Origin of the sequence: Pseudomonas sp. R37(2017), assembly GCF_002113375.1 — a bacterium.
In the GTDB taxonomy this organism is placed as follows: Bacteria; Pseudomonadota; Gammaproteobacteria; order Pseudomonadales; family Pseudomonadaceae; genus Aquipseudomonas.
This window is the reverse complement of the sequence record NZ_NEHO01000019.1, coordinates 1-98,279: the sequence shown is the minus strand read 5'-3', so window position 1 is coordinate 98,279 and position 98,279 is coordinate 1. Positions and strand designations below refer to the sequence as shown.

Annotated in this window: 97 protein-coding genes, 4 tRNA genes, 1 rRNA gene and 3 pseudogenes; 76 read left to right on the top strand and 29 right to left on the bottom strand. The window is 59.4% G+C overall.

The window, feature by feature from the left end; translation table 11 throughout:
• Positions 1–17: 17 nt before the first annotated feature.
• From rrf to bfr, 50 genes are all read left to right on the top strand, one after another.
• Positions 18–133 (top strand): 5S ribosomal RNA (gene rrf / locus CAG47_RS23960).
• A gap of 137 nt (positions 134–270) precedes the next feature.
• Positions 271–1,230, top strand: a complete 960-nt coding sequence (birA, locus tag CAG47_RS23955) for a bifunctional biotin--[acetyl-CoA-carboxylase] ligase/biotin operon repressor BirA (protein WP_085728022.1) — start codon at positions 271–273, stop codon at positions 1,228–1,230.
• Positions 1,220–1,969 carry a pantothenate kinase gene (locus CAG47_RS23950; RefSeq protein WP_085728018.1) on the top strand — a complete coding sequence of 250 codons (750 nt, stop codon included), beginning with the start codon at positions 1,220–1,222 and terminating at the stop codon, positions 1,967–1,969. The genes birA and CAG47_RS23950 overlap by 11 nt, the downstream gene beginning before the upstream one ends.
• A 7-nt stretch (positions 1,970–1,976) precedes the next feature.
• Positions 1,977–2,417 (top strand): hypothetical protein, encoded by a 441-nt coding sequence (locus CAG47_RS23945; RefSeq protein ID WP_085728016.1) that lies wholly within the window; start codon positions 1,977–1,979, stop codon positions 2,415–2,417.
• Between the two features lie 142 nt (positions 2,418–2,559).
• Positions 2,560–2,644: transfer RNA gene (locus CAG47_RS23940), tRNA-Tyr, on the top strand.
• A gap of 24 nt (positions 2,645–2,668) precedes the next feature.
• Positions 2,669–2,742 (top strand) — tRNA-Gly (locus CAG47_RS23935).
• A gap of 26 nt (positions 2,743–2,768) precedes the next feature.
• Positions 2,769–2,844 (top strand) — tRNA-Thr (locus CAG47_RS23930).
• A gap of 175 nt (positions 2,845–3,019) precedes the next feature.
• Positions 3,020–3,095, top strand: a tRNA-Trp gene (locus CAG47_RS23925).
• A 45-nt stretch (positions 3,096–3,140) separates the two neighbouring features.
• Positions 3,141–3,509 carry a preprotein translocase subunit SecE gene (gene secE / locus CAG47_RS23920; RefSeq protein ID WP_007984402.1) on the top strand — a complete coding sequence of 123 codons (369 nt, stop codon included), beginning with the start codon at positions 3,141–3,143 and terminating at the stop codon, positions 3,507–3,509.
• Positions 3,510–3,518: 9 nt separating this feature from the next.
• Positions 3,519–4,052, top strand: coding sequence for a transcription termination/antitermination protein NusG (nusG, locus tag CAG47_RS23915; protein ID WP_007984405.1), 534 nt, complete (start codon positions 3,519–3,521; stop codon positions 4,050–4,052).
• 117 nt (positions 4,053–4,169) lie between these two features.
• Positions 4,170–4,601 carry a 50S ribosomal protein L11 gene (rplK, locus tag CAG47_RS23910; RefSeq protein WP_007933726.1) on the top strand — a complete coding sequence of 144 codons (432 nt, stop codon included), beginning with the start codon at positions 4,170–4,172 and terminating at the stop codon, positions 4,599–4,601.
• Complete coding sequence (gene rplA, locus CAG47_RS23905) at positions 4,601–5,296, top strand: 50S ribosomal protein L1 (RefSeq protein WP_085728014.1); 696 nt, start codon at positions 4,601–4,603, stop codon at positions 5,294–5,296. The genes rplK and rplA overlap by 1 nt, the downstream gene beginning before the upstream one ends.
• Before the next feature lie 198 nt (positions 5,297–5,494).
• Positions 5,495–5,995, top strand: a complete 501-nt coding sequence (gene rplJ, locus CAG47_RS23900) for a 50S ribosomal protein L10 (RefSeq protein ID WP_085728012.1) — start codon at positions 5,495–5,497, stop codon at positions 5,993–5,995.
• Between the two features lie 78 nt (positions 5,996–6,073).
• The gene (rplL, locus tag CAG47_RS23895) at positions 6,074–6,439 is read left to right on the top strand and encodes a 50S ribosomal protein L7/L12 (protein ID WP_085728010.1); all 366 of its coding nucleotides are present in this window, start codon (positions 6,074–6,076) and stop codon (positions 6,437–6,439) included.
• Positions 6,440–6,658: 219 nt separating this feature from the next.
• Positions 6,659–10,732 carry a DNA-directed RNA polymerase subunit beta gene (rpoB, locus tag CAG47_RS23890; protein WP_085728008.1) on the top strand — a complete coding sequence of 1,358 codons (4,074 nt, stop codon included), beginning with the start codon at positions 6,659–6,661 and terminating at the stop codon, positions 10,730–10,732.
• A gap of 64 nt (positions 10,733–10,796) precedes the next feature.
• On the top strand, positions 10,797–14,996 hold the full coding sequence (gene rpoC, locus CAG47_RS23885; RefSeq protein ID WP_085728006.1) for a DNA-directed RNA polymerase subunit beta': 4,200 nt from the start codon (positions 10,797–10,799) through the stop codon (positions 14,994–14,996).
• Positions 14,997–15,212: 216 nt separating this feature from the next.
• Entirely contained in the window at positions 15,213–15,584 is a 372-nt protein-coding gene (gene rpsL / locus CAG47_RS23880) for a 30S ribosomal protein S12 (RefSeq protein ID WP_003186084.1), read from the top strand.
• Positions 15,585–15,692: 108 nt separating this feature from the next.
• Positions 15,693–16,166, top strand: coding sequence for a 30S ribosomal protein S7 (gene rpsG, locus CAG47_RS23875; protein ID WP_007957592.1), 474 nt, complete (start codon positions 15,693–15,695; stop codon positions 16,164–16,166).
• 30 nt (positions 16,167–16,196) lie between these two features.
• On the top strand, positions 16,197–18,302 hold the full coding sequence (gene fusA, locus CAG47_RS23870; RefSeq protein WP_085728004.1) for an elongation factor G: 2,106 nt from the start codon (positions 16,197–16,199) through the stop codon (positions 18,300–18,302).
• 30 nt (positions 18,303–18,332) lie between these two features.
• On the top strand, positions 18,333–19,526 hold the full coding sequence (gene tuf / locus CAG47_RS23865; RefSeq protein ID WP_010220303.1) for an elongation factor Tu: 1,194 nt from the start codon (positions 18,333–18,335) through the stop codon (positions 19,524–19,526).
• Positions 19,527–19,682: 156 nt separating this feature from the next.
• The gene (gene rpsJ, locus CAG47_RS23860) at positions 19,683–19,994 is read left to right on the top strand and encodes a 30S ribosomal protein S10 (RefSeq protein WP_003186070.1); all 312 of its coding nucleotides are present in this window, start codon (positions 19,683–19,685) and stop codon (positions 19,992–19,994) included.
• A gap of 80 nt (positions 19,995–20,074) precedes the next feature.
• Positions 20,075–20,710, top strand: coding sequence for a 50S ribosomal protein L3 (rplC, locus tag CAG47_RS23855; RefSeq protein ID WP_085728002.1), 636 nt, complete (start codon positions 20,075–20,077; stop codon positions 20,708–20,710).
• Positions 20,711–20,722: 12 nt separating this feature from the next.
• On the top strand, positions 20,723–21,325 hold the full coding sequence (gene rplD, locus CAG47_RS23850; RefSeq protein WP_003228735.1) for a 50S ribosomal protein L4: 603 nt from the start codon (positions 20,723–20,725) through the stop codon (positions 21,323–21,325).
• Positions 21,322–21,621 (top strand): 50S ribosomal protein L23, encoded by a 300-nt coding sequence (gene rplW / locus CAG47_RS23845; RefSeq protein WP_002555488.1) that lies wholly within the window; start codon positions 21,322–21,324, stop codon positions 21,619–21,621. The genes rplD and rplW overlap by 4 nt, the downstream gene beginning before the upstream one ends.
• Before the next feature lie 14 nt (positions 21,622–21,635).
• On the top strand, positions 21,636–22,460 hold the full coding sequence (rplB, locus tag CAG47_RS23840) for a 50S ribosomal protein L2 (RefSeq protein WP_085728000.1): 825 nt from the start codon (positions 21,636–21,638) through the stop codon (positions 22,458–22,460).
• Between the two features lie 16 nt (positions 22,461–22,476).
• On the top strand, positions 22,477–22,752 hold the full coding sequence (gene rpsS / locus CAG47_RS23835; RefSeq protein WP_085585806.1) for a 30S ribosomal protein S19: 276 nt from the start codon (positions 22,477–22,479) through the stop codon (positions 22,750–22,752).
• A gap of 11 nt (positions 22,753–22,763) precedes the next feature.
• Positions 22,764–23,096, top strand: coding sequence for a 50S ribosomal protein L22 (gene rplV, locus CAG47_RS23830; protein WP_003103908.1), 333 nt, complete (start codon positions 22,764–22,766; stop codon positions 23,094–23,096).
• Between the two features lie 13 nt (positions 23,097–23,109).
• A complete protein-coding gene (rpsC, locus tag CAG47_RS23825) occupies positions 23,110–23,796 on the top strand; it encodes a 30S ribosomal protein S3 (protein WP_007970424.1) in 687 nt (228 codons plus the stop codon).
• Between the two features lie 12 nt (positions 23,797–23,808).
• Positions 23,809–24,222 (top strand): 50S ribosomal protein L16, encoded by a 414-nt coding sequence (gene rplP, locus CAG47_RS23820; protein ID WP_003228729.1) that lies wholly within the window; start codon positions 23,809–23,811, stop codon positions 24,220–24,222.
• On the top strand, positions 24,222–24,413 hold the full coding sequence (gene rpmC, locus CAG47_RS23815) for a 50S ribosomal protein L29 (protein ID WP_002555481.1): 192 nt from the start codon (positions 24,222–24,224) through the stop codon (positions 24,411–24,413). Before rplP ends, rpmC begins: the two co-directional genes overlap by 1 nt.
• Positions 24,414–24,415: 2 nt before the next feature.
• On the top strand, positions 24,416–24,682 hold the full coding sequence (gene rpsQ, locus CAG47_RS23810) for a 30S ribosomal protein S17 (RefSeq protein WP_003176419.1): 267 nt from the start codon (positions 24,416–24,418) through the stop codon (positions 24,680–24,682).
• Positions 24,683–24,705: 23 nt separating this feature from the next.
• Entirely contained in the window at positions 24,706–25,074 is a 369-nt protein-coding gene (gene rplN / locus CAG47_RS23805; protein WP_002555479.1) for a 50S ribosomal protein L14, read from the top strand.
• A gap of 11 nt (positions 25,075–25,085) precedes the next feature.
• Positions 25,086–25,400, top strand: a complete 315-nt coding sequence (rplX, locus tag CAG47_RS23800; protein ID WP_003186046.1) for a 50S ribosomal protein L24 — start codon at positions 25,086–25,088, stop codon at positions 25,398–25,400.
• A gap of 20 nt (positions 25,401–25,420) precedes the next feature.
• Positions 25,421–25,960: a 50S ribosomal protein L5 gene (rplE, locus tag CAG47_RS23795; RefSeq protein ID WP_003210069.1), complete on the top strand. Its 540-nt coding sequence runs from the start codon at positions 25,421–25,423 to the stop codon at positions 25,958–25,960.
• Positions 25,961–25,973: 13 nt separating this feature from the next.
• Positions 25,974–26,279 (top strand): 30S ribosomal protein S14, encoded by a 306-nt coding sequence (gene rpsN, locus CAG47_RS23790; protein ID WP_003176414.1) that lies wholly within the window; start codon positions 25,974–25,976, stop codon positions 26,277–26,279.
• 208 nt (positions 26,280–26,487) lie between these two features.
• The gene (gene rpsH / locus CAG47_RS23785) at positions 26,488–26,880 is read left to right on the top strand and encodes a 30S ribosomal protein S8 (RefSeq protein WP_003186040.1); all 393 of its coding nucleotides are present in this window, start codon (positions 26,488–26,490) and stop codon (positions 26,878–26,880) included.
• Positions 26,881–26,892: 12 nt separating this feature from the next.
• Positions 26,893–27,426 (top strand): 50S ribosomal protein L6, encoded by a 534-nt coding sequence (gene rplF / locus CAG47_RS23780; RefSeq protein ID WP_025129400.1) that lies wholly within the window; start codon positions 26,893–26,895, stop codon positions 27,424–27,426.
• A 10-nt stretch (positions 27,427–27,436) separates the two neighbouring features.
• Positions 27,437–27,787 carry a 50S ribosomal protein L18 gene (gene rplR / locus CAG47_RS23775; RefSeq protein WP_003186037.1) on the top strand — a complete coding sequence of 117 codons (351 nt, stop codon included), beginning with the start codon at positions 27,437–27,439 and terminating at the stop codon, positions 27,785–27,787.
• Between the two features lie 3 nt (positions 27,788–27,790).
• Positions 27,791–28,291, top strand: a complete 501-nt coding sequence (rpsE, locus tag CAG47_RS23770) for a 30S ribosomal protein S5 (RefSeq protein ID WP_085727998.1) — start codon at positions 27,791–27,793, stop codon at positions 28,289–28,291.
• Positions 28,292–28,293: 2 nt separating this feature from the next.
• The gene (rpmD, locus tag CAG47_RS23765; protein ID WP_003176408.1) at positions 28,294–28,470 is read left to right on the top strand and encodes a 50S ribosomal protein L30; all 177 of its coding nucleotides are present in this window, start codon (positions 28,294–28,296) and stop codon (positions 28,468–28,470) included.
• A 3-nt stretch (positions 28,471–28,473) separates the two neighbouring features.
• Positions 28,474–28,911 (top strand): 50S ribosomal protein L15, encoded by a 438-nt coding sequence (gene rplO / locus CAG47_RS23760; RefSeq protein ID WP_011336169.1) that lies wholly within the window; start codon positions 28,474–28,476, stop codon positions 28,909–28,911.
• Positions 28,912–30,243, top strand: a complete 1,332-nt coding sequence (secY, locus tag CAG47_RS23755) for a preprotein translocase subunit SecY (protein ID WP_143515918.1) — start codon at positions 28,912–28,914, stop codon at positions 30,241–30,243.
• 24 nt (positions 30,244–30,267) lie between these two features.
• Positions 30,268–30,384, top strand: coding sequence for a 50S ribosomal protein L36 (gene rpmJ / locus CAG47_RS28370; protein WP_002555468.1), 117 nt, complete (start codon positions 30,268–30,270; stop codon positions 30,382–30,384).
• A 130-nt stretch (positions 30,385–30,514) separates the two neighbouring features.
• Positions 30,515–30,871 carry a 30S ribosomal protein S13 gene (gene rpsM, locus CAG47_RS23750; protein WP_042729624.1) on the top strand — a complete coding sequence of 119 codons (357 nt, stop codon included), beginning with the start codon at positions 30,515–30,517 and terminating at the stop codon, positions 30,869–30,871.
• A gap of 30 nt (positions 30,872–30,901) precedes the next feature.
• Positions 30,902–31,291 carry a 30S ribosomal protein S11 gene (gene rpsK / locus CAG47_RS23745; RefSeq protein ID WP_002555466.1) on the top strand — a complete coding sequence of 130 codons (390 nt, stop codon included), beginning with the start codon at positions 30,902–30,904 and terminating at the stop codon, positions 31,289–31,291.
• Positions 31,292–31,309: 18 nt separating this feature from the next.
• On the top strand, positions 31,310–31,930 hold the full coding sequence (gene rpsD / locus CAG47_RS23740) for a 30S ribosomal protein S4 (RefSeq protein ID WP_085688066.1): 621 nt from the start codon (positions 31,310–31,312) through the stop codon (positions 31,928–31,930).
• A 22-nt stretch (positions 31,931–31,952) separates the two neighbouring features.
• On the top strand, positions 31,953–32,954 hold the full coding sequence (rpoA, locus tag CAG47_RS23735; protein ID WP_007970428.1) for a DNA-directed RNA polymerase subunit alpha: 1,002 nt from the start codon (positions 31,953–31,955) through the stop codon (positions 32,952–32,954).
• 42 nt (positions 32,955–32,996) lie between these two features.
• Complete coding sequence (gene rplQ / locus CAG47_RS23730) at positions 32,997–33,383, top strand: 50S ribosomal protein L17 (protein ID WP_007970429.1); 387 nt, start codon at positions 32,997–32,999, stop codon at positions 33,381–33,383.
• A gap of 236 nt (positions 33,384–33,619) precedes the next feature.
• A complete protein-coding gene (locus CAG47_RS23725; RefSeq protein WP_085727996.1) occupies positions 33,620–35,074 on the top strand; it encodes a catalase in 1,455 nt (484 codons plus the stop codon).
• A gap of 148 nt (positions 35,075–35,222) precedes the next feature.
• Positions 35,223–35,687: a bacterioferritin gene (gene bfr / locus CAG47_RS23720; RefSeq protein ID WP_085727994.1), complete on the top strand. Its 465-nt coding sequence runs from the start codon at positions 35,223–35,225 to the stop codon at positions 35,685–35,687.
• Positions 35,688–35,751: 64 nt separating this feature from the next.
• Here the strand turns inward: bfr and uvrA are convergent, their stop codons facing one another.
• Positions 35,752–38,586: an excinuclease ABC subunit UvrA gene (gene uvrA, locus CAG47_RS23715; protein WP_085727992.1), complete on the bottom strand. Its 2,835-nt coding sequence runs from the start codon at positions 38,584–38,586 to the stop codon at positions 35,752–35,754.
• A 191-nt stretch (positions 38,587–38,777) separates the two neighbouring features.
• Here uvrA and CAG47_RS23710 point away from each other — a divergent pair, with 191 nt between their 5' ends.
• On the top strand, positions 38,778–40,175 hold the full coding sequence (locus tag CAG47_RS23710) for an MFS transporter (RefSeq protein WP_085727990.1): 1,398 nt from the start codon (positions 38,778–38,780) through the stop codon (positions 40,173–40,175).
• Between the two features lie 9 nt (positions 40,176–40,184).
• The gene (locus CAG47_RS23705) at positions 40,185–40,691 is read left to right on the top strand and encodes a single-stranded DNA-binding protein (RefSeq protein WP_085727988.1); all 507 of its coding nucleotides are present in this window, start codon (positions 40,185–40,187) and stop codon (positions 40,689–40,691) included.
• 97 nt (positions 40,692–40,788) lie between these two features.
• Here CAG47_RS23705 and CAG47_RS23700 read toward each other — a convergent pair whose 3' ends face one another.
• Entirely contained in the window at positions 40,789–41,337 is a 549-nt protein-coding gene (locus tag CAG47_RS23700) for a cysteine hydrolase family protein (protein WP_085727986.1), read from the bottom strand.
• Positions 41,338–41,438: 101 nt separating this feature from the next.
• On the opposite strand from CAG47_RS23700, the gene CAG47_RS23695 reads away from it, so the two are divergent.
• The 3 genes from CAG47_RS23695 (at position 41,439) to CAG47_RS23685 (ending at position 44,596) form a co-directional block, all read left to right on the top strand.
• Positions 41,439–42,431 (top strand): GlxA family transcriptional regulator, encoded by a 993-nt coding sequence (locus CAG47_RS23695; protein WP_085727984.1) that lies wholly within the window; start codon positions 41,439–41,441, stop codon positions 42,429–42,431.
• Positions 42,432–42,729: 298 nt separating this feature from the next.
• Positions 42,730–43,839 carry a DUF3182 family protein gene (locus CAG47_RS23690; RefSeq protein ID WP_085727982.1) on the top strand — a complete coding sequence of 370 codons (1,110 nt, stop codon included), beginning with the start codon at positions 42,730–42,732 and terminating at the stop codon, positions 43,837–43,839.
• The gene (locus CAG47_RS23685; RefSeq protein ID WP_085727980.1) at positions 43,829–44,596 is read left to right on the top strand and encodes a S9 family peptidase; all 768 of its coding nucleotides are present in this window, start codon (positions 43,829–43,831) and stop codon (positions 44,594–44,596) included. Before CAG47_RS23690 ends, CAG47_RS23685 begins: the two co-directional genes overlap by 11 nt.
• A 29-nt stretch (positions 44,597–44,625) precedes the next feature.
• Here CAG47_RS23685 and CAG47_RS23680 read toward each other — a convergent pair whose 3' ends face one another.
• The 4 genes from CAG47_RS23680 to CAG47_RS23665 form a co-directional block, all read right to left on the bottom strand.
• The gene (locus tag CAG47_RS23680; RefSeq protein ID WP_085727978.1) at positions 44,626–45,612 is read right to left on the bottom strand and encodes a lysylphosphatidylglycerol synthase domain-containing protein; all 987 of its coding nucleotides are present in this window, start codon (positions 45,610–45,612) and stop codon (positions 44,626–44,628) included.
• Entirely contained in the window at positions 45,599–46,891 is a 1,293-nt protein-coding gene (gene clsB, locus CAG47_RS23675; RefSeq protein ID WP_085727976.1) for a cardiolipin synthase ClsB, read from the bottom strand. The genes CAG47_RS23680 and clsB overlap by 14 nt, the downstream gene beginning before the upstream one ends.
• Positions 46,888–47,652, bottom strand: coding sequence for an endonuclease/exonuclease/phosphatase family protein (locus CAG47_RS23670; RefSeq protein ID WP_085728024.1), 765 nt, complete (start codon positions 47,650–47,652; stop codon positions 46,888–46,890). Before CAG47_RS23670 ends, clsB begins: the two co-directional genes overlap by 4 nt.
• A gap of 251 nt (positions 47,653–47,903) precedes the next feature.
• A complete protein-coding gene (locus tag CAG47_RS23665) occupies positions 47,904–49,115 on the bottom strand; it encodes an MFS transporter (protein ID WP_085727973.1) in 1,212 nt (403 codons plus the stop codon).
• 354 nt (positions 49,116–49,469) lie between these two features.
• Between CAG47_RS23665 and CAG47_RS23655 the strand changes: the two genes are divergently transcribed.
• Positions 49,470–51,593, top strand: a complete 2,124-nt coding sequence (locus CAG47_RS23655) for a mechanosensitive ion channel family protein (RefSeq protein ID WP_085727969.1) — start codon at positions 49,470–49,472, stop codon at positions 51,591–51,593.
• Between the two features lie 611 nt (positions 51,594–52,204).
• Here the strand turns inward: CAG47_RS23655 and CAG47_RS29470 are convergent.
• Positions 52,205–52,306 (bottom strand): annotated as a pseudogene (locus CAG47_RS29470) (hypothetical protein); the annotation flags it as partial.
• Between the two features lie 664 nt (positions 52,307–52,970).
• Positions 52,971–56,063: pseudogene (locus CAG47_RS23650) on the bottom strand (DNA glycosylase AlkZ-like family protein); the annotation flags it as partial.
• A 308-nt stretch (positions 56,064–56,371) separates the two neighbouring features.
• On the opposite strand from CAG47_RS23650, the gene CAG47_RS23645 reads away from it, so the two are divergent.
• Together CAG47_RS23645 and CAG47_RS23640 are read left to right on the top strand one after the other, a co-directional pair.
• Positions 56,372–57,256: a sugar nucleotide-binding protein gene (locus tag CAG47_RS23645; RefSeq protein WP_046041630.1), complete on the top strand. Its 885-nt coding sequence runs from the start codon at positions 56,372–56,374 to the stop codon at positions 57,254–57,256.
• Complete coding sequence (locus CAG47_RS23640) at positions 57,249–58,178, top strand: NAD-dependent epimerase/dehydratase family protein (RefSeq protein ID WP_085727965.1); 930 nt, start codon at positions 57,249–57,251, stop codon at positions 58,176–58,178. The genes CAG47_RS23645 and CAG47_RS23640 overlap by 8 nt, the downstream gene beginning before the upstream one ends.
• 201 nt (positions 58,179–58,379) lie before the next feature.
• Here CAG47_RS23640 and CAG47_RS23635 read toward each other — a convergent pair whose 3' ends face one another.
• From CAG47_RS23635 to CAG47_RS23615, 5 genes are all read right to left on the bottom strand, one after another.
• On the bottom strand, positions 58,380–59,078 hold the full coding sequence (locus CAG47_RS23635; protein ID WP_085727963.1) for an OmpW family protein: 699 nt from the start codon (positions 59,076–59,078) through the stop codon (positions 58,380–58,382).
• A gap of 220 nt (positions 59,079–59,298) precedes the next feature.
• Complete coding sequence (locus tag CAG47_RS23630) at positions 59,299–59,817, bottom strand: DUF3299 domain-containing protein (RefSeq protein WP_085727961.1); 519 nt, start codon at positions 59,815–59,817, stop codon at positions 59,299–59,301.
• An 11-nt stretch (positions 59,818–59,828) separates the two neighbouring features.
• Positions 59,829–61,094: an ABC transporter permease gene (locus tag CAG47_RS23625; RefSeq protein ID WP_085727959.1), complete on the bottom strand. Its 1,266-nt coding sequence runs from the start codon at positions 61,092–61,094 to the stop codon at positions 59,829–59,831.
• Between the two features lies 1 nt (position 61,095).
• Complete coding sequence (locus tag CAG47_RS23620) at positions 61,096–61,806, bottom strand: ABC transporter ATP-binding protein (RefSeq protein WP_085727957.1); 711 nt, start codon at positions 61,804–61,806, stop codon at positions 61,096–61,098.
• A gap of 153 nt (positions 61,807–61,959) precedes the next feature.
• Entirely contained in the window at positions 61,960–62,538 is a 579-nt protein-coding gene (locus CAG47_RS23615; RefSeq protein ID WP_085727955.1) for a DUF2796 domain-containing protein, read from the bottom strand.
• Positions 62,539–62,672: 134 nt separating this feature from the next.
• Between CAG47_RS23615 and CAG47_RS23610 the strand changes: the two genes are divergently transcribed.
• On the top strand, positions 62,673–63,023 hold the full coding sequence (locus tag CAG47_RS23610; RefSeq protein ID WP_085727953.1) for a hypothetical protein: 351 nt from the start codon (positions 62,673–62,675) through the stop codon (positions 63,021–63,023).
• Here the strand turns inward: CAG47_RS23610 and trxA are convergent, their stop codons facing one another.
• Genes trxA through CAG47_RS23595 form a run of 3 tightly spaced genes read right to left on the bottom strand, consistent with a single transcriptional unit; the run spans position 63,024 to position 65,053 of the window.
• On the bottom strand, positions 63,024–63,896 hold the full coding sequence (trxA, locus tag CAG47_RS23605; protein WP_085727951.1) for a thioredoxin: 873 nt from the start codon (positions 63,894–63,896) through the stop codon (positions 63,024–63,026). It abuts the gene before it with no gap.
• 39 nt (positions 63,897–63,935) lie between these two features.
• A complete protein-coding gene (locus CAG47_RS23600; protein WP_085727949.1) occupies positions 63,936–64,592 on the bottom strand; it encodes a methyltransferase in 657 nt (218 codons plus the stop codon).
• Positions 64,589–65,053: a YbaY family lipoprotein gene (locus CAG47_RS23595; RefSeq protein WP_085727947.1), complete on the bottom strand. Its 465-nt coding sequence runs from the start codon at positions 65,051–65,053 to the stop codon at positions 64,589–64,591. The genes CAG47_RS23600 and CAG47_RS23595 overlap by 4 nt, the downstream gene beginning before the upstream one ends.
• 127 nt (positions 65,054–65,180) lie before the next feature.
• Between CAG47_RS23595 and nrdR the strand changes: the two genes are divergently transcribed.
• The 11 genes and pseudogenes from nrdR to CAG47_RS23540 form a co-directional block, all read left to right on the top strand.
• Positions 65,181–65,645, top strand: coding sequence for a transcriptional regulator NrdR (gene nrdR, locus CAG47_RS23590; protein ID WP_177409069.1), 465 nt, complete (start codon positions 65,181–65,183; stop codon positions 65,643–65,645).
• Positions 65,642–66,775, top strand: coding sequence for a bifunctional diaminohydroxyphosphoribosylaminopyrimidine deaminase/5-amino-6-(5-phosphoribosylamino)uracil reductase RibD (gene ribD, locus CAG47_RS23585; RefSeq protein WP_085727945.1), 1,134 nt, complete (start codon positions 65,642–65,644; stop codon positions 66,773–66,775). Before nrdR ends, ribD begins: the two co-directional genes overlap by 4 nt.
• Positions 66,776–66,822: 47 nt before the next feature.
• Complete coding sequence (locus CAG47_RS23580; protein ID WP_085727942.1) at positions 66,823–67,488, top strand: riboflavin synthase; 666 nt, start codon at positions 66,823–66,825, stop codon at positions 67,486–67,488.
• Between the two features lie 16 nt (positions 67,489–67,504).
• On the top strand, positions 67,505–68,596 hold the full coding sequence (gene ribBA / locus CAG47_RS23575; protein WP_085727939.1) for a bifunctional 3,4-dihydroxy-2-butanone-4-phosphate synthase/GTP cyclohydrolase II: 1,092 nt from the start codon (positions 67,505–67,507) through the stop codon (positions 68,594–68,596).
• A 91-nt stretch (positions 68,597–68,687) separates the two neighbouring features.
• The gene (gene ribE / locus CAG47_RS23570) at positions 68,688–69,164 is read left to right on the top strand and encodes a 6,7-dimethyl-8-ribityllumazine synthase (RefSeq protein WP_003228649.1); all 477 of its coding nucleotides are present in this window, start codon (positions 68,688–68,690) and stop codon (positions 69,162–69,164) included.
• Positions 69,161–69,661, top strand: a complete 501-nt coding sequence (gene nusB / locus CAG47_RS23565; protein WP_007933632.1) for a transcription antitermination factor NusB — start codon at positions 69,161–69,163, stop codon at positions 69,659–69,661. The genes ribE and nusB overlap by 4 nt, the downstream gene beginning before the upstream one ends.
• A 27-nt stretch (positions 69,662–69,688) precedes the next feature.
• Positions 69,689–70,654 (top strand): thiamine-phosphate kinase, encoded by a 966-nt coding sequence (gene thiL / locus CAG47_RS23560; RefSeq protein WP_085727937.1) that lies wholly within the window; start codon positions 69,689–69,691, stop codon positions 70,652–70,654.
• Positions 70,651–71,154, top strand: a complete 504-nt coding sequence (locus CAG47_RS23555; RefSeq protein ID WP_085727935.1) for a phosphatidylglycerophosphatase A — start codon at positions 70,651–70,653, stop codon at positions 71,152–71,154. Before thiL ends, CAG47_RS23555 begins: the two co-directional genes overlap by 4 nt.
• Positions 71,155–71,355: 201 nt before the next feature.
• A complete protein-coding gene (gene ribA, locus CAG47_RS23550) occupies positions 71,356–71,973 on the top strand; it encodes a GTP cyclohydrolase II (protein ID WP_056728926.1) in 618 nt (205 codons plus the stop codon).
• Entirely contained in the window at positions 71,970–72,389 is a 420-nt protein-coding gene (locus tag CAG47_RS23545) for an MFS transporter (RefSeq protein ID WP_085727933.1), read from the top strand. The genes ribA and CAG47_RS23545 overlap by 4 nt, the downstream gene beginning before the upstream one ends.
• Positions 72,389–73,180 (top strand): annotated as a pseudogene (locus tag CAG47_RS23540) (cobalamin-binding protein); the annotation flags it as partial. The gene CAG47_RS23545 and the pseudogene CAG47_RS23540, both read left to right, overlap by 1 nt.
• A 25-nt stretch (positions 73,181–73,205) precedes the next feature.
• Here the strand turns inward: CAG47_RS23540 and CAG47_RS23535 are convergent.
• The 5 genes from CAG47_RS23535 to CAG47_RS23515 form a co-directional block, all read right to left on the bottom strand.
• Positions 73,206–75,065, bottom strand: coding sequence for a TonB-dependent receptor domain-containing protein (locus CAG47_RS23535; protein WP_085727931.1), 1,860 nt, complete (start codon positions 75,063–75,065; stop codon positions 73,206–73,208).
• 140 nt (positions 75,066–75,205) lie between these two features.
• Positions 75,206–77,104 carry a 1-deoxy-D-xylulose-5-phosphate synthase gene (gene dxs, locus CAG47_RS23530; protein WP_085727929.1) on the bottom strand — a complete coding sequence of 633 codons (1,899 nt, stop codon included), beginning with the start codon at positions 77,102–77,104 and terminating at the stop codon, positions 75,206–75,208.
• A gap of 91 nt (positions 77,105–77,195) precedes the next feature.
• Complete coding sequence (ispA, locus tag CAG47_RS23525) at positions 77,196–78,083, bottom strand: (2E,6E)-farnesyl diphosphate synthase (RefSeq protein WP_085727927.1); 888 nt, start codon at positions 78,081–78,083, stop codon at positions 77,196–77,198.
• Complete coding sequence (locus CAG47_RS23520) at positions 78,080–78,322, bottom strand: exodeoxyribonuclease VII small subunit (protein WP_007970180.1); 243 nt, start codon at positions 78,320–78,322, stop codon at positions 78,080–78,082. The genes ispA and CAG47_RS23520 overlap by 4 nt, the downstream gene beginning before the upstream one ends.
• Before the next feature lie 89 nt (positions 78,323–78,411).
• Positions 78,412–79,557, bottom strand: a complete 1,146-nt coding sequence (locus CAG47_RS23515; RefSeq protein ID WP_085727924.1) for a Fic family protein — start codon at positions 79,555–79,557, stop codon at positions 78,412–78,414.
• Between the two features lie 278 nt (positions 79,558–79,835).
• On the opposite strand from CAG47_RS23515, the gene CAG47_RS23510 reads away from it, so the two are divergent.
• Genes CAG47_RS23510 through CAG47_RS23485 form a run of 6 tightly spaced genes read left to right on the top strand, consistent with a single transcriptional unit; the run spans position 79,836 to position 90,004 of the window.
• A complete protein-coding gene (locus tag CAG47_RS23510) occupies positions 79,836–80,627 on the top strand; it encodes a YfaP family protein (protein ID WP_085727922.1) in 792 nt (263 codons plus the stop codon).
• Positions 80,628–80,666: 39 nt separating this feature from the next.
• A complete protein-coding gene (locus tag CAG47_RS23505) occupies positions 80,667–82,379 on the top strand; it encodes a DUF2138 domain-containing protein (RefSeq protein WP_085727920.1) in 1,713 nt (570 codons plus the stop codon).
• Entirely contained in the window at positions 82,376–83,014 is a 639-nt protein-coding gene (locus CAG47_RS23500) for a DUF1175 domain-containing protein (RefSeq protein WP_104451308.1), read from the top strand. The genes CAG47_RS23505 and CAG47_RS23500 overlap by 4 nt, the downstream gene beginning before the upstream one ends.
• The gene (locus tag CAG47_RS23495; RefSeq protein WP_085727916.1) at positions 83,011–87,570 is read left to right on the top strand and encodes an alpha-2-macroglobulin; all 4,560 of its coding nucleotides are present in this window, start codon (positions 83,011–83,013) and stop codon (positions 87,568–87,570) included. The genes CAG47_RS23500 and CAG47_RS23495 overlap by 4 nt, the downstream gene beginning before the upstream one ends.
• 16 nt (positions 87,571–87,586) lie before the next feature.
• Positions 87,587–89,188 carry a DUF2300 domain-containing protein gene (locus tag CAG47_RS23490; protein WP_177409068.1) on the top strand — a complete coding sequence of 534 codons (1,602 nt, stop codon included), beginning with the start codon at positions 87,587–87,589 and terminating at the stop codon, positions 89,186–89,188.
• Between the two features lie 3 nt (positions 89,189–89,191).
• Positions 89,192–90,004, top strand: coding sequence for a YfaP family protein (locus tag CAG47_RS23485; protein ID WP_085727912.1), 813 nt, complete (start codon positions 89,192–89,194; stop codon positions 90,002–90,004).
• A gap of 370 nt (positions 90,005–90,374) precedes the next feature.
• Here CAG47_RS23485 and CAG47_RS23475 read toward each other — a convergent pair whose 3' ends face one another.
• From CAG47_RS23475 to eat, 8 genes are all read right to left on the bottom strand, one after another.
• Positions 90,375–91,121, bottom strand: a complete 747-nt coding sequence (locus CAG47_RS23475) for a S24 family peptidase (RefSeq protein WP_085727908.1) — start codon at positions 91,119–91,121, stop codon at positions 90,375–90,377.
• A gap of 229 nt (positions 91,122–91,350) precedes the next feature.
• Complete coding sequence (ppa, locus tag CAG47_RS23470) at positions 91,351–91,878, bottom strand: inorganic diphosphatase (RefSeq protein ID WP_007933577.1); 528 nt, start codon at positions 91,876–91,878, stop codon at positions 91,351–91,353.
• A 90-nt stretch (positions 91,879–91,968) separates the two neighbouring features.
• Positions 91,969–92,781: a zinc-dependent peptidase gene (locus CAG47_RS23465; RefSeq protein ID WP_085727906.1), complete on the bottom strand. Its 813-nt coding sequence runs from the start codon at positions 92,779–92,781 to the stop codon at positions 91,969–91,971.
• A 4-nt stretch (positions 92,782–92,785) separates the two neighbouring features.
• Complete coding sequence (locus CAG47_RS23460) at positions 92,786–93,442, bottom strand: DedA family protein (protein ID WP_085727903.1); 657 nt, start codon at positions 93,440–93,442, stop codon at positions 92,786–92,788.
• 234 nt (positions 93,443–93,676) lie between these two features.
• Complete coding sequence (locus tag CAG47_RS23455) at positions 93,677–94,138, bottom strand: N-acetyltransferase (RefSeq protein WP_085727901.1); 462 nt, start codon at positions 94,136–94,138, stop codon at positions 93,677–93,679.
• A gap of 114 nt (positions 94,139–94,252) precedes the next feature.
• Complete coding sequence (eutC, locus tag CAG47_RS23450) at positions 94,253–95,089, bottom strand: ethanolamine ammonia-lyase subunit EutC (protein ID WP_371917240.1); 837 nt, start codon at positions 95,087–95,089, stop codon at positions 94,253–94,255.
• On the bottom strand, positions 95,086–96,480 hold the full coding sequence (locus CAG47_RS23445) for an ethanolamine ammonia-lyase subunit EutB (RefSeq protein ID WP_085727896.1): 1,395 nt from the start codon (positions 96,478–96,480) through the stop codon (positions 95,086–95,088). Before CAG47_RS23445 ends, eutC begins: the two co-directional genes overlap by 4 nt.
• A 191-nt stretch (positions 96,481–96,671) precedes the next feature.
• On the bottom strand, positions 96,672–98,045 hold the full coding sequence (gene eat, locus CAG47_RS23440; protein WP_085727894.1) for an ethanolamine permease: 1,374 nt from the start codon (positions 98,043–98,045) through the stop codon (positions 96,672–96,674).
• Positions 98,046–98,279: the final 234 nt, after the last annotated feature.

Sequence of the window (98,279 nt, the reverse complement as noted above, 5' to 3'; positions counted from 1 at the left end):
ACTCAGTACCCGAATTTCTTGACGACCATAGAGCGTTGGAACCACCTGATCCCATCCCGAACTCAGAAGTGAAACGATGCATCGCCGATGGTAGTGTGGGGTTTCCCCATGTGAGAGTAGGTCATCGTCAAGATTAAATTCCAAAACCCCTATCTGCGCAGGCAGGTAGGGGTTTTGTTTTTGGCCGCAGAAAAGCCTTGGCTACTGGATTTCTATGCAATCGCTCGGCGCGTGGCTATCATGCGGGCCTCATTGTGAGGCGAGACCTGCATGCTGACGTTGTTAAAGCTTCTTAAAGATGGCCGATTCCATTCGGGTCAGGCGCTAGGTGCTGCCCTGGGCGTCAGTCGCAGTGCCGTGTGGAAGCAGCTGCAGCATTTAGAGGCTGAGCTGGGGTTGTCTATTCATAAGGTTCGTGGGCGCGGCTATCAATTGTCCGCGCCATTGGCGCTACTCGATCCATCCGAGATAAGCGGCAAAGCTGTTTCTTGCGACTGGCCCGTCCAGGTCTACGACTCAATCGACTCCACGAACGCAGAGGCGCTGCGTGCTATAGAGCGGGGTCAAGCGGCGCCATTTATAGTGCTTTCTGAGCGGCAGACGGCCGGGCGGGGGCGTCGGGGTCGCAAGTGGGTCAGTCCGTTTGCGGAAAACGTCTATTACAGCCTGGTGCTGCGTATTGATGGCGGGATGCGTCAGTTGGAGGGCTTGAGCCTCGTCGTCGGGCTCGCTGTTCTGCAGACGTTGCGTGAGCTCGGAATTGCGTCTGCTGGATTGAAGTGGCCTAACGATGTTCTTGTGGGTCAGAAAAAGATTGCGGGAATACTGCTCGAGCTGGTGGGCGATCCAGCTGACGTGTGTCACGTGGTCCTCGGGGTGGGAGTCAATGTGAACATGCAGTCAGCTGATGAGGTAGACCAGCAATGGACGTCCATGCGGCTCGAGTCAGGCAAATTGTTTGATCGCAACCAATTGGTCGCTATGTTGGGCGAGATGCTGCAGCGATACCTGGCTCGCCATCAGGCGGGTGGTTTTTTGGCCATTCAGTCAGAGTGGGAACAAAATCACCTGTGGCAGGGGCGAAGCGTGTCGTTGATTGCCGGTGTCAATCAAATTGATGGCGAAGTGCTTGGCATCGATGGCCAGGGAGCCTTGCGCCTGAAGGTGGATGGTGTGGAGAAAGTCTTCAGTGGTGGTGAGTTGAGCCTGAGGTTGCGTGATGATTCTTGAGCTCGATTGTGGGAACAGTTTCATCAAATGGCGCGTGCTTGCCATTGATGCCGGGCAGGTGCTTGGTGAGGGGGTCGTCGATTCCAGTCTCGCATTGCTTGAGGGGTTGGGGGCTCTCAAAGGGCTTGCCCTCACGTTTTGTCGGCTGGTGAGTGTCAGGACTGCGGAGGAGACCGGTGTTCTGACGTCTTTGCTAAAGGACACTTTTGATGTGCCGGTAGTTTGCGCAGCGCCTGCGCGCGAAATGTCGGGTGTGCACAACGGGTACGAGGAGTTTGAGCGGCTCGGCCTGGATCGCTGGCTTGCGATGCTCGGCGGCTTTCAACTGGCTTCGGGGGCGTGCCTGGTGCTCGACTTCGGTACGGCCGTGACTGCAGACTTCATCGCTGCGGATGGAGAGCACCTGGGAGGGTTCATCTGTCCTGGGATGCCGCTGATGCGTAATCAGTTGCGTACTCATACTCGTAAGATTCGTTATGGGGATCTGGCGGCTGAGCAGGCATTGGAAAGTCTCGTGCCGGGTCGCACGACTGTTGAAGCTGTAGAGCGTGGTTGTTTGTTGATGTTGCGCGGCTTCGTTCAGACTCAGCTTGAGTTGGCGCGCAGCTACTGGGGTGAAGACTTTGTTGTATTCCTCACTGGGGGGGATGCAAGTCTGGTATCTGAGGTTGTTCCTCGGGCCAGGGTGGTTCCGGACTTGGTGTTTGTCGGATTGGCCATGGCCTGTCCCTTGTCCTGAGGTTTCTATGCGTTGGTTGTTTCTGCTGCTGCTTGTCCTTAATGGCTTCTATTACATCTGGCATCAACAGGAAGCTCCTCTGCGCGCGAAGGATGTTACGCCTTTGAGCCTGTATCGCGGGTCTCAGCAAGATATCCGCCTGTTGAGCGAAGCAAGTGACGCCTCCAGGGATAAGGGCAAAGCTGTCTCGACAGACAATGGCTGCCTTTATCTGGGGGGGTATGTGCGTCAGGAGGCCGCTCAGGCGGTTGAGCGGCGTTTGAGTGGCATGGAGGTCAAATACCAGGCCCTGCCAAAAGCTGGGTCAGACGCTGCCGGATATTGGGTGCGTATTGCGCCGGAAAGCCGGCGTTGGCTGGACGATCTGCAGCTGCAAAACCTTTCTAAAGAATTCAATGAGTTAAAACATAAAATAATGCCGTGCGAGGGGGTTGCACCCATCGAATAGTTTGCATAGAATGGCGCCCGCTCCACAGCGAACACCTAAAACGGTAAACGATGTGAGGCGAGGTCAAAGCAGCTAACCTCAAGATTTAATTGAGAAAATGCTTGACAGAAGGCTGGCATGATGTAGAATGCCGGCTCGCTTAGGAGGGGTTCCCGAGCGGCCAAAGGGATCAGACTGTAAATCTGACGTCTACGACTTCGAAGGTTCGAATCCTTCCCCCTCCACCATTTTTAGCGAGAGCTGTAAGCCTCGCGGGTATAGTTTAGTGGTAGAACCTCAGCCTTCCAAGCTGATGATGCGGGTTCGATTCCCGCTACCCGCTCCAAGTTTACAGGTTTTGCATAGTGTTACGCTCTTGTAGCTCAGTTGGTAGAGCACACCCTTGGTAAGGGTGAGGTCAGCGGTTCAAATCCGCTCAAGAGCTCCATATGACAAGGCAGATATGAGAATATCTGCCTTTGTTTTAGGTGGTAGTGGTTGCGCCTGAATGTGTTTCTGAGGGTTGCCGGTGTCGCAAGTATCGGTGTTGCAGCCAGGGTTGCCTAGTAAGTTGTTGTAAAGTCTTTTTCGGGTCGGCATAATGGTCGGCCTGATTTTGTTTTAGGTCAGTAGCTCAATTGGCAGAGCGACGGTCTCCAAAACCGTAGGTTGGGGGTTCGATTCCCTCCTGACCTGCCAGATTCATCTGGTGTGTCTGGCTTTCTTTTCACAGGATCTTCATAGATGACTCCTAAAGCTGAAGCTCAAGGCTCTCGTTTCGACCTCCTGAAGTGGCTTGTAGTAGTCGCTCTGGTGGTTGTTGGCGTTGTTGGCAATCAGTACTTTTCTGCTTCGCCGATCCTGTACCGTGTACTCGCATTGCTTGCTATTGCTGCTGTAGCTGCCTTTGTAGGCCTGCAGACGGTCAAGGGCAAGTCTTTCTTTGTACTGGTTAAGGAAGCGCGCACCGAGATTCGTAAAGTCGTATGGCCAACTCGCCAGGAAACCACGCAGACCACCCTGATTGTGGTGGCTGTTGTTCTGGTTATGGCGTTGCTGTTGTGGGGGCTTGATTCCCTGCTCGGCTGGCTTGTTTCCTTGATCGTCGGCTAAGGGTGTCCCGTGGCTAAGCGTTGGTATGTTGTGCATGCTTACTCCGGTTATGAGAAGCATGTAATGCGCTCGCTGATCGAGCGCGTGAAGCTGGCTGGTATGGAAGATGGCTTCGGCGAAATTCTGGTTCCCACTGAAGAAGTGGTTGAGATGCGCAATGGCCAGAAGCGCAAAAGCGAGCGTAAATTCTTCCCTGGCTACGTGCTGGTGCAGATGGATATGAACGAGGGTACTTGGCACTTGGTCAAGGATACTCCTCGGGTGATGGGCTTCATTGGTGGTACTGCCGATAAGCCTGCACCAATCACTGATAAAGAAGCGGAAGCGATTTTGCGTCGTGTTGCCGATGGTAGCGACAAGCCGAAGCCGAAGACGTTGTTCGAGCCAGGTGAGTCGGTACGAGTCAATGACGGCCCGTTTGCGGACTTTACTGGTGTTGTCGAAGAAGTTAACTACGAAAAGAGCCGGATCCAGGTCGCGGTGCTCATTTTCGGTCGCTCTACTCCGGTAGAGCTCGAGTTCAGCCAGGTCGAAAAGGTCTAGTTGAACAAAAATCCCAACCCCGCAGCCGTAGGCTGTGGGGTTTTGTCGTCACTGGGATAAACGCGCAAGTAACCGGGGAGCCTTTCGAGGCGTTCGAACCCGTAATTGGAGTGCCTCATGGCCAAGAAGATTACCGCTTACATCAAGCTGCAAGTGAAAGCCGCTCAGGCTAACCCAAGCCCACCTGTTGGTCCTGCCCTGGGTCAGCACGGCGTGAACATCATGGAATTCTGCAAGGCTTTCAACGCCCGTACTCAGGGTCTTGAGCCAGGCCTGCCGACTCCAGTGATCATCACTGTCTACAGCGACCGTAGCTTCACTTTCGAAACCAAATCCACCCCTGCTTCGGTTCTGCTGAAGAAGGCGGCCGGTCTGACCAGCGGTTCCGCTCGTCCGAACACCGTTAAGGTTGGCACTGTGACTCGTGCTCAGCTGGAAGAAATCGCGAAAACCAAAAACGCGGATTTGACTGCAGCTGATATGGAAGCAGCCGTGCGTACTATCGCCGGTTCTGCTCGTAGCATGGGCCTTAACGTGGAGGGTGTGTAATGGCTAAGCTGACCAAGCGTCAAAAGGCTATCGCCGGCAAAATCGAAGCAGGCAAGGCCTACAACATTGTAGACGCCGCTGCTCTGCTGGCCGAGCTGTCGACTGTCAAGTTCAGCGAGTCGTTCGACGTAGCTGTTAACCTGGGCGTTGACCCGCGTAAATCCGACCAGGTCGTGCGTAGCGCTACTGTGCTGCCACACGGCACTGGCAAGACCGTTCGCGTTGCTGTGTTCACCCAGGGTCCAGCTGCTGAAGCCGCTCTGGCTGCCGGCGCTGATCGCGTAGGCATGGACGACCTGGCTGCCGAAATGAAAGGCGGCGACCTGAACTATGACGTAGTGATCGCATCCCCGGATGCCATGCGCGTTGTAGGTCAGTTGGGTCAGATCCTCGGTCCACGTGGCCTGATGCCTAACCCAAAGGTCGGCACCGTAACTCCAGACGTGGCTTCCGCGGTTAAAAACGCCAAGGCAGGTCAGGTTCGTTATCGCACCGACAAAAACGGCATCATCCACACTTCCGTTGGCAAGATCGGTTTCGACGCCGTCAAGCTGAAGGAAAACGTTGAAGCCCTGATCGCTGATCTGAAGCGTATCAAGCCAGCTTCCTCGAAAGGTATCTACGTCAAGCGCGTTACCCTGAGCACCACTATGGGCCCAGGTCTGGTCATCGACCAAAGCTCGCTCGACGCGTAAGACACAGATTGGCGCAAGCGATTGCGCCAATTGAAAAATTGGGGTCCCTGCCTGGCGGGGGCTATCCAAGACCGTAGGCGACGCAAGTCTTAAACCACAAGCCTACGCAGATGGTGCTCCCGGTTCTTTACCGAATCAGACACCAAAACGACATCCGGTTTCGACCAGATGAAACGGTAACAAGCAGGAGTTAAACCCGTGGCAATTAAACTCGAAGACAAGAAGGCCATCGTCGCTGAAGTCAACGAGGCTGCCAAAGTCGCTCTGTCCGCTGTCGTGGCTGATGCCCGTGGCGTAACAGTAGGCGCAATGACCGGACTCCGCAAAGAGGCTCGTGAAGCTGGCGTTTACGTACGTGTTGTACGTAACACCCTGCTCAAGCGCGCTGTTGCTGACACTGAATTCAGTGTCCTCAACGACGTGTTCACCGGCCCTACCCTGATTGCATTCTCCAAAGAACATCCAGGCGCTGCTGCCCGGATCTTCAAGGAATTCGCAAAGGGTCAGAGCAAGTTCGAGATCAAGGCAGCTGCGTTTGATGGCAAGTTCCTTGCCGCTAACCAGATCGACGTGTTGGCGACTCTGCCGACCCGTGACGAGGCTATTGCGAAGCTGATGAGCGTGATCCAAGGCGCTACCAGCAAGCTGGCTCGTACCCTGGCAGCCGTTCGCGACCAGAAAGAATCTGCTGCAGCCTAAGGCTCGGTCGGACCTTTCAAAATCATATGTTTAATTTGATGGCTGCGTAAGCTGTCACCCCAATACAGGATTCAAGTCATGTCTCTGACTAACGAACAAATCATCGAAGCAATCGGCCAGAAAACCGTTCTGGAAGTTGTTGAGCTGATCAAAGCAATGGAAGAAACCTTCGGCGTGACCGCCGCTGTTGCTGCTGCTGGTCCAGCTGCTGCCGCTGCCGTTGTTGAAGAACAAACCGAGTTCAACGTTGTCCTGGCTGCCGCTGGCGACAAGAAAGTGAACGTGATCAAGGCCGTTCGTGAACTGACCGGTCTGGGCCTGAAAGAAGCCAAAGAGAAAGTTGACGGCGCTCCTCAGACTCTGCTGGAAGGCGTTTCGAAAGAAGCTGCTGAAGACGCCAAGAAGAAGCTGGAAGAAGCTGGCGCTCAAGTCGAAGTTAAGTAATTTCGACTTTGCGTCTCCAGCCCGAGCGTTAAGCGACAGGCTGATGGCTGGTGGCTCTTGCCACCGGCCTTTTTCCGTTATTGGAGGCCGACTGGGTCGGTGCCGATAACGTGCTGTAACCACCCGATGCGGTGGCGCAAACCATGGGGTTTGCACGATTTTCTGGCTGCTCCCGTCGGGAGGGGCCAAACAAGCAGGTGACCAAGCTGGGGAACGCTGATGGCTTACTCATATACTGAGAAAAAACGTATCCGCAAGGACTTTAGCAAGTTGCCGGACGTCATGGATGTGCCGTACCTCCTGGCCATCCAGCTGGATTCGTATCGTGAATTCTTGCAAGCGGGAGCGACTAAAGATCAGTTCCGCGACGTGGGCCTGCATGCGGCCTTCAAATCCGTTTTCCCGATCATCAGCTACTCCGGCAATGCTGCGCTGGAGTACGTCGGATATCGTCTGGGCGAACCGGCATTTGATGTCAAAGAATGCGTATTGCGCGGTGTAACTTACGCCGTACCTTTGCGGGTAAAAGTGCGCCTGATCATTTTCGACAAAGAATCGTCGAACAAAGCGATCAAGGACATCAAAGAGCAAGAAGTCTACATGGGTGAAATTCCCCTGATGACTGAAAACGGTACCTTCGTTATCAATGGTACCGAGCGTGTGATCGTTTCCCAGCTGCACCGTTCCCCGGGCGTGTTCTTCGACCACGACCGTGGCAAGACGCACAGCTCCGGTAAACTGCTGTACTCCGCTCGCATCATTCCTTACCGCGGTTCGTGGCTGGACTTCGAGTTCGACCCGAAAGACTGCGTATTCGTGCGTATCGACCGTCGTCGCAAGCTGCCTGCCTCGGTACTGCTGCGCGCGTTGGGCTACACCACTGAAGAAGTGCTGGACGCGTTCTATACCACCAACGTATTCCACGTGAAGGGCGAGTCCCTGAGCCTGGAGCTGGTGCCTCAGCGCCTGCGTGGTGAAATCGCTGTCCTCGATATCCAGGATGGCAACGGTAAGGTTATTGTCGAGCAGGGTCGTCGTATCACCGCTCGTCACATCAACCAGCTGGAAAAAGCCGGGATCAAAGAGCTGGATGTGCCTCTGGACTACGTCCTGGGTCGCACAACCGCCAAGGTCATCGTGCATCCGGCAACCGGCGAAATCCTGGCAGAGTGCAATACCGAGCTGAGCACCGAGATCCTGGCGAAAATCGCCAAGGCCGGCGTTGTTCGCATCGAGACGCTGTACACCAACGATATCGACTGCGGTCCGTTCGTCTCCGACACCTTGAAGATCGACTCCACCAGCAACCAACTGGAAGCGCTGGTCGAGATCTATCGCATGATGCGTCCTGGCGAGCCGCCAACCAAAGACGCTGCCGAGACCCTGTTCAACAACCTGTTCTTCAGCCCTGAGCGCTATGACCTGTCTGCGGTCGGCCGGATGAAGTTCAACCGTCGTATCGGTCGTACCGAGATCGAAGGTTCGGGCGTGCTGTGCAAGGAAGACATCGTCGCGGTTCTGAAGACTCTGGTCGACATCCGTAACGGTAAAGGCATCGTCGATGACATCGACCACCTGGGTAACCGTCGTGTTCGCTGTGTAGGCGAAATGGCCGAAAACCAGTTCCGCGTTGGCCTGGTGCGTGTTGAACGTGCGGTTAAAGAGCGTCTGTCGATGGCTGAAAGCGAAGGCCTGATGCCGCAAGACCTGATCAACGCCAAGCCAGTGGCTGCGGCGGTGAAAGAGTTCTTCGGTTCCAGCCAGCTGTCCCAGTTCATGGACCAGAACAACCCGCTGTCCGAGATCACCCACAAGCGTCGTGTTTCCGCACTCGGCCCTGGCGGTTTGACTCGTGAGCGTGCCGGCTTTGAAGTTCGTGACGTACACCCGACCCACTACGGTCGTGTTTGCCCGATCGAAACGCCGGAAGGTCCGAACATCGGTCTGATCAACTCCCTGGCTGCCTATGCGCGCACCAACCAGTACGGCTTCCTGGAAAGCCCGTACCGCGTGGTGAAAGACGCTCTGGTCACTGACGAGATCGTGTTCCTGTCCGCCATCGAAGAAGCTGATCACGTGATCGCTCAGGCTTCGGCCACGATGAACGACAAGAAAGTCCTGATCGACGAACTGGTAGCTGTTCGTCACCTGAACGAATTCACCGTCAAGGCGCCGGAAGACGTCACCTTGATGGACGTATCGCCGAAGCAGGTAGTTTCGGTTGCGGCGTCGCTGATTCCGTTCCTCGAGCACGACGACGCCAACCGTGCGTTGATGGGTTCGAACATGCAGCGTCAAGCTGTACCGACCCTGCGCGCTGACAAGCCGCTGGTAGGTACTGGCATGGAGCGTAACGTAGCCCGTGACTCCGGCGTTTGCGTCGTGGCTCGCCGTGGCGGCGTGATCGACTCCGTCGACGCCAGCCGTATCGTGGTTCGTGTTGCCGATGACGAAGTTGAAACCGGCGAAGCTGGTGTCGACATCTACAACCTGACCAAGTACACCCGCTCCAACCAGAACACCTGCATCAACCAGCGTCCGCTGGTACGTAAGGGCGATCGGGTTCAGCGTAGCGACATCATGGCCGACGGCCCGTCCACCGACATGGGTGAACTGGCACTGGGTCAGAACATGCGTATCGCGTTCATGGCATGGAACGGCTTCAACTTCGAAGACTCCATCTGCCTGTCCGAGCGTGTTGTTCAGGAAGACCGTTTCACCACGATCCACATTCAGGAACTGACCTGTGTGGCTCGTGATACCAAGCTTGGCCCAGAGGAAATCACCGCAGACATCCCGAACGTGGGTGAAGCTGCGCTGAACAAGCTGGACGAGGCCGGTATCGTCTACGTCGGCGCCGAAGTAGGCCCGGGCGACATCCTGGTCGGCAAGGTCACTCCGAAAGGCGAGACCCAGCTGACGCCGGAAGAAAAACTGTTGCGCGCGATCTTCGGTGAGAAGGCCAGCGATGTTAAAGACACTTCCCTGCGTGTACCGACCGGTACCAAAGGTACCGTCATCGACGTTCAGGTCTTCACTCGTGATGGCGTCGAGCGTGATAGCCGCGCCCTGTCGATCGAGAAGTCTCAGTTGGACGAGATCCGCAAGGATCTGAACGAAGAGTTCCGCATCGTTGAAGGTGCTACCTTCGAACGTCTGCGCTCCGCACTGGTTGGCCATACAGCCGAAGGCGGCGCTGGTCTGAAGAAAGGCCAGGAAATCACCGACGAAATCCTCGACGGTCTTGAGCACGGCCAGTGGTTCAAGCTGCGCATGGCTGAAGATGCTCTGAACGAGCAGCTCGAGAAGGCTCAGGCCTACATCGTTGATCGTCGCCGTCTGCTGGACGACAAGTTCGAAGACAAGAAGCGCAAACTGCAGCAGGGCGATGACCTGGCTCCAGGCGTGTTGAAAATCGTCAAGGTTTACCTGGCAATCCGTCGTCGCATCCAGCCGGGCGACAAGATGGCCGGTCGTCACGGTAACAAAGGTGTGGTTTCCGTGATCATGCCGGTTGAAGACATGCCGCACGATGCCAATGGCACCCCGGTCGACGTTGTCCTCAACCCGTTGGGCGTACCTTCGCGTATGAACGTTGGTCAGATCCTTGAAACTCACCTGGGCCTCGCGGCCAAAGGGCTGGGCGAGAAGATCAACCGCATGGTTGAAGAGCAGCGCAAGGTTGCTGAGCTGCGTACCTTCCTGGATGAGATCTACAACCAGATTGGTGGCCGCAACGAAGCGCTGGATACCTTCTCGGACCAGGAAATCCTGGATCTGGCTCAAAACCTGCGCAACGGCGTACCAATGGCTACTCCGGTATTCGACGGTGCCAAGGAAGTTGAAATCAAGGCCATGCTGAAACTGGCGGACCTGCCAGAAAGCGGCCAGATGCAGCTGACCGACGGCCGTACCGGCAACAAGTTCGAGCGCCCGGTCACCGTTGGCTACATGTACATGCTGAAGCTGAACCACTTGGTAGACGACAAGATGCACGCGCGTTCTACCGGTTCGTACAGCCTGGTTACCCAGCAACCGCTGGGTGGTAAGGCGCAGTTCGGTGGTCAGCGTTTCGGGGAGATGGAGGTCTGGGCACTGGAAGCATACGGTGCCGCTTACACTCTGCAAGAAATGCTCACAGTGAAGTCGGACGATGTGAACGGCCGTACCAAGATGTACAAAAACATCGTGGATGGCGATCACCGTATGGAGCCGGGCATGCCCGAGTCCTTCAACGTGTTGATCAAGGAAATTCGTTCCCTCGGCATCGATATCGATCTGGAAACCGAATAACACGTGACGCGAATCGAGAGCGGGGCAGGATTGCCCGCTCTCTGCTCCGCCAGGAGGAAAGGCCTTGAAAGACCTACTGAATTTGCTGAAAAACCAGGGTCAAGTCGAAGAGTTCGACGCCATCCGTATCGGATTGGCATCGCCTGAGATGATCCGCTCGTGGTCGTTCGGTGAAGTAAAAAAGCCGGAAACCATCAACTACCGTACGTTCAAGCCTGAGCGTGACGGCCTGTTCTGCGCCAAGATCTTTGGCCCGGTAAAGGATTACGAGTGCCTGTGCGGTAAGTACAAGCGCTTGAAGCACCGCGGTGTGATCTGCGAGAAGTGCGGTGTTGAAGTTGCTCTGGCAAAAGTTCGTCGTGAGCGCATGGCGCACATCGAACTGGCTTCGCCTGTTGCCCACATCTGGTTCCTGAAATCGCTGCCGTCCCGTATCGGCTTGCTGATGGACATGACCCTGCGTGATATCGAGCGCGTTCTCTACTTTGAGAGCTACGTCGTTATCGATCCAGGCATGACCACCCTTGAAAAAGGTCAGCTGCTGAACGATGAGCAGTACTTCGAAGCGCTGGAAGAGTTCGGTGACGATTTCGATGCCCGCATGGGTGCCGAAGCTGTCCGCGAACTGCTGCACGCTATCGACCTGGAACACGAGATTGGTCGTCTGCGTGAAGAAATTCCGCAAACCAACTCCGAAACCAAGATCAAGAAGCTGTCCAAGCGTCTGAAGTTGATGGAAGCCTTCCAGGGCTCCGGCAACCTGCCAGAGTGGATGGTGCTGACCGTTCTGCCGGTTCTGCCGCCAGATCTGCGTCCACTGGTCCCGCTGGACGGCGGTCGTTTCGCGACTTCCGACCTCAACGATCTGTATCGTCGAGTGATCAACCGTAACAACCGTTTGAAGCGCCTGCTGGACCTGTCCGCTCCGGACATCATCGTGCGCAACGAAAAGCGTATGTTGCAGGAAGCTGTCGACGCATTGCTCGACAACGGTCGTCGTGGCCGCGCTATCACCGGTTCGAACAAACGTCCTCTGAAATCCCTGGCTGACATGATCAAGGGTAAGCAGGGTCGTTTCCGTCAGAACTTGCTCGGTAAGCGTGTTGACTACTCCGGTCGTTCGGTAATTACCGTAGGTCCGACCCTGCGTCTGCACCAGTGCGGTCTGCCGAAGAAAATGGCTCTCGAGCTGTTCAAGCCGTTCATTTTCGGCAAGCTGGAAATGCGTGGTCTGGCGACCACCATCAAGGCTGCCAAGAAGATGGTCGAGCGCGAGCTGCCGGAAGTTTGGGACGTTCTCGCCGAAGTGATTCGCGAACACCCGGTTCTTCTCAACCGTGCACCGACCCTTCACCGTCTGGGTATCCAGGCGTTTGAACCGGTACTGATCGAAGGTAAGGCTATCCAGCTGCACCCTCTGGTCTGCGCCGCGTACAACGCCGACTTCGACGGCGACCAAATGGCCGTGCACGTACCGCTGACGCTGGAAGCCCAGCTCGAAGCGCGTGCGTTGATGATGTCGACCAACAACATTCTGTCGCCAGCCAACGGTGAGCCAATCATCGTTCCGTCGCAGGACGTTGTATTGGGTCTGTACTACATGACTCGTGAAGCGATCAACGCCAAGGGCGAAGGTCGTGTGTTCGCGGATCTGCAGGAAGTTGACCGTGTGTTCCGTGCCGGCGAAGCCGCACTGCACGCCAAGGTCAAGGTTCGGATCAACGAAACCGTCAACGACCGTGACGGCGGCAGCGTGACCAACACCCGTATCGTCGACACCACTGTCGGCCGTGCGCTGTTGTTCCAGGTTGTACCAAAAGGTCTGTCGTTCGACGTCGTCAACCTGCCGATGAAGAAAAAGGCAATCTCCAAGCTGATCAACCAGTGCTACCGCGTGGTTGGTCTGAAAGAGACCGTGATCTTCGCTGACCAGTTGATGTACACCGGTTTCGCTTACTCGACCATTTCCGGCGTTTCCATTGGTGTTAACGACTTCGTTATCCCTGATGAAAAAGCCCGCATCATCGGTACTGCTACCGACGAAGTGAAAGAGATCGAAAGTCAGTACGCCTCCGGCCTGGTTACCCAGGGCGAGAAGTACAACAAGGTAATCGACTTGTGGTCCAAGGCGAACGACGAAGTCTCCAAGGCGATGATGGCCAACCTCTCGAAAGAGAAGGTCGTCGACCGTCACGGTGAAACCGTCGACCAGGAATCCTTCAACTCGATGTACATGATGGCTGACTCGGGTGCGCGGGGTTCCGCAGCACAGATTCGTCAGCTGGCCGGTATGCGTGGTCTGATGGCCAAGCCGGACGGTTCCATCATTGAAACGCCGATCACCGCGAACTTCCGTGAAGGTTTGAGCGTACTCCAGTACTTCATTTCGACTCACGGTGCTCGTAAAGGTCTGGCGGATACCGCGTTGAAAACGGCGAACTCCGGTTACCTGACTCGTCGTCTGGTAGACGTGGCGCAGGATCTGGTTGTCACCGAGATCGATTGCGGCACCGAACATGGCCTGCTGATGACTCCGCACATTGAAGGCGGTGACGTTGTAGAGCCGTTGGGTGAGCGCGTATTGGGTCGTGTTATCGCCCGTGACGTATTCAAGCCAGGGACCGAGGACGTCATCGTTCCTGCCGGCACTCTGGTCGATGAGAAGTGGGTCGAGTTCATCGAGCTGAACAGCATCGATGAAGTGATCGTGCGTTCGCCGATCAGCTGCGAAACCCGCTATGGCATTTGCGCCAAGTGCTACGGCCGTGATCTGGCGCGTGGTCACCAGGTGAACATTGGTGAATCGGTTGGCGTTATCGCTGCCCAGTCCATCGGTGAGCCGGGTACCCAGCTGACGATGCGTACGTTCCACATCGGTGGTGCGGCAAGCCGGACCTCCGCAGCCGACAGCGTACAAGTGAAGAACGGCGGTACTGTCCGTCTGCACAACCTGAAGCACGTTGAGCGTGCGGATGGCCACCTGGTAGCAGTGTCCCGTTCCGGTGAGCTGGCTATCGCGGATGACTTCGGTCGTGAGCGCGAGCGTTACAAGCTGCCATACGGTGCTGTTATTTCGGTTAAAGAAGGTGACAAGGTCGACGCTGGCGCAATCGTGGCCAAGTGGGACCCGCACACTCACCCGATCGTTACCGAAATGAAAGGTACCGTGACCTACGTGGGCATGGAAGAAGGCATCACGATCAAGCGTCAAACAGACGAATTGACCGGTATGACCAACATTGAAGTACTTGATCCAAAGGATCGTCCAGCTGCTGGCAAGGATATCCGTCCTGCCGTGAAGATGGTCGACGACAACGGCAAGGATCTGTTGCTGCCAGGCACTGACGTTATCGCTCAGTACTTCCTGCCGGCCAACGCCCTGGTCGGTGTAGCGGACGGTGCGAAGATCGCGATCGGTGACGTTATCGCTCGTATCCCGCAAGAGACTTCCAAGACCCGTGACATCACCGGTGGTCTGCCGCGTGTTGCCGACTTGTTCGAAGCCCGTCGTCCGAAAGAAGCTTCGATTCTGGCTGAAGTCAGCGGCACCATCGCGTTCGGTAAAGAGACCAAGGGCAAGCGCCGTCTGGTTATCACCCCGAACGACGGTAGCGATCCGTATGAAGAGCTGATTCCGAAGTGGCGTCACCTGAACGTGTTCGAAGGCGAACAGGTAAACCGCGGCGAAGTTATCTCCGACGGTCCAAGCGATCCACACGACATCCTGCGTCTGCTGGGTGTGAGTGCGCTGGCCAAGTACATCGTGAACGAGATCCAGGACGTTTACCGTCTGCAGGGCGTGAAGATCAACGACAAGCACATCGAGACCATCCTGCGTCAGATGCTGCGTAAAGTTGAGATCTCCGAGTCCGGCGATTCCAGCTTCATCAAGGGCGACCAGATGGAACTGACTCACGTACTGGTCGAGAACGAGAAGCTGGCTACGGAAGACAAGTTTGTCGCCAAGTTCACCCGAGTTCTGCTGGGTATCACCAAGGCGTCGTTGTCCACCGAATCGTTCATCTCGGCGGCTTCCTTCCAGGAAACCACTCGCGTTCTGACCGAAGCGGCGGTAACCGGCAAGCGCGACTACCTGCGCGGCCTGAAAGAAAACGTGGTCGTGGGTCGTCTGATCCCGGCTGGTACCGGCCTGGCCTATCACAGCGAGCGTAAGCGTCGCCGTGATGCAGACAAGCCGTTGCGCGTAAGCGCCAGTGAAGTGGAAGCTGCACTGACCGAAGCGCTGAACTCGAGCGGTAACTGAGTTCTGCGGTAAATGAGTGTAAGGCCCTGGTCGCCCCGTTCATCGAATCGAGACAAATTGTCGAGGTTGGATGGGTGGGGAGGGCGGGGCCTTGCCTTGACTGGGGACAGGATCCTCTTTAGACTCTTGTACCCCTAAATTTGGCAGGGATTCATTCCTGCCATTTTGCTTTTCTTGCAAGACAATAGCGTCGCAAGACAACAGTGGAGCTAGTAGATGGCAACTATCAACCAGCTGGTACGTCAGCCGCGTAAGCGTATCGTCGAGAAATCCGACGTGCCTGCGCTGCAGAACTGCCCGCAACGTCGTGGCGTGTGCACCCGTGTGTACACCACCACGCCGAAAAAACCTAACTCGGCACTGCGTAAAGTATGCCGTGTGCGTCTGACCAACGGTTTCGAGGTTTCCTCGTACATCGGTGGTGAAGGCCACAACCTGCAAGAGCACAGCGTGGTACTGATCCGCGGCGGTCGTGTAAAAGACTTGCCAGGTGTTCGTTACCACACCGTTCGCGGCTCCTTGGATACTTCCGGCGTTAAAGGTCGTAACCAGGGTCGTTCGAAGTACGGTACCAAGCGTCCGAAGTAATCGGTTGCTTTGCAGATTTTCATTTTATTGAGTCGATAAGAGTAAGGTCGGGCACGCACCCACAGGGTCTGTCCCGAACTAACCTGAAGACCGTTTGAGGGCTTATCAATGCCAAGACGTCGCGTAGCAGCAAAGCGTGAGATTCTGGACGATCCGAAATACGGAAGCCAAATCCTCGCCAAATTCATGAACCACGTTATGGAAAGCGGCAAGAAGGCCGTTGCCGAGCGTATCGTTTATGGTGCCCTGGAAACCGTTGCGGCTCGCAAGACCGGCACCGATCCCCTGGAACTCTTCGAAAAAGCACTCGACGCCATCGCTCCGCTGGTCGAAGTGAAGTCGCGCCGCGTTGGTGGTGCTACTTACCAGGTTCCGGTCGAGGTTCGTCCGTCCCGTCGTAACGCTCTGGCAATGCGCTGGTTGGTAGACTTCGCCCGTAAGCGTGGCGAGAAGTCTATGGCTCTGCGTTTGGCTGGCGAACTGTTGGACGCTGCCGAAGGTAAAGGTGCTGCAGTTAAGAAGCGTGAAGACGTGCACCGTATGGCTGAAGCCAACAAAGCTTTCTCGCACTACCGCTTCTAATTTTAGCTTCACTAATTTTGCGAGGGCTTTATGGCTCGTACTACTCCGATTAGCCGCTACCGTAACATTGGTATCGTCGCTCACGTGGATGCTGGTAAAACCACCACCACCGAGCGCGTCCTTTTTTACACGGGCAAAAGTCACAAAATGGGCGAGGTGCATGACGGCGCCGCGACCACAGACTGGATGGTGCAGGAGCAGGAGCGTGGTATTACCATTACTTCTGCTGCCATCACCGCCTTCTGGAAAGGTTCCGAGAAGCAGTACCCGCACGAGCATCGCTTCAACGTTATCGATACCCCGGGCCACGTAGACTTCACCATTGAAGTAGAGCGTTCCCTGCGCGTACTCGACGGCGCTGTCGTTGTGTTCTGTGGTACTTCGGGTGTTGAGCCTCAGTCGGAAACCGTATGGCGTCAAGCCAACAAGTACGGTGTTCCACGTCTTGTTTATGTGAACAAGATGGACCGTGCTGGCGCCAACTTCCTGCGCGTGATCGGTCAGATCAAGCAGCGTCTGGGTCACACTCCGGTGCCGATCCAGCTGGCTATCGGTTCGGAAGACAACTTCCAGGGTCAGATCGATCTGATCAACATGCAGGCTGTCTACTGGAACGACTCTGACAAGGGTATGGTTCCTGTTCGCAAGGAAATCCCTGCGGATATGCTCGAGCTGGCTACTGAGTGGCGCAGCAACATGGTAGAAGCTGCGGCTGAAGCCAGTGAAGAGCTGATGAACAAGTACCTGGAAGGTGAAGAGCTGTCGATCGAAGAGATCAAGGCTGCTCTGCGTCAGCGTACTATTGCTGGCGAAATCGTTCTGGCCGTTTGCGGTTCTTCCTTCAAGAACAAGGGTGTTCCCCTGGTTCTCGACGCCGTTATCGACTTCCTGCCTGCTCCAACCGACATTCCTGCTATCAAGGGCTCCAACCCTGATAACGAGGAAGAGGAAATGGAGCGTCATGCAAGCGACGAAGAGCCGTTCGCAGCTCTGGCGTTCAAGATCGCTACTGACCCATTCGTGGGTACCTTGACCTTCGTCCGTGTTTACTCGGGCGTGTTGAACTCCGGTGACGGCGTGATCAACTCGGTTAAGGGCAAGAAAGAGCGCGTGGGTCGTATGGTGCAAATGCACGCAAACGCCCGTGAAGAGATCAAGGAAGTGCGCGCTGGTGACATCGCGGCCCTGATCGGCATGAAGGACGTCACCACTGGTGAGACTTTGTGCAACGCCGATTCGCCAATCATCCTGGTTCGCATGGACTTCCCGGAGCCGGTTATTTCGGTTGCGGTAGAGCCGAAGACCAAGGATGACCAGGAAAAAATGGGTATCGCTCTGGGCAAGCTTGCTCAGGAAGACCCGTCTTTCCGCGTCAAGACTGATGAAGAGACTGGTCAAACGATCATCTCTGGTATGGGTGAGTTGCACCTGGACATCCTGGTTGACCGGATGCGCCGTGAGTTCAACGTTGAAGCCAACATCGGTAAGCCTCAAGTTTCGTACCGTGAGCGCATCACGAAGAACTGCGAAATCGAAGGCAAGTTCGTTCGCCAGTCCGGTGGTCGTGGCCAGTTCGGTCATTGCTGGATTCGTTTTGCTCCTGCTGACGAAGGTCAGGAAGGTCTGCAATTCTTGAACGAAGTGGTAGGTGGTGTGGTTCCTAAGGAATACATCCCGGCTATCCAGAAGGGTATCGAAGAGCAGATGAAGAACGGCGTAGTTGCCGGTTATCCGCTGATCGGCCTGAAGGCTACCGTGTTTGATGGTTCTTACCACGACGTCGACTCGAACGAGATGGCGTTTAAGGTGGCTGCTTCCATGGCGACCAAGCAACTGGCCCAGAAGGGCGGTGGTGAGTTGCTCGAGCCGATCATGGCGGTAGAGGTTGTTACGCCTGAAGACTATATGGGTGATGTTATGGGTGACCTTAACCGTCGCCGTGGCATGATTCAGGGTATGGAAGACACGGTCTCCGGCAAGGTAATTCGCGCCGAAGTTCCGCTGGGTGAGATGTTCGGTTATGCGACCGACGTTCGCTCCATGTCCCAGGGTCGCGCAAGCTACTCTATGGAATTCAAAAAGTACGATACAGCTCCGTCGCATATCGTCGAAACTGTAACCAAAAAACAAGGCTGATTCAGTCCTTTAGGCAAGGAGTTAATTGTCGTGGCTAAAGAAAAATTTGATCGTTCCCTACCGCACGTCAACGTTGGCACCATCGGTCACGTTGACCACGGTAAAACCACTCTGACCGCTGCTCTGACTCGCGTTTGCTCCGAAGTTTTCGGTTCCGCAGTCGTTGAGTTCGACAAGATCGACAGCGCGCCGGAAGAGAAGGCTCGTGGTATCACCATCAACACCGCGCACGTCGAGTACAACTCGAACATTCGTCACTACGCTCACGTTGACTGCCCAGGTCACGCTGACTACGTGAAGAACATGATCACTGGTGCTGCCCAGATGGACGGCGCGATCCTGGTTTGCTCGGCCGCTGATGGTCCGATGCCACAAACCCGTGAGCACATCCTGCTGTCCCGTCAGGTAGGCGTTCCGTACATCGTGGTTTTCCTGAACAAGGCTGACCTGGTAGACGACGCTGAGCTGCTGGAACTGGTAGAGATGGAAGTGCGCGACCTGCTGAGCACTTACGACTTCCCAGGTGATGACACTCCAATCATCATCGGCTCCGCTCGTATGGCGCTGGAAGGCAAAGACGACAACGAAATGGGCACTACCGCTGTCAAGAAGCTGGTAGAGACTCTGGACAGCTACATCCCAGAGCCAGAGCGTGCTATCGACAAGCCGTTCCTGATGCCAATCGAAGACGTATTCTCGATCTCCGGTCGTGGTACCGTTGTGACTGGTCGTATCGAGCGCGGTATCGTTCGCGTACAAGACGCACTGGAAATCGTTGGTCTGCGTGACACCACCACCACCACCTGCACCGGTGTTGAGATGTTCCGCAAGCTGCTCGACGAAGGTCGTGCTGGCGAGAACTGCGGCGTTCTGCTGCGTGGTACCAAGCGTGACGACGTTGAGCGTGGCCAGGTTCTGGTTAAGCCGGGTTCGGTTAAGCCGCACACCAAGTTCACCGCAGAAGTTTACGTTCTGAGCAAGGAAGAAGGCGGTCGTCACACTCCGTTCTTCAAGGGCTACCGTCCACAGTTCTACTTCCGTACTACTGACGTGACCGGTAACTGCGAACTGCCAGAAGGCGTTGAAATGGTAATGCCAGGTGACAACATTCAGATGACTGTTACCCTGATCAAAACCATCGCAATGGAAGACGGTCTGCGTTTCGCAATCCGCGAAGGCGGCCGTACCGTTGGTGCTGGCGTAGTAGCCAAAATCATCGAGTAATCTCTTTTTGAGATGGCTTTGATGCTTTGAAAAAGCCCCCGCTCAGCGGGGGCTTTTTTATTGGGTTGACACCTATGTGGGGCGTCTATAGAATTGCGCCTCCTTTTAACGGGCGTATTGCGCCCGGTGGGAATAGCAGCCGGAGTCTGAAATCCAATGCAAAATCAGCAAATCCGTATCAGGTTGAAGGCTTTCGACCATCGCCTGATCGACCAATCAACCCAGGAAATCGTGGAAACCGCGAAACGTACTGGTGCTCAAGTGCGTGGTCCTATTCCACTGCCTACCCGTAAAGAGCGGTTCACCGTTCTGGTTTCTCCGCACGTCAACAAAGACGCGCGTGACCAGTACGAGATCCGTACTCATAAGCGTGTTCTGGACATCGTCCAGCCAACGGATAAAACCGTTGACGCTCTTATGAAGCTTGATCTTGCGGCCGGTGTGGAAGTGCAGATCAGCCTCGGCTAAGACTCGGTCTTGGTCGTGTAACGCTCTGAAATGGGCGGCCATAGCGGGTGAAAGCCCCGTACACTCATGAGGTTTACAACATGACTATTGGTGTAGTCGGTCGTAAATGCGGTATGACCCGTATTTTCACCGAAGAAGGTGTCTCCATTCCGGTCACGGTCATTGAGATCGAGCCGAATCGCGTCACCCAGTTCAAAACTGAAGAGACCGATGGCTATCGTGCAGTGCAAGTCACTGTCGGCGAGCGTCGTGCTTCGCGTGTAACAGCAGCTCAGGCTGGCCACTTCGCCAAGGCGAACGTTGCTGCCGGTCGTACCGTAATGGAATTCCGCCTTGAAGAAGGCGAGTACCAGGCCGGCGATCTGATCAAAGCTGAACTCTTCGCCGCTGGCCAACTGGTTGATGTAACCGGTCAGTCCAAAGGTAAGGGCTTCCAGGGTACGATCAAGCGTTGGAACTTCCGCGGGCAAGATAACACCCACGGTAACTCCGTATCCCACCGCGTTCCAGGCTCTATCGGCCAGTGCCAGACTCCTGGTCGTGTATTCAAGGGCAAAAAAATGTCCGGTCATATGGGCGCTGAGCGCGTGACCGTGCAGTCCCTCGAAGTAGTGCGCGTGGACGCTGAACGCAATCTGTTGTTGGTCAAGGGCGCTGTTCCTGGCGCTACTGGCGGCAACGTGGTTGTACGTCCAGCAGCCAAGGCTCGCGGTTAAGGGGAAGCTGACATGCAATTAAACGTAAATGACGCTCAAGCGATCGAAGTTTCCGAACTGACATTTGGCGGCGAATTCAACGAGACGCTGGTTCACCAAGCAGTCGTGGCCTACATGGCTGGCGGTCGTCAGGGTTCCAAGCAGCAAAAGACCCGTTCCGACGTTCGTGGTGGCGGCAAGCGCCCATGGCGTCAGAAAGGTACTGGCCGTGCTCGTGCCGGTACTATCCGTAGCCCAATCTGGCGTGGCGGCGGTACCACTTTCGCAGCTCGTCCACAGGATCACTCCCAGAAGCTGAACAAGAAGATGTATCGCGCAGCAATGCGTTCCATCCTTGCTGAGCTGGTGCGTACTGATCGTCTGGTCGTGGTTCAGGATTTCGCCGTTGAAACGCCGAAAACCAAAGACCTGCTGGGCAAACTGAACAACATGAGCCTGACCGACGTTCTGATCGTGTCGGATGCTGTTGATCAGAACCTGTACCTGGCTGCTCGTAACCTGCCACACGTGGATGTACGTGATGTGCAAGGTTCCGATCCAGTTAGTCTGATCGCATACGACAAGGTGTTGATCACCGTGTCGGCCGTGAAGAAATTCGAGGAGCTGCTGGGATGAACCAGGAACGCGTATTTAAAGTTCTGCTTGGCCCGCACGTTTCCGAGAAGGCTACGGTTCTGGCAGACAAGAAAGGCCAGTTCGTTTTCAAGGTTGCTACTGACGCAACCAAGCTGGAAATCAAGAAGGCCGTCGAAAGCCTGTTCAGCGTGAAAGTAGAGCGCGTAACTACCCTGAATGTTCTGGGTAAGAGCAAGCGCACTGCTCGCGGTCTGGGCAAGCGTAATGACTGGAAGAAGGCAGTTATCTCCCTTCAGCCAGGCCAAGATCTCGATTTCAGCAGCAGTGCTGAGTAAGGAAGGGGTGCATCATGGCAATCGTTAAATGCAAACCGACTTCCCCTGGCCGCCGTTTTGTGGTCAAGGTGGTCAACCAGGAGCTGCATAAAGGCGCTCCTCACGCACCGCTGATCGAGAAGAAATCGAAGTCTGGTGGTCGTAACAACAATGGCCGCATCACTACTCGTCACGTTGGTGGTGGTCATAAGCAGCATTACCGTCTGGTCGACTTCCGTCGCAACGACAAAGATGGCATCTCCGCCACTGTCGAGCGTATCGAATACGATCCAAACCGTACCGCTCACATCGCACTGCTGTGCTATGCAGACGGCGAGCGCCGCTACATCATCGCCCCTAAAGGCGTGAGTGCTGGCGACCAGCTGATCGCAGGCGCTCTGGCTCCAATCAAGCCGGGCAACTCCCTGCAACTGCGTAACATTCCAGTTGGTAGCACCGTACACGGCATCGAGTTGAAGCCAGGTAAAGGTGCTCAGATCGCTCGTTCCGCTGGTGCTTCGGCTCAGCTGATCGCTCGTGAAGGTGTCTACGTGACCCTGCGTCTGCGTTCTGGTGAGATGCGTAAAGTGCTGGCTGAGTGCCGTGCGACCCTGGGCGAAGTCTCGAACTCCGAGCACAGCCTGCGTTCGCTGGGTAAAGCTGGTGCCAAGCGCTGGCGTGGCGTTCGCCCAACCGTTCGTGGTGTTGCCATGAACCCGGTTGACCACCCACATGGTGGTGGTGAAGGTCGTACCTCCGGTGGTCGTCATCCGGTATCGCCATGGGGCTTCCCGACTAAGGGCGCGAAGACTCGTGGTAATAAGCGTACCGACAAAATGATCGTCCGTCGTCGCAAGTAAATAGAGGGATACGACAGTGCCACGTTCTCTGAAAAAAGGTCCTTTTATCGATCTTCACCTACTGAAGAAGATCGAAGTGGCGGCGGAAAAGAACGATCGCAAACCAGTGAAAACCTGGTCGCGTCGTTCGATGATCCTGCCACAAATGGTCGGTTTGACCATCGCAGTACATAACGGTCGTCAGCACGTCCCAGTTCTCGTGAACGAAGACATGGTCGGCCACAAACTGGGCGAGTTCGCCGGTACCCGTAACTATCGCGGGCACGTGGCTGACAAGAAAGCCAAGCGTTAAGGGGTTAGGAAATGGAAGTAGCCGCTAAGTTGTCGGGCGCTCGAATCTCCGCCCAGAAAGCCCGCTTGGTCGCCGACCAGATCCGCGGGAAGAAGGTGGGCGAAGCGCTCAACCTGTTGGCTTTCAGCAGTAAGAAAGCCGCCGAGATCATGAAGAAAGTGCTGGAGTCGGCCGTAGCCAACGCCGAGCATAACGAAGGCGCAGACGTTGATGACCTGAAGGTCAGCACTGTTTTCGTCAACGAAGGGCGTTCGCTGAAGCGCATCATGCCGCGTGCCAAAGGCCGTGCTGATCGCATCGTCAAGCGGTCTTGCCATATCACTGTCAAGGTTGCTGACAAGTAACGGAGTCGAAGAGATGGGTCAGAAAGTACATCCCATTGGCATTCGCCTGGGAATCGTCAAGGAGCACACCTCCGTCTGGTACGCAGACGGTCGGACTTATGCGGACTATTTGCTCGCAGATCTGAATGTGCGTGAGTATCTCCAAGACAAACTAAAAAGCGCGTCCGTAAGCCGTATCGATATCCATCGTCCGGCCCAAACTGCACGCATCACCATCCACACCGCTCGTCCAGGTATCGTTATCGGGAAGAAAGGTGAAGATGTTGAAAAACTGCGTCAGGACCTGACCAAGCAAATGGGTGTGCCTGTGCACATCAATATCGAAGAGATCCGCAAGCCGGAGCTCGACGGTATGCTGGTTGCGCAGAGCGTAGCTCAGCAGCTGGAGCGTCGCGTAATGTTCCGTCGCGCTATGAAGCGCGCTGTACAGAACGCAATGCGCATTGGTGCCAAGGGCATCAAAATCCAAGTGAGCGGTCGTCTCGGCGGTGCTGAAATCGCACGTACTGAATGGTATCGCGAAGGTCGTGTGCCACTGCACACCCTGCGTGCCGACATCGACTATGCCAACTACGAAGCTCACACCACTTACGGTGTGATCGGTGTAAAGGTTTGGATCTTCAAAGGCGAAGTGATTGGTGGTCGCCAGGAAGAGCTGAAGCCGCAAGCACCAGCGCCTCGTAAAAAAGCTGCCAAGTAAGGGGTACGCCAAATGTTGCAACCAAAGCGTACGAAGTTCCGCAAGCAGATGACCGGCCACAACCGTGGTCTGGCACTGCGCGGTAGCAAAGTCAGCTTCGGCGAGTTCGCGCTGAAGTCTGTTGCTCGTGGTCGTCTCACCGCTCGTCAGATCGAGTCAGCGCGTCGTGCTCTGACCCGTCACGTAAAACGTGGCGGCAAGATCTGGATCCGTGTATTCCCGGACAAGCCTATTTCCAAGAAGCCACTCGAAGTTCGGATGGGTAAAGGTAAGGGTAACGTCGAATACTGGGTTGCCCAGATTCAGCCAGGCAAAGTCCTGTATGAAATCGAGGGTGTTTCTGAAGAGCTGGCGCGTGAGGCTTTCGCCCTGGCTGCTGCAAAGCTGCCGCTCGCCACCTCCTTTGTTAAACGGACGGTGATGTGATGAAAGCGAATGAACTTCGTGAAAAATCCGCACAGCAGCTGAACGAGCAACTGCTCGGCTTGCTGCGCGACCAGTTCAATCTGCGTATGCAGAAAGCAACTGGCCAGTTGGGGCAGTCTCATCTGCTCTCGCAAGTTAAGCGTGACATCGCTCGCGTGAAGACTGTGCTCAACCAGCAGGCAGGTAAGTGATCATGGCTGAAGCCGAAAAGACTGTCCGTACGCTGACTGGCCGTGTTGTCAGCGACAAGATGGACAAAACCATCACCGTTCTGATCGAGCGTCGCGTTAAGCACCCGATCTACGGTAAATACGTTAAGCGTTCGACTAAGCTGCACGCGCACGACGAAACCAATCAGTGCCACATCGGCGACAAAGTCACTATTCGTGAAACTCGTCCTTTGGCCAAGACCAAGTCTTGGGCGCTGGTTGATGTTCTCGAACGCGCTGTGGAAGTCTAAGGACTAGGGGTCGGAGAAATTATATGATTCAGACTCAATCCATGCTCGATGTGGCCGATAACAGCGGCGCTCGCCGCGTTATGTGCATCAAGGTGCTGGGTGGCTCCCATCGTCGTTACGCTGGTATCGGTGACATCATCAAAGTTACCGTCAAGGAAGCAATTCCTCGCGGTAAGGTGAAAAAAGGCCAAGTGATGACTGCTGTTGTAGTCCGCACTCGTCACGGCGTACGTCGTGCTGATGGCTCCATTATCCGCTTTGATGGCAACGCTGCTGTTCTGTTGAACAACAAGCAAGAGCCGATCGGCACCCGTATCTTTGGGCCAGTGACCCGTGAGCTTCGTACTGAGAAGTTCATGAAGATCGTCTCGCTCGCCCCAGAAGTGCTGTAAGGAGATCCGACATGCAAAAGATTCGTCGTGACGACGAGATCATCGTGATCGCCGGCAAAGACAAAGGTAAGCGCGGTAAGGTGCTGAAGGTTCTTGCTGACAACCGTCTGGTTGTTGGTGGTCTGAACCTGGTCAAGCGTCATACCAAGCCTAACCCGATGTCGGGCGTACAGGGCGGTATCGTCGAGAAAGAAGCGCCACTGCACGCTTCCAACGTCGCCATCTTCAACGGCGAAACCAACAAGGCTGACCGCGTTGGTTTCAAAGTAGAAGACGGTAAGAAAATTCGTGTCTTCAAGTCGACCCAAAAAGCGGTTGATGCTTGAACACTGCTAGGTAGAAGACCATGGCACGACTAAAAGAGATTTACCGGAAGGAAATCGCTCCGAAACTTAAGGAAGAACTTAAGCTTTCGAACGTGATGGAAGTTCCGCGCGTTACCAAAATCACCCTGAACATGGGTCTGGGCGAAGCGATCGGCGACAAGAAAGTCATCGAGCACGCTGTTGCTGACCTGGAAAAGATCACCGGCCAGAAAGTCGTTGTGACCTACGCTCGCAAATCCATCGCTGGCTTCAAAGTCCGTGAAGGTTGGCCGATCGGCGTCAAAGTGACTCTGCGCCGTGAGCGTATGTACGAGTTCCTGGATCGTCTGCTGTCGATCTCCCTGCCTCGGGTTCGCGACTTCCGCGGCCTGAATGCCAAGTCCTTCGATGGTCGTGGCAACTACAGCATGGGCGTGAAAGAGCAGATCATCTTCCCGGAAATCGACTACGACAAGATCGATGCTCTCCGCGGTCTGGACATCACCCTGACCACCACTGCCAAGAACGATGATGAAGGCCGCGCTCTGCTGCGTGCGTTCAAATTCCCGTTCCGCAACTGATTGGAGTAGGACCATGGCCAAGATGAGCATGAAAAACCGCGAGCTGAAGCGTCAGCTCACGGTTGCCAAGTACGCCAAAAAGCGTGCAGCACTGAAAGCTATCATCGTTGATCTGAACGCAAGTCCAGAAGCGCGTTGGGAAGCGACAGTAGCCCTGCAGAAGCAGCCACGTGATGCAAGCGCTTCGCGCATGCGTAACCGCTGCCGCCTGACCGGTCGTCCACACGGCGTTTACCGCAAGTTCGGCCTCGGCCGTAACAAGCTGCGTGAAGCTGCCATGCGTGGTGACGTACCTGGTCTGGTTAAAGCCAGCTGGTAAGTACTGTCAAAGTCTCGGTGTCCAGGATCGCAAGATCCTGACCACCGGTGGCCTTGAATCTGGATCAAGCCCCTTTTGGGGCTTGATTCATTTCTGGCGTGTGTCTAGAATACCCGGCTCGCCTGAGCCCGTGTTTTTCATGCCCGGAGATTCTCGGCGACACCAATAGCCGCAAGGCTAATTTTTTTGTATTAGGAGCGTCTAGCCCATGAGTATGCAGGACCCGTTAGCGGACATGCTAACTCGTATCCGTAATGCCCAGATGGCTGAAAAGTCCGTCGTAAGCATGCCGTCTTCCACGTTGAAGGTAGCTGTTGCCAAAGTCCTGAAGGACGAAGGTTACATTGCGGGTTATCAGATCAGCAGCGAAATCAAACCTCTGCTGTCCATCGAGCTGAAGTACTTCGAAGGCCGTCCGGTTATCGAAGAAGTGAAGCGCGTTAGCCGTCCAGGCCTGCGTCAGTACAAGTCCGTCGATGATCTGCCAAAAGTTCGTGGCGGTCTCGGTGTGTCTATCGTCTCCACCAACAAGGGTGTGATGACTGATCGTGCTGCGCGCGCTGCCGGTGTCGGCGGCGAAGTTCTTTGCACTGTGTTCTAAGGGGGGATAAGCATGTCTCGCGTCGCTAAGAACCCCGTTAAGCTGCCAGCCGGTGTCGAAGTAAAATTCGCAGGCCAACAGCTTTCGGTGAAGGGTGCCAAGGGCACTCTCGAACTGAACGTCCACTCGTCCGTTGAGATCGTTGAAGAAGCTGGTGAGCTGCGTTTCGCTGCTCGCAACGGCGATCAACAGACTCGCGCGATGGCTGGTACCACTCGTGCGTTGGTAAACAACATGGTCCAGGGCGTAAGCCAAGGCTTCGAGCGCAAGCTCCAGCTGGTCGGTGTTGGTTACAAGGCGCAAGCAAAGGGCACAGTGCTGAACCTGGCTCTTGGCTTCTCGCACCCAGTGGATTACGAACTGCCGGAAGGCATCACCGCTGAGACTCCTAGCCAGACCGATATCCTGATCAAGGGCATCGACAAGCAGCTGGTAGGTCAAGTGGCCGCCGAGATCCGCGACTTCCGTCCACCAGAGCCGTACAAAGGCAAAGGTGTGCGCTACGCGGACGAAGTCGTCCGTCGTAAAGAAGCCAAGAAGAAGTAGGGCATAGCAAATGACCGACAAAAAAGTTACTCGACTGCGTCGCGCTCGCAAAGCACGCCTGAAAATGCACGAACTCGAAGTCGTGCGTCTCTGCGTGTTCCGCTCTTCGCAGCACATCTACGCCCAGGTCATTTCGGCCGACGGCAACAAAGTCCTGGCAAGCGCCTCGACTTTGGATAAAGAACTGCGTGATGGTGCCACCGGCAACATCGACGCGGCCACTAAGGTTGGCCAGCTGGTCGCTACGCGTGCTAAAGCCGCTGGCGTCTCGCAGGTGGCTTTCGACCGCTCTGGCTTCAAGTACCACGGCCGCGTCAAGGCGCTGGCTGATGCTGCTCGTGAAGCTGGGCTGGAGTTCTAAGTTATGTCAAATAACGACCAAAAGCGCGACGAAGGCTACATCGAGAAGCTGGTTCAAGTTAACCGCGTAGCCAAAACCGTTAAAGGCGGCCGTATCTTCACTTTCACCGCGTTGACCGTGGTTGGTGACGGTAAGGGCCGTGTTGGCTTCGGCCGTGGCAAGTCGCGTGAAGTGCCTGCTGCGATCCAGAAGGCAATGGAAGCTGCTCGCCGCAACATGATTCAGGTTGATCTGAACGGCACCACTCTGCAATACGCAATGAAGTCCGCTCACGGCGCTTCGAAGGTGTACATGCAGCCTGCTTCTGAAGGTACCGGTATCATCGCTGGCGGCGCTATGCGTGCTGTCCTCGAAGTTGCTGGCGTTCAGAACGTTCTGGCCAAGTGCTACGGCTCGACTAACCCGGTAAACGTGGTTCACGCCACTTTCAAGGGTTTGAAAGCAATGCAGTCTCCTGAATCCATTGCTGCCAAGCGTGGCAAAAGCGTCAAGGAGATCTGCTGATCATGGCTACCGTCAAAGTTACGCTGATCAAAAGCATGACCGGCCGTATCCCTAACCACAAACTGTGCGTTAAGGGTCTGGGTCTGCGTCGCATCGGTCACACTGTAGAAGTCCAGGATACTCCCGAGAATCGCGGGATGATCAACAAGGCTTACTACATGCTGCGTGTCGAGGGTTAATCGATGAAACTCAATGATCTGAGTCCAGCGCCGGGTTCCCGCCGCGAAAAGCATCGTCCGGGCCGTGGTATCGGTAGCGGTTTGGGTAAGACTGGTGGCCGTGGTCACAAAGGTCAGACCTCTCGCTCCGGTGGCACCATTGCTCCAGGCTTTGAAGGCGGTCAACAGCCGCTGCATCGTCGCCTGCCGAAGTTCGGTTTCGTTTCCCTGAAGGCCATGGATCGCGCAGAAGTGCGTCTGTCCGAGCTGGCTAAAGTGGAAGGCGACATCGTCACTGTGCAGTCCCTGAAAGATGCCAACGTGATCAACGTCAACGTACAGCGTGTGAAAATCATGCTGTCCGGTGAAGTGGCTCGCGCTGTCACTATCGGCAAGGGAATCGGCGCCACCAAAGGTGCGCGTGCGGCTATCGAAGCAGCTGGCGGCAAGTTCGAGGAATAAATGGCTAAGCAAGGTGCTCTCTCTGCGATCGGCAAAAGCGGTGGCATGTCTGAACTCTGGGCTCGTCTGCGTTTTCTGTTCCTGGCGATTATCGTCTACCGAATAGGCGCACACATCCCGGTTCCAGGTATCAATCCGGACCGACTCGCGGACCTGTTTCGACAGAATGAGGGGACCATTCTTAGCTTGTTCAACATGTTTTCCGGCGGCGCACTGGAACGGATGAGCATTTTTGCATTGGGGATCATGCCGTACATTTCGGCATCGATCATCATGCAGCTGATGACCGCCGTCAGTCCGCAGCTGGAACAGTTGAAGAAGGAAGGTGAAGCTGGCCGTCGCAAGATCAGCCAGTACACCCGCTACGGCACTGTCGTCCTCGCTCTCGTTCAGGCCATTGGCATGTCCATTGGTCTGGCGGGGCAGGGCGTTGCGTTCACTGGTGACTTTGGCTTCCATTTCGTCGCGGTATCCACGTTTGTGGCTGGTGCGATGTTCATGATGTGGCTGGGTGAGCAGATTACTGAGCGTGGTGTTGGCAACGGTATCTCGATGTTGATTTTTTCGGGTATCGTCGCCGGTCTTCCGAGAGCGATCGGGCAGTCTTTCGAGTCTGCACGTCAGGGTGATATCAACATCTTCGCCCTGGTTGCCATCGGTTTGCTGGCAGTAGCGATTATCGGTTTCGTGGTGTTCATTGAGCGTGGTCAGCGTCGTATTGCTGTTCACTACGCCAAGCGTCAGCAGGGCCGCAAGGTCTTTGCCGCGCAGACTAGCCACTTGCCGCTGAAGGTGAACATGGCCGGTGTTATTCCGGCTATTTTCGCGAGCAGCATTTTGCTGTTTCCGGCTTCGTTGGGTGCCTGGTTCGGCCAGTCTGAAGGTATGGGCTGGTTGCAGGACATCTCGCAGTCGATCGCTCCTGGTCAGCCGTTGAATATTCTGCTGTTTAGTGCAGGGATTATTTTCTTCTGCTTCTTCTATACGGCGTTGATGTTCAATCCGAAGGACGTAGCGGAAAACCTGAAGAAGTCCGGTGCCTTTATTCCGGGTATCCGTCCAGGTGAGCAGTCTGCGCGCTACATTGATGGCGTTCTGACTCGCTTGACCATGTTCGGTGCTCTTTACATGACGGCCGTCTGCCTGTTGCCCCAGTTCCTGGTGGTTGCAGCCAACGTTCCGTTCTACCTTGGCGGGACCTCGTTGCTGATCGTCGTCGTGGTTGTGATGGACTTCATGTCCCAAGTACAATCGCACCTCGTTTCGCACCAGTACGAATCCCTGATGAAGAAAGCCAACCTGAAGGGTTACGGCAGCGGCATGCTGCGCTGACCCATAAGGTTCGAGGAGTTGGTGATGAAAGTTCGTGCATCGGTGAAAAAGCTGTGCCGTAACTGCAAGATTATTCGCCGCGAAGGTGTTGTTCGAGTAATTTGCAGCGCGGAACCGCGTCACAAACAGCGCCAAGGCTGAGTGTGATTGTGCTTCAAACCCGGTAGCTAGTGCGCTACCGGGTTGATTATTTGTTATTACAGCGATATTATCTCGCGCCCTATTTCTTGGCTTCCGGGGCGTAGGTAGCTGTCAATTGGAGTCCCACTGAATGGCCCGTATTGCAGGCGTTAACATTCCAGATAACAAGCATACTGTTATCTCGCTGACCTACATCTATGGTGTTGGTCGCACTACTGCACAGAAAATCTGTGCAGACGCTGGTGTAAACCCAGCTGCAAAGATCAAGGATCTGAGCGACGAGCAAATTGAACAGCTGCGTGGCGAAGTGGCGAAGTTCACCACTGAAGGTGACCTGCGTCGCGAAATCAACATGAAAATCAAGCGCTTGATGGACCTCGGTTGCTATCGCGGTCTGCGTCATCGTCGTGGTCTGCCAGTACGCGGTCAGCGTACCAAGACCAACGCGCGTACCCGTAAAGGTCCGCGTAAGCCGATCCGCAAGTAATCGCCCCAGCGAATCGACAGGAATTTAATCATGGCAAAACCTGCTGCTCGTCCTCGTAAAAAAGTTAAAAAGACAGTGGTTGATGGCATCGCCCACATCCATGCTTCTTTTAACAACACCATCGTGACCATCACCGACCGTCAAGGTAACGCTCTTTCCTGGGCTACCTCCGGTGGTTCGGGTTTCCGCGGTTCCCGCAAGTCCACCCCGTTTGCCGCTCAAGTAGCTGCTGAACGTGCTGGTCAAGCTGCGCTGGAATACGGCCTGAAAAACCTCGACGTCAACGTCAAAGGTCCAGGTCCAGGTCGTGAATCCGCAGTCCGCGCTTTGAACGGCTGTGGCTACAAGATCGCCAGCATCACCGACGTGACGCCAATCCCGCACAACGGGTGCCGTCCGCCGAAGAAGCGCCGCGTGTAATCCAGGAGATTGTAAAGAATGGCTCGTTACATTGGTCCAAAATGCAAACTCGCTCGTCGCGAAGGCACCGATCTCTTCCTGAAGAGCGGCGTGCGCGCGATCGAATCGAAGTGCAACATTGAAGCAGCACCTGGTATCCACGGCCAACGCCGCGGTCGCCAGTCCGACTACGGCACCCAACTGCGTGAAAAGCAGAAGGTCCGTCGTATCTACGGCGTTCTCGAGCGTCAGTTCAGCGGTTACTACAAAGCTGCTGCGAGCAAGAAAGGCGCAACCGGTGAGAACCTGCTGCAACTGCTCGAATGCCGTCTGGACAACGTTGTATACCGTATGGGCTTTGGTTCGACTCGTGCCGAATCCCGTCAGCTGGTATCGCACAAGTCGATCAGCGTAAACGGTCAGACCGTTAACGTTCCGTCCTACCAGGTTCGTGCTGGTGACGTGGTTGCTGTTCGCGAGAAAGCAAAAAATCAACTTCGCATTGTCCAAGCTCTCGATCTGTGTGCCCAACGTGGCCGCGTAGAATGGGTAGAAGTAGACACTGAGAAGAAGTCGGGCGTTTTCAAGAACGTTCCAGCTCGCAGTGATCTGTCCGCCGACATCAACGAAAGCCTGATTGTCGAGCTCTACTCCAAGTAAGGGCTAGAAAATAGGTGCATCCATGCAGATTTCGGTAAATGAGTTCCTGACACCCCGCCACATTGATGTGCAGGTTGTCAGTCCAACCCGCGCCAAGATCACACTCGAGCCTCTCGAGCGTGGTTTCGGCCATACCCTGGGCAACGCGCTGCGCCGCATCCTGTTGTCCTCAATGCCCGGCTGTGCAGTAGTCGAGGCCGAGATTGACGGTGTGCTCCACGAGTACAGCGCCATCGAAGGTGTACAGGAAGACGTAATTGAAATCCTGTTGAACCTTAAAGGTCTGGCTATCAAGCTGCACGGTCGTGACGAAGTTACGCTGACCTTGTCGAAGAAGGGTTCGGGGGTGGTTACCGCTGCCGATATTCAGCTGGATCATGATGTCGAGATCGTTAATCCCGATCACGTAATCGCTAACCTGGCGTCTAACGGCGCCCTGAACATGAAGCTCGTAGTAGCTCGTGGTCGTGGTTATGAACCGGCAGACTCGCGTCAGAGCGATGAAGACGAAAGCCGCAGCATCGGTCGCTTGCAGCTCGACTCTTCGTTCAGCCCGGTTCGCCGTATCGCATACGTGGTGGAAAACGCCCGTGTCGAGCAGCGTACTAACCTGGACAAGCTGGTTATTGATCTGGAAACCAACGGTACTCTGGATCCTGAAGAGGCTATTCGCCGCGCCGCAACCATCCTGCAACAGCAGTTGGCTGCGTTCGTCGACCTCAAAGGTGACAGTGAGCCAGTGGTTGTCGAGCAGGAAGACGAGATCGATCCGATCCTGCTTCGCCCGGTTGACGATCTGGAACTGACTGTACGTTCGGCCAACTGCCTTAAGGCGGAAAACATTTACTACATCGGCGACCTGATTCAGCGTACCGAAGTAGAACTGTTGAAGACTCCGAACCTGGGCAAGAAATCCTTGACTGAAATCAAGGATGTTCTGGCCTCCCGCGGTCTGTCCCTCGGCATGCGCCTCGACAACTGGCCGCCTGCAAGTCTTAAGAAGGACGACAAGGCGACTGCCTGATCGTCGTAATCACCGAACGTAGTGTTTGGTAAGGAATGAACCATGCGTCATCGTAAAAGTGGTCGTCACCTGAGCCGCACCAGCTCGCACCGCAAGGCCATGTTCCAAAACATGGCGGTGTCGCTGTTCGAGCACGAGCTGATCAAAACTACTCTGCCAAAAGCCAAAGAACTGCGCCGCGTTGCCGAGCCGCTGATCACTCTGGCCAAGACAGACAGCGTTGCTAACCGTCGTCTGGCTTTCGACCGTACTCGTTCGAAAGCTATCGTTGGTAAGCTCTTCAACGACCTGGGCAAGCGTTACGCTACCCGTGAGGGTGGCTACCTGCGCATCCTCAAGTGCGGTTTCCGCGCTGGCGACAACGCCCCTATGGCGTACGTCGAGTTGGTTGATCGTGCTACTGCTGGCGAAGCTGTATCCGCCGAGTAAGACGTCAGTCTGAAACAAGGAACCGGGCCTAGTGCCCGGTTTTTTGTGCCTGTGAGAAATGCGCCATTCGTACAATCCTCGAGTCCGTCCCGTTGTCATTATGGCGAGGGAAGATTGTTAGTATTTTTCTATCGATGTCTGCAAGTTAATGAATTTGTAGCTGTCATATTGATGATCAATACTCCTTCTCAGCCGATTAGCCGGCAGTTAAAGACCGACAGAGGAAGGAATTTCGCATGAGTCAAAACACAACGCTTACCACCGCCAGTGGCGCTCCTGTTGCCGATAACCAGAATTCCCGTTCCGCCGGCCCTCGTGGCCCGTTGCTGCTCGACGACTTCCACCTGATCGAGAAGCTTGCCCATTTCAACCGTGAAAACATCCCCGAGCGTCGTGTTCACGCCAAAGGCTCGGGTGCTTACGGTACGTTCACCGTGACGCGCGATATCACTCAATACACCAGTGCCAAGCTGTTTGAGGCAGTCGGCAAGCAAACCCCGACGTTCCTGCGGTTTTCAACTGTGGGTGGTGAGCGCGGTTCGGCCGATACCGAGCGCGATCCGCGTGGATTTGCCCTGAAGTTTTACACCGAGGAAGGCAACTGGGACATCGTCGGCAACAATACTCCGGTGTTCTTCATTCGCGATCCGTTGAAGTTTCCAGACTTTATCCACACCCAGAAGCGTTTGCCGCAAAGCAACCTCAAGAGTGCCCAAATGATGTGGGACTTCTGGTCGCATTCGCCCGAGGCGCTGCACCAGGTCACGATCTTGTTCTCCGACCGGGGCATTCCTGACGGCTACCGCCACATGCACGGCTTCGGCAGCCACACTTACAGCCTCATCAACGCTCAGGGTGAGCGTCACTGGGTGAAGTGGCACTACAAGACCCGGCAAGGGATCAAGAACCTGGCTCCTGCCGAGGCTGCGCGCCTGGCGGGCACCGATCCGGATTACGCTCAGCGTGACTTGTTCAATGCCATCGAACGAGGCGATTTCCCGAAATGGCGCGTGTGTATTCAGATCATGACCGAGGCACAGGCGGCTGCGCATTACGAGAACCCGTTTGATGTGACCAAAACCTGGTCGCAGAAAGAGTTTCCGCTGATTGAAGTGGGCGAACTGGAGCTGAATCGCAATCCGCAGAATTACTTTGCGGAAGTCGAGCAGGCGGCGTTCGGTCCCAGCAATATGGTGCCGGGCGTTGGTCTCTCGCCGGATCGTATGCTGCAAGGCCGCGTATTCGCTTATGCGGATGCACATCGCTACCGTGTCGGCACTAATCACCAACAACTGCCAGTCAATGCTCCGCGCAGCCCGGTCAACACTTACCAGCGCGACGGCTCGATGGCCTTTGGCAGTAATGGCGGTGCGGCGCCGAACTATGAGCCAAACAGCTACGTCGAGTCGCCGAAGCAGGCGCCTCGTTATGCAGAGCCCGCATTGGCCCTGAGCGGAGCAGCCGATCGTTACGATCACCGCGAAGATACCGACTACTACAGTCACGCCGGTGCATTGTTTCGCTTGATGACTGACGAGCAGAAATCACTGCTGGTTGGCAACATCGCCGGCGCGATGGCGGGTGTGTCGAGTGATGTGGTTGATCGTCAGTTGCAGCATTTCTTCAAGGCCGATCCGGCGTATGGAGAAGCAATTGCAAAGCTGCTCAACGTACAGCTTAACGAAGTCTAAATGAGAAGCAGAACCGCCCTTGTTTGGGCGGTTTTTGCGTTATTTCAGCTGCTTTTCTCAGAATATCTTCGCTTTTATTGCGTCGTCAGGGTGACGATATGGTCGAGTTGGTTCAAACTACAACTTTCAAGCAGGGAGATGTAGGGCGATGCTAGGCCACCCAGATGTGATCGATTACCTCAACACGTTGCTGACCGGCGAGCTGGCTGCGCGTGATCAATATTTCGTCCATTCGCGGATGTATGAGGACTGGGGTTTCACCAAGCTCTACGAACGAATCAACCACGAGATGGAAGAAGAGGCCGGGCACGCTGATGCGCTGATGCGCCGGATTCTGATGCTCGAAGGCACACCACGCATGCGTCCGGACGATCTTGATGTCGGCACCACGGTCACCGAGATGCTCGAAGCGGATTTGCGCCTGGAATACAAGGTTCGGGCTGCGCTGTGCAAGGGCATCAAGCTCTGCGAGCAGCACAAGGACTATGTCAGCCGCGAAATGCTGCGGGTTCAATTGCATGACACCGAAGAGGATCACACCTACTGGCTCGAAAAGCAGCTAGGTCTGATCAAGTTGATCGGGCTTGAGAACTACCTGCAATCCCACGCCTGATTCAGCAGATACAAAAAAGCCCCTGCCACTGATGAAGTGGCAGGGGCTTTTTCATGGCGCCGGGTCAAGCCCGATCGCGCTCCAGCAAAGGCTTGAGGTAGTAACCGGTGTGAGACTGCTTCATCTCGGACACCTCCTCCGGTGTGCCGACGGCAATGATCTGCCCGCCCTTTGAACCACCTTCCGGCCCCAGGTCCACCAGCCAGTCGGCGGTCTTGATCACGTCCAGGTTGTGCTCGATCACCACCACGGTGTTGCCGTGGTCGCGCAGGCGATGCAACACGTCCAGCAGTTGCTGGATATCCGCGAAGTGCAGCCCGGTGGTCGGTTCATCGAGGATGTACAAGGTCTTGCCGGTGTCACGCTTGGACAGTTCGCGGGACAGTTTCACACGCTGGGCTTCACCACCGGACAGCGTGGTCGCCGATTGCCCCAGCTTGATGTACGACAGGCCTACATCCATAAGGGTTTGCAGCTTGCGCGCCAGGGCCGGCACCGCATCAAAGAACTCTCGCGCCTCCTCGATGGTCATCTCGAGGGTCTCGTGGATGCTCTTGCCCTTGTACTTGATCTCCAGGGTTTCGCGGTTGTATCGCTTGCTCTTGCACACGTCGCACGGCACGTAGATGTCCGGCAGGAAGTGCATCTCCACCTTGATCAGGCCGTCGCCCTGGCAGGCTTCGCAGCGGCCGCCCTTGACGTTGAAGGAGAAGCGCCCAGGTCCGTAACCCCGGGAGCGGGATTCCGGTACGCCGGCGAACAGCTCGCGGATCGGTGTAAACAGCCCGGTGTAGGTCGCCGGGTTGGAGCGCGGAGTCCGGCCGATCGGGCTCTGGTCGATGTCCACGACCTTGTCCAGGTGCTCCAGGCCCTTGATGCTGTCGTGGGCCGCCGCTTCAAGCGTCGTGGCGCCATTCAGCGCGGTGGCACTCAATGGGAACAGCGTGTTGTTGATCAGCGTCGACTTGCCTGAGCCGGATACGCCGGTCACACAAGTCAGCAGGCCGATCGGAATCTCCAGGTCGACATTGCGCAGGTTGTTGCCACGCGCGCCCTTGAGCGACAGCGTCAGCTTCTTGTTGCGTGGTGTGCGCTTGGCCGGAACCTCGATCTTCACCCGGCCCGAGAGGTATTTGCCCGTCAGCGAGTCCGGATGCGCCATGACCTCGGCCGGTGTGCCTTCGGCGACGATATGCCCGCCATGCACGCCAGCGCCCGGGCCGATGTCCACCACGTAGTCGGCGAGGCGAATGGCGTCTTCATCGTGCTCGACCACGATCACCGTGTTACCGATGTCGCGCAGATGCTTGAGGGTGCCCAACAGCCGGTCGTTGTCGCGCTGATGCAGGCCGATAGAGGGTTCGTCGAGGATGTACAGGACGCCCACCAGGCCGGCGCCAATCTGGCTGGCCAGGCGAATACGCTGGGCCTCGCCACCGGACAAGGTGTCCGCGCTGCGGTCCAGCGACAGATAGTCGAGGCCGACGTTGACCAGGAATTGCAGGCGCTCGCGGATTTCCTTGAGGATCTTGTCGGCAATTTCGCCACGGCGGCCGGTGAGCTTGAGCCCGCCAAAATAATCGGACGCATCACCGATCGGCAGATTGGTCACCGCCGGCAGGGTTTTCTCGCCAACCCAAACGTGCCGTGCTTCGCGACGCAGACGGGTGCCACGGCAGTCCGGGCACGACTGGGTGCTGAGGAACTTGGCCAGCTCTTCGCGCACCGATGCCGACTCGGTCTCGCGGTAGCGGCGTTCCAGGTTCGGCACGATGCCTTCGAACGGATGCGAGCGTTTGACGATGTCGCCACGGTCGTTCAGGTACTTGAAGTCGACGTTTTGCGACCCGCTGCCGTGCAGGATATTTTTCTGCTGATCAGCGGCCAATTCGTTGAACGGCACTTCCAGGCTGAATTTATAGTGGGCCGCCAGCGACCCGAGCATCTGGAAGTAATAGACGTTGCGCCGATCCCAGCCGCGAATCGCCCCTTCGGCCAGGGTCAGTTCGCCATTGACCAGGCGCTTGATGTCGAAGAACTGCTTTACCCCCAGGCCATCACAGGTCGGGCAGGCGCCGGCCGGGTTGTTGAAGGAGAACAGCTTGGGTTCCAGCTCGCTGATGGCGTGACCGCAGATCGGGCAGGCGAAGCGTGCGGAGAAGATCATTTCTTCACCGGGCTCGTCGTCCATCGGTGCCACCAGGGCGATGCCATCCGCCAGCTTCAGCGCGGTCTCGAAGGATTCGGCCAGGCGTTGTTGCAGGTCGGCGCGAACCTTGAAGCGGTCGACCACCACATCGATGGTGTGTTTTTTCTGCTTGTCGAGCTTTGGGGCTTCGTCCAGCTCGTAGAGCTTGCCGTTGATTCGGGCGCGGACAAAACCCTGGGCCCGAAGCTCTTCGAAAACCGACAGGTGCTCGCCCTTGCGCTCGCGGATGACCGGCGCCAACAGCATCAACTTGCTGCCCTCCGGTTCGGCAAGGACCAGGTCCACCATCTGGCTGACGGTCTGTGCTTCCAGCGGAATGTCATGATCCGGGCAACGAGGAATACCCACGCGTGCATAAAGCAGACGCAGGTAGTCGTAGATTTCGGTAATGGTGCCGACTGTCGAACGCGGGTTGTGCGAGGTCGATTTCTGTTCGATGGAGATTGCCGGGGACAGGCCTTCGATGGTGTCGACGTCGGGCTTTTCCATCATCGACAGGAACTGCCGGGCGTAGGCGGACAGCGATTCGACGTAGCGGCGCTGACCTTCGGCGTACAGGGTGTCGAAAGCCAGGGATGACTTGCCGGAGCCAGACAGGCCGGTGATGACGATCAGCTTGTCCCGGGGCAGGGTCAGGTCGATGTTCTTCAGGTTGTGGGTTCGAGCCCCACGAATCAGGATCTTGTCCAAGGTGGCCTCGCTCGGCGGGCGTCGAAAACGTAGGAGTATACGGCCAAATACTGGATGGATGCACACTATCAAACGAGTGGGTTACTGTCTTGCATGAAGAGTGTGTCAGCATTGCGCGTCAAAGCGTCGCGATATACCCCGCCAATCGATGGGACTGGTAGAATCGCCGCCGGTTCACATGAGGTTTTTCCATGCACGATCCCCACAGCGAGCGCATGAGTGGCAGCGAGACCCGCGCAGCAAGCGGCCTGGCCCTGGTGTTCGCCTTCCGTATGCTTGGCATGTTCATGGTGTTGCCGGTACTGGCGACCTATGGGATGGACCTGGCCGGAGCCACGCCGGCCCTGATCGGCTTGGCGATTGGCGCTTATGGCCTGACCCAGGCGGTTTTCCAGATTCCCTTCGGTTTCATTTCCGACCGCATCGGTCGCCGCCCGGTGATTTACCTGGGCCTGGTCGTGTTTGCCCTCGGCAGTCTGCTGGCAGCCAATGCCGATTCGATCTGGGGCGTAATCGCCGGGCGAATCCTGCAGGGCGCCGGGGCGATTTCCGCGGCGGTCATGGCCTTGCTGTCTGACCTTACCCGCGAACAGCACCGGACCAAGGCGATGGCCATGATCGGCATGACCATCGGCCTGTCGTTTGCGGTGGCCATGGTGGTCGGCCCGCTGCTGACCCGCGCTTTCGGTCTGTCCGGGTTGTTCCTCGCCACTGGCGGCATGGCACTGATCGGCATCGTGATCGTGATGTTCATGGTGCCGCGCTCCACCGGCCCGTTGCAGCACCGTGAGTCCGGTGTCGCGCGCCAGGCGCTGATCCCGACGCTCAAGCATCCGGACCTGCTGCGCCTGGACCTGGGCATTTTTGTATTGCACGCGATGCTGATGTCCAGCTTCGTCGCCTTGCCGCTGGCGTTGGTCGAGAAGGCCGGGCTGCCCAAAGAGCAGCACTGGTGGGTGTACCTGACCGCGCTGCTGATTTCTTTCTTCGCCATGATTCCGTTCATTATCTACGGCGAGAAGAAACGCAAAATGAAACGAGTTTTACTCGGCGCCGTCGTGACGCTGCTGCTCACTGAACTATTCTTCTGGCAGTTCGGCGACGGCCTGCGGTCTCTGGTGATCGGTACGGTGGTGTTCTTCACCGCGTTCAATCTGCTGGAGGCTTCATTGCCGTCGCTGATCAGCAAGGTTTCACCGGCAGGCGGCAAGGGCACGGCGATGGGGGTTTATTCCACCAGCCAGTTCCTCGGTTCGGCACTGGGGGGAATCCTCGGTGGCTGGCTGTTCCAGCATGGCGGTCTGTCGGTTGTGTTCCTCGGATGCGCCGGTCTGGCTGCCCTCTGGCTGGCCTTTGCTGTTACCATGCGCGAACCTCCCTACGTCACAAGCCTGCGCTTGCCGTTGTCGCCCGAGGCGATCCGCGAAGCGGGCCTGGTCGAGCGCCTGAAGGCGGTCGTAGGGGTAACAGATGCAGTCATCGTCGCAGATGAGGCGGCGATTTACATCAAACTGGACACCGAACTATTGGATCGCACCACCCTTGAGTGCCTGGTGAACAACCCGGCCGGGGCAGCGTGCGTAGCCTAGGAGAACGTTATGGCCCGTGGGGTTAACAAAGTCATATTGGTCGGCACTTGCGGCCAGGATCCCGAAGTTCGCTACTTGCCTAACGGTAATGCCGTGACCAACCTGAGTCTGGCGACCAGCGAACAATGGACCGACAAGCAAACCGGCCAGAAAGTCGAAAAGACCGAATGGCACCGTGTATCGATGTTCGGCAAAGTGGCGGAAATCGCTGGCGAATACCTGCGTAAAGGTTCGCAGGTCTACATCGAAGGCAAGCTGCAGACCCGCGAGTGGGAAAAAGACGGTATCAAGCGTTACACCACCGAAATCGTGGTCGACATGCAAGGCACCATGCAACTGCTGGGTGGCCGTCCACAGGGCGACCAAGGCCAGGGCAACAACTACCAGCAATCCGCTCCGCGCCAGCAGGCTCAACGTCCTGCACCGCAACAGCAGCCACAGCGTCCAGCTCCTCAACAGGCTGCACCGCAACCGGCTCCGGACTTCGACAGCTTCGATGACGATATTCCGTTCTGAAGCTGCTGAAAGCCTGAAACCGGCAAGCTGAAAAACTAAACCCGCACTTCAGTCCGAAGTGCGGGTTTTTTATGGGCGGTGAAATCTGCTTGCAGGCTCAGGCCGCGAGGAAATCGTTGGCCGACACCACGTTGGCATACGCAAACGCCAGGGCTGCCATGAACGCTGCATGAACCTGGGCCGCCGGTACATTCACGCCATTGAATTCCAGGTCAAGGGTGGCGCAGGCGTCGTGGATCACGGTCACCTTGTAGCCAAAGTCCGCGGCAGCACGGGTAATGCCGTCGACGCACATGTGGCTCATGCTGCCCACGACCACCAGCTCCTTGATGCCTTGCTCGTCGAGGATCGATTTCAGCTCGGTTTCGCGGAACGAGTTGACGAAATGCTTGAGGACCACTGGCTCGTCGGCGCGGTTGATCACTTTGGGGTGCAGCTTGGCGCCTTCGGAGTTCGGGGTGAAAAACGGCGCCTCTTCGGAGGTGAATTCGTGGCGGATGTGCACCACCGAATCCCCGGCGTCGCGGAAGGCCTTGATCAGGCGGACGGCATTGTCCGCAGCGGCGTCGGCACCGACCAGCGGCCACTTGCCCTGGGGGAAGTAGTCGTTCTGGATATCGACTACGATGAGCGCTTGTTTGGCCATGACTGTTTCCTCGAAGTGTGTGTTGATGTGGAATGAAGTATTGGCTCTGGCAGGCGATCCGGGGATTGGCCTCACCGACAATAAGAGGGGGAAAACTGACAATGGACGCAGAAAGGGCAATCGCCGAACTCGGTGTGCTGATCTATCCCGGTGCGCAGATGGCGGCGGTACATGGCTTGACGGACTTGTTCGGGGTGGCCAACCGGATTGCCGCCGAACATCAGTCTGTGCAATTGCCGCTACTGCGCATCAGCCATTGGCAGGTCGAGGGCGATCAGCCGCCGGCTCGGGTCTTCGACAGCCATCCCGCGCCGGAGCGCGCCTTGGTCGCTGTGTTGATTCCACCGTCGATTGGCGGATTTACCGAGGGCCTGGCGCGACAGGGATTGATCCGCTGGTTGCGCGAGCAGCATGCCGGCGGCGCGACGTTGGGCGGGGTTTGCGTAGGCTCTATCCTGTTGGCCGAAAGCGGCTTGCTCGACGGTCGCAGTGCCACCACCCACTGGACCTCGGCCAAAGCCTTCGCCGAACGTTACCCGGCAATCAGGCTCAAGGCCGATACGCCGATCGTCGATGACGGCGACTTGATTACCACCGCCGGGTTGATGGCCTGGTCCGAGTTGGGGTTGCGACTGGTCAACCGTCTCCTGGGGCCGAGCATCGCCACCAGCACCGCACGGTTTCTGGTGGTGGAGCACAGCGACAGTGCCAGTGAGTGCGGCAGCAATTTTGCGCCGATTCTCAGCCACGGCGATGCAGCGATCCTCAAGGTGCAGCACTGGCTGCAAAGTACCGGGGCGACTGATGTATCACTGGCGGCGATGGCCGAAAAGGCCGGCATGGAAGAACGTACCTTCCTGCGACGATTCCGTGCGGCCACCGCGCTCAAGCCCACCGAGTACTGCCAGCATCTGCGGGTCGGCAAGGCCCGGGAAATGCTCGAATTCACCAACGGCACCATCGACCACATCGCCTGGACCGTGGGTTATCAGGACCCTGGGGCGTTTCGCGCGACGTTCAAGAAAATCACCGGGCTGGCACCGAGCGATTATCGGGCGCGGTTTGGCGTGACACCGGTTGCTGCGGCACGCTAGGTGGAACACCGAAATCCAGTGTAGGAGCGAGCCTGCTCGCGATAGCGGTGTGTCAGACGAAATCAATGTTGATGATGCTGGCCTCATCGTCGGAACGCCGCCCGGAGCAGGCTCGCTCCCACTGGGAGTCGTGCAAAATGCCGGAATACCAAAGGGTGTCGTGCAGAATAAAACAGGCCCCATGCCATCACTTTCCGCGCAACAGCCTGATTTGATGAATATTTCTCCTCAGGGAAGCTTGGCCTGATCCCTGCACCCCTTCAGCTACATTCATCAAGCGTCGATTGAAGGGGGATGCATGACCCCAACAAACCGCAAGAAACTGGTGGTCGCCCATTCGGTGCTCGACGACGCGCCGTTGCATGAGGTCGAAACCAACCGTGCGCTGGCCCGCTGGCTGGCACAGATATTGGGGCTCAAGTACGGCGGCAGCTACGACCCGCAATTGCACGACGGACAGAATCTCTACCTGTTGCCGACCCAGACCCTGGTGGGCGCTGCGGCAGCCCGGCAACTGGGGGTCAAGGGGCCGGAAGATTTGTGGGGCGGTTATGTCGACCACGACTTCATCTGTACCAAAGCCATCAGCCATGGATTGCTCAACCGCCACGCCCATGCGCCGCCAGGCTGGGCGCCATTGTTTTCCGAACGGGTACGCAGCGTGGTGCTCGACGGTCTCAGCGTGTTCTCCCTGAAGGACGCGCGCCCGGCGGCGGAGCATCTGTTGTATACCGGGCCGATCCGCCTGAAGCCGATCCATGCCTGCGCCGGGCGCGGTCAGGAAGTGATCAAGAGCCTCGATCAGTTCGATGAAGTGCTTGTCAGGCCGGAGGCCGAGACTATGTTCACCGAAGGCGTGGTGTTCGAACAGGATCTGGATCAGGTGATCACCCACAGCGTTGGCCAGAGTTTTATCGGCGGCAAGGTGCTCAGTTACTGCGGCGATCAATACCTGACCGAAGACACGCAGGGCGAGGCTGTGTATGGCGGGTCGAACCTGCTGGTGGTATCGGGTGGCTATGACCAACTGCTGAAACTGGACCTGCCGGAAGATGTGCGCCTGGCGATCCATCAGGCACAGGTGTTCGACAAGGCGGCGGATGAAGCCTATCCCGGCTTTTATGCCTCGCGGCGCAACTACGACATCGCCCAGGGCATGGACAGTGATGGCCAGCCGCGCAGTGGCGTGCTCGAACAGTCCTGGCGCATGGGCGGCGCCAGCAGTGCCGAAGTGGCGGCCTTGCAGTGTTTCGTCAACGATCCGGGGATGTGCGCTATCCGGGTGTCTTCGGTAGAGGCCTACAGCGATCGACCACTGCCAGCGGACGCCATCGAGGTGTACCGCGGGCCGGCGCAGTCCGGTGACTTTCTGCTCAAGTACGTAACGGTTGAATCCTATGACGGCTAGAAGCGAATCCATTCAGATTGACATCGACAACGAACAGATGAGCGGGACTTTTCTGAGCCCCAAATCGAAAGTCCCCGGTGTGCTCTTCGTGCACGGTTGGGGCGGCAGTCAGGAGCGGGACCTGGAGCGCGCCAAAGGCATCGCCGGGTTGGGCTGCGTGTGCCTGACCTTCGACCTGCGCGGGCATACCGGCGGCACCGGCGGCACCGGCATTTCATTGTCCCGGGTGACCCGCGAAGATAACCTGCGGGATCTGCTGGCGGCCTATGACCGACTGCTCGCGCACCCGGCACTCGATACATCGGCGATTGCCGTGGTTGGCACCAGTTACGGGGGGTATCTGGCCTCGATACTGACCTCCCTCAGACCCGTGCGCTGGCTGGCGCTACGGGTGCCGGCGCTGTATCGCGACGAGCATTGGCACGCGCCGAAACGCGATCTGGATAAGCTGGATCTTCGTGACTATCGAAGTACCCTGGTGCGTGCCGACACCAACCGTGCCTTGCACGCCTGTTCGCAATTCACCGGGGATGTCCTGCTGGTGCAATCCGAGACTGACGACTACGTGCCCCATGCGACGATCATGAGCTACCGCGCGGCGTGTCAGCAGACGCACTCGTTGACCCACCGCATCATCGACGGCGCCGACCACGCGCTGAGCGAACCGGTTTCCCAACAGGCCTACACCTCGATCCTCGTCGACTGGATTACCGAGATGGTGGTGGGGGAGCGGTTGAGCATTATTCAATCCCAGTGATTTGCGGCGTCCTTGCAATCAACACAAAATCACTTGGGTTTTTTCTCTATCCGCAGCGCCTTGGCCCTGGCCTCCACCAGCAAATACATCACCAGGGCAATCAACAGCGGCAGGATGAAGTAAATCGCCCGATAGGCCAGCAGTCCCGCCACCAGGCTGCCCCGTGAAAACTCATGTTGCAGCAGCGCCACGAACACCGCCTCAAGCACGCCGAGCCCGGCCGGGATGTGGGTGATGACGCCGGCGATGGCGCTGATCAACAGCACGCCCAGCACCAGTGGATAGTCCTGCTTGCCTGGCAGCAACATGAAAATCACCGCAGCCATCAGCGACCAGTTCAGGGCACCGAGGGCCAGTTGCAGCACCGCCATGCGCAGCGACGGCAGGTCAATCTCGATGCCGCGAATCGCCCACTCCCGGCGTTTGGCAAACCGGCACGCCGCCAGGTACCCGACGCTCAGCAGCAACAGCAAAACCCCCACGCCTTGCAACGCATCACTGCTGAGCTTCCACCCCGGTGGCATGCGCACCAGCCCGCTGCTGTACACAGCGCCGGCAATCACCATGTACCCAAACCAGTTAGTCGCCAGGCTCAGGCCGAGGATTTTTGCGATGTTGCTCTTGCTGACCCCGAGCCGCGAATACAACCGGTAACGCATGGCAATCCCGCCGACCCAGGCGCTCAGGTTCAGGTTGAAGGCGTAGCTGATGATCCCCACGGGCAGGATCTGCTTCCAGGTCAGATTCTGTCGGATATAGGTGCGGCCGATCAGGTCGAAGCAGGCGTACACCAGAAAGCTCACCAGGGTCAGCCCCGAGGCAATGATCAGCGTGCGCACTTTGAAATCCGTCAGGTTATCGAACACTTCATTCCATTCGATGCGCTGGGCGAGGGTCGCGAACAGCACGATCAGCAGCAGGAAAAACAACATTGTCAGCGGTCGCTTCCAGCGGCTCCAACGGGACTTGCCCGAACGCTTTGCGCGGGCTGGCGCTTGGGGCTCAGCGTGGCTCATGGTCGACGCTCCCGGTTGGTGGGTGGAAGGGTTTCAGGCGAGGTTTATGCGCCGGCAACCAACCGGCCCATGCCGGGAAATGCCGCAGGAAATGAAACACCAGAAAACCGATGGTCATGTGCCAGACACGCCCGCGTGGCGTGATGTCGCCAGACATGACCTTGCAGTGGTTGTCGCTCAGGTCTTCCAGGCGATCGAACAGATGTCGATTGAAGCCGCGGTCGCGGATCAGCACATTGGCTTCCAGATTCATCGACAGGCTCAACGGGTCAAGGTTGCTGGAGCCGACGGTGCTCCAGTCTTCATCCACCAACGCGACCTTGCCGTGTAGTGGGCGGTCGCAATATTCGTAGATCTTCACCCCGGACTTGAGCAGGTAATCGTAGGTCATGCGCGCGGCGAGCCTGGCCATCGGCATGTCTGGCTGGCCCTGCAGAATCAGTCGCACATCCACGCCCCGGCGGGCTGCGTTGCGGATCTCGCGCAGCAGGCGGAAACCGGGAAAGAAATAAGCGTTGGCGATCACCACTCGGCGCTGCGCCTGGCGCAACACCTGGCGGTAAACCTCCTCGATGTCGGTCGGGTGTTCGCCGTTGTCGCGGTACACCAGGCGCACCTGGCCATCGTGATCGCTGAAGGCCAGTTCCGAACGCCGCAACCGGCGCTGTTGCCACCAGTATCTGGCCCCCACCGGGCGACCGCATTGCAGCAGGGCGAAGTGATGGATATCGGCCACGGCCGGGCCTTGCACCTCCACGGAATAATCCTGTTTGGCCTCGGGACCGAAGTCGGCCAGATGATCGGCGGAGAAGTTGATCCCGCCGACGAACGCGATGCAGCCATCCACCACCACAATCTTGCGGTGCAGGCGCCGGAACCAGTTGGTGCGGATGCCCAGGCGTTTCGGTGCCGGGTCGAATATCTGCAAGTGCACGCCGGCCGCAGTCAGGGCGGTGAGAAACCCGGTGCTCAGTTCGCCGCAGCCAAAGCCGTCGAGACTGACGGTGGTGCGCACACCGCGCTGAGCGGCTTCGATCAGGATCTGTTGCAGCTCATTGCCGACCTTGTCCTCAAACAGAATGAACGTTTCCAGCAGGATTTCACTCTGTGCCCGGCGCAGGGCTTCAAACACCCGGGGAAAATACGCCTCGCCGTTTTCCAGCAACTCGACTCGATTGCTGCCTTGCCAGCCGTATTCGACATCCACCGTTGTCGGCTCGCGGCTGGGCGGGGCCGGGATGTGTGCCAGCGTGTTTTTTTCCATCGGTCGGGTGCTCATAACTCGATCTCGACCGACAGTGGGGCGTGGTCGGACAGGTGCGACCAGGGCCGGGAGGTCAGTACTTGCGGATGGCTGGCCTTCATATTGCGTACGTAGATGCGGTCCAGGCGCAATGCCGGCAAGCGCGCGGGAAAACTGCGCGCCGGCTTGCCATGCTGCGCGGCGAACACTTCACGCAGGCCGCTGGGTTTGAGCACGGCATCGGCGCGCTGGCGCCAGTCGTTGAAATCCCCGGCGACAATCACCGGGGCATCGCCGGGCAGGGCGTCCAGGCGCTGGGTGAGCAGCTTCAGTTGCGCGCTGCGATGGCTTTCGCGTAGCCCCAGGTGCACGCAAATCGCATGTACCTCCCGGCCATCGCCGGGCAAACGCAACACGCAATGCAAGAGCCCGCGGTTCTCGTGACCGCTGATGGACACGTCGAGGTTGTCATGGCGGATGATCTGGAACTTCGACAACAGCGCATTGCCGTGATCGCCCGTCGGATACACCGCATTGCGACCATAGGCGAACTGCGGCCACAGGGTATCGGCGAGGAACTCGTATTGCGGCATCGCCGGCCAATTGGTGTAGCGCTTGGGGTGCTGTTCGTGGGTGCCGTGGACTTCCTGCAAAAACACCACATCGGCAGACACACTGCGCACCGCTTCACGCAGTTCCGGCAGGATGAAACGCCGGTTGAGCGCGGTGAAGCCTTTATGGGTGTTGACCGTCAGCACCGTGAAGCGACAAGTGACGGACGGACTCTCTACCCGCATGTCGGTAGCGTTTGAGTGTGCGGGAATACCGGTGTGATTCACTGTCATGTCGCCCCCCGCCTGACGGCTCCTGTCTTTGGATGACTCTGGGGCGGCGGCGAAAGTTTCGATGGGGCTACGGGCGGTACACTGTTACCACATCACAAAAGATTCTCTGTAGGAGCGAGCCTGCTCGCGATAGCGGTTTATCAGTCACTCCGCCTGCATCGCGCGCAAGTCGGATTGCCGCACAGTCGCTCCCACAGGGTTTATCAATGGCCGGTGATAACGCGGGCAGGACCATCAACCGGTTCGGCATAGACCGGGCCGAGTCGATCCAGGCGACCACTCCACGCGGTCAACGCCAGCGCCACCAGGACCACCAGGCCGCCTATCCATGCGGTGTGAATCAAGCCCATGTGCGCGACGATCAGGCCACCGCCCCACGCGCCACCGGCAATGCCGAGGTTGAACGCCGCGATGTTCAGGCCGGATGCCACATCCACGGCCTGCGGCGTGTGATGCTCCGCCTGGCGCACCACGTACACTTGCAGCCCCGGCACATTGCCGAAGGCCACGGCGCCCCATACCAGCACGGTGGCCAGCGCGAGCCAAGGGTTGGCGGCCGTGAAGGTCAGCACGAACAACACGGCGGCGAGCAGGGCAAAGATGATTTTCAAGGCGTTGATCGGGCCGCGTTTGTCCGCCAGTTTGCCGCCCCAGATATTGCCGACGGCCACGGAGATGCCATACACCAGCAACACCAGGCTGACGGTGCTGGCGCTAAAGCCGGAGAGGTCCTGAAGAATCGGTGCGAGAAAGGTAAAGGCAATGAACGAGCCGCCGTAGCCGACGGCCGTCATGGCATACACCAGCAACAGGCGCGGTTGTTTGAGCACCTGCAATTGCTGCAGCAACGACGCAGGTTTGCTGTGGGCGATAGTGTTCGGCACATAGAGCAGGCTGCCGATGAAGGCAATGACACCCAGTGCCGAAACGGCGAGGAAGGTTTCACGCCAGCCGAAATGCTGGCCGATGAATGTCCCCAGCGGCACGCCGGTGACCAGTGCCACGGTCAGCCCGGTGAACATGATGGCAATCGCGCTGGCGGCTTTTTCCTTCGGCACTAGACTGGTGGCGATGGTCGAACCGATCGAGAAAAACACCCCATGGGCCAGGCCGGTGACGATTCGTGCGAGGATCAACGACTCGTAGCCCGGCGCTTGCCACGCCAGCAGGTTGCCGAGGGTGAACAGCACCATCAGCGACAACAGCAGCAATTTGCGCGGGACCTTGCCGGTCAGGGCGGTCAACACCGGGGCGCCGACGGCGACGCCAAGGGCATACAGGCTGACCAGCAGGCCGGCGGATGGCAGGCTGACGCCCAGGTCGGCGCCAATGGTGGGTAACAGGCCAACGATGACGAACTCGGTCGTCCCGATGGCAAAGGCGCTGAGGGTCAGCGCGAGCAAGGCAATGGGCATGGCTGCAACTCCGGTGCAATGATGTGATGGAGCGCAGTGTCGGGATTCGGCTCGTTCAGAAAAATACAGGGATGGACATTTGATATTTGTCTTGGGCGCAAAGATCGCGAGCGCGGGTGCATACTTGTGGCGAGGGGGCTTGCCCCCATTGGGGTGCGAAGCGCCCCTAAAACCCACCGTTCGAATTCATCTGATACAACGCATGCAATGGGTTTACGACTGCTTCACAGCCGAACGGGGGCAAGCCCCCTCGCCACACGAGGCGTCACTGTCCTGCTATCCGCTGGCAGTAACCGAACTTGTCCGGCATTTCTCGATCAGTTCCTTACCGACACAGCCAAAGGAGTGGGTGCTTTGATCAGGCTCAAGACCGCGATACTGCTCGGAGCGTTGCTGCTTGTGGGCAGCGAACAACTGGAGGCCGCCGCGATACCGGGGCTGCCGGCCACCGCGACTGCCGCGACGCCGCCGGCCCACCCCGAACCGCTGGTGCAAGGCGGATTACTGGGGGCTATCAGTTCAAGCATCGACGAGGTCCAGACCAAACTCGATCTCAACGAAAATCTCGTCGACGCCTGGCGCCTGCGTGCCGACCGCGCGGCCGATGAGGTGGATCAGTTGGTCAATCGGCCATCGGCCCTTTCGCCCTGGAGCGTCGCGCGCGATTTCCTGTTGCTGACCTGCGTATGGGCGGCTGTGTTTGCCTGTCTTTGGCTGCTTGGGCGGATGGCCGCCAAGCGCCTGTGCGAGCACCGTCTGCTGCTCAGTCGTGAACGGGGCCAGGCGTTGCTCGGTTACCTGTTGCCCTACACCCTACCGGCGGTGGTCAGTCTGCCGTTGACCATCTATGCCAGCCTGTTTTTGCCGATATCGGCGGGGCGGGCGCTGGCGCTGTGCCTGGCTTATGCCGCCAGCGCGGGGATATTTTCCGTGTCATTGGTACTGTCGCTGGTGGTGGCGTTCAATGCCGGTCACAAGCGGCGGGCGGTGCAGATCATCCGCGAGAAGAGCCCCCGCCCTTTGTTCGTCATCGGCTTTCTGGTGGCCTTGAGCGATGCCCTGACCAGCCCGCAGATCGCCCATCAACTGGGCAACAATCTCACCAGCAGCATCGCCGTGTTCACCGGGTTGGCAGCATCGATTTCCTTCGGCTTGCTGGTGATCCGCATGCGCCGCCCGGTCGCCCATGTGATCCGTATCCTGCCGCTGGCCCAGCGTCTCGGGCAGCCGGCGCTGCGTGAAACCCTGCGGATATTTTCCGGGCTCTGGTATTGGCCGATTCTGATGATGGTGCTGGTCTCGATCATCAATCTGATCGGTGCCGAGGCAGACAACCAAAGAGTGCTGCGCAGCGCCTTGTTCACCACGGTGTTGCTGATTGCCACGGTGTTCCTCAGTACCACGCTGCACCATTTGTTCAAGGCTCGCAGCGAAGCGGAACTGCGCCACAGCAGCGCCTACAAGGAGCGCTTTCTCAATCTGTCCCATGCCTTGCTGCGTATCGGCATGGCCATCGTGTTCATCGATATTCTCGGGCGGATCTGGGGCGTGTCGCTGTTCGAATTCGCGGTGAGCAACGCCGTGGGCCGGGCGATCAGTGATTCCCTGAGCCACATCGGCCTGATCCTGCTGGTGACCTGGATGGTCTGGGTGTTGCTCGACACGGCGATACAGGAGGCCTTGAAACCACCGACCAACAAGCGCTCGGCGCGCCAACCGAGCACGCGGGTGAAAACCATCCTGCCGCTGCTGCGCAACGCGATCAAAATCATCCTGGTGGTGATTTGCGCGATCACCACCATGGCCAACCTGGGCATCAACGTCGCGCCGTTCCTGGCCGGTGCCGGGGTCATCGGCCTGGCCATCGGTTTCGGTTCCCAGCAACTGGTGCAGGACGTGATTACCGGGCTGTTCATCATTATCGAAGACACCCTGTCCATCGGCGACTGGGTGGTGCTTGATTCTGGGCATGCCGGTACGGTCGAAGGCCTGACCATCCGCACCTTGCGCCTGCGCGATGGCAAGGGCTTCGTGCACTCGGTGCCGTTTGGGCAGATCAAGGCCGTGACCAACCAATCGCGGCAATTCGCCTATGCGTTTTTCTCGGTGCAATTCACCTACGACACCGATGTCGACAAGGCCATCGAACTGATTCGCGAGGCCGGGCATTCCATCAGCAGCGACCCGTTCCTGCGCTACAACCTGCAAGGGCCGCTGGATGTGTTCGGCGTCGACAGGATGGACCTCAACGGTGTGGTGCTGACCGCACAGTTCCGTACGGTGTCCGGTGGCCAATATGCGGTGAGCCGGGCCTTCAACCAGCGTTTGAAAAAGCTTGTGGATAACTGCCCGTGGGTGCATTTCGCGCAGACTTATCCACAGCAGGCGCTGGTGCCGAGGCATCCTGTCGACGCGCCACCCGAAGTTGAGCCAGAGCACGCGGCGGTGCTGATGCCGGATCGGCCGCGGTCTCAATAATCAGTTTTTTACTTGAGGTTTTCAGTGGCTGGTCTGGCGCCATCGCGAGCAAGCTCGCTCCCACATTGGATCTGTGTCCGGACGCGTATTGGTGTTCCAACACAAAACCCTGTGGGAGCGAGCTTGCTCGCGATGGGGCCGGTCCAGAAGACATTAATGCCGGATAAGCTTGCTCCGCACCTCGACCCCCAACTGCTGATCCAGCTCAACCCAGAACTGCTGCTTCCCAGCAATCTCGGCAGCAACCGGCAAACCATCGCGATACACCAACCGATTGCTCGTCAGCGCCGGGACTTTCGCGCCGGGCAATAGCGTGCCGGCGAGGTTCAGCGGATCGACCCCGCACACCGCGACCAGGCTGCCGTCATGGGGTCGACGCCGGACCTCGCGCAGCAATGGAATCGCCTCGGGCAGGGCGAATTGTTCCCCCGCCAGGCCACTGACAAACCGTCCGCCGCGAATCTCGCCCCGGGCCTCCAGGCGATGGAAAGTACGCAGCAGTTCGCGCCAGCCCGGCAACCAGTCCGCCTCACGCTCAAGCAGGCGCCAGAACACCACGCCGTAGCGGCGCAGCAAGGTCATGGCGATATGTTCCAGGGTGTCGGCCGGTGTCACTGCGGGACGCTGGTTTTCGACCACCGGCACGGTCGGCGCGCGTCGCAACAAGGCCCAGCGCCCGGCGTCATCCATGCCTCCGATAAATGCCCCGCGCCCGCGCCGAGGGTTGCGCGGCTGGCGTTTGCTGGCCGGGGTGATCAATGCGCGCAATCCGGCAAAGCTGTCGGCATTCACCAGCCCTGCGCCCACCAGTTCCTGCAGGGCGATCTCCAGTTCCGAACGCAACAGGTGGGCCTCATGGATAAGCTCATCGAAAAACAGCGCGCCATGCTGGCTGAGGGCGGCGTGGACCTTTTGCGTTTTCGCTGACAGTTCGCCGATCGACGTCTGTTCGGTCAAGCCGCTCCAGAGGCCGACCCGGTTGCGTGGCAGCAACACGATCGGTGTGCTGCGCAACGCGGTGCTGGCGCTTTTGTTGTGCGCAGTCAGGCGTGTCCACACGAGTCTGCCGCTGCGACACAACTCATCCAGCCAGGTCGCCGAGTAGTCCTTGATCCGCGCCGGCAGGATGTCGCTGTCCCAGGCCGAAGCAGCGGCGGGGTAGCCTTCGAATTGCGCGACGACAATTGGCAGTACCGCCGCCCCCTGGCCCTGGCTTGCGCTCGAAACATGCTGCCAATCGAACAGGAACCGCATGAAGTCCTGCAGTGCCACCGGTTCGATTTCCCGACGCAGGCGCTTGACCGTGTAGCGGTGAATCCGTGCCAGCAAATGCCGCTCGCACCATTGTTCCGCAGTGGTGCCCGGGGTGAAGCGGCCACGCAGCACGTAGCCTTCGCGCTCCAGTTGCGCCAGTGCCTGATTAACCCGGGCAGCGGGCAAGCCGAGTGGTTCGGCAATATGATCGATCGCAAGCGGTCCGAAGGCGCTGAGCCGCGCGCGGATCAGTTCGAGGACGGCTTCGTCGGCCTCCCAGACTTCATCGAAGTCCGGTAGCGCTTGCAGGGGCGGCGTCAGTTCAGCCTGTGGATAAATCGCCCGCAGGCAGGTCAGGCGCTCCAGCGCCAGCCACAACGATTGCCCGGCGTTGATCTGCAAACGACTCGCGCGCCCGCTGTCGACCAGGGTGTCGAGCCAATCAGGCCACTGCGCATTGGCGTCAGCCTCGGTATCGGTAATGCACGCCAGGCTCATCAAGGCTTCGTGCATTTCATCGACCCCGGAGGGCGTCGGCCAGGCTTCGTCGCGCACGGCGGCAATCGCCTCGGCGTCCAGTGCACCGAGATCGTCGGTGGATTGCGGGTCGCTCCAGCGCCGATTGAGCACGGCCTGGGTGCGGCGTTCTTCCAGGGGGGCATCGTCGAGAAAGGTATAGGGGCGGGCGCTGAGAATCTCCGCCGCCAGCGGCGAAGGCGCCGGCAAGTCGCGGCTGATCAGGCGAATGTCGCCGCGTTCCATGCGCCGCAACAGGGCCAGCCAGCCTTCAGTGTCCATGGCTTCGTGCAGGCAATCGTCGAGGGTTTGTTCCACCAGCGGATGGTCGGGAATCTCCCGTTCACCGGCGAGGTTTTCCACGCAGGCGATCTGATCGGGAAACACGCTGGCGATCAGGTCCTCGCTTTTCATTCGCTGGATCTGCGGCGGGACTTTGCGCCCGCCACTGTAGCGCGGCAGGGCCAGGGCTACGCCGGCATTCCAGCGCCAGCGCACGCCGAACAGCGGCGCGTCGAGCACGGCCTGGATCAGAATGTGTTCGGCGTTGTTGCTGTGCAGGTAGCGCCAGACGTCGTCCAGTTCAAAGCTGTGACTGGTGGACAGCGACAGCACGATGGCGTCTTCGCTGGCGGCGGCCTGCAATTCGAAGTTGAAAGTTCGGCAGAAACGCTTGCGCAGGGCCAGGCCCCAGGCGCGGTTGATGCGGCTGCCGAACGGTGTGTGGATGACCAGTTGCGTGCCGCCGGACTCGTCGAAAAATCGCTCCATCAGCAGCGTGTCCTGAGAGGGCAGGGCACCCAGCGTTTGTCGCGCACGGGCCAGATAGTCCACCAGTTGTTCGGCGCTGGCGAAGTTCAGGCCCAGGGTATCGGTCAGCCAGTCGACAGCGGGCTGCAAATTGCCAGGCGAGCGCCCCAGCAGGTCGTCGAGTTGTGCCTGCAAGCGTGCCACCGCCGAGGACAATTCGGTACTGCGCCCCGGCGCTTCCCCGAGCCAGAACGGAATGGTCGGCGGTTGGCCCTGGGCATCCTCGACCCGCACCTTGCCGGTTTCCACGCGCAGGATTCGATAGGACGTATTGCCCAGTTGGAAGACATCCCCGGCGATACTTTCCACTGCAAAGTCTTCGTTGACGCTGCCGATGTTCAGCCCTTGAGGCTCCAGCAGCACGCTGTAGTCGGCGTTGTCCGGAATGGTCCCGCCACTGGTCACCGCCGTCAGTTTCGCGCCCCGGCGACCGCGCAGGGTGCGGCTCACGGCGTCGCGATGCAGGTAGGCGCTGCGCAGGCCCTGACGCCCGTTGTAACCCTCGGCGAGCATGTACAACAGCGCCTGGTAGTGTTTGTCGTCGAGTGCGGCGTAGGGCGCGGCGCGGCGCAGCATCTGCAGCAGCGCTTGCTCCGGCCATTCCTGGCAACTGACTTCGGCGATGATCTGTTGCGCCAGCACGTCCAGCGGCGCTTGCGGGATCAACAAGGTATCGAGTTCACCCCGGCGCACGCAATCGAGCAGCGCGGCACATTCGATCAGGTCGTCGCGGGTGGTGGCGAAGAGACGGCCCTTGGGCGTGCCGCCGATCTGGTGTCCGGAACGGCCGACCCGTTGCAGAAAACCGGCAATGGAACGTGGCGAGGCGATCTGGCACACCAGGTCGACGTCGCCGATGTCGATCCCCAGCTCCAGCGATGCCGTGGCGATCAGCACTTGCAGGTCGCCGCGCTTGAGTCGCTGCTCGGCATCCAGGCGAGACTCCTTGGCCAGGCTGCCGTGGTGGGCCGCCACGGCGTCCTTGCCCAGGCGTTCGCTCAGGTGACGGCTCAGGCGTTCGGCCAGGCGCCGGGTGTTGACGAAAATCAGCGTGGTCCGGTGTTCCCGGGCGAGGGTGGCAAGGCGGTCGTAGACCAGCTCCCAGACATCGTTGGCCATCACCGCCGATAGCGGCACGGGCGGCACTTCGATGTCCAGATCGCGAGGACGGGCGTGGCCGATATCGACGATCTCGCACGGGCGATCGCGACCCACCAGAAAACGCGAGACGGCTTCGACAGGTTTTTGCGTGGCCGACAGACCGATGCGCAGCAGTGGCTCCGGGCAGAGTGCTTGCAGGCGTTCAAGGCTCAGTGCCAGATGGCTGCCGCGTTTACTGGCGGCCATGGCGTGGATCTCGTCGATGATCACCGTTTGTGTCGTGCCGAGCATTTGCCGGCCGGAATCGGATCCGAGCAATACATAGAGGGATTCCGGCGTGGTCACCAGAATGTGCGGTGCAGTCTTGCGCATCGCCGAACGGTCTTTTTGCGGTGTGTCTCCGGTGCGCACGGCGGTGCTGATCTGCAGTTCGGGCAGGCCCATCGCGCGCAATTGCTCGGTAATGCCCGCCAACGGGTTTTGCAGGTTGATCCGGATGTCGTTGGACAGCGCCTTGAGGGGCGAGACGTAGACCACCAGGGTTGCGTCGGGCAAGCCTTCGGGGCTTTCCAGGCCGCGGTGCACCAGGTCGTCGATGACGGCAAGAAAGGCGGTGAGGGTCTTGCCGGAGCCGGTGGGTGCGGCGACCAGGGTCGAACGGCGCTGGCGAATCAACGGCCACGCCCGGGCCTGGGCGGCGGTGACCGCTGCGAACGTGTGGTTGAACCAGGCGCTGACGGCGGGGTGAAAGCCGCTCAGGGCACTGTCTGCGGGGATGGGCAGGTTCATGCAGCAAGTTATGCGGGTGGGGGGCGCAAGATGCAAGTACCGCTCAAGACCTTCGTTGGTCTTCAGGGCCTCTTCGCGAGCAGGCTCGCTCCCACAGGGGGATTTGTGCACGACACAGATCACTGTGGGAGCGGGCTTGCCCGCGAAGAGGCCAGTAGCAGCACCGCAAAAGCCGAGCATCTACACTTTACGGGTGACGGTTGCGCACTAAACCCGCAAAATGCAACGATTCCGGCAATTACCAACGACATCGCCTGGGCGCGGTGTCGATAAAGCCATCTTCCAATCAGACTGGGCCTGCTGACTCTATGCGAATGCGCCTTATGTTACTGGGCGGCGGAAATGCCCTTGGGCAGGCGCTGATTCGCCTCGGTGCGGAGGAAGACATCGGCTTCCTCGCCCCCCGCCCGCCGCAAGACGGCTGGGATGCCGCGAGCCTGACACAGTTGCTCGACGACACCCGCCCCGATGCATTGATCAACCTTGCCTACTACTTCGACTGGTTTCAGGCCGAGGCAGTGAGCGAGTCGCGTCTGGCCGGCCAGGAGCGCGCGATCGAGCGTCTGGCGGAGCTGTGCCAGCACCACAACATCGTCCTGCTGCAACCTTCCAGCTATCGAGTGTTCGACGGCTCCCGCGCCACGGCCTACAGCGAAAAAGACGAACCGGTGCCCCTGGGCCTGCGCGGTCAGGCGTTGTGGCGGATCGAGCAAAGCGTTCGTGCCACCTGCCCGCAACACGTGCTGCTGCGTTTCGGCTGGTTGCTGGACGACAGCCCGGATGGCGCCCTTGGCCGCTTCCTTGCCCGTGCCGAACAACCCGAGGAATTGTTGATGGCCGACGACCGGCGCGGTAACCCGACACCGGTCGACGATGCCGCCCGCGTGATCATTTCAGTGCTCAAGCAACTCGATTGCGCCGCGCCGTTGTGGGGCACCTACCACTATGCCGGGCATGAGGCGACCACGCCGCTGGCGCTGGGGCAGGCGATTCTGACCGAAGCTCGCAGCCTGCATCCGCTGGCTATCGAAGCCCCGACCGCCCAGGCTCACGCCGCGCGTCCGGACGCTGCCGAAGAACCGCAACACGCGGTCCTGGCCTGCAAAAAAATTCTGCATACCTTCGGGATCAAACCGCGTGCCTGGCGTGCGGCGCTACCCGGTCTGCTGGACAGGTTCTATCGCCATGGTTGACGGTCCTGTTCTGATCACCGGTGGCGCCGGTTTCATCGGTTCGCACCTGACTGACGCCCTGCTTGCCAAGGGGCATGCGGTACGGATTCTCGATGACCTGTCCAGCGGCAAGCGCAGCAATCTGCCGCTGGACAATCCCGGTGTCGAGCTGATCGTCGGCGATGTGGCCGATGCGGCGCTGGTTGCCCAGGCGATGACCGGTTGCAGTGCCGTGGCGCACCTGGCCGCCGTGGCGTCGGTGCAGGCTTCGGTGGATGATCCGGTGCGCACGCACCAGAGCAACTTCATCGGCACGCTGAACGTCTGCGAAGCCATGCGTCAGGCCGGGGTCAAGCGCGTGCTGTTCGCCTCCAGTGCGGCGGTCTATGGCAACAATGGCGAGGGCGAGTCGATCGATGAGGACACGCCCAAGACACCGCTGACGCCTTATGCGGCGGACAAACTGGCCAGCGAGCATTACTTCGATTTCTACCGTCGCCAGCATGGGCTGGAACCGGTGATTTTCCGCTTCTTCAACATCTTCGGGCCGCGTCAGGATCCGTCCTCGCCTTATTCCGGAGTGATCAGCATTTTCAGCGAACGTGCGCAAAAAGGCCTGCCGATCACCGTGTTCGGCGATGGCGAGCAGACCCGGGATTTCGTCTACGTCGAAGACCTGGTCGACTTGCTGGTGCAGGCCATCGAGAAACCCCGGGTCGAGGACGGTGCGGTCAACGTGGGCTGGAACCAGGCGACGACCCTCAAGCAAATGCTCGAAGCGCTCGAAGCCGTGGTTGGCAAGTTGCCGCCGGTGAGTTATGGCCCGGCGCGTTCCGGTGACATTCGACATTCCCGGGCGAACAACCGGCGTCTGTTGGAACGCTTCATTACCACCGAGCAGACACCGATGCGCGTGGGGCTGGCGCGGTTGCTGGGGCGATAGATCGCTGCCCGGCGGATATGAAAAAGGCGCCTTTTTACAGGCGCCTTTTTCACGGCCGGAATTTACCTTGAAACCTGTGCAATTCCTGTGGCGAGGGAGTTTGTCGAATCGACGCAGCGTCCCGTGCGACTGCGCAGCAGTCGCCGTCAGATTTTGTATCTGCTCACCACCAAGCCTCATTCACCACCACGTGAACGTTCTTTAGAACTTGTAGCCCAGGCCCACCATGTAGATGAACGGGTCTACATCGACGTCCACACGTGCCCGGGTGCCAGGGGCAATCGAGTTGTTCTCGACAGTGGCGCGGGTATCGATGTCGATGTAACGCACCTGGGCGTTGATCATGATGTTGTCGGTCAGCATGTAGTCGGCACCGACTTGCCACGCCAGGCCCCAGGAGTTTTCCGCCTTGAAGTTGCTGAAACCGGCGGACTGCGCTCGGCTGCCAACGTGTTCGTCGTAGATATAGGTGTAGTTGATGCCGCCGCCGACGTACGGCTGGAAGGCCGACTTGGGATCCAGCGGGTAGTACACCAGGCTCAAGGTCGGCGGCAGGTGCTTGAGGGTGCCGAGCTTGCCGTTGGCCGCGCTCAGAGCCGTGCCCTTGAGTTTCACGTCATGCTCGAACGGTGTGGCCGCCAGCAGCTCGATACCCAGGTGATTGGTGAGCATGTAGGCGAAGTTCAGACCCAATTGGGTATCGCTGCTCATGGTCGCCTTGCCACCCAGGTCGGCGCCCGCCAACGGGCCTTGATCGACCTTGACGCTGGAACTGTCGGCTTCCGGGTTAACGGTGATGGCACCCGCACGAAGGATGATGTCACCGGCCTCGTGGGCTTGGGCGAGCGGGGCTGCGAGCGCGAGGGCAACCAGCGTAGCGCTGAGCATTGACTTGTTCATGGGGGCTCCAGAGGACGTTAGAAATTTTGATGTCCAATGGTAAGCCGGCTAACGATTCGGCCTTTTGATGCAGCTCAATGAAAGTGGCAGGGGATGGATTTTGTGGTGTTTTTGCCGGCCCCTTCGCGAGCAGGCTCGCTCCCACAAATGGAACGCATTCCAATGTGGGAGCGAGCCTGCTCGCGAAGAGGGACTAACAGACTGCACAAAACGACCGGACTCACTCCGGCAATTCATACAGATAAATCTTGTCCGCCTCCATCTGATACCCGGCATCCGCCAACTCGCTGGTGGTCGCCTTGACCTGCAAAGCACCCTCGATCCAGTACGGCTGATACAACTCGTCGAGCTTCACGCCGACTTCGCTATTGACGTGCACGATCTGGTTCGACGGCGGTGGCGGTACGTGGATGCAGGCACCGAAATATGGCACCAGCAGGAACTCCGTGGTGCGTCCTTCCTCGCTCACTTCCAGTGGCACGATGTAGCCCGGCAGGCGAATGTTCTGGCCGTCGAGGGCCTTGACCACCGGGGCGTTGGGCATGTCCTGTCTGGCGGCTGGCGCCGACTCTGCCGCTAGCGCGTTGCTCATCTGCGACAGGTCGTGCAGCGGTGTCATGTTCGGTACTTCTTTGGGCGCATCCGGCGGAATCATCTCCGACCAGGTCAAGTCTTTCGGCTGGGCCGCCCACAGGGGCAGGGCGACCAGCATCAACAGCGCGAGTACAGCGCGGGGCATTTTCAACGTCCTCATAAACGGATCGACAGGCCATCGGCCAGGGATTGGCGATAGGCACGCCAGGCCGGCACGCTGCCCATCAGTAGCGCGGCGATCAGGATGCCACCGAGCAGCGTCCATTCATATTCGCTGGGCCAGGACAGTGGCAGGAACAGGCCATAGTTGGCCTGCACGTAACCTTGGGCCGCCGCGATGCACACATACAACAACGCCACGCCGAAGATCACGCCTGACAGTGCCAGGGCAAAGGCTTCGAGCACCAGCAACGTCGCGATGTGCCATGGGCGAGCACCCACCGAGCGCAGGATCGCCATTTCCCGGCGGCGTTCGTTGAGGCTGGTGAGAATGGCCGTGAGCATGCCGATCAATCCGGTCAGCACCACAAACAACGAGACCACGAACAAGGCTTTTTCTGCGGTGCCCATCAGGCTCCACAGCTCTTGCAACGCCACGCCCGGCAGGATCGCCAGCATCGGCTCGCCACGGAATTCGTTGATTTCCCGTTGCAGGGCAAAGGTCGAAATCTTGTTGTTGAGGCCGAGCATGAACGCGGTGATCGCTTGCGGCGTGAGGTCCATGTTGCGTGCCTGATCGGCCGTGATGCGACCTTCGCCCCGGGCCGGCACGCCGTTATGCCAGTCGATGTGAATCGCTTCCATGCCACCGAGGCTGATGTGCAGCGTGCGGTCCACCGGGGTGCCGGTGCGCTTGAGAATGCCGACCACGGTGAACGGCTTGTCGTCGTGCTTGACCAGGCTGATCGCCGCCACGCCGTGGGCCAGCACCAGTTTGTCGCCGAGTTTGTAGTGCAATGCCTCGGCCACTTCGGCACCGAGCACCACTTCGAAAGGGTCAGTGGCAAAGGCCCGGCCATCGGCCAGTTCCAGGTGCTGCTGGCGGCCGTACTGGTAATGCTCGAAGTAAGCTTCGGTGGTGCCCATCACCCGGTAGCCGCGATGGGAATCGCCGAGGGACATCGGGATTGCCCACTTCACTTTCGGGTTGCTGGCAAAGTGTTCGAAGCTGTCCCAGCGGATGTTGTTGGTGGCATTGCCGATACGGAACACCGAGTACAACAACAGGTTCACCGAGCCGGAACGTGCGCCGACGATCAGATCGGTACCGCTGATGGTGCTGGCGAAACTGGCCTTGGCTTCGGTGCGCACGCGCTCCACCGCCAGCAACAGGCACACCGACAGGGCGATGGCGAACGCAGTGAGGATCGCGGTGAAACGGCGGTTAGCCAGGCTGGCCATGGCTAGACGAAACAGATACATCTCAGACCTCGGACGGGGTGGCGGCGCGATTGAGTTCGGCCAGCGACAGGTTGTGGTCGAACAGCGGCGCCAGGCTCTGGTCGTGACTGACGAACAACAGGCTCGACCCGGCTTCGCGACACTCGGCGAACAGCAGGCGAATGAAGTTCTCGCGGGCGTCGTAATCGAGGGCCGACGTCGGTTCGTCGGCGATCACCAACTCCGGCTGACCGATCAAGGCTCGTGCTGCGGCCACTCGTTGCTGTTGGCCGATGGACAGTGAGTCGGCGCGGCGACCGAGGATGTTTGCATCCTTCAAACCCAGGTGGGCGAGCAGCGTCGCGGCGGCTTTGTCGACGCTGCCATGGCGTTGCTTCGCCCGCTCGGCGCGCAGTTTCGAGAAGTGGCAGGGCAGTTCGACGTTTTCGCGCACCGACAGAAACGGCAGCAGGTTGAACTGCTGGAAGATGTAGCCGGTGTGATCGACGCGGAAGTGGTCACGGGCGCCGGCCGAGAGTTGCGTCAGTTCCTGGCCGAGCAGGCGGATGCTGCCGCGATCGGGTTTTTGCACGCCGCCGAGCAGGCCGAGCAGGGTGGTCTTGCCGCTGCCGCTGGGGCCTTTGAGGAACAGGGTTGCCCCGCGCTCCAGGCGAAACGCCGGGATGTCCAGCAGGGGTGGATGACCGGGCCAACTGAAGCCCAGGTCGGACAGTTCGATGAGTGCTTGGGTCATGTGAAACCGGTCGAATGATTGATGAACCCTGCATCTGTAGGAGCGAGCATGCTCGCGATGAATGCATAAACACCGCGGGGTGTCAGATGCCCCACGTTATCGTTGACGTCCATCGCGAGCATGCCGCAAGCGGGCACCCGCTCCTACAGGTAATCAGAATTTGAGGGTGGCAGCCTTGGCCGTCACTTCAACCCCTTGCTGCCCGTTCGGGCCGATCAGTTGTACCTGAATTTTCTGGGTCGCCGGGAATGTGTTGAAGATATTCGCCAGGTCGAGGGTTTTCAGCGCGCCGGGAGTGGCGCAGGTGAAGTGGTAATGGGCGTGGATTTCGCTGTGGTCGTGGTGATGTTCGTCCTTGGCGTCTTCATCGTGATCATCATCGGCGTCCGGTTTGTCGCCGAACAACGGGCTCTCCAGTTCCTGGCTCGCCACCACGCAACCTGCGGCTTTTGGCAGGTTGAACAGCGCCAGCGGATTTTCAAGCTGGGTGCGGGCCGCGACGACCTTGGCCTTGTCGGCATCGCTGGTGGCGACATGCTCGAAACCCACCAGGTTCATCGCCGGGCTTTCCAGTTCCAGCTCCAGGGTCTTGCCGTCGAGCGCTGCGTTCAGGCGCCCCACGCCATGTTCGTGGGCACCCAGGCTGCCATGCTCATGATCGTGTTCGTCGGCGGCATGGGCGACGGCCAGAGGCAACATGGCAAACGGCAAGGCGAGAAGCAAACGGCGCATGGCGAGACTCCGAAAAGTAAAATGAAGAAAATGTTATGTAATCTTATAACGTTTCTGCGTGGAGTTTGACTGTCTGCTTGGCGTTGCACAAGTCCCATGGGAGCATGCAGGGAAGAAATGTGCGGGAGCAGACCATGTTGCGAATTCGCGGAAGCATCGGCGACTGGCCGGTGGATTTGACCCTGGAGATGGACGACGCGGACTGGGCGCGACTGGAGACACAGTTGCAGGTGGAACAAAAACCGGTCAGCGCGCCAGCGACGAAACCGCTGAACCAGGATGACGCGCTGTGGCAGATCGCCCGGGATCTGTTGCGCCAGGCCGGGCAACTCAGTGGCCCGGACCTGCTCGATCAACTGGAAGGGTTGACTGGCAGCGCGGCGGCGGGCAAGCGCCTGTTGGTGCGCTTGCGCCACAGTTCGGATGTGAAGGTGGAAAGCGGCGGGGATACGCCGCTGTATCGCTGGTTGGTGCAGGGGGCGTGATTAATACAGCGCGGCAAACAACTTGCGGCGGTACGTGCTCACCAGCGGGTGGTCATTGCCCAGCAACTCGAACACCTGCAACAAGGTCTTGTGCGGCAAGCCTTCGCTGTAGCTGCGGTTGCGGATGAACAGCTTGAGCAGTGCATCCAGCGCGGCGTCGTACTGCTGACGGGCCAGTTGCTGAATCGCCAGTTGATAAACTGCTTCGTCGTCCTGGGGATCTTTCGCCAGTCGGGCCTTCAGGTCGGCGGCATCCGGCAAGTCCCTGGCCAGACCGAGAAACTGGATCTGCGCCTTGGCACCGGCCAGCGCGGCCTTGTGCTCGTCGCTCTTGACCGCATCGAGAACGGCTTGCGCCTCGCCCAATTCACCGCGCTCGGTCAGGCAGCGAGCGTAGAGGATCAGTGCCTTGGCGTTGGTGTTGTCTTCGCCCAGCAGGACTTTGAGCAGGGCTTCGGCATCGGCAAAGCGGCTGTCGTCGAACAGCGCCTGGGCCTGTTCGAACGGATCGGCGGCGGCCGGTGGCGGCATCTGCACATGGGGTTCGAGCAGGGCACGCACGGCGGATTCCGGCTGGGCACCGGCAAAGCCGTCGACAGGCTGGCCGTCCTTGAACAGCACCACGGTCGGCAGGCTGCGGATGCCGAAGCGGGCGACGATGTCTTGTTCGATGTCGCAGTTGACCTTGGCCAGCAGCAACTCACCCTGGTAGCTCTCGGCAATGCTCTGCAGCATCGGCATCAGCACTTTGCAGGGCGCGCACCATTCGGCCCAGAAATCCACCAGCACCGGCTTGTGGAAGGAGTTCTCGATGACCGACTGGTCGAAATCGGCAGTCGTGGCGTCGAAGATGTACGGCGTTTCCTGACTCATGGGCAATCTCGTAAAAGCGTGAATGGGGCAACTATACGGTCAGGCGCGGGCGGCGTGGTAGAGACTCACATGCCGAAACTCGTGGGGCTCGGCCAGATCCGGCAGGGTCATGGCTTCGAGCATTTCGATGCGCCGGTACAGCGGATGGCGAAAATCCCGCACTCGCGAGTCCGCCACCAGCGCTTCTCGGCCGCGACTGAGGAACTGGTCGAGCAGTGGCAGGTTGGCCCGGTCGTACAGCACATCCGCCACCAGGATCAGATCGAAGCGATCAGCCTCGGCGAAAAAATCCGTCGAGTAATCGAGCTGTACCTCATTGAGCTCGGCATTGGCCTGACACGCGGCAATCGCCAGCGGGTCGAGGTCGCAGGCCAGCACTTCCAGCGCGCCGGCCCTGGCGGCGGCAATCCCCGCCACCCCGGAGCCTGCACCGAAATCCAGTACCCGCTTGCCTTCGACCCAATGCGGGTTGGCAGCCAGATAACGGGCCACGGCCAGGCCACTGGCCCAGCAGAAACTCCAGTATGGCGGCTCATGCAGGATGCGCCGGGTTTCTTCCGGGCTGAAGGCGCGGTCCATGTTGTCGCCGTCGATCAGCCACAGTTTCAAATCTGTTTCCGGCAGCGGGCAGGCTACCAGTTGCGCATCGCCGAGCAATTCACCCAAGGCCCGTTGCAGGTCGAGTGGTGCACTCATGGGGCTTTGACGAATTGCAATTGGCCCAGGGCCTGGGTGGTCGGCTGGGTAATCAGCTGCGACGGCAGGTGCAGGATCAATTGGCCGGACTGGCTGGCACGGCCTCGCAGTTCAACGCGAGCTCCGGCCGGGAAGGATTGCGGATTGAAGCGCAGGTGAAACGGCAGCACCTGGTTGTTGCCGATCAGGTTGGAACTGGCGAGCAATTGTTGCGGGCGGTCTTTTTCGTCGATCACCAGCAATGCCAGTTCAACTTCGGCACCTGCCGGTACGCCTTGCAAAGTGCCGCTCAGCTCACGCAGATAGGCGGGCAGCGGGCCGAGTTCGGCGGCCTCCCGGGCCTTCTTCTGCGCTTGCTGCGGCGCCGGGCCGGGCGTTGGGGGCTGCGGCTTGGGTGCATCGCTGCCGCAAGCCACCAGGAGGCTGAAAACGCTGAGCAAAATGAGCGGACGTAACGACATCGGTGGCTCCATAAACCTGAATTCCATGGATCAAGTGATCATCTCGTCTGTATACCGCAAACCCTATGGCTTGTCTTGCCACCGGGATGCGCTACCATGGCCCTCCCTTTTTTTGTTGCCTGCCACCATGCACTGTCCCTTCTGCGGTGCCAACGACACCAAGGTCATCGACTCGCGTCTGGTCGCCGAGGGCGAACAGGTGCGCCGCCGGCGTGAATGCCTGGCCTGCGGCGAGCGATTCACAACGTTCGAGACGGCTGAACTGGTGTTGCCGCGCCTGATCAAAACCGACGGCAGTCGCCAGCCGTTCGACGAAGAAAAACTCCGCGCCGGCATGCAGCGCGCGCTGGAAAAGCGCCCGGTGAGCGTCGAACGCCTCGAATCGTCGCTGGTGCTCATCAAACACAAACTGCGCGCCACCGGCGAGCGCGAGGTCAAGTCCCTCGTGGTCGGCGAGTTGGTGATGGCCGAGCTGAAGAAGCTCGACGAAGTCGCCTACATCCGCTTCGCCTCGGTATATCGCCGCTTCCAGGACCTCAACGAGTTCCGCGAAGAGATCGATCGCCTGGCCCGTGAACCGGTGAAAGAATGACCACGCCTGCCGAACAAGCCATCCTCGACGCCCACTACATGGCTCGTGCCCTGGAACTGGCGCGCAAGGGGCATTACACGACGCACCCCAATCCGCGGGTTGGTTGCGTGATCGTGCAGGGCGGGCAGATTGTCGGCGAAGGCTGGCACGAGCGCGCCGGTGAACCCCACGCCGAAGTCCATGCCTTGCGTGCTGCCGGTGAGCTGGCCCGTGGCGCCACGGCCTACGTCACTCTTGAACCTTGCAGCCATCACGGCCGTACACCGCCGTGCGCCGATGCGCTGGTGAATGCCGGCGTGGCCCGGGTCGTCGCGGCGATGCAGGACCCGAACCCGGAAGTCGCCGGTCGCGGCCTGCAACGCCTGGCCCAGGCCGGTATCGCCACCGAAAGCGGTGTGCTGGAAGGCGAGGCGCGCAAGCTTAATCAAGGCTTTCTGAAACGCATGGAACACGGCTTGCCGTTCGTGCGGGTCAAGTTGGCCATGAGCCTGGACGGTCGCACGGCCATGGCGAGTGGCGAAAGTCAATGGATCACCGGCCCGGCGGCGCGTTCGGCGGTACAACGCTTGCGTGCCCAGGCCAGCGTGGTATTGACCGGCGCCGACACGGTGCTGGCGGACAACGCGCGGTTGACCGTACGCGCCGACGAGCTGGGTCTGGACGCTGAACAAACGGCACTGGCCATGAGCCGCCCGCCGTTGCGGGTGCTGGTCGACGGGCGCCTGCGGGTGCCTCTGGATGCGCCGTTTTTCAAGGCCGGCCCAGCGCTGGTCGCTACCTGCGTGGCAGTGGAAGAGCAGTACGCCAACGGTCCGGAGTGCTTGAGCGTGCCGGGCTATGACGGTCAGGTCGACCTGCGTCAGCTGCTGGTCGAACTCGCCGCGCGTGGTGTCAACGAGGTGTTGGTCGAGGCCGGTCCGCGTTTGGCAGGTGCTTTTGCCCAGCTCGGTCTGGTGGACGAGTTCCAGATTTTCATCGCCGGCAAGTTCCTCGGTTCCTCGGCACGACCGCTGCTGGATTGGCCGCTCGCGCAAATGAAGGATGCGCCGGAACTCAAAATCACCGAAATTCGTGCGATCGGCGATGACTGGCGAGTCATCGCCATTCCTTTGCCAGCAGCAAGCGTATAATTTCCGGCCATCGCGCAAGCTTTGGCTTTGTTCTCGAGGAGAACCTCATGTTTACCGGCATCATCGAATCCATCGGCAGTATTCGTGCATTGACCCCAAAGGGCGGTGATGTGCGGGTTCATGTCGAAACCGGCAAGCTCGACCTGAGCGACGTCAAACTGGGCGACAGCATCGCGGTCAACGGCGTATGCCTGACCGCCGTCGAGTTGCCGGGCAACGGCTTCGCCGCCGACGTCAGTCGCGAAACCCTCGACTGCACCGCCATGAACGACCTGAAAAGTGGCAGCCCGGTCAATCTGGAAAAAGCCCTGACCCCGACCACTCGCCTCGGCGGGCACCTGGTCAGCGGTCACGTCGATGGCGTGGGCGAAGTGGTTGCCCGTACCGAAAACGCGCGCGCCGTGGAATTCCGCATTCGCGCGCCGAAGGACCTGGCAAAGTACATCGCCCATAAAGGCTCGATCACCGTCGACGGCACCAGCCTGACCGTGAACGCAGTCGATGGCGCCGAGTTCCTGCTGACCATCATTCCGCACACCCTGAGCGAAACCATCATGGCGTCGTATCAACCGGGGCGCCGGGTGAACCTGGAGGTGGACTTGCTGGCCCGTTACCTTGAACGCCTGTTGCTGGGCGACAAAGCCGCGGAGCCTGCGGCTGGCAGCACCATTACCGAAAGCTTTCTGGCCGCCAACGGCTATCTCAAATCCTGACTCAAGGGGGTGCCTTGTGGCGCTCAATAGCATTGAAGAACTGGTTGAAGACATCCGCCAAGGCAAGATGGTCATCCTCATGGATGACGAAGACCGCGAGAACGAAGGCGACCTGATCATGGCCGCCGAGTGCTGCAAGCCCGAGCACATCAACTTCATGGCCAAGCATGCCCGCGGCCTGATCTGCATGCCGATGACCCGCGAGCGTTGCGAATTGCTCAAGCTGCCGTTGATGGCGCCGCGCAACGGTTCCGGTTTCGGTACCAAGTTCACCGTATCGATCGAAGCGGCCACCGGTGTGACCACCGGCATTTCCGCCGCCGACCGTGCGCGTACCGTGCAGGCCGCCGCCGCCCGTGATGCCAAGGCCGAAGACATCGTCAGCCCGGGCCACATCTTCCCATTGATGGCCCAGGCCGGCGGTACCCTGGCCCGCGCCGGTCACACCGAAGCGGCATGCGACCTGGCGCGCATGGCCGGTTTCGAGCCCAGTGGCGTGATCTGCGAAGTGATGAACGACGACGGCACCATGTCCCGTCGCGCCGAACTGGAAACTTTTGCCGCCGAACACGACATCAAGATCGGCACCATCGCCGACCTCATTCACTACCGGATGATCCACGAACGTACCGTTCAGCGGATTGCCGAGCAGCCACTGGACAGCGAACTGGGCCAATTCAACCTGGTGACCTATCGTGATTCGGTGGAAGGCGACGTGCACATGGCGCTGACCCTGGGCAATGTGTGTGCCGAAGAGCCGACCCTGGTTCGCGTGCACAACATGGACCCGCTGCGCGACCTGCTGATGGTCAAGCAACCGGGCCGCTGGAGCCTGCGCGCCGCCATGGCCACGGTGGCCGAGGCCGGCAGCGGCGTGGTGCTGTTGCTCGGTCACCCGCTCGATGGCGACGTGTTGCTGGCGCATATCCGCGAAACCGCCGATCACGCCGCGGCGAAAAAACCGACCACCTACAGCACTGTGGGTGCCGGTTCGCAGATCCTGCGTGACCTGGGCGTACGCAAAATGCGCCTGATGTCGGCACCGATGAAATTTAATGCGATATCCGGTTTCGATCTGGAAGTTGTAGAATACGTGCCCTCCGAATAATGACCGGGTGTTTCCGGCCTTGAATTCGCGGTTCAAATATCACCGAGGGGCGCGTACGAGACGCGTCCCGGCTCTTTAAGAGATCTAACGAATGACCCTGAAGACCATCGAAGGTACCTTCATCGCCCCTAAAGGCCGCTACGCACTGGTAGTGGGCCGTTTCAACAGCTTCGTCGTTGAAAGCCTGGTCAGCGGTGCGGTTGATGCCCTGGTTCGCCACGGCGTAAGCGAAAGCGACATCACCATCATCCGCGCACCTGGCGCCTTCGAAATCCCGCTGGTTGCGCAGAAAGTCGCTCAGAAAGGCGAGTTCGCGGCAATCATCGCCCTGGGCGCGGTCATTCGTGGCGGCACTCCGCACTTCGAATACGTGGCTGGCGAATGCACCAAGGGCCTGGCCCAGGTGTCCATGGAGTTCGGCGTACCGGTTGCATTCGGCGTGCTGACCGTTGACTCCATCGAGCAAGCCATCGAGCGTTCCGGCACCAAGGCCGGCAACAAAGGTGCTGAAGCTGCCCTGTCCGCTCTGGAAATGGTCAGCCTGCTGGCGCAGTTGGAGGCCAAGTGATTAGCGACGATAGCGATCGTTTCAACCCGCGCGATCCAAAGCCTGCGGATGCCGGCAAGCCATCGAAGAGCGCCAAGCGTCGCGAAGCCCGTCAGCTCGCGACTCAGGCGCTGTACCAATGGCACATGGCCAAGCAGTCGCTGAACGAGATCGAAGCGCAGTTCCGGGTCGATAACGATTTCACCGATGTCGATGGCGCGTACTTCCGCGAAATCCTGCATGGGGTTCCGCAGTTCAAGACCGAAATCGACACCGCGCTCAAGCCATGCCTGGACTTGACCATCGAAGAGCTGGACCCGGTTGAACTGGCGGTTCTGCGCCTGTCCACCTGGGAACTGCTCAAGCGCGTCGACGTGCCGTACCGCGTTGTGATCAACGAAGGTATCGAACTGGCCAAGGTCTTCGGTTCCACCGACGGCCACAAGTTCGTCAACGGTGTACTCGACAAGCTGGCCCCGCGTCTGCGTGAAGCTGAAGTCAAGGCGTTCAAGCGCTGATCGGCGCTTGAGCACTTTGTCTGCGCCATGGGCGAGTTTGAGCTGATCCGCAATTTCTTCGCCGCCGCGCCTTGTGCGCAGGGCGGCGAAGGCGTTGCCCTCGGAATCGGCGATGATTGCGCCTTGCTGGCCGTTCCTGCTGGGGAGCAGTTGGCGATTTCTACCGATACGCTGGTGGCCGGTGTGCATTTCGCCGATCCCTGCGATCCGTTTCTGCTCGGTCAGCGCTCGCTGGCCGTGGCCGTCAGCGACCTGGCAGCCATGGGCGCCACCCCGGTCGCCTTCACCCTTGCCCTGACCTTGCCGACGGTGACCGCCGATTGGCTGCAAGCCTATGCCCGTGGTTTGAACCTGATGGCGCAAAACTGCGGCGTGGCACTGGTGGGTGGCGACACCACCCGCGGGCCATTGAGCCTGACCATGACCGTGTTCGGCCGAGTGCCGAGTGGCCTGGCGTTGACCCGCAGCGGCGCACGGCCGGGCGACCTGCTGTGTGTCGGTGGCGACCTGGGCAATGCGGCCGGTGCCTTGCCCCTGGTGCTCGGTCAGCGTACAGCCCAGGCGAGCATTGCCGAGCCGTTGCTGGCGCATTACTGGTCACCGCAACCGCAGCTCGGCCTGGGTCAGGCGCTGCGGGGCAAGGCCACCTCGGCGATGGATATCTCTGACGGTCTGCTCGCGGATTGCGGACATATCGCGCTGGCCTCGAAGGTCGGCATCGAAGTCGAGCAGGACCGTTTGCCGCTGTCCCAGAGCCTGGTTACCTTTCTCGGTCAATCGAATGCACAGGTGGCTGCCCTGAGCGGCGGCGACGATTACGTCCTGGCGTTCACCCTACCGTCCGTCGAGTTGCCGCAATTGCTCGCCGATGGCTGGCCGATCCATGTGATTGGCCGGGTGGTGAAGGGGCAGGGCGTGACGCTGCTGGACGCCGATGGCAAGGACATCACCCCGCAAACCCGGGGTTATCAACATTTTCGGGAGTCACCGTGACAGATCATCCCAAACAGGTCCCGGCGGAATTCGTACCGCCGTCGGTCTGGCGTAATCCATGGCATTTCCTGGCGTTCGGCTTCGGTTCGGGCACCTTGCCAAAGGCGCCCGGCACTTGGGGATCGTTGGTTGCGCTACCCTTTGTTCCGTTGTGGCAGATGCTGCCGGACTGGGGTTACTGGCTGATGCTGGGCATCACCATGCTGTTCGGCTTCTGGCTGTGCGGCAAAGTGGCCGACGATTTGCGGGTACACGACCATGAAGGCATCGTCTGGGACGAAATGGTCGGGATGTGGATCACCCTGTGGCTGGTGCCGGAAGGCTGGCAGTGGTTGCTGGCGGGTTTCTTGATGTTCCGCTTCTTCGATATCCTCAAGCCGTGGCCGATTCGCTGGATCGACCGGCACGTGCATGGCGGCGTTGGCATCATGCTCGATGATGTCCTGGCCGGGGTGTTCGCCTGGTTGGCGATGCAGGGGCTTGTGTGGTTTTTCGCCTGACCGGGATTTCCCAGCGTTGATCAGGCGGATCGTCAATCGGGAGATTCACGTACTGACGCTGAACCCCGGGAGCCTGTATTCAGGGCGTATATCAAACATTTTGATCGTTATCGCCGATAATTCAGCCTAAGCGTCCTCCGGAACCTGCTGTTACAATGCCGGCTCTGCGAATCTTCAGACTTTTAGATCAGGAGCACACCGGTGCCTGTCGTTTTTGTCGCCGCTTCCAAGCTGCCAACGCCTTTTGCGCAATTCACCATGCACGGCTTCCTCGATGAGGCCACCGGCCGCGAGCACGTTGTGCTGAGCCTGGGTGAGATCGCCGACGGTGCCCCGGTGCTCGGCCGGTTGCACTCCGAGTGCCTGACGGGCGATGCCCTGTTCAGCCAGCGTTGCGACTGTGGCTCGCAACTGGAGGCCGCCTTGCAGGCCATCGCCCGGGAAGGTCGTGGCGTTTTGCTCTACCTGCGTCAGGAAGGTCGTGGCATTGGCCTGCTGAACAAGATCCGCGCCTATGAGTTGCAGGACGGTGGCGCCGATACTGTTGAAGCCAACGAGCGCCTGGGCTTTGCCGCCGACCAGCGTGACTACGCCATGTGCCTGCCGATGCTGGAGCACCTGGGCGTGAAGTCCCTGCGCCTGATGACCAACAACCCACGCAAGGTCAAAGCCTTGACCGACATGGGCATCGTGGTCGCCGAGCGCGTGCCGCTGCACACCGGCCACAACCCGCATAACCGACTCTACCTGGCGACCAAGGCCAGCAAGCTCGACCACATGATGGGCAATGAGCATCAGGGCGAGGTAGACCGGGCGTGACCCGCGGTCAGGTGAGGCGGCGGCTGTCCGTCAACTGGTGGCAATACCTGGCACTGGCCTTGTTGCCGCTGTTTGTGATCAACGCGGTGTTCGGCCAGAGCGACGCCATCCTGCCGGTGCTGGCGATGCCCTTGTTCATCGCCGGAGTCGCCTCGATGTTTGTCAGCCTGAAGTTTTTCGGTGCCTACAAACACGCGCTGATCGCCACCCGCAAAGCCCTCGATACCCCTGAAGAACCTGCCGCCTGGATCAGTCTGGCGGCCAAGCGGCGCACGGCATTCCTCGCCGCCGGCTTGCCGGCATGGATCGGCGCACTGGCGGTGTTCGTCGGTCTCGAAGCGGTGCCGCTGATGCTGCTGGCGCTGTCGACCGTCGTGTTGTTCTACCTCTACCGTATTCCGCGTCAGCTCGGTTGATGCGCGCGATCTGGCTGGCGGTTTTGTTGCTGGCCGCCAGTCGCTCGGCCATCGCGGTCGAACGGGTTGTCAGCCTTGCACCGTCGCTCTCTGAAATCGTCGTCGAACTGGGTTCCGCCGACCTCCTGGTCGGTGTGCTGGACGCCGGTGAGCGACCTGCCGAACTCAAGGATCTGCCTTCCGTTGGCCGCTATGGCCAGCTGGACATGGAACGCTTGCTCAGCCTGAAACCTGATCTGTTGCTGCTATGGCCCGGTAGCGTCGGCCCGGCCCAGCGCGACCAACTCAAGCGCCTGAACATCCCCACCTACGTCGCCGAGCCCCATAGCCTGGACCAGTTGACCGCGCAGATCGAGGCCATCGCCACTCGACTCGGTCGGCCTGAGCGTGGCGTTTCATTGGCGAACGACCTGCACCAGCGCCTGGATGCGCTGCGTCAGCGCTATCGACGGGACAAGCCGTTGCGGGCGTTCTATCAGATTTGGGACCGGCCGTTGTACACCGTCGGCGGCGAGCAGATCATCAGTGATGCACTGGAAGTCTGCGGTGCTCGCAACGTGTTTGCCGACCTGAAGCTGCCGGCACCGCAAGTCAGCGTGGAGGCGGTGTTGCAGCGCAATCCTGAAGTGATTCTGGCCGGCGATCAGGCGCAGCTCGATGCATGGAAAGCCTGGCCGCAGGTGGCGGCCGTGGCGCAAGGGCAATTGCGCCTGGTGACAGACAAGGGCCTGGAGCGGCCGAGTGGGCAGATGGTCGAGGCGACTGCCAGGCTTTGCCAACTGATCGCCCCCTCGCCACGAATGATCGAGTCTGGCTTTAGATCTCCGGCGTCCAGGTTACCCCAAACATCCACGCCCGACCTTCCTCGCGATACCCGTACTGATTGCCGTCAAAGCTGTACAACGCCCGGCTGTAACCCTTGTCCAGCAGGTTGTCGACCTTCAGCTCCAGCTTGATTTCACGATTGAGCTCCCAGCTGCTGCGCAGTCCCAACAAGGCATAGCCGCCGAGGAGCTGTTGATTGTTCAGGTCGTCATAGCTGCTGCTGACCGCTTGCCAGCTGGCGCCGAGGCCCAGGCGATCGAACTGTCGGTCCAGATCCCAGCTCAAAGTGCGCCGCGCACGACGAGCCAAAGTGTGGCCCGTGTCACGATCCCGCGGGTCGATGATCGCCACGCCGAGATTGCTCTGCCAGTCGAACAGTTCCTGCTTCAGCGCCGCTTCAAAGCCGTTGATCCGCGCCGAGGCGACGTTCTCCGGGCGCGAGTTGCTGCCGAAGATGATCGCGTCTTCAAGGTCGGTGCGATACAGCGAGGTTTCCAGGCGACTGCTCTCGGTCAGTTGGCTGCGCCATTGCAGCTCATAGCTTTTCGAGGTTTCAGGCTTGAGGTCCGGGTTGCTGAAATCCGGGTAGTACAGATCGTTGAACGTCGGCGCGCGGAAGCCTTCGCTGTAGGTCAGCAGCACTTCGTTGTCCGGGTTCAACGGCAGGGTGAAGGTGCCGCTCCAGGTGTTCTGGCTGCCGAATTGCTGGTTATCGTCGTGACGCAGGCCCAACTCCGTGGAGAAGCTGTCCGCCGTAAAGCGATGCTGGATGAATGCGGCGCGGTTCCAGCGGCTGTCCTCGTCGAACGCAGTGCTGCTGTTGATCCGGTCTTCATACCAGTCGCCGCCCAGCATCAGGCTGTTGCGCTCGTCGAGCGTCAGGTCGTTCTGCCAGGTCATCGAGTCGCGATAGGTGTTGAACACCGAGCGTTCGTCGCTGAGCTTGTCGAGGGTTTTCTCGCGGTTCTCGCTGTGACCGAAATCAATGCGGGTTTTCCAGCGGTCGTTGAGCCGTGCATCGACATAGCTGCTGACGCTGCTCACATCGAATTCGTTGTAGGGCTGCTGCTGAACTGGATTGAATGGACTGTCGAACTCGCTCTTGCCTCGGTTATCCAGCACGTTGGCGCCGACTTCGATGTCGTCGCTCAGGGCGTGGCTCAAGCTCAGGCTAAACGACTTGTTGCGGTATTCGTCATGGTCGCCGTCGCTGGGAAACGACTCGTGAGTGCGATTGATCCCGGCGGTTTCGTCGAGGCTGGTGCCAAGGTTGAAGCGGGTTTTTTCATCGCCGCCGGACAAGCCGAGGCTGCGCTCCCAGGTCTGGTTGCTGCCAAATCCCATGTGCAGTCGAGGGTGCAGGCCTTGTTCGCCGCCACGGCGGGTGAAGATCTGGATTACCCCGCCAATGGCATCGCTGCCATAAATCACCGAGCGGGAGCCACGCAGCACTTCCACGCGCTCTACCTGTTCAATGTTGATGTGCTGCAGGTTGCTGTCACCGGAAGTCGAACTGCCGATGCGCTGACCGTCCACCAGCACCAGGCTCTGGGCCGACTGAGTGCCACGGATGTAGACACCCGGAAGGCTGCCGCGCCCGCCGGTCTGCGCGATTTGCACGCCCGGTACCCGACGCAACAGATCGGTGACGCTGTAGGGTTGCAGGCGGTCGATGTCTTCGCGGGTGAATACGGTGTTGGCGGCGCTGCTGTCGTTGCGTGCTTCGACCTGGCGGTTGGCGCTGATCAACACGTCGGGCAGCTTCAGGGCCTGGTCGCGTTCGAAGGTGTCGGCCAGCAATTGACCGGCCGGCAGCAGGGTCAGCGTCAGGGCGAAGGGGGAGAGTTTCATGGGTAGTCCGATGGTGTTTCGTGGGGCACACAAATCAACTGTGGGAGCGGGCTTGCTCGCGAAGGCGGTGTGTCAGTCAACGTTTCAGTTGAATGATCCGACGCTTTCGCGAGCAAGCTCGCTCCCACAGGGATTTGCGTTTAGATGTCGAGCAGTTGCAGGCGCTCGCGAATGGACGCTTCGATTCCCGCCTCATCCAGGCCACACTCAGCCAGCATTTGCGCAGGCTTGGCGTGTTCGACGTAAATGTCTGGCAAGCCCAGGTGGAGCATCGACTTGAGGATGTTTTCGCGGGCGAGGAATTCGCTGACCGCGCCACCGGCGCCGCCCATGATTGCGTTTTCTTCGACGGTCACCAGCAGTTCGTGGTTGCCGGCGATTTCGCGAACCAGGGCTTCATCCAGCGGTTTGACGAAACGCATGTCGACCACGGTCGCATCCAGCGTCTCGGCGACTTTCAGGGCTTCGGCCAGTTGCACGCCGAACACCAGCAGGGCGACTTTGCTGCCCTGGCGACGGACTACGCCTTTGCCGATCTCGACAGGCTCGAGGTCTTTCTCGATGGTCGCGTTCGGGCCGCTGCCGCGTGGGTAACGCACCGCCGCCGGGCCTTCATACAGGTGACCGGTGGTGAGCATCTTGCGCAGTTCGTTTTCGTCACTCGGGGTCATCACCAGCATGCCAGGAATGCAGCGCAGGTACGAAAGGTCGAAACTGCCGGCGTGGGTCGGACCGTCTTCGCCCACCAGGCCGGCGCGGTCGATGGCGAACAGCACGTCGAGGTTCTGTACGGCGACGTCATGCACCAACTGGTCGTAACCGCGCTGCAGGAAGGTCGAATAGATGGCCACCACGGGTTTGGCGCCTTCGCAGGCCATGCCGGCCGCGAGGGTGACGGCATGCTGCTCGGCAATGGCCACATCGAAGTAGCGCAGCGGGAATCGTTCGCTGAAAGCGACCAGGTCCGAGCCTTCCTTCATCGCCGGAGTAATCCCGACCAGGCGCGGATCGGCAGCCGCCATGTCGCACAGCCATTCACCGAACACGCCGGAGTATTTTGGGCCGCTGGCCTTTTTCGGCGCAGCCGCCGGAGCATCCAGAGGTTCGAGTTTGGTGATGGCGTGGTAACCGATCGGGTCGACTTCCGCCGGGGCGAAGCCTTTGCCCTTCTTGGTGACGACGTGCAGGAACTGCGGGCCCTTCAGGTCACGCATGTTGCGCAGGGTGGCGATCAGGGTCGGCAGGTCGTGGCCATCGATCGGGCCGATGTAGTTCCAGCCCAGCTCTTCGAACAGCGTGCCGGGAACCAGCATGCCTTTTGCGTATTCTTCGGTACGACGGGCGATTTCCCAGGCGCCTGGCAGGCGCGACAGCACTTTTTTGCTGCCTTCGCGCATGCTTGCGTAGGTGCGGCTGGAAAGGATCTTCGCCAGATAGTTCGACAAGCCACCGACGTTGCGCGAGATCGACATGTCGTTGTCGTTGAGGATCACCAGCATGTTGGCGTCCACTTCCGGCGCATGGTTCAGCGCCTCGAACGCCATGCCGGCGGTCAACGCGCCGTCGCCGATCACCGCGATCGCCTTGCGATCACTGTTTTGCAGGCGGGCGGCAATCGCCATGCCCAGCGCGGCACTGATCGAGGTGCTGGAGTGGCCGACGCCGAAGGTGTCGTACTCGCTCTCGGAGCGACGCGGGAAGGCTGCAACGCCGTCCTTCTGGCGCAGGGTGCCCATGCGCTCGCGACGACCGGTGAGGATCTTGTGCGGATAAGCCTGATGGCCCACGTCCCACACCAGCCGGTCGTCCGGGGTGTCGAAGACGTAGTGCAGCGCGATGGTCAGCTCGATCACGCCCAGGCCTGCACCGAAATGCCCACCGGTCTGGCCGACCGTGTAGAGCAATTCCAGGCGCAACTCATCGGCCAGGGTTTCCAGCTCGGCTTCGCCTAACCGGCGCAGGCCGTCCGGCGTGTTCGCGCGGTCGAGCAGGGGCGTGGTCGGGCGCTTGCGGGGAATCTCATGAAACGTCGTGGGCATCAGGCGAATCGTTATAGGTATAAAAGATGCGGCAGTTTACCTGATGCATCGCCCCCTGCCCACGCGTTGGTTTTTTTTGACGGATTCGCCGTCAGTTGCGGCGATCGACGATATACCGGGCCAGATCACGCAACGGCTCGGCTGCTGCGTCAAACGGTCGCAGTGCATGCAGGGCCTGGTCGCGCAGCTCCAGGGCATAGGCCTTGGCGGCGTCGAGACCGAGCAGGGCCGGGTAGGTCGGCTTGTCGCGGGCGATGTCGGCGCCCTGACGTTTGCCGAGGGTTTCGGTATCGCTTTCGACGTCGAGAATGTCGTCCTGCACCTGGAACGCCAGGCCGATGGCCTGTGCATAAGTCTGCAGGGACTTGAGTTCGTCTTTCTCGGCACGGCCGCTGGCCAGGGCGCCGAGCTTGACGCTGGCCTCGATCAACGCGCCGGTCTTGTGCCGGTGCATGTATTCCAGGGCTTTCTGGTCGAGCTTCAGGCCGACCGAACCGAGGTCGATGGCTTGGCCACCGACCATGCCCGCCGGGCCTGCCGCCACTGCCAGGGCACTGACCATCTGCAGGCGGATTTCGGCATCCGACGTGCTCAGGCGTGGGTCGAGCAGCGCGCTGAAAGCCAGGCTCTGCAAACCGTCGCCGGCGAGGATCGCGCAGGCTTCATCGAATTTTTTGTGGGTGGTTGGCTGGCCACGACGCAGATCGTCATCGTCCATCGCCGGTAAATCGTCGTGCACCAGTGAATAGGCGTGGATCAGTTCCACGGCACAGGCCGCGCCGTTGGCTTGCTCAGGCTTGCCGCCCAGCGCTTCGCACGCGGCGTAGGCCAGCAGTGGGCGCACCCGTTTGCCGCCATTCATCACGCTGTAGCGCATGGCCTCGTACAGCCGCGCCAGCTCGGGGCTCGGTGCCGTGAACAGGGTTTCCAGCGCAGCATTGACGCGGGCCTGGCTGGTGGCCGAGTAGGCTGCAATCATTCTGGTTGGTCCGCGTCGAAGGGTTCTTCGGCCAGCTCGCCATCACGCTCGAGCAGCACTTGAACCTTTTGCTCGGCCTGGGCCAGCGCCGCCTGGCAATCGCGGGTCAGGCCGATGCCCTGCTCGAAAGCGGCCAGCGAGTCCTCCAGCGACAATTCGCCATTCTCCAGACGCTCCACCAGCGTTTGCAGGTCGGCGAGGGACTGTTCGAAATCCAGTGCAGCTTTTTTGCGGGCCATGGCGGCGATTTCCGGTTGACGTTAAACCGGCGCGACACTAGCAGATAGGGGGTTCATGGGCAAATGAGCGGGGTGCGTGGTTTCAGGCCTCAGGTTCTCGCCTCATCGGGGTATTTGATCTGGTACCGCGTGCTGCGCCCGCCACCGGGCAGGCGTTTCAGGCAGTCTTTGTCCAGCAGTTCGGTCAGATGACGGGTCGCGGTAGCTTTGGATACTTTGGCGACGGCCTGGTATTGAGCTGCGCTGATGCCGTGCTCGAAGCCTCTTTCGCCGCCATCGAGCAATCGATTCAGGACCTTGGTCTGCTCGGCCGACAACCCGGATCTTTGGTGTACCTGCCAGAATCGCGCCTTGCCCAGCACATTGTCGATCCGCGTCATGGCTTGTTGCAGGCTGCGCAGAAGAGTCTGCAGGAACCACTCCAGCCATTCAGTGATATTGGTCGTAGCTTTTTGATTGTTTTCCAGCACGCGGTAGTAGCCGGAGCGGTCCTCGAGAATACTGGCCGACATTGCGTAAAAACGAATCGCCTGAGCCTCGCCCTGTGCCAAAGCCAGGTCGGTGATGGTGCGCGTGAGGCGACCATTGCCGTCGTCAAAAGGGTGGAGCGTGACAAACCAGAAATGTGCGATGCCAGCGCGCAGCAATGGGTCGACCCCGGCCTGACTTCGGCTGCCCTCAAACCAGTCGAGGAACATTTCAAGTTGACGCTCAAGGCCCGCTCGAGGCGGCGCTTCGAAGTGCACGGTCGGCTTGTCGAGGCGACCGGAAACGACCTGCATCGGTTCATCGCCCCACAGTGCGCCGACACGAATCGCCCGGGCCGCGAGGTCGCTGTCCTGCTCTGGAAACAACCATTTATGCCAGTCCAGTAAACGACCCAGCGTCAGCGGCTCGGCAAAGCGCTGCGTCGCATCGAGCATCAGTTGCGCAAGGCCTTCACTGCGTTGGCTGACTCTATCGCCATCAACCAGATCCAGACCCAGGCGTCGAGCCAGCGACGAACGAACGGAACCGACGTTCAGTTGTTCACCTTCAATGGCCGATGAGGTAACGATGTTTTGCAACAACGCATCCAGCTCACTTTGCGCGCTCAGCGAACTGCCCACGGAACTGGCCATGCCCATCAATCGACCTTGCGTTTGAATGCACTCGCGCAACAAGGGTGCCAAGCGTTCGGCATTCCAGGTGAAATTCGGCCAATCAGGCTGCTGCCATATCCATTGAGGTGTCATGAACCGGATGCTCTCAGGGGGAGTGAGCCGATTAGAAAGGTTATTCGGCTCACATAATGAGCCGAATATGCCGCTTATTCGGCTCACCGTCCACCGTGCGTCGTGAATCCATCCGCACTTTGAGACACATCCGATTGTTAAAAAACACTCGACTGGCTAATCTTCGCGCCATCCACGACCCCAGGGTCACGGGTCTTTCAGACGAAACGCAGTATCGACATCTGTAACGCGCCGAGGATAGGGCGCAAGGTTTCGTCATGCATGGCAGGAGGCATCACATGCGTTCATTTCTTTTGCTGCTGATCGGGTTGGCCATCGCCCCCGTGATTCTGGCCGCGCCGAATGCCGAGTTGTCGGAACCGGTGGGCGGCTGGCGTTACAACGGTTTGCCGGACCGTAGCGAAAACCCGCAAGTCGCCTATCCCACACCGCCAATTGATCGGGGCGTGCAGCGCAATCGCACGATGATCGAGGGCCAACTGAAGGCCCTCGGTACCCAGCGCGGGCCGCACACCCTGGCGGTCAACGGCAATCCGCTGAATCTCTATACCGACGAGCAAGGACGTTTCGCCCGGCCCTATGCGTTTGGCGCCGGCTCCAACAGCGTCGAAGTGCGCAGCGCCGAGGGCCAGTCCCTCAAGCGTGTTCAATTCTATGAAGCCAACAACCTGCGCACCCCGGCGCGGATTCGCGTGGTGCTGGGTTGGGACGACCCGAAAGCCGAACTCGACCTGCATATTGTCACGCCCGATGGCCAACATGCCTTCTGGGCGCACTCGGCCTTGACCAATGGTGGCGGCCTCGACCCTGATGGTGTCGATGGTCCGGGTCCGGAAATGTTCACCATGACCGCACCGCTGCATGGCACCTACCTGGTTTACGTGAACTATTGGGGCAACTTCGGCAGCGGCGGCTATAACTTCGATGAGACCAGCAACCAGAACGAGGTGATTACCTCGCAGATCAATCTGGTGCTCAACGAAAACACCGTCGATGAAAAACGCGAGACCTTCATCGTGCCCCTGCGCGCAATCGGCGACCTGCTGCTGGTCAAGACTTTCAACTACTAGGCATCCCCGCTCCACGGATGAACATCGGGTTTTGTGAACATGAGTGATAGCACTGTTACTCCGGCCGCTGGCGCACCAGCGGCCAAACCTTCCCTGCATTGGCCGACGCTGCTGATCGGGTTATGCCTGGTCGTTGGCGTGGCCGGTTGGTTGGGCTGGTTGATGCACAAGCCCAAGGCCCCGGCGCCGGTGTTGGCCAGTGACAAGCTGGGCATGAGCCGCCCGGACGGCCTGCTGGAAACCCACTCGCTGAGCCAGTTGCCCAGGGACCTGCTGGCGGTGCCGTTCCTCAAGGAAACCCTGACGGAAGATTTCGTCTTCTATTACGAAACCCACGCCGATCGCCTGGGCTTGATCGGCAGCTTGCGGCGGATCATCTACGAGCATGACCTGAAGCTGCAGGACAGCTTGATCGAGCAGTTGTTCGATCAGCCTGCCGACGTAGCGCTATGGCGCGGGGCGGACGGGCGCCTCAAGGATTTCCTGTTGGTGATGGATCGCGGTGGGCTGGCCAAGGTGCTGGAGCCGCTGGCCAAAGTGGCGCTGGACGACTCGCAACTGAGCAAAGTCGCTGACGTGAAGGTCGGCGGCGAAGACGTGGGGCTCTATCAACTCGGTTACAACGCCAGCAAGGCGCTGCTCTTCGCGTCCCATGGCGACAAACTGGTGGTGCTGTCCAATCCGGCGAAACTCTACGATCCGCAGAGTGGGGCAACAGAGGAACCGGGCAGCGTATCGACCATGGCCATTGCCGCGTTGCTCAATGGCGACAAGCTGTTCCCCGAAGCCTTCGGCCTGCCGCCTCGTGCACCGCAGGTGAAGCAACGCCTGTCGGTGAATGCCAGCGTTCTGGCCATGGGGTATCAGCGTTTTATCCCAAACTTTGCGGGCCTGCGTTTCGACATGGACGACAAGGGCTGGCACAGCTTCCTGGCCATGGATGAACTCGACAATCAACCGGACTTCGATTTCAAACCGATCTGGCAAGCCATGCCCATGGGCGCCAGCGCTTGCGTGGCGTTGCCGCTGGCGGCCGAACAACAGAAGCCGCTGCTGGTGAAACTCGGCGCGCAGGAGCAGGCGGCCCAGGCGCTGACCGAGCACATGGCCGGTGCGGCGGGTCTTTGCTGGTATGCCGATTCGCGGTTGTACACACCCTTGCTGGTGGCCAGTCTCGACGATGACGACAGCGGCAAGCTCGATGGAGATTTGGGCAGCCTGTTCGGCTCGATGGTCGGCGCCTACGAGAGCAATGTCCAGGAGGGTGCCTTCCCGGTAGTGGAAAAGCAGGAAGGCCAGAGCCACCAGTGGCAACGTCAGGTCAGCTCCAGTTTCGGTCCCTATGCGGCCAAGGATGCCCAAGATCCCGGCGCCATCACCGGCAAGGCGTTCATGAAAGTCAGCCTGGCGCGCCACGGTTCAACCTTGCTGTTTTCCCTCGACGACAAGCTGGTGGACAAGGCCCTCGGCACCCTCGATAAACGCTTCCCGCCAATGGCCGACGTGGTGCCCAAAGATCTGCTGATGCCGGTCTATTTCGGTCCGGAATCCATGGCGCAACTGATGCAGCAGGAAACCCTCGACAGCCTGCCCCAGGACATGGAGCCGGTGTTCTACAACGCCGCGCAAACCTACCTGATCCCGAAACTGCGCAAGCTCGGCGGCTACGGCAAGTACGCCCTGACCCTGCCCGAAGGCAGCGAGCCGGACGGCCACTGGCAGTGGTTGCCACTGGAGTGGCAAGCGCTGTGACTGCATTGATCCGCAGTCTCGGCTTGCTGGCGCTGTTGCTGAGCGCGGGTGCCCGCGCTGTCGAGGCGCCGTCGCTTGACCCGCAGCAGTCCCAGGTGTTCCGCGCCTGGTTCGTGCGCATTGCCCAGGAGCAACTGAGCCAGGGCCCGAGCCCGCGTTGGTATCAGCAAGACTGCGCCGGGCTGGTGCGTTTCGCCGCCAATGAAGCGCTGAAAGTCCATGACGACAAATGGCTGCGCAGTAATGGCCTGTCCAATCGTTACCTGCCACCCGAATTGCAATTGAGTGATGCCCAGCGTGGTCTCGCCCAGCAATGGCAGCAGGGCGGCGGCAAAGTCGGGCCATACGTCAATGCGATCAAATTGATCCAGTTCAACAGCCATCTGGTCAGCCGCGATGTGTCTCAGGCGCGCCCTGGCGACCTGATGTTTTTCGATCAGGGTGACGACCAGCACCTGATGATCTGGATGGGCCGCTACATCGCCTATCACACCGGCACCACCACCCCCACCGATAACGGCATGCGTTCGGCAAGCCTGCAGCAACTCATGACATGGAAGGACACCCGATGGATACCCGACGCAGCCAACCCCAACTTCATCGGCGTCTATCGACTGAATTTTCTCTCCCAATGACCGGTGCCCGCATGCTGCGTTTTCTGTCTCTGCTGTTGGTGTTGGTACTGCCTTTTTCGGCGGTCAACGCCGATGACTCGGTCCCGGCCAGCGGCTATGCGCCAGTGGCTGGCGAGAGTTTTTTCCTGCTGGCCGACAGCAGTTTTGCCAGCGATGAACAGGCGATGGTGCGCCTCGAAGCGCCGGGCCGCGACTATCGCCGGTTTCGCATGGAACCCTATGGCGGCGCTGACATCCGGGTGTATCGCATCGACAAACCACTGGACTTCCTCAAGCGCCAGAAGAACCTGCATCGGGTGGTCAGCGATGGCCAGTTCAAGGGGGAAGGTCTGTCCAATACCCTCGCGTACCTGTGGGACAACTGGTATCGCAAATCCCGTCGGGTGATGCAGCGGGCGTTTTCCTACGAGTCGCGTAAACAAGTCACCGAAGAAGTGCCGGAGCTGAAGATGGGCAACGCGATGGCCGCGCCAACCCCCTACGATGCGCAGCCGCAATTCGCGCTGATACCGGGTTTGCCGGTGGTCAGCCAGTTCCGTTATCCGTTGTGGCAGGCCAAGCCGATCCAGCCGCCTGCCGGAGTGAACCTGGCCGGGTCTTCCAGCGAGTTCGTCAGTGTCGCGCCGGGCAACGTGTACATCCCGTTGGGCAATCTCAAACCGGGCCTCTACCTGGTGGAAGCGCTGATCGGCAAGTACCGCGCGACCACCATGGTGTTCGTCTCCAACACCGTGGCAGTGAGCAAGATTGCCGGTGATGAATTGCTGGTGTGGGCCGCGCGCAAACACGAAGGGAGCTCGGTGCCGAAGGTCAATGTGCTGTGGACCGATGGCCTCGGCGTGATGAGCAGCGGCGCCACCGATACCGACGGCCTGCTGCGCCTGAAGCACGTCAGCCCCGAGCGTTCGTTCGTGATCGGTGAGGACGAAGAGGGCGGGGTGTTCGTCTCGGAAAACTTCTACTACGACAGTGAAATCTACGACACCAAGCTCTATGCCTTCACTGATCGGCCGCTGTATCGGCCGGGAGATTGGGTGTTGCTGAAAATCGTCGGGCGTGAATTCAAGAACGCCCGGGATTCGGTGCAGCCAAGCGCTGCCGACGTCAGCGTGACCGTGCTCGATGCGACCGGCACGGCGCTGCAATCCCTTGATCTGAAACTCGACTCCAAGGCTGGCACCCAGGGCCGATTCCAGTTGCCGGAGAACGCCGTGGCCGGTGGCTATGAACTGCGTTTCAACTACAAGGATCAGGCCTACAGCAGCGCCTTCCGTGTCGCTGAATACATCAAGCCGCACTTCGAGATTTCCCTCAACCTGGCCAAGCAGGACTACCGCACCGGCGAAGCGGTCAAGGGCAACCTGGTATTGCTGTACCCGGACGGCAAACCGGTGGCCAATGCCAAACTGAGCCTGAGCCTGCGTGCCCAACAGCTGTCGATGGTCGACAACGAACTGCAATACCTCGGGCAATTTCCGGTGGAGCTGACCAGTACCGAGTTGACCACCGACGCCAAGGGCAACGCGTCCCTCGACTTGCCGGCCGCCGACAAACCGAGTCGCTACATGCTGACCGTGTTCGCCAGCGACGGTGCGGCGTATCGGGTGAAAACCACCAAGGAAATCCTCATCGACCGCGGCGCGGCGAATTTCCGCTTGAGTGCGCCCCGACGTTTCAGTGCAGTGGGTGACAAGGTCGCCTTCAGCTACACCCGCGAAGGCGAGCAGGCCGAAGCGGTTTCGCCTGGCAGTTACGGCTGGGTCCGTCTGGAAGACCAGAGCACCGGCGAAGGCAAACTCGCGGCAACCGACAAAGGTTTCACCCTGGCCTTCGACCGGCCTGGCACCTACAACCTGGCGCTCAAGGATGCCCATGGCCGGGTGATTGGCGCCACGGGTCATTCGGTCACTGGCGAAGGTGTCAAAGCCGTACCCGGCACGGTGGAAATCGTCCTCGACAAGTCCGAGTACATCGCAAGCGATGAAGCGCTGGCACTGATCACTTTCCCCGAGCCGGTCAGCGATGCACTGCTGTCTCTGGAGCGCGACAAGGTCGAAGCCACGGCGTTGCTTTCCAGGGGCGCTGACTGGCTGAAGCTGGAAAAACTCAGCGATACCCAATATCGCGCGCGCATCCCGGTGAAGGACGGATTCGCGCCGAACCTGACGTTCTCGGTGTTGTACACCAAGGGCGGCCAGTACAGTTTCCAGAACGCCGGCATCAAGGTGATAACGCCACAGATCGACGTGGCCATCGCCACCGACAAGGAAACCTATCAACCGGGTGAAACGGTTTCGGTGGACCTGACCACCCAGTTCGCCGGCAAGCCGGTTCCCGCGCACCTGACAGTCAGCGTGGTCGATGAAATGGTCTACGCCCTGCAACCCGAAGTGGCACCGAGCATCGACCAGTTCTTCTATCATCCACGGCGCAACAACGTGCGTACCAGTGCCAGTTTGTCGTTCATCAGTTACGACGTCGCCTTGCCGGGCAGCCCCGGTGCGCCGGGTAAAGCCAATCGCAGTGAGCGTGGCGTGAAGGTGCTGGAGCGGCCGCGTCGCGAGGACGTCGACACGGCTGCGTGGCAACCGGAATTGCTGACCGATGCCAACGGCAAGACCCGCTTCACCTTCAAGATGCCGGACTCCCTGACCCGCTGGCGCATCACCGCCAGGGCAATCGCCGATGACGGTCAGGTCGGACAGAAGAAGCAATTCGTACGCTCGGAAAAACCGCTGTACCTGAAGTGGAGCGGCCCGAGCCGATTCCGTGTTGGTGACAAACCGGACCTCGGTGTGTTCGCCTTCAGCCAGGCCGAGAAACCGGTCAAGGCCGAACTGGTGATCCATTTCGCCGGCAACGAACAGCGCGTGCCGGTGACCCTGAACAGCGGCATCAACTACATCCCTTTGCCGACTTTCGAACTGGTCAATGGCGAGTGGAGCGCCGAGTTGCAGCAGGATGGCAAAACCGCTGATGCCCTGGCGGTGCGCCTGAGCGCCACCGGTGAAGGCTGGCAGGTGACGCAAACGCAGAGTCTCGATGTGAGCAGCGGCGATACACCGCTCACCTTGCCGGCAGATGCGACCGATGTTCGACTGCGCCTGGATGACAGTCCGCAAGCGTTGTTCCGTTCGGCCCTCGATGATCTGCTGAGCTACCCCTACGGTGGCGTCGAGCAGACTGCCAGTCGCCTGCTGCCGTTGAGCATCGCCTACCCGACGCTGGCGGCGAATCCGCAGATCCGCGATCGCCTGCGTCTGATCATGCAAAACAGTCGCTTGCGCCTGGTACAAATGGCGGGCCCTTCGGCGAGTTTCACCTGGTGGGGCATGGACGGCGAGCCGGATGCATTCCTCACGGCCTACGCTTACTACGCCGATTGGCACGCCAGCCAGGTGCTGGAACTGAGCCTGCCGCCGGAGCATTGGCAGCGGGTGCTGGAGGTCTACGCCAAACAGGCTAAAAACACGCCGCTGTTGCAGCGGGCACTGATCCTGTCGTTCGCCAGACAAATGCAGTTGCCGGTCAACACTTTGCTCGGTGGCTTGATGGACGACCTGGCGAAAGCGGGCGAGGGTACTGCCGCAAACCTGATGGAAGACGCTGAAGACAGCCTCGTCATGAGCGATCCGGATTCCGCGTTGGGACTCGCGGCCGCACGCGTGTTGACGGCATCGCTGGCCAGGCAGGCGAAGGTCGCTTTGCCAGGCGCGTTCAATCGGCAACTGACCGACGCGCAGCAACGTATTGCGGTCAGTTCCCAGCCATTTGCCGAAGCGCTGAACCTGTCGCTGCAACCTTTCGATCAGGCGCACGCCCAAGCGTTGTTGCAGCGCCTGTTGCCGCAGCAATCGACCCTGGAACGTGCGTTGGCGCTCACTTGGCTGCAACGCAGCATCGAACAGGCATCGCCCACTATCGCGTTGGCGCCGGGTGAAGGCTGGAAGAAGCAGTACGGGGTTTCAGGCGAGATGTATTGGACATGGCAGGGGGCTGCGCCAGTGCCGACGGTATTGACGTTGACCGGGGTGCAGGAGCGTCCGCTGCGCGCGGCATTGAGTTACCGCAGCCAGCAACCGGCGGTCGATCCGATGGCCGTGACCATCACTCGCCGCCTGTCTCGGCTGGTGCCGGGGGACGAAGCCTTCACCTTCAAACTCGAAGCGGTGGGCAACGCTCCGCTGTCCAGCGACAACCTCTATCTCGATGAAGTGATCGTCACCAGCAAAGCCGCCAGACCGCTGCGTTACGGCCTGCTGGAGGTGCCGCTGCCACCGGGCGCCGATGTCGAGCGTACGACCTGGGGCATCAAGCTCATGGGCAAGGCGGGCACCGAACCGACGGCACTGGAGAAGGCGCGTTTCGAGCCGGGGCAAATGGCTTATGCCGTTCCGGTCGATGCCTTGAGTGGAGAATTGCGCCTGCGGCACCTGGTGCGTTTCTCGCAGAAGGGGCAGTTCAACTTGCCGCCGGTTCGTTTCACTCAGGTCTATGCGCCACAGCATCAGGCACAGGAGCAAAAGGCAGCCCTTGGCCAGGTCACGGTTCACTGACGTGCACAGGCTGTTGATGGCTTTGTTGTGTTTGATCCCAGCGCTGGCGACGGCGCGGGACGAACCACTGCGCCTGGCTTTCGACGGCGATTTATTGTCGTTGAGCCGAACCCGGGTGATCGCCCGCGAGCCGCTGCCGCAGACCTTGCAGACACCCTTGGGCAGTGTGTGGAAGTTGTTCGTCTATGCCTGGCTTGTGGATACCGGTGCCCAAGAGCCGGCTTATGAGTGCCGTGGCCAGTCGAAGGAAGAGGTTTACTGCTGCTCTGCGGGCGGCAGGATCGAGCGTGATCAGGCGTTGGTGAAGTCATGCGGTCTGTATTTCGAACCCGCGCGACTGGGCATCGACGCTGCCGACTGGCGGGCCTATTGGCAGACGCGGCAGGCGCCGCAATGGTTGCTGGAACTACCGTCGCTGCAACCGGCCACACGGGTTTCGGTGGCGGAGTTGTTGAAGGTGCTTTCGCTACTGCCGGCGCAGGATCAAGCCCGGCGTGTATTGCTCGATGTGATGCTCAATGCCGCCGATGGCCAAGTCGTCGGCGAGCTCGGCAGTCGTCTGCGAGTGAAGACCTGGAGCTGGTTGGCGGATCAGGATGCGACATCGCGTCAGGGCGGGTTTGCCGGTTGGACGGCGGACGGTACACCGCTCTGGGCTGGAGGACGGGGCACCAGCCAGCGGGTATTGCACGATTACGCGCAGGCATTGTCCGCGGTGATTCCTGTTGCATGGCCTGTGGAGGCGGGGAGGTGCGTAGAAGTCGATCTGTTCTCGCGCTATCCGCTTCGTCGCGTGCTGTCAGGGGGCGCGGAGGTGACGTCCGGAACATTGCAGGGTGATTATCGTGTTGAATTCGCCAACGGTAATGCGCTGGATATCCACAGCGATGGTGAACTGTTTCTGCTGAACCACAAGCTCGTGGCCCGTCTGGATCGCGAAGAGTACGTCGCCCGGGTTCTCCAGCGTGAAGCCAGCGCCGAACCGGTCGAGGCCGCCAAGGCCCTGGCCGTGGCCATCCGCACGTATCTGCTGCAAAACGCCACGCGCAGTGGCGATTGCCTGAGCATCGACGACAGCAGCAGCCGTCAGCGGGTCGCGCCGCGTCCGGCGTCGTCCGAGTCTCGTGATATCGCCGCATGGACCAGCGACCTGGTGCTGGCCGGCAGTACCGTCACCTATCATTCCGACCAACCCGGCCCGGACAAACTGTCCTGGCAGCAAGCCGTCGAACAGGCCCGTGCCGGCCAGCGCTACGACGCCATCCTGCTGCACGCTTACCCACGCGCCAGCCTCAGTCGCTGGGACAACCCGGTCGCATCCTGCGAAGCATTGCCCGGCGCGCAAGACTGGCTGCAAAAGCAACGGCGCGGCTGGCGCCCGCGGCTTGAAAGCGAAACCGGCTACAACGAAGTCAGCACCTTCGCCGTGTGTCGACTGGCCTTCGGCCGCCCCTATGTCGACCGAGAACGCCAACGCATCTACGTGCGCGGCGTGCTGACGCTGCAAGACCGCCTCGACCTGACCCACGAATACCTGCACCTGGCCTTCGAAGCGCACCCCAATGGCCAGGATGAAACCTACATCGAAGGGCTCGCCCGCCACCTCTTGCTGGAATAGACCATGAAACTCCGTTATCCACAGGTCTTGCTGTTTATCTGTTCACTGGTGGCGCTGCCATCGGTGATGGCGACTGACAGCGCCAAACTCGACACCCCCGCAGGCGGCTGGCGCACTGGCGCGCCTGAAGGCGAAGGGGAGAGCTTTCGGCAGACCGTCAACTACCCGGCCTCGTCGGTGAATACCCCGGCAGGGCAGGCCAACACCGCTCGCATCAGTGGGCAAATCAAGGCCACGCCAAAATCGACAGAACCCGGCCGGCTGATCGTCAACGGAGTGAGCATGCCACTGAAAATCGATCCGGCCGGCCGCTTCGATCGCCCGTTCTCATTCCCCAACGGCAGCAACAGCGTCGAGGTGCGCAGCCCTGACGGCCAACAACGTCACCGCACCCAGTTCCTCAACAGCAGCGGCGGCGCCACCCCGGCCAAATTGCGCGTATTGCTGGCGTGGGACAGCGACGGCACCGACCTCGACCTGCACCTGATCACCCCCGACGGCGCGCACATCTGGTACGGCGACCGCGTCGCGCCCAACGGCGCAGCGCTCGACGTCGACGTCACCACCGGCTACGGCCCGGAAATCTTCGCCATGCCCGCGCCGATCAAAGGGCAATACCTGGTGTATGTGAACTACTACGGTGGCGGCTACAGCAGTGATGAAGAAGGGCAGGAAGACGCCGTTCAACCGCTGACTACCGCGCAGGTCACGGTGATTACCGAAGAGGGAACGCCGAGCGAGAAGATGGAGACATTTCTGGTGCCGATGCGCGCGGTGGGGGAGCTGACGTTGGTGAAGTCGTTCAGTTATCCGTGAGGGGAAAGTGACAGCAGTGCTGACACTATTGTTTTTTTATTTGTCTCAGCAGTGCTGAGACAAATTCAAGTACGGGGCAGTTCGCTTTCTTTCAGGCATTAAAAAGCCGGCTTGTGGCCGGCTTCTCGGGGACTGGCTTGGATCATTTTTGGTAAACCGCGCCAGCCTTCAAAACGTACATCCGGATCTTGCGTCCGGCTGTGGGACCTGGGGAGAAAGTCATCTGCCAGGCCAGTGCATCTGAGCCGAAAGGCGGGTCGATGCGCAAATGTGGGGCGCAGCATACGCAGGTTTGGTGCAAATTCCCAGCGGGAAGTGCCGGATAGAGCCGTTCGGTCATTCGGGTGGGGGGCCGGCGGGGGCTGGAAGCTTAAAGAAACGGCACCACCGGCCGCCGTTTGTTCAGTGTCGACCACCAGAACACCCAGCCCAGCACTCTGATGTTCTGCTCTTCGATTTCGGCGGCCCTGAAGATTTCATCCGGGTACTCGGCGCGGTTGTGGCTGCGCAGTCGCAGGGCGTTGCCCGGTAGTCGGTGCAGGTATTTGATGCGCAGCATGCCGTCATGTTCGATGGCATAGATTTCGCCATCGATAATCTGGGTCAGGCCACGGTCAATCGCCAGGGTCGAACCGTCTTCGATTTTCTCTCCCATGCTGTTGCCGCTCATGACGGCACAGATGGCGTCGGCGTGGTTGATTTCCAGGGAGTCGAGGTGACTGCGGGGCAGGCGGATGGTTTGTTCCGAGTCTTCTATGACGTGGGTTTTGTTTGAGCCCGGAGCGGTGACCGCTTCTTTGTACAAAGGCAGTTCGACGTCGACAGGCTCGATGACCGTGTAGACACCACGGATGGTCTGGGCATCGAAGGTGTTGCCGGACTCGTCGAGCAGGCGCAGGTGTTGGGCGTCTTTCGAGCCTTCGCCGGTTTTCAGCCAGTCGCTGTTGACGGAGAGTTTTCTGGCGACTTCTTCCATGCAATGGGCGGGCACGCCGCGGGTGTACCAGTTATGTACATTTTGCGGAGCCGTATCCAGAAAGTCGGCAAAACCGGTGGTGGTGATGTTCGCTGCTTCGAGGAGCGCCTTGAAGCGTGGGCCGCTAGTGTTCTTTTTCATGAACGCGAGTCTACTGGCGGCTGGTAAGGGTTTGAATAAACGCTTCGTTCAAATTTCGCGGGAAATTTACGACCGGATGTAAGACGTTCTTGAGGAATTTTAAACAGGCAAAAACCATTGAAAGGCTTGTTTAAACGGGATGTTTGGCGTGCTGATCAAACGCCCACAAAAAACCCCGGATCGACCGGGGTTTTTCTTGAAGCCTGTCGCTTGAAGCTCGCGGCTGTTCTTAGCCTTTATAGGCTGCAACCGACTTGGTGATCGCGGCGCGAGCGGCGTCTGCACCGTCCCAACCTTCGATCTTCACCCATTTGCCTTTTTCGAGATCTTTGTAGTTCGCGAAGAAGTGCTCGATCTGCTGGATCAGCAGTGCTGGCAGGTCGGTGTATTCCTTCACGTCGACGTACAGCTGGGACAGCTTGTCGTGTGGGACTGCGATGACTTTGGCATCGCCACCGCCGTCGTCGGTCATGTTCAGGATGCCGACCGGACGGGCGCGGATTACCGAGCCTGGAGCAACCGGGTAAGGGGTCACGACCAGCACGTCGAGGGGATCACCGTCGTCAGCCAGGGTGTTCGGGATGTAACCGTAGTTGGCCGGGTAGAACATAGGGGTGGCCATGAAACGGTCAACGAACAGGCAATCGCTGTCTTTGTCGATTTCGTATTTGATCGGCGCGTGGTTGGCCGGAATCTCGATCGCGACGTAGATGTCGTTCGGCAGGTCTTTGCCAGCCGGAATCTTGCTGTAGCTCATTGGGCGTTGCCCCCGTTAGTTGACCAAAAAGTGGCGGCGATTATAGGCATATTCCTGGGTCGGCGCCATGTACCAGAAGTCGTATGGTGTTCACTGGTGTGCCTGATAGACCGGGTCATGCGCCTGAAGTTGCTTCAACCTCGCCAGCGGGTCCTGGCGATAGAACAACTTCAACTGCTGATACACCTGTGGATAAGTCTCGTGCAGCAAATCCGGGGCGCTGAAGAAGTATTCGCTGGTGACCGCGAAGAACTCGGCAGGGTTTTCGGCGGCATACGGATCGATGGCCGTTTCGGCATCGGGGTTGCGCTCGAGTTGCCGGTCGAGGTCGTCGTAGGCCTCTTGCATGACGCTGGCCCAGTCGCTGACGCGCATGTCGGGGTGCAATGGCGGCAGGCCATTGGCGACGCCATTGAGCATGTCGAGTTTGTGCGCCAGTTCGTGGATCACCAGGTTGTAGCCTTCCCAGCCGCCACTGGCCATCACGCCTGGCCATGCGAGGATGATCGGGCCTTGCTGCCAGGCTTCACCGCTGTGCTCGCCGTCCCATTCGTGCTCGACGCCGCTGGCATCGCGATGGCGCTGAGGGCTGAGGAAGTCGTCAGGGTAGAGAATGATTTCGTGGAAGCCCTGATACCAGTTCAGGTCGCCGAGGTGCAGCAGCGGCAGTTGCGCCTGGGCGGCGAGCAGCAGGCGTTGCTCCTGATGCAGTTCGACGCCGGGCAGGGCAGTCAGGTGCTTGTCGTCGAGGAACAGCACGCAGGCTTCGCGTAGCCACTGGTCTTCGGCGGCACTGATGCCGTCGAGAAAGCTCAGTTGATGGCGCACCCGTTGCCACATGTCATCGGCAATCGGGTGCCTGGCCAGGATGCGTCGGCGACGCCAGGCACTTAGAGACCACATCGTGTCAGCGCGATTCGGCTTTTGAGCTCGAACCCGCAAGGCGGCTACGCACCATGCCAATGATCATCGGCACCAGCGAGAGCAGGATGATGCCCACAATCAGCAGCGACAGGTTTTTCTTGATGAACGGCACATTGCCGAAGAAGTAACCGAGCGTCACCAGGCCACCGACCCACAGGATGGTGCCCAGCACACTGAAGGCAAAGAAGCGTGGATAGGGCATTTTCCCCACACCGGCGACAAAGGGTGCGAAGGTACGGATGATGGGCAGGAAGCGCGCCAGGGTCACGGTTTTGCCACCGTGTCTGTCATAGAAATCGTGGGTTTGTTGCAGGTAGTCGCGGCGGAAGATCTTCGAGTTCGGGTTGCTGAACAATTTTTCACCCGCCGTTCGTCCGATGATGTAGTTGGTACTGTCGCCCAGAATTGCCGCCAGCATCAGCAGGCCGCCGAGCAGTACCGGGTCCATGCCGCCACCGGCCGCCACGGCGCCGGCGATGAACAGCAGGGAGTCGCCCGGCAGGAAGGGCGTGACCACCAGACCGGTTTCGCAAAAGATGACCATGAACAGAATGGCGTAGATCCATGCCCCGTAGTTGGCTACAAGCATGTCGAGGTAGACGTCGAGATGCAGGACAATGTCGATCGGGTTGAAATCCATGGATAGCACCTGTGGTAATGACCCGACTCAGCGGGTCTGTGCGGATGACTTCGCGTAAGACTACAAATAGAGGTAGTTTTTCTTACAAGCCGGGAATATCGGGATTATACGAGGCGAATGGTGAAAATCGCGTCGAGATTGTAGCGGGGAATGTCATGGCTGGGCTGATGTTTGATAACGAACAGGCGGGAACGAGCCTGCTCGCGATGCCATCGCGAGCAGGGCGCAGCTGATTCAGAGTTCGTCGCTGATCGGCATTACATAGTTCTTGAATTCGGTGTCTACCTTGAAACCGATGGACTCGTAGGTTTTCTGCGCGATTTCATTGTTGCTGCTGGTGGAAACACGCATGCGTACGGCATTGGTTTCCTTGGCCATTTTTTTCGCGGTACGGATCAGGTGGTCGGCCACCAACTGGCGGCGGGCGTCCTCGGCGACATAAATATCGTTGAGGATCCACACACGTTTGAGCGAAAGCGAGGAGAAGCTGGGGTACAGCTGGCAGAATCCCATCAGTTTGTTGCTGTCGTCATCGGACAGCGCCAGGTAGATCACTGACTCCTTGCGACGCAGGCGTTTTTCGAGGAACGCCCGCGACGAGTCCGGATACGGCAGGGAACCATAAAACTCACGATACTTGACGAACAAAGGGGCCAGCAGGTCCAGGTGTTCGAGGGTCGCTTGAATAATCCGCATGGTAGGTCTCGTCTTCAAGTGGCTGTCTTACGTCTCTGACGGCGATGGGAAACCCTTGGCGGCCGCGCAACGATCCTGCCTGAAACTGGTACGAATGTGCAATGCGGAGGCGGTTCAGGTACTCGCCGGGCCAAGCAGGAAATTGCCTTTCATGTCGGTTCCCGCGTCCGCTTCCAGCGTCTGGACCTGCGCTTCATCCTTCAGATTGACCCCTGACAACTGCCGCCGACAGGCTTCGCGCATCAAGTACAGCAAACGGTGTGCCGCCATGCCGTAACTCAGGCCTTCGAGCCGTACGTTGGAGATGCAATTACGGTAGGCATCGGTAAGGCCGATCTTGGGATTGTAGGTGAAATATAATCCCAGGCTGTCCGGGGAGCTGAGTCCAGGGCGTTCGCCGATGAGGATTACCGTCATTTTCGCACCCAGCAACTCACCGATTTCGTCCGCCACCGCCACGCGCCCCTGCTCCACCAGAATCACCGGCGCTACAGTCCAGCCTTCGGCTGCAATCTGTTCTTCGAGGCGTGCCAGAAAGGGCAAGGTATGGCGATGAACGGCCAGTGCCGACAGTCCGTCGGCGATCACTATTACCAAATCGACCCCGCCAGGATGCGCCGAAGCGTATTCGCGCAGGGTCTTTGCCGACGCGTCATTGAGCTTTCGTCCCAGGTCCGGGCGCTGCAGGTAACTGTTGCGGTCGATCGCTGCGCTGTGCAGCAAAAGGCTTTCGCGTCCGCGTTCGGCCAGTTGTGCGTTGAGTGCCGCGTGATCGAACGGCAAGTGCACCGCATCCCGCGCCTGGGCGTGGGCGTATTGGAAGTCCAGTTGTGCGCGGGTGGGAATGCTGGTGCCGGTTCGGCCCAGGGCTATCCGCGCCGGTGTCAGGCGTCGCAGTTCCTGCCATGGGTTGTGGGGGTCGAAGGGTAGTTTATCCATGTCATTACTCATCCCAATTGCGCCAGCGCCTGGCGGAAGGCCGGCGGCAGGTTGCTGCCAAACAGAACCCGGCCGTCCGCCTGGGTGAAGATGCCCATTTTCGCCAGCCACTGCTCGAACTCCGGTGCGGGCTTCAACCCCAGGGTCTGCCTGGTGTAGAGCGCATCGTGGAACGAGGTGGTCTGGTAATTGAGCATGATGTCGTCGGAACCGGGGATGCCCATGATGAAGTTGATCCCTGCGACGCCCAGCAGGGTCAGCAGGGTGTCCATATCGTCCTGGTCGGCTTCGGCATGGTTGGTGTAGCAGATGTCGCAGCCCATGGGCACGCCGAGCAACTTGCCGCAGAAGTGGTCCTCCAGGCCGGCGCGGATGATCTGTTTGCCGTTGTACAGGTATTCCGGGCCGATGAAGCCGACAACGGTGTTGACCAGAAACGGGTTGAAGTGACGCGCGACGGCGTAGGCGCGGGTTTCGCAGGTTTGTTGATCGACGCCATGGTGAGCGTTGGCCGACAGGGCACTGCCCTGGCCGGTTTCGAAATACATCAGGTTCTGACCCAGCGTGCCGCGATTCAGGCTCAAACCGGCGTCATGGCCTTCCTTCAATACGTTCAGGTTGATGCCGAAACTGGCGTTGGCCGCTTCGGTGCCGGCGATCGACTGGAACACCAGATCCAGCGGAACGCCGCGATTGATCGCTTCGATCGATGTGGTGACATGGGTCAGCACACAAGCCTGGGTCGGGATTTCGTAGCGCTGGATGATCGCATCGAGCATCTCCAGCATCGCGCAAATCGAGGCGATGCTGTCGGTGGCCGGGTTGATTCCGATCATTGCATCGCCATTGCCGTGCAGCAGGCCGTCGAGAATGCTCGCGGCGATGCCGGCCGGTTCGTCGGTGGGGTGGTTCGGTTGCAGGCGTGTGGACAAGCGCCCGCGCAGGCCCAGGGTGCCGCGAAACCGCGTGACCACGCGGATTTTTTGCGCCACCAGCACCAGATCCTGCACGCGCATGATCTTCGAGACGGCGGCAGCCATTTCCGGGGTGAGGCCGGGGGCCAGGGCGCGCAGGGATTGTTCGTCGGCGGCATCACTGAGCAGCCAGTCGCGAAAGCCGCCGACGGTGAGGTGGCTGACGATGGCGAAGGCCTGTTTGTCGTGCGTGTCGATGATCAGTCGGGTGACTTCATCGGACTCGTAGGGGATCAGAGCTTCCTGCAGGAAGTGGCTTAGCGGCGTGTCGGCCAAAGCCATCTGTGCGGCTACCCGCTCGCCATCGTTGAGCGCGGCGACGCCGGCCAGAAAATCCCCGGAGCGCGCCGGACTGGCCTTGGCCATCACTTCCTTGAGGCTGTCGAAGCGGTAAGTCTGGGCGCCGACGGTATGGGCGAATGCGGCCATGGGGCGGTGTCCTCCAATAATTACTGCAATCTGCTCTTCCTGTGGGAGCGGGCTTGCTCGCGAATGCGGTGCGTCATTCAAAACAGATGTCGACTGACACGACGCCTTCGCGAGCAAGCCCGCTCCCACATGGGAATTGCATGCACTTCAATGATGCAGGCGCCGGGCAGCGGGCCCGGCACCGGTGCAATTCATATACCTTCGAGCATAACGTCCGCCGGTGCTTCGGAGCGCTGCCGAGCGGTCAACTGGAAGTACAGGTAACCGGCAATCATGAAGCCGAGGAATATCAGGCCGATCAAGGTGTTGAACCACGCCATCGCCACCAGGCACACCACCGCCAGCAAGAGCGCGATCCCCGGTACGATCGGATAACCCGGCGCGCGGAAGGTGCGTTCCAGGTTCGGTTCGGTTTTACGCAGCTTGAACAGGCTCAGCATACTGATGATGTACATCACGATGGCACCGAATACCGACATGGTGATCATCGCTGCCGTCAGGGTCATGCCTTGCAGGTTGACCAGTCCGTCGCTGTAGATGGCCGCAATGCCGACCACACCGCCGGCCAGAATCGCCCGGTGCGGCGTCTGGAAGCGCGAGAGCTTGGCCAGGCCTTTGGGCAGGTAACCGGCGCGAGCCAGGGCGAAGAATTGCCGGGAATAGCCAAGAATGATCCCATGGAAACTTGCCACCAGACCGAACAGGCCGATCCAGACCAGCATGTGCATCCAGGTCGAATTATGGCCGACCACTGCTTTCATCGCCTGGGGCAGTGGATCGTTGATGTTCGACAGCTGGCGCCAGTCGCCGACACCGCCCGCCATCACCATTACGCCAATGGCCAGGAACACCAGGGTCAGAATGCCGCTGACGTAGGCCTTGGGGATTGTGCGTTTCGGGTCCTTGGCTTCTTCGGCGGCCATGGCTGCGCCTTCGATGGCGAGGAAGAACCAGATCGCAAAGGGAATGGCGGCGAAAATGCCGGGAATCGAGCCCATCGTGAATTCATTGGCGCCCGACCAGCCATTGAGCACGAAGTTGCTGAAGCTGAAGCCCGGGGCGACCACGCCCATGAACACCAGGAGTTCAGCGACCGCCAGCACGGTGACCACCAGTTCGAAGGTGGCGGCGATGCTGACGCCGAGGATGTTCAGGCCCATGAAGACGAAATAGGCGCCAACGGCGGCGATCTTCGGATCGAGTTCCGGGTATTGCACGTTCAGGTAGGCGCCGATGGCCATGGCGATGGCCGGTGGCGCAAAGACGAATTCGATCAGGGTGGCGATGCCGGCGATCAGCCCGCCTTTCTCGCCAAAGGCCCGGCGGCTGTAGGCAAACGGCCCGCCAGCGTGGGGAATCGCAGTGGTCAGTTCGGTGAAGCTGAAGATGAAGCAGGTATACATCGTCGCCACCAACAACGCGGTGACGAGAAAACCCAGTGTGCCTGCGGTGCCCCAGCCATAACTCCAGCCGAAGTACTCGCCGGAAATCACCAGGCCGACGGCAATGCCCCATAAATGCAGGGTGCCGAGTGTGGGTTTGAGCTGTGTGGAAGAAGTAGTCATAAGTCCTCTCTATTTTTTTTGTTCGATCTTTTGGACTTTCGGGTACGACGGGTTGGATGCAAATCCTGAATGACGGGTACGCAAGGCCCGTGCCAGAGCGGCCAGGACTTGGGTGTTGAGTCATTCAGGGCGCCATCGCGAGCAGGCTCGCTCCCACAGGGATCTCTTGTGAGTTAAATATTGGGGACTGACCCGGATCCACTGTGGGAGCGAGCCTGCTCGCGAAGGCTGCTT

Coding starts and splice junctions, on each gene's coding strand:
- rpsJ (WP_003186070.1), top strand. CDS start 19,683: ATGCAAAATCAGCAAATCCGTATCAGGTTGAAGGCTTTCGACCATCGC.
- rplR (WP_003186037.1), top strand. CDS start 27,437: ATGACCGACAAAAAAGTTACTCGACTGCGTCGCGCTCGCAAAGCACGC.
- CAG47_RS23635 (WP_085727963.1), bottom strand. CDS start 59,078: ATGAACAAGTCAATGCTCAGCGCTACGCTGGTTGCCCTCGCGCTCGCA.
- CAG47_RS23950 (WP_085728018.1), top strand. CDS start 1,220: ATGATTCTTGAGCTCGATTGTGGGAACAGTTTCATCAAATGGCGCGTG.
- rplV (WP_003103908.1), top strand. CDS start 22,764: ATGGAAGTAGCCGCTAAGTTGTCGGGCGCTCGAATCTCCGCCCAGAAA.
- CAG47_RS23625 (WP_085727959.1), bottom strand. CDS start 61,094: ATGTATCTGTTTCGTCTAGCCATGGCCAGCCTGGCTAACCGCCGTTTC.
- CAG47_RS23645 (WP_046041630.1), top strand. CDS start 56,372: ATGCGAATGCGCCTTATGTTACTGGGCGGCGGAAATGCCCTTGGGCAG.
- fusA (WP_085728004.1), top strand. CDS start 16,197: ATGGCTCGTACTACTCCGATTAGCCGCTACCGTAACATTGGTATCGTC.
- rplL (WP_085728010.1), top strand. CDS start 6,074: ATGTCTCTGACTAACGAACAAATCATCGAAGCAATCGGCCAGAAAACC.
- CAG47_RS23700 (WP_085727986.1), bottom strand. CDS start 41,337: ATGGCCAAACAAGCGCTCATCGTAGTCGATATCCAGAACGACTACTTC.
- CAG47_RS23680 (WP_085727978.1), bottom strand. CDS start 45,612: ATGAGCCACGCTGAGCCCCAAGCGCCAGCCCGCGCAAAGCGTTCGGGC.
- rplF (WP_025129400.1), top strand. CDS start 26,893: ATGTCTCGCGTCGCTAAGAACCCCGTTAAGCTGCCAGCCGGTGTCGAA.
- CAG47_RS23945 (WP_085728016.1), top strand. CDS start 1,977: ATGCGTTGGTTGTTTCTGCTGCTGCTTGTCCTTAATGGCTTCTATTAC.
- CAG47_RS23610 (WP_085727953.1), top strand. CDS start 62,673: ATGTTGCGAATTCGCGGAAGCATCGGCGACTGGCCGGTGGATTTGACC.
- CAG47_RS23705 (WP_085727988.1), top strand. CDS start 40,185: ATGGCCCGTGGGGTTAACAAAGTCATATTGGTCGGCACTTGCGGCCAG.
- CAG47_RS23485 (WP_085727912.1), top strand. CDS start 89,192: ATGAAACTCCGTTATCCACAGGTCTTGCTGTTTATCTGTTCACTGGTG.
- CAG47_RS23710 (WP_085727990.1), top strand. CDS start 38,778: ATGCACGATCCCCACAGCGAGCGCATGAGTGGCAGCGAGACCCGCGCA.
- ispA (WP_085727927.1), bottom strand. CDS start 78,083: ATGATTGCAGCCTACTCGGCCACCAGCCAGGCCCGCGTCAATGCTGCG.
- CAG47_RS23515 (WP_085727924.1), bottom strand. CDS start 79,557: ATGACACCTCAATGGATATGGCAGCAGCCTGATTGGCCGAATTTCACC.
- secY (WP_143515918.1), top strand. CDS start 28,912: ATGGCTAAGCAAGGTGCTCTCTCTGCGATCGGCAAAAGCGGTGGCATG.
- CAG47_RS23535 (WP_085727931.1), bottom strand. CDS start 75,065: ATGAAACTCTCCCCCTTCGCCCTGACGCTGACCCTGCTGCCGGCCGGT.
- rplN (WP_002555479.1), top strand. CDS start 24,706: ATGATTCAGACTCAATCCATGCTCGATGTGGCCGATAACAGCGGCGCT.
- rplO (WP_011336169.1), top strand. CDS start 28,474: ATGAAACTCAATGATCTGAGTCCAGCGCCGGGTTCCCGCCGCGAAAAG.
- rplB (WP_085728000.1), top strand. CDS start 21,636: ATGGCAATCGTTAAATGCAAACCGACTTCCCCTGGCCGCCGTTTTGTG.
- CAG47_RS23490 (WP_177409068.1), top strand. CDS start 87,587: ATGGCTTTGTTGTGTTTGATCCCAGCGCTGGCGACGGCGCGGGACGAA.
- thiL (WP_085727937.1), top strand. CDS start 69,689: ATGGGCGAGTTTGAGCTGATCCGCAATTTCTTCGCCGCCGCGCCTTGT.
- ribE (WP_003228649.1), top strand. CDS start 68,688: ATGACCCTGAAGACCATCGAAGGTACCTTCATCGCCCCTAAAGGCCGC.
- ppa (WP_007933577.1), bottom strand. CDS start 91,878: ATGAGCTACAGCAAGATTCCGGCTGGCAAAGACCTGCCGAACGACATC.
- dxs (WP_085727929.1), bottom strand. CDS start 77,104: ATGCCCACGACGTTTCATGAGATTCCCCGCAAGCGCCCGACCACGCCC.
- CAG47_RS23630 (WP_085727961.1), bottom strand. CDS start 59,817: ATGCCCCGCGCTGTACTCGCGCTGTTGATGCTGGTCGCCCTGCCCCTG.
- rpsH (WP_003186040.1), top strand. CDS start 26,488: ATGAGTATGCAGGACCCGTTAGCGGACATGCTAACTCGTATCCGTAAT.
- rpsD (WP_085688066.1), top strand. CDS start 31,310: ATGGCTCGTTACATTGGTCCAAAATGCAAACTCGCTCGTCGCGAAGGC.
- nrdR (WP_177409069.1), top strand. CDS start 65,181: ATGCACTGTCCCTTCTGCGGTGCCAACGACACCAAGGTCATCGACTCG.
- rpsL (WP_003186084.1), top strand. CDS start 15,213: ATGGCAACTATCAACCAGCTGGTACGTCAGCCGCGTAAGCGTATCGTC.
- rpmD (WP_003176408.1), top strand. CDS start 28,294: ATGGCTACCGTCAAAGTTACGCTGATCAAAAGCATGACCGGCCGTATC.
- CAG47_RS23595 (WP_085727947.1), bottom strand. CDS start 65,053: ATGTCGTTACGTCCGCTCATTTTGCTCAGCGTTTTCAGCCTCCTGGTG.
- rpoB (WP_085728008.1), top strand. CDS start 6,659: ATGGCTTACTCATATACTGAGAAAAAACGTATCCGCAAGGACTTTAGC.
- CAG47_RS23460 (WP_085727903.1), bottom strand. CDS start 93,442: ATGGATTTCAACCCGATCGACATTGTCCTGCATCTCGACGTCTACCTC.
- rplQ (WP_007970429.1), top strand. CDS start 32,997: ATGCGTCATCGTAAAAGTGGTCGTCACCTGAGCCGCACCAGCTCGCAC.
- secE (WP_007984402.1), top strand. CDS start 3,141: ATGACTCCTAAAGCTGAAGCTCAAGGCTCTCGTTTCGACCTCCTGAAG.
- bfr (WP_085727994.1), top strand. CDS start 35,223: ATGCTAGGCCACCCAGATGTGATCGATTACCTCAACACGTTGCTGACC.
- CAG47_RS23725 (WP_085727996.1), top strand. CDS start 33,620: ATGAGTCAAAACACAACGCTTACCACCGCCAGTGGCGCTCCTGTTGCC.
- rpmC (WP_002555481.1), top strand. CDS start 24,222: ATGAAAGCGAATGAACTTCGTGAAAAATCCGCACAGCAGCTGAACGAG.
- rpsC (WP_007970424.1), top strand. CDS start 23,110: ATGGGTCAGAAAGTACATCCCATTGGCATTCGCCTGGGAATCGTCAAG.
- CAG47_RS23620 (WP_085727957.1), bottom strand. CDS start 61,806: ATGACCCAAGCACTCATCGAACTGTCCGACCTGGGCTTCAGTTGGCCC.
- CAG47_RS23685 (WP_085727980.1), top strand. CDS start 43,829: ATGACGGCTAGAAGCGAATCCATTCAGATTGACATCGACAACGAACAG.
- rpsN (WP_003176414.1), top strand. CDS start 25,974: ATGGCCAAGATGAGCATGAAAAACCGCGAGCTGAAGCGTCAGCTCACG.
- rplP (WP_003228729.1), top strand. CDS start 23,809: ATGTTGCAACCAAAGCGTACGAAGTTCCGCAAGCAGATGACCGGCCAC.
- CAG47_RS23445 (WP_085727896.1), bottom strand. CDS start 96,480: ATGGCCGCATTCGCCCATACCGTCGGCGCCCAGACTTACCGCTTCGAC.
- rpsE (WP_085727998.1), top strand. CDS start 27,791: ATGTCAAATAACGACCAAAAGCGCGACGAAGGCTACATCGAGAAGCTG.
- rplC (WP_085728002.1), top strand. CDS start 20,075: ATGACTATTGGTGTAGTCGGTCGTAAATGCGGTATGACCCGTATTTTC.
- CAG47_RS23690 (WP_085727982.1), top strand. CDS start 42,730: ATGACCCCAACAAACCGCAAGAAACTGGTGGTCGCCCATTCGGTGCTC.
- CAG47_RS23695 (WP_085727984.1), top strand. CDS start 41,439: ATGGACGCAGAAAGGGCAATCGCCGAACTCGGTGTGCTGATCTATCCC.
- clsB (WP_085727976.1), bottom strand. CDS start 46,891: ATGAGCACCCGACCGATGGAAAAAAACACGCTGGCACACATCCCGGCC.
- CAG47_RS23475 (WP_085727908.1), bottom strand. CDS start 91,121: ATGAAAAAGAACACTAGCGGCCCACGCTTCAAGGCGCTCCTCGAAGCA.
- rpsM (WP_042729624.1), top strand. CDS start 30,515: ATGGCCCGTATTGCAGGCGTTAACATTCCAGATAACAAGCATACTGTT.
- rplW (WP_002555488.1), top strand. CDS start 21,322: ATGAACCAGGAACGCGTATTTAAAGTTCTGCTTGGCCCGCACGTTTCC.
- rplE (WP_003210069.1), top strand. CDS start 25,421: ATGGCACGACTAAAAGAGATTTACCGGAAGGAAATCGCTCCGAAACTT.
- CAG47_RS23640 (WP_085727965.1), top strand. CDS start 57,249: ATGGTTGACGGTCCTGTTCTGATCACCGGTGGCGCCGGTTTCATCGGT.
- CAG47_RS23495 (WP_085727916.1), top strand. CDS start 83,011: ATGACCGGTGCCCGCATGCTGCGTTTTCTGTCTCTGCTGTTGGTGTTG.
- rpsQ (WP_003176419.1), top strand. CDS start 24,416: ATGGCTGAAGCCGAAAAGACTGTCCGTACGCTGACTGGCCGTGTTGTC.
- rplA (WP_085728014.1), top strand. CDS start 4,601: ATGGCTAAGCTGACCAAGCGTCAAAAGGCTATCGCCGGCAAAATCGAA.
- birA (WP_085728022.1), top strand. CDS start 271: ATGCTGACGTTGTTAAAGCTTCTTAAAGATGGCCGATTCCATTCGGGT.
- CAG47_RS23510 (WP_085727922.1), top strand. CDS start 79,836: ATGCGTTCATTTCTTTTGCTGCTGATCGGGTTGGCCATCGCCCCCGTG.
- ribD (WP_085727945.1), top strand. CDS start 65,642: ATGACCACGCCTGCCGAACAAGCCATCCTCGACGCCCACTACATGGCT.
- CAG47_RS23505 (WP_085727920.1), top strand. CDS start 80,667: ATGAGTGATAGCACTGTTACTCCGGCCGCTGGCGCACCAGCGGCCAAA.
- trxA (WP_085727951.1), bottom strand. CDS start 63,896: ATGAGTCAGGAAACGCCGTACATCTTCGACGCCACGACTGCCGATTTC.
- CAG47_RS23600 (WP_085727949.1), bottom strand. CDS start 64,592: ATGAGTGCACCACTCGACCTGCAACGGGCCTTGGGTGAATTGCTCGGC.
- CAG47_RS23455 (WP_085727901.1), bottom strand. CDS start 94,138: ATGCGGATTATTCAAGCGACCCTCGAACACCTGGACCTGCTGGCCCCT.
- rpsK (WP_002555466.1), top strand. CDS start 30,902: ATGGCAAAACCTGCTGCTCGTCCTCGTAAAAAAGTTAAAAAGACAGTG.
- rpsG (WP_007957592.1), top strand. CDS start 15,693: ATGCCAAGACGTCGCGTAGCAGCAAAGCGTGAGATTCTGGACGATCCG.
- CAG47_RS23465 (WP_085727906.1), bottom strand. CDS start 92,781: ATGTGGTCTCTAAGTGCCTGGCGTCGCCGACGCATCCTGGCCAGGCAC.
- rplK (WP_007933726.1), top strand. CDS start 4,170: ATGGCCAAGAAGATTACCGCTTACATCAAGCTGCAAGTGAAAGCCGCT.
- rpoA (WP_007970428.1), top strand. CDS start 31,953: ATGCAGATTTCGGTAAATGAGTTCCTGACACCCCGCCACATTGATGTG.
- CAG47_RS23520 (WP_007970180.1), bottom strand. CDS start 78,322: ATGGCCCGCAAAAAAGCTGCACTGGATTTCGAACAGTCCCTCGCCGAC.
- CAG47_RS23670 (WP_085728024.1), bottom strand. CDS start 47,652: ATGCGGGTAGAGAGTCCGTCCGTCACTTGTCGCTTCACGGTGCTGACG.
- rplD (WP_003228735.1), top strand. CDS start 20,723: ATGCAATTAAACGTAAATGACGCTCAAGCGATCGAAGTTTCCGAACTG.
- rpmJ (WP_002555468.1), top strand. CDS start 30,268: ATGAAAGTTCGTGCATCGGTGAAAAAGCTGTGCCGTAACTGCAAGATT.
- CAG47_RS23580 (WP_085727942.1), top strand. CDS start 66,823: ATGTTTACCGGCATCATCGAATCCATCGGCAGTATTCGTGCATTGACC.
- eat (WP_085727894.1), bottom strand. CDS start 98,045: ATGACTACTTCTTCCACACAGCTCAAACCCACACTCGGCACCCTGCAT.
- CAG47_RS23615 (WP_085727955.1), bottom strand. CDS start 62,538: ATGCGCCGTTTGCTTCTCGCCTTGCCGTTTGCCATGTTGCCTCTGGCC.
- eutC (WP_371917240.1), bottom strand. CDS start 95,089: ATGAGTAATGACATGGATAAACTACCCTTCGACCCCCACAACCCATGG.
- rplX (WP_003186046.1), top strand. CDS start 25,086: ATGCAAAAGATTCGTCGTGACGACGAGATCATCGTGATCGCCGGCAAA.
- CAG47_RS23665 (WP_085727973.1), bottom strand. CDS start 49,115: ATGCCCATTGCCTTGCTCGCGCTGACCCTCAGCGCCTTTGCCATCGGG.